Origin of the sequence: Streptococcus sp. FSL E2-3488 (assembly GCF_038003585.1) — a bacterium.
GTDB lineage: Bacteria > Bacillota > Bacilli > Lactobacillales > Streptococcaceae > Streptococcus > Streptococcus thermophilus.
Map to the genome: position 1 here is coordinate 1,211,100 of NZ_JBBOPL010000001.1, position 115,343 is coordinate 1,326,442.

The following is a 115,343-nucleotide window of genomic DNA, read 5'->3' on the forward strand; positions in this document are numbered from 1 at the left end:
TCGCATCAGCCACATCTTTGGCATCCAGATAGGTTACACCAGCTTTGTCTGCAGCACGTTTGACACGAGGAGCTGATTCTCCCAAAATTACCATTTTCTTAAGTCCAGTAATATCAGGAATGAGTTCATCAAATTCATTACCACGGTCCAAACCACCGGCAATCAAAATGACTTTACTATTATCAAAGCCAGAAAGTGCTTTTTGTGTCGCTAAAATATTTGTTGACTTACTATCATTATAGAATTTTACATCATCAATCGTATCAACAAATTGAAGACGGTGTTTAACCCCACCAAAACTTGAGAGAGTTTCTTTAATTGCCTGGTTTGAAACACCTGACAATTTTGCTACAGCAATTGTCGCTAAGGCATTTTCAACATTGTGACTTCCTGGAACTCCAAGTTCATCAGCATGCATTAGCAATTCACCTTTGAAGTAGAGGCCACCATTTTCCAGATAAGCACCATCTACTTTTTCCACAGTTGAGAAGGGAACGACTTGTGCATTTGTTTGCGTAGCCAACTCTTTAGCCAAATCTTGATTAAAGTTTAAAATAATAAAATCGTCTGATGTCATTTCGTTTTGAATATTCCATTTGGCAGCTACGTATTCTTCAAAGCTACCATGATAGTCAATATGCGTCGGCATCAAGTTCGTAATCACAGCAATATGTGGATGGAAACTCTCAATTCCCATTAATTGGAAAGAAGACAACTCCATGACCAAAGTATCCTGATTTGTCACTGATTGCGCTACTTCTGATGCAGGGAAACCAATATTTCCAGACAAGACACCTGACTTTCCACCATGATTTAAAACATCAGCAATCATAGTTGTTGTGGTTGTCTTACCGTTTGAGCCTGTAATACCGATAATTGGTGCTTCAGAGACTAGGTAAGCCAATTCAACTTCAGTCCAAACTGGAATTTCTTTTTCAAGCGCACGAGCTACCATTGGATTATCATACCGAATCCCAGGATTCTTGACCATTAATTCAAAATTTTCATCCAAAAGTTCAAGAGGATGTCCACCACAAACAACCTTAATGCCTTCTTCAAGAAGTGATTGAGCCGATGGGTTTTCCTCAAATGCTTTTCCATCATTAACAGTAACAATAGCTCCTAGCTTAGCCAAAAGACGAGCCGCTGCTTCACCAGATTTAGCCAAACCAAGGACTAAAACTTTTTTATTTTCCAATTGTGTTATTGATTTCATAATTCGTCCATTCTCTCAAATTGTATCATAATCATTTTACCCTTTATCACAAGCTATTTCAAGGAGTAGTATTTTCTAGTTACAGAAAAAAGCCAATCTAACAGATTGACTTTAATATCATGCTACTTATTTTCGCCTTGTTGAGCTTTATCACGATTGGGCTCTGACATGCCGAAAATATCTTTCAAGGTGAAATAACTCAATGTAAACATTCCTACCGTGACAAAGAACTCACCAGGTAAACTGAAGAATTTAATGATTGATAACACTGCTAAAAGCAAGAGCAATGCTAAGGTAGCCATGACAAAGAGAAGATTCATAGTGTTTTTAACCGACTTTGGTGCAATAAAGAAATAGAATGAAGCAATCAATATAGCAACAATCAGATAAAACATCTCTTCTCCTCTCTAAAAATTACTCAGCTTCCGCTGCTTTTTTTCTTACGTTTATTAGCTTTATCACGCTCTGCTTTATTCAAAATTTGTTTACGCAAGCGGATAGATTTAGGTGTTACTTCCATGTATTCATCATCATCCAAGAATTCAAGTGATTCCTCAAGTGTCAATATACGTGGAGTCTTGATAACAGCCGTCTGGTCCTTAGTAGCTGAACGCACGTTTGTCATTTGTTTTGCTGTAGTAATGTTAACACCAAGGTCATTTTCACGAGCATTCTCACCGACAATCATACCTTCATAAACTTCAGTACCTGGGTTAACAAAGATAGTACCACGTTCTTCAATACGCATAATTGAGTAAGTTGTCGCTTTACCTGTATCGATAGAAACGAGAGCACCACGGTGACGTCCGCCAATCTCACCAGGAACAACCGGCAAATATTGATCAAAGGTATGGTTCATAATACCGTAACCACGTGTCATAGACAAGAATTCAGTAGAGAATCCGATAAGTCCACGAGCTGGCACAAGGAAGATAAGGCGTGTTTGGCCGTTACCAACCATTTGCATATCAAGCATGTCACCTTTACGTTCTGAAAGAGCTTGGATGATTGAGCCTTGGTACTCCTCTGGAGTATCAATTTGAACACGTTCAAATGGTTCGCATTTCACTCCATCAATTTCCTTGATGATAACTTCTGGACGTGACACTTGAAGTTCATATCCTTCACGACGCATTGTTTCGATAAGGATTGACAAGTGCAATTCACCACGGCCTGAGACAGTCCATTTATCTGGTGAATCAGTTGGTTCAACACGTAGTGAAACGTCTGTTTGCAACTCAGCCAAAAGACGCTCTTCGACTTTACGTGATGTCACGTGTTTACCTTCGCGACCAGCAAATGGTGAGTTATTCGCCAAGAAAGTCATTTGAAGTGTTGGTTCATCAATACGAAGAACTGGTAATGGTTCAACAGCATCAGTTGGTGTGATTGTTTCACCGACGAAGATATCTTCCATACCCGAGATAGCAATCAAGTCACCAGCCTTGGCTTCTTCAATTTCACGACGCTCCAAGCCAAAGAAACCAAAGAGTTTCGTAACACGGAAGTTTTTAGTTGTTCCATCAAGTTTTGAAAGAGTAACTTGGTCACCAACTTTTACAGTCCCACGAAAGATACGTCCAATACCAATACGTCCAACAAAGTCGTTGTAGTCAAGAAGTGACACTTGGAATTGAAGTGGCTCATCTGAGTTATCTACAGGAGCTGGGATGTGATCTATAATAGTGTCGAAGATTGGAGCCATAGTGTGCTCTTGATCGGCAGGATTATCAGACAATGATGATGTTCCATTAATAGCTGATGCATAAACCACTGGGAATTCCAATTGATCATCATCTGCACCCAGTTCGATGAATAGCTCTAGGACTTCATCAACAACTTCTTCAGGACGAGCTGAGGGTTTATCAATCTTGTTGACAACAACAATTGGTGTCAAATTTTGCTCAAGAGCTTTTTTCAATACAAAACGTGTTTGAGGCATTGTCCCTTCATAAGCATCGACGACAAGAACAACACCGTCAACCATTTTCATGATACGTTCAACTTCTCCGCCAAAGTCCGCGTGCCCTGGTGTGTCCATGATATTAATACGAGTACCATTGTAAGCAACGGCTGTATTCTTAGCAAGGATGGTAATACCACGTTCTTTTTCAAGATCGTTTGAGTCCAATGCACGCTCATCAAGTTCCATACGTTCATCAAGGGTGTGTGATTGTTTCAACAATTCATCTACAAGTGTTGTTTTTCCGTGGTCAACGTGGGCAATAATGGCAACGTTACGGATGTCTTCTCTAAGTTTAGTCATCTTTTCCTCTTTATTATTTATTTCAACCTTTCAAGTATACCACATTTTCAATAAAATGGCAGAGATTGGATAATTGTAAACGTTTTTCAACAAAAAAGTGCTACCTTCCCTTATCCGGTTAGGCGCACCTTATCTCATTATTTGTCAATACTATAAGCAAGACTAGCAGCTCCAATGATTCCTGCATCATTTCCAAGCTCCGCTAATTTCACTTTTGTTGTACGGCGAACTTGTGGGAATGCATAACGTGTAAAGTATCCTTCAACACGACTACGCAAGAATTCTCCTGCGGCAGAAACACCACCACCGATAATGACAGAATCTGGGTTAAGAATGTTTGAGATGTTTGCTATTGCAAGTCCGAGGTATTTAGAGACTTTATCAACAATGCTGTCAGCAAACTTATCACCTTCAGTAGCAGCTACGAGAATATCTTTACTTGTCACAAGCTCACCATTGTCTACAGCAGCTTTAATAGAAGAGTTTCCTTCGTATTTTTCTGCCAAATGATGTGCTACACGTACAATACCTGTTGCTGAAGCTACAGTTTCCAGACACCCCTTGTTTCCGCAAGTACACTCAAATCCTGTGTCAGGTTCAACAATAATGTGACCAATTTCCCCACCAGCACCGGCAACACCATGAATTAAGTTACCATCAGCGATAACACCGCCACCAACACCTGTACCCAATGTTACAAAGACAACATCCCGATTGTTAGCACCAGCACCAACCCAACGTTCACCCAGTGCAGCCACATTAGCATCATTATCAATAGCGAATGGAATACCAAGTTCTTTTTCAATAATAGAGCCAACTTCTTGAGTTTCTGCCCAGTTCAAGTTAAAGGCACCCGTTACTGTTTTATTTTCTCGGTCAACTGCACCTGGAGATCCCATACCAATTCCAATAAAATCTTCAGCAGTAAGTCCATACAATTCCAAACGGTGTTTCAAAGATTCTACAATGTCAGGAACAATGTGGCTACCATTATCAAACGTATTTGTTTCAATAGCCCATTTTTCTTGAACTTCACCATCTGCAGTCAAAATACCAAACTTAACAGTTGTTCCACCAAGGTCAATACCTAAGAGTTTCTTACTCATTTTCCTTCTCCATTTCAATCTGATGTTCACGTCGTAAAATCATTTCAGCAATAAGATAGTTTTCCTTGTCTATCAAAGCATTCTTATAAAGCGCTTCCAGTTCAATCTTCATCATCTCGATATCATAGAGCCTTTTACCCAAGTAAACTACTACCCCAAACTGCTTCAATAACTGTTGAACATCATATAATGTTTTCATAGAAATATTTTAGCAAAAAGCTTAAGGCATGACAAGATAATTTTGAAAACCTTTATAGATTATTATGTACCTAGACAAAAAGCCCAAGTCTATTTGACTTAGACTCTTATCTATTGACAATTCGGACAAACGCCATGCAAAATCATTTGCTCACGAGTGATGCGAAATCCTGTTTGCGATTCTACCTCTTCTTTGAAAGACGGAATCGGTAAATATAAATCAGTAATTTGACCACATTTTTCACAAACAATGTTTAAGTGGTCATGCCCCATAAAATCATAATATGTTGTATTATCATTATTAACCTTAATTTCAGAGACAATTCCCTCTTCGACTAACACTTTCAAGTTGTTATAGACCGTTGCTAAACTCATACCTGGATTATCAGGGAGAAGGTCATAATATATCACATCAGCACTAGGATGTTGATCAGACATCATCAAATAGCGGATAATAGCTTTACGAGATTCGGTTAATCGAATCCCTTTAGCTTTTAACTGATTCAAGATATCTTCGTAAACACCGAGACTATGTCGATGATCAGACATATCGCCGCCTCTCTTCTTCTAAAAGTATTTTGTATCTATTATACACTTTTAAAGGAACTCTTGACAATCATCTTAACTCAAAATTTGATTATTTCAAGCCTGGTGCTTGTCCAAGTTCTGCAGTCAACATCCAGATCGTCTTATCAATTTCTGATTTTGCATCCGTAAAGATATCATTTGAAGGAACATCTCCTTCTTCATCTGTGATATCCAAGCCAACTTGGAACAAGACAGACAAGTATTTGTATATATCAACCAATAGCTGAATTCGATCAGACATTGGTTGATCAAATGTACCAGTAGTTTCAGTCAAACCTGAATTAGATGAAAACTCTACCAAAGTTGAGTATGGTTCACCACCAATGGTAATCAAACGCTCACTAATCTTATCAAGATGGGAATTCAAACTATCCATTAATTCATCCATTTTTGGGTGAAGATAAAGGAAACCAGGACCACGCATATACCAATGAACTTGATGCACAATAGAAGCTGCTACAGACAAATCGGCAACCGCTTGATTTAATACTGCTTTGGTTTTTGTGTTTGTTGGTGTCTCTGCTTGATGGTTAACTGTTTCCTTGATTGTTTCTTTAATTGAATCTGTCATATTCTTTCTCCTTATTTAGAACCATTATTGTTTATGTCTATATTTTAAAATATTTATAAATAAAATACAAGTAAAACGCTTTTTCTGTCTTTTTTCGAATAGTTAGGTATGCTTAGTATTTTATATTTTTTTCTTGGTACCTCTTTAGGCTCGTTTATTGGATTGATTTGTGATCGTTTTCCTGAGAAGTCGATTATTTTTCCTAGAAGCCATTGCAATCAGTGTGGGCATCCGTTACGTTTTTTCGAAATGATTCCGATCCTATCACAACTTTTCTTAAGGTTCAAATGTCGGTTATGTCAAAGCTCTATCCCATACCGTTACCTCTTCTTGGAATTGTTTTGTGGAGGAATACTTCTTCTTTATTTCTATAACTACCTAGATTTTGGAAGAACCTATTTGCTTTTTTTCAGTCTTTGTCTAACTATTTTTGATTTAAAAAATAAATCATATCCCCTTCTAATTTGGATTCTTGGAACACTACCTCTCCTATGTTTGGGAAACCACTACCTCACTTTTAGCTTAGGAATAAGTTTAGCCGTTCTGTCATATATCAAACGTTTAAATATTGGTGAAGGTGATTTTCTCTATTTGGCCAGTGTCTCCCTCATTTTCCCATTTTCCAAAATACTAATAGCTATTGAACTAGCTTGCTCATTTGGGCTTATGTACTTCCTAGTACGTAAAAACCCTAATGAAACAGTCGCTTTTGTCCCATTTCTCTTTATGAGTGTTCTAATTCTTACCTTCATGTAATAGTATAGAAAAAAAGCCGAAATAATCGGCCTTTTCAGTATTAATTCATATTGACACGGTGCCATTCATTAATAACATAAGCGAGCATCCCCAATTGTTGAAGACCCCAACCGCTAATTTCATCTGATTCCTCAGTTGAACCACCAAGGTAACCGGTATAGATTGCTACCATATAAGGTGTATCTTCCATGACAATAGCATCAACGTTGAGTGCTTCACGAACGTAGCCTGGTTTTTGATAGATGGTTAAACCAGGAAGATAAGTTTTGTAGTATTCATTTGAGAAAGACTCACCAATATAGTGGAGAATATTCTTATAATTCTCTTGGTGTTTCCAAAGGTAATCCAAGACTTGGATGTAATAATCCGTTGTTGTCTTATTACCATGCATTTGAATAGTTTTAACTTTCCCTTTTGACTTACCGTATTTATCAAGCATGCCATAGAATTTTTCCATACCGCCAAGACGTTCTGCCAATGCATAGGCAGGCGTATTCTCAGAATAAACTAGAGAATATTCTTGCATCTCTGGGATGGTCATTGCACCACCAAAGGAGGCAACATACTTATCATGTTCTCCTTGATATTCATATTCAGTATTATTAATATCAAAACGTTCAGTTAAAGAAAGCTTCCCTCTATTAACCTCATCCATAACAAGCATGTTTAGTGGCAATTTGTAGGTTGATCCTGCAGTCATTGGCTGAGTATCATTCATAGAGAATTGCTCATTTGTCTTGGTATTTTTATATGAGAAGGCAATTTGGCTAGACTCGATTCCCTGATCAGCCATAAAGGCTTCAACCACTTGGTTCAATGTCATGTTAGCATAATCATAATACAATCCATTAGCATACATCGTATCTGCATCTGCTTCCATGACTGCTTTTTTAGCTTCAGCTGACTTGTTGGTTGGAGTTACCTTTTCCTCCTTTTTCTTATCCTCTTTTTTAGTTACCTTAGAGTTAGAACCAAAAATGTTCCCAAGGTTCCCAGTGTGACCAGCCTGTTTTCCTCGCCCTGCTAAGGCAAGCATAGCAACAAACACAAGAATAACTACTACACCCAGAAGAATTAAGATAAGATAAGGTTTCTTATCATCACTGAATGATTTCGCTCTAGATTTTTTAGAGCGTTTACTTCTAAGTAATAAGGTTTCAGTTTTTTCTTCTTTTTCCTTGTGTCCTACTGGTACCGATGTTTCCTCAACTGGTTTCTTTTCTACTGATTTTTTAGAAACCTTTTTCTTATCTTTTTTGTTATTCTTCTCGTCGCTTCTTTCGACATCTTTTTTACTATCTTTACTGTCTTTCTTAACGTCTTTTTGAAGGTCTTGTTTTAGCGAATCTTTCTTCTTATATTTAGTTTTTTGGCGGCTTCCACTATGCTTTTCACTTGAATATTTTTTCTTTTTTTCCATATCAATTACAGTTTAAGCTATAATAGTACAAAAAGCAAGGAGATTTTACAACCATATTACAAAAAAACACCCTCAAGACTGAGGATGATTCTAGACTTATTTAGCTTCTGCGTAAAGCTCAGCAACTTTATTCCAATTGATGATTTCAAAGAAGGCTTTGATGTAGTTTGGACGTACGTTACGGTATTTTAGGTAGTAAGCATGTTCCCAAACATCAAGTGCCAAGATTGGTTTTTTACCGTCTGAGATAGGTGTATCTTGGTTGGGAGTTGAAACAACTTCAAGTTTACCTTCTGCGTTAACCACAAGCCATGCCCACCCTGAACCAAAACGAGTTGTCGCTGCCGTAGTGAAAACTTCTTGGAAAGCTTCAAATGAACCGAATGCTTCGTTAATAGCAGCTGCTACTTCTGCAGTTGGTTCTTGTTTTTCTGGTGACAAAAGTTCCCAGAAAAGCGCGTGGTTAAGATGTCCACCACCATTGTTAATAAGTGCTTGACGAATGTCTGCTGGAATTTTTTCTACATCGGCCAAAAGCGCTTCAAGGTCCTCACCAATTTCAGGGTGTTTTTCAAGCGCAGCATTAGCATTCGCCACGTAAGTTGCATGGTGTTTGTCATGATGAAGAGTCATTGTTTCAGCATCAATGTATGGTTCCAAAGCATCGTAAGCGTAAGGAAGATCTGGAAGAATAATAGCCATAGTAAAGGTCCTCTTTTCATTTTTTTCCATCTTACCATAAAGTGATAGAGCTTTCAAAAATTTTGCTTACAAAATCTTGGAAATCTCCATTTTTTTAGCTGTTTGACGCTATTTTTAAAAGTGCTAAATCAAGTAGATAATCTTTATCTAAAGTTCCTGTTTTTATCTGGTAGTCTGTCTCAACCAGAGTCTTAATCGTTGTCTTTAAAAATGCAACTGATAAATGACGACTATCTCTTATAGCATAGCGAACCTGAAATGGATTAACTTTCCGACTTAGATAGTCTGAAAGACTTGAAACAATTTGTTGCTCGCTTTTACCTTGAGCAGATAACAATTTGACTTGCAGATAGGTGCGGAATTGTCCCAGCATAACAGCAATCAACTTAATCTCATCTTCTCCTTGCAATCGTAAATCATGAACCAATTCACGAACATCTTGAATCTGTCCTCTCAAAAGAAGTTGAGTCATATCAAAAATGTTATCTTGTAAACTTTTAGGAATAGCCTCCATAATGTCTTGCGATGAGATATTCCCTTCAGTTTTATATCCTTTTAAAAACGCCAGATTCTTTTGAATATCTGAAAAATCAAAACTTGACTTGACTAAGAGTTCCTCAAATACCCCTTTATCAAAAGTGAGTCCCTCTTGATGTGCCTGTTTTTGAAAATAAGTTCTAAGCTCTGTATCCTTTAAAGAGTTAGCTTCAAGTACCAAAGCATCACGTTTTAGGAGTTTAACCAACCGACGCTTCCCATCGAGCTTTCCAGAAGCCATTAATACAAGACGTGTTGTTTCTACAGGTGATTGAAGATAATTTTCAAGACGTTTCAATGCTTTTTCATCTAGATAAGACTTTTTAGCAGTCGTCATATCTGCGAAATGATCAAAAATAACTACCTTTTCATCTGCAAAAAAAGGCATACTTTCCAAATCGAGTTCAGCATCCTGATAATCAGTCTCGGACATATCAAAATAGGAATAGGTCAAGTCGCTTGAATCAAATCCAATTTGTTTTAAAAATTTTTCTTTAGCTTGACTATACTGACCTAAATCCTCGCCAGCCAAGACAGTTATCTTAGGAAGTTTTTCTCTGCTCAGCTTTTCAATCGTTTCCATAGCAATCATGGTTATATTATACCAGAATTTTCATTATAACAAAAAGCTCACCACCGAAGCGATGAACTTTACTTTATTAACCAGAGTTTCGAAGTCCTGTTGCAATACCATTGATAGTAATATGAATAAGACTAATTTCGTCATCAGTCAGATTATTATTACGAAGCCGTTTAATCAATTCAATTTGGATGTAGTTCAAGACGTTGAAGTATGGCAATCGGAAACCCAAACTCGCTTTAAGAGATGGGCTTTCTTCAAGGAAGTCATCATGTTTTTCAATCGCAAGAATGACATTCTTAGTCAGCTGCCACTCATCCAAAATGATGTTAAAGACGCTACGAACTTCTTCACTCTCTGCCAACTGTGCATAGTGGAAGGCAATATTCATATCTGATTTTGAAAGCACCATATCCACGTTAGACAAAAGTGAACGGAAGAATGGCCATGTTTCAAACATGTGTTGAAGTTTTTCAAGGTTTCCTTCTTCAGCTTCAATATAGTGATTAAAGGCAGAACCCACACCATACCAACCTGGTAACATGATACGGTTTTGTGACCATGAAAATACCCAAGGAATAGCACGAAGTCCTGAAATATCAGTAATAGTCTTACGAGCAGCTGGACGAGAACCAATATTTAAACTTGATACTTCCTTGATTGGACTTGCTTCAAAGAAGTAATCATAGAAATGTTCATTTCCGAAGACAAGATCTCGATAAATACGATTAGAATCTTGAACAATACTATCCATAATTTCACGGAAATCAACCAATTCATCAGGATCAGTAATTTGGCGTGTTACCATGCGATCAAGCGTAGCTGAAACTAGCATTTCAAGATTGTAGTAAGCTGCATCCTTATTGCCATATTTATTACCGATAACCTCACCTTGCTCCGTCAAACGGATACGGTCTTTAATAGTACCAAATGGTTGAGAAGTAATAGCATCGTAAGATGGGCCACCACCACGACCAACTGTACCACCACGGCCATGGAAGAAGGTAATTTTAATGCCACGCTCTTCACCAATCTTGGTCAATTCGTTCTGAGCCTTGTAAAGCGTCCAACCTGAAGACAAGTAACCACCATCTTTGTTTGAATCTGAGTAACCCAACATGATTTCTTGGTAGTTATTGCTATTCTTAATCCATCGTTTAACAATATCATAACCAAGGTATTGTTTCATGATTTCATTAGAGTTTTCCAAGTCTTCGATGGTTTCAAACAGTGGAACGATTTGGACACGCGCACGCTCAGTATCAACTAAACCAACTTCTTTAAGAAGGATGGCTAACTCAAACATATCTGAGACGCTCTCAGTGTGAGAGATGATATGTTGTTTGATGACTTCTTCACCAAGATAGTCCTTCAAAAGACGAGCAGTACGGAAGATAGCTAATTCTTTTTCAAGCGTTTCAGACTTAGATACATTTGTTGATGATAAGGTACGCGGATCTTCTTGCAATTCTTTGAGAAGAACAGCAACCTTTTCAACCTCTGTCAATTCACTGTAGTTGTCAACAATGTTTGCAGATTTAAGCAACTCTGCCACACAAGCTTCATGAACGCTTGAATCCTGACGCATATCAATTGTTGCAAGGTAGAATCCAAAGACCTCAACAGCTTGAAGAAGCTCTTCGAAATCACCGGAAATCAAGACAGAATCATCATTTTCGAGAAGTGAATTTTTAATTGCCAAAAGATCATCATGGAATGCTTCAGCTGTTTCATAAAATTCGGTAGTTTGTTGTGAGACAGCTTGAAGACTTTGGCTGAGACGGTCATGCACAAAATCAGCTACTACTTCACCTGTTGAAACTGAGCCAAGACGAACATTTTCAGAAAGACGCTTAGCAGCTCTTTCATTGCTAAAGTTACCTGCTTTGAAGAAAAGAAGCGTCTGAATCAATTTAGATTGAATGTAACTAAAAGCACGACGGTATGGTTCGTTTTCACGGTAAACAGATGTATCTGGAGAAAGTTTCGCCATTTCTGCTACTGTTTCTGAAACTTCAGTCAAACGTGATGAGAGTGAGAATGAGCGGTAAAGATTATCAACTTTTTCAATATAGTAATTGAGGATAACTTCACTTTGTAATGTCGCAGAAAGTTTAAGAGTTTCTGCCGTTACAAATGGGTTCCCGTCACGGTCACCACCAATCCACATTCCCATTGTAATAGGTGTTGGATTATCAAGTTCGATACCTTTTTCAACCGCTAAACGTTTGAATTCATGCGATAGCTTGGTAATCGCCTTAATCAATGAGGAGTTGTAATACTCCATAACGTTAGTGATTTCGTTTTTAACTTTAAGTTTCTTCTCACGAATGATATCCGTTTTCATCATAATCTCTACATAACGACGCAAATCCGCATACCATTTATCCTTATTAATAAGACCATCCTTAACGTCACGATGCTTACGGAGAAGTTCGTGAATGTGGTTAGTCAATTCAAGCATGGTTTTACGTTGAACCTGAGTTGGGTGAGCTGTCAATACCGGCACGACATTAACATTTTCAAGAATGTCACGCGCATTGTCGCTTTCAGCGACAACATCAAAGGTTTCAGACAACTTACCTAAATAAGATTCATCAATATTATTTTTGCGGTTGACTTCATAAGCCAAATCCACGTCCTCAGAGATATTAATCAAGAGAGGTAACAAAGAGAAATAACGTGATGCAACGACCATATCATCATTTGTCATTTCTGAAATGGCTTGTGTAAGGGCCTCATAGTCACCTTCATCATAAAGTTCAACCAAATGTTGGATAGTCGTGAGGCCTTGCTCACCAGCTATGCCTCGTGTTGCATCATCCAACAATTCTTTCAAGATACCAACTTCTTCAGAGATGATTTCCTGGTTGTTACTGCTTTCCAATTTGTTAAAAGCCAAACCGTATTCTCCTTACTTTATGTAGTACCCTTTTATGATATCACTTTTAAAACAAAAGTAAACTGTTTTTCTGTAAATCGTCAGTTGTTTTGCAATTTTCTGACTTTTATTAAAAAATTATTAGTCCTATTTCCGAACTTTATAAAAAAAAGACTCTGAATTAGAGTCTAAAATCTTAATTATACTTTTCTTGGTAGAATTTGATTTCATCACCATCTTGAACTTTAAGTTGATTAGCAGCTTTCTCACCGATTTTTCCATTGACATCAAACATCCAATAAATCCCCTTCTCCTTGTCTTGAGAAATTCCATCAATTTCAGTAATAAAACCATCATTTTCTTGAACAGGATATATTTCTTTTAAAACATCAAGGACCGTATCACCTTTTTTGAATTCTACGGATTTTTTCTTACTTTCCTTTTCAGTTTTTAAAATCAAAGTAACCTGGCCTTGACCCTTAGACTGATGATTGTTTGTGCTACTAGTAGGTTTAGCAGACTCATTTTTTCCACAAGCACCTAAAGTAACAAGAGAAAAGGCAAGAGCTAAACATATCAATAATTTTTTCATTTCAAAAGTCTCCTAAAAATAGACTGAATAAATGGATAGAATAGAAGCGTCGATACTGCATGATAAGTATCATAAAGAAGGCCAGAAACAACAAAGGTAAGACCGCTCTTAAATAGGAGGCCATAACTATAATCCAAGAGAACTCCGTAGAGAAAGGATAAAATAGTTACTAAAGCAATCTGACAAACAAGTGATAACCTAGGTGCAATCAAGCTCCAAAGAGCCATCAAAATGCCGAAGGCCAAGATTTGATTAAAAACCCAGGGATCAAACCCAAAGATGAATCCTGAGATTGACATGGTCAAAGCCATAATCAAGAAACCATCTACTAACCCCAAATAAAGGACAGACACAAAAAACATAGCTGTAATAGGCTGAATATTAGGTAATCCTATAAATGCTGACCGCAATCCTACTGCCAGTGCTGACAAAATGGCTATCCGAGCCATTCGTTGAATCGTTAGTTTCATATATCTATTATGCCAGAAATAAGTTGAATTGACTAGGTATGATACTTATTTATTTAATTAAAAAAGAAAATAACTGCTAAAAGAAAGAGGCCAATCACATGATTAGCCTTCCCTGAATTACATTTGTTTCAAGCGTTCCACCCGTTCTGAAATTGGTGGGTGAGTATAAAAGAACTTCTGCAAACCAGATTCTTTTTTAGGGTCATTGATAAAGAGGGCTGCGCTAGCATCATCCACGTGATGTTGCATTGGCGCACTATTATCAAGTTTGAGCAGAGCGTTAATCATACCTTGTGGGTTACGTGTCAATTCGACGCTAGAAGCATCAGCTAAAAATTCACGCTGGCGTGAAATAGCCAACTGAACCAAGGTAGCTGCCAAAGGCGCCAGAATAATCGCAATCAAAGAAATAATGAAAAGAATAATTTCCAAGCCACTACTTCCATTACGATCATCATCATTACGACGACGGCCTCCACCCCAGAACATCATATTGCGGGCCATAACAGCTAGCATGGTGATTGCAGATGCCAAGGCAACTGCAATGGTCGAAATACGGATGTCATAGTTACGAATATGACTCACTTCATGTCCGATAACCCCTTCAAGCTCCTCACGATTCATAACCGCAAGAAGACCTGTTGTAGCAGCTACTGCCGCATTCTTGGGGCTTGATCCAGTCGCAAAAGCATTCATAGAAGGATCATCGACAATAAAGACACGTGGCATCGGTATTTGTGCCACCATAGCCATATCCTCAACAACATGATAAAGGTTCGGAGCGGTTTGTTCATCAACCTCTCGTGCACCGTTCATAGCCATAACGACATTAGTTGATTGGAAAATCATGGTAACGGCATAGATAAAACCGATAACTAGAGCAAGAATCAGACCACCGAAGCCTGAACCTAACCAAAGATAGCCAACACCGTAACCAACAAGGCCCAACAAGAGGAAAAAGACAAGGAGCAAAAGCCAAGTCTTTCTCTTATTTCGAGCAATTTGATCAAATAACATATTAGTTACCTAGTCCACTGAAATCAACCTTAGGCACAGCTTTTTCTTCTTCTGGTGTTTCAAGGAATTCAGCAGCCTTAAAGCTAAACATCTTGGCAATAAAATTGCTTGGGAATGTTTCCAATTTCACATTGTAGTTACTTGTTACACTGTTATAAAGTTGGCGTGAATAGGCAATTTTGTTTTCAGTGTTCGTCAACTCTTCTTGAAGCTGACTGAAGTTTGCACTGGCCTTAAGGTCAGGGTAACTTTCAGCAACCGCAAAGATTCCAGAAACCTGGCGTGTCAATTCATCACTAGCACGCATCGCTTCTGCAGGTGAAGTTGCAGCTGCTACTTGATTACGAAGTTCTGTTACTTTTTCAAGCGTTGAACCTTCGTATTTTGCATACCCTTTAACAGTTTCAATCAAGTTAGGAAGAAGGTCATTACGACGTTTCAATTGAACATCAATTTGACTCCACGCCTCCTTGGTTTGCATGCGGCTATTAACCAAGCCGTTATAACTTGCAATAACAAAAATCACGAGAACAACAATAATGGCAATAATAATCCAAATCATATTTTTTATTCCTTTCTTATACCTAAAGAAAGTCCGTACGACTTCTCTTACAAGTATCTTTAATAGTCTTAGTATATCAAATTTTCAGATAAAAGTGGAAAATATAAGTCGTTTTACAAAAAAACTGGACAAGATGTTCAGCTTTTTTATTACTCTTTAGTCGTATGCCGTTTACCTTGGGCTATGGCATCTGCTTCTGTCATAGTGACGACATTAGCCTTATTGGTATTGCTAGGCATACTATTGATGTCATACCAATAAACATCTGCTGTTCCATGACGCGCCACATAAACTGTTCTACTTTCTTCCTGTGTAGGTTGCACAGGCTCTGGCTCAGAACTCGGTTGTTCAGCCACTTGGGAACTCTCAGAACTAGGCTCAGATGGTGCTTCAGTAAATTCAGTTACCGTATTTGTTGCTGTCCCATCTGCATAATTGATTTCTGCATTTGGTGATCGATTATCTAAGAAAACATGTGTAACTCCCTGACTATCAAGAGTCTCCTTATCTCCACCAAGTTTAATTTCCAAGAGATTTCCAGAACTATCGATACCAACATACTGAAGTTCTACTTGACGAGGCAACAACTCGTCTCCACTGTAGATAGCTGTTACTTTATAATCTAACCAATAGTTAGGGTGGAGTGCCAGCCAGTTATCCAAGCGATTCTCGTAATAAAGCATGCCTGACTGATTATCTTCATCGGTTCCTTTATAATTTCCAGAGTTCAACCAGGCAGTCATAGGTACTAAATTCTTGCCCTCGTCATTGACACCAGAAAACTGATAGCCAATCAGATGTCCTCGATTCATTAACCAAGATTTTGATTTACCATCACCATAATAAAACTTATAGTTATGCCATCCTACAGGATCATATTTTATTTTACCGGGGCGTTTATTCTTTGGCTCGTCCTTATCTTGTAACTGTATATGAGCACTGTGGGCACGTCCTAACTGGTCCTTTTCCTCCATGACAAACTGTTTTTGACCATTAAAAGCTAATATACCATTGTTCTCATCCGCTTGAGCGACTTGAGGGGGCACAGCCAATGATTGTTTGCTAGTATCTACTGAAAATCCGAAACCTAAAGTAAATACTAAAACAAGAAGAGCAAATAAACGAATCCTACTATTTCTTTTTTCTTTCATTATCTTAACTCCTTAATTTTTTATCACTTTAATTATACAGGTCCAAATCAGATACTATCAATAATTATGTGTAAACACTCAAGTAGAGTTGAAGAATGTTAATCAAATAAGCTTTCAAGTATGTCAGCACATTGTCCAAACCCTTTATGGATGCGTTGATTTTGCTTGAAATTATAATCTTCAAACAGGGTAACTAAATAACGTTCCAGAGCCTCCTCGTTAGGAAAAAGAACCTTCTTTTTCGTTTGACGTTTGATTTCTTTGTTAAGAGACTCAATGAGGTTTGTCGAATAAATGCTATGCCAATATTCGGAAAAAGCTTTTGATTACACTATAAGATCCATTAAGAAACCAAATAATAGTTCACTTTCAAGTCTCTAAATTGATCATAACACAAATACTCATCGTTCTGAAGTCGACCTAAAGCAATGCTAGGATGGATACCAATCTCATCAGCAAATTTCTTAATCGCTTGTTTATCAAAGCAACCTTCATCTACGAATCTTTGATAGTCTTGAGGGGCAATTAGTAAATCTTTCGCAAACTGGTCTGCTAGTTCCTCAGAACGTCTATAAGAGTCACTATCTCCATCATCAGACGAAAAGTCATTCTGAAGAATATGACCAATCTCATGGAAAAGTGAAAACCAAAAAATATCTGATGCTTTATTACGATCTGTTAATAACAACAAGACACTACCGTTTCCAAATTTCTTTGTTGCACCATTTAAATTAGCATTTGCTAAAGCAGGAAGGCCCACTGGGACAACTCCACACTCTAGCAAGATATCAGTCAACTCTTGAGCAAAATTCTTTGGATCTTGTCTCGTCAGTTCCCTCAATGTTGGTAAGCTTCTCTCTAACTTTCTACGATTAAGCTTCGTGGTCGTTTTATTACGAGCTTTTTTAGATGCTAACTCTAACATAATATTGGAATTAACAATACTCTTTTCGGTAAAGTCACGTGTATTACGATAACTCACTAAATGGTTAAAAGTCACGAGATATTCTAAACTCGATACTTCCAGAATCTTCCGAAGCTCTGTAATCTTTTCACCAATACCATAGCGCTTCTCTGGAACATAGCCTTTTTGCTTAAAATACTTGAAGTCAATCATCTCGCATATTTCCTTCTCGCGACCTTGATCAAACTCTCTTTGTTCTATAATTTCAGCCACTTTCACATCATAAATATTTTGAAGGTTGAGCCAAGTCTGCATAGAAACACCACTCAGATTGGCTAACTTATGAGCTGTCTCCTTACTAATAGACTCCTCAGCATTAACTAGCTTGCTGACAGTCTTGGCAGAGACTCCCAAACGCTCCGCAAATTCTTTCTGAGTTACGTTATAGTCCTCAATTAAGTCTTCAACATACTGACCTGGATGAAAAGCAATCAGGTCTTTATACTCAACCACTTTTTTACTCATTAGGAACTCCTTCGACCATCTATATCTAAAGCAAACTGTCCATTTCTCTTTCCCTTTAATTGGTGAAAATGATACTTAGGAAAAGCCGTCACACTGGCCAAAGAATCCGATGCTTCCAAAAGGTTAATCAACTGGTGCAACTTTAATGCAACCTTATCCGAAAAATCCTTTTTCGCTCGTCTCAGCTCAGTGCACTGTTTCTCAACAGTTTTATTTGTATAGATAAGCTTCATAAATTCCTTTACATGATATAAAAACCAGCCAAAAGGTGATTTGGCCGGCTTTTACTTAAAACAATTACTTTTTCGGTTTAAAAGTACATTTTTTATAATCAATTACAATATTAGGATCGATATTCGGAAGGAAGACGTTGAATAAAGATTTTTCTTTCGTCACTGCTTGCAAGTGAACTCCAATCGGAATTACATCAACATTGTTTCGATAAATGGGACGAGAATCCATACATACTGAACATTTCGTTACAGTTTCTTTGATTATATCTTCAAAATGCCATTGACAGTATGGATTTCTCCCATTATCATTTTCATTACTCCACTTTGTCTGAATAAACTGAGACAATTTCCCTCGATTACTAGTATTAGACATTTTCTTATCTCCACCAAATGTTGAGGCTATAAGATGCCCCCTACGAAAAATTTTATCATAATCAGTAGTTTTTTTAATCTATTCCAATATGAAGGAGTAACACTGTCACTTCTCTGATAATCTCCATCACCTTGTTTGATAAAATATCTTGCCCCAACCGGTCTTTTTTTATAATCTATTGAGTGTTCTAAAATATATCCTGTATCTTCTTCCCTTTCTCTTGGAAAACTAATCTCTGCGATATTATTATTTACAACAAAATAGTTTAATTCATTTTTTGTTGAAGAGACGTTTCTACAGTATCTAATTTTTAATTTCTCTTCAGAAACTTTTTTATTTAAATGTTTTTTTCTTACTCTGAGAAGTTTTAAAATCTCTTTCTCTTCCATAAAACCTCCTCTTGATAGTTTCTTCTACTCCGCCTTCACCTGTCCATTCATCAGCATTGAGAAAACCTATACATTAGTTATAGGGATTTGTATTTTATAAATAATATCCTAAACTTCTCAATCCAGTAATCGTCAAAGACATCGGAAACCGCTTTTAAAATAGGATACATTACAAATTTCTATAATTCAGAATTATTAAACCTCCTTGATAATTCAGAACCTTAGTTGTATAGGCATTATTAAAAATAACTATGCTGATAAAAGAAATCTGAAGTCGATTTACTATTTTTACTTATCTTTTCATCAACTTGCTCTAAATAATTCATTCCATTAATTCCATTAATTTCATTAATTAAAATTAACTTGTCTTTTGCCCTTGTCACTAGAACATAATGATTGTTTCTTTGATTCGTATCCTTTAAATTATAATCTTTCCCAAATCCGATAACTTGTTCAAACTCTAAACCTTTGGCAGAAAAAATTGTCATAATCTTATGTTTATTTTTCGAAGGCACAAATGCATCACGAAAAGTGTGATTTGATAGTGTTTCCTTTAACCACATAAGCTCACTTTCAGAAAATGATATTTCTATTTGAATACTTACATCTTGAATAATTTTATTAAATAGATCTAAGTTAAATTCTTCATTCATAGAAAGGTTAAATAAATTTATTAGCTCATTAAATGTCCTATTGAGTTCCTCTATTTTGTTTTTTCTTATTTCTAATCCACATTCTTCAGCAAAATCAAACATTGAAAAATTTCTATCATAAAATTTTTTAGCTATCAATCTCAAAATAAATGTATTTTCACTCTGATTCTGATCCAATGGTGTACTTGGAATAAATTCAAAATTCAAATCATAATTATCTAGAAGTTCATCTTTTAATTTTTGAGCTTCTTGATTTGTTCTGATAATAATCGTAATTTCCCTATTTAAGTCTACTAATGACGAATTCAATAATTCTCCTAATCTGTGTATTTCTAAATCAACAATCTTCACTCGACCGCTTGTCTGCCCTGATATAGAGTATATTGCTTTAGGTTCATGTATCACAGCAGCATAATTAACAATTTCAAAGTGAGATCTAAAATTATGCCACAATTCTTTTTGCTCAATATTCGTCGGTATTTTTTCAAAAATATCCTCTTTTGCACCTCGCCATAAATATATAGCCTGTTTTACATCTCCTACAATAAAAATATCAATTCCTAATTCACTGTTTAAATACATAAATAGTTCATGCATCGTCCCATCTGAATCCTGATACTCATCAATAAAGATCATTTTATACTTATACTTTAAATATTCTTTACACGCCTTACTATTTTTTAGAATAAATAATGCTAATTCAAACTTGAAATTATTTTTATTATCAAAATATTTTGCTAATATGTGATTATCTATTAGTTCTTTTAGGAGTAAACCATATGTTGCCTTTGAATCTTTTCTATCATATGAATTACTAAAATCCGATAAATCTAATGAGTTAAAATTATAATTAGATATGTTCAATCCGCTCAGATCTACTTCATCCCATTTAACTTCTTGTGTTCTATGTGCATCATTAATAAAAGGCCTAATAATTTCTTGCTCAACAAAACTATCGTTTGTTGTTACTAAAAATGTTTTTTCTCCTCCTAGTTCTCTACATTTCTTTCGAATTTCCTGAGTAGCTTTTCTAGTGAAAGTCGTTGCCGCTACCGTCTTATGATCCTTAATTTCATCTAATACTTTTTTAATTTTTTCTACCATAATAGTAGTTTTTCCAGAACCAGCGCTAGCTCTAACAACAAGGCTACCATTGTAATTTAGAATATCATTCCTAATTTTCTGATCACTAATCTCCATTAGAAATCTCCTGTTAGTTTCTTCAAACACTCAAAAAGACTATGATTATATATTTTCTGACAATCTTCTTCTTTTAAAAAATCACAAAGTTTAATCATTCGAATTAATTTTTGCTTTTGGAGATAAGGTACAGCATCATGATTAAGGTTGCGCCATAACTCCAAAGTTTCTGGAATGGCCTCATTTAAATCATTCTCTAAATCAACTTTTGATAAATAAATATTTTTATTTCTAAGTTGTTGAATTTTTTGAATTTGAGTAAAATTACTTTTCTTCCACTCTTTAATTTTATCCTCTCTGTCACTAGAACTGTAATCAATCGCTATATAACCGTTTTCATATTCCCATTTTTTCCATTCATTCCCATCAAGCAAGCCTACACATCTATTATAACCAATGTATTCAAATTGCTTACTACTATTCTTCGTCGTTTCTTTCAAATCATTATCAGTTTTAATAATACAAATAATACCCAGATTAATCAAGGTTTTATAGTATGGTTTAAATTTTATTCCATCAACCTGTAAAATATATCCACCTTCTAATTCATAATTCGGTTGAATTTCTTGAAGAATTTTTTCAAATAATACCTTTTCAGATGGACCTTCAATTAATAAAACCCTATCAGCAAATAAAGCAGTAGTCAATGACTCATTTAGTTCACGTTTTATTTTTGAAAATTCCTCACTAACTTTATATAAAAATGACTTAGCAATTGTTCTATCCTCATTACATAATCGGATTAATGTTGCTTTATCCATTTCATATAACATTTCTGAAGAATGAGTAGACATTACAAAATATCTATAAATTTCCTGATTAAACAATTGTTTCGATAGAGCAATTTGCATTGATCGGTGCAGACTGTTTTCTGGCTCCTCGATTAAAAATATTGGAATAGTTCTGTTAGTGTTAAACTCCTCAGTTATATGGTTTAGTAGTGAATACGCTAATATTTTCTTACGTCCATCACCGGATGTTGGATATAACTTTTTTGTTACATCCGTATTTTTAGTGATGTATGGATGTAAATCATTAAATACTCCATTTATTACCATTTCTGAACGTAATACTACAGAAATATCCTCATTTTTTAAGTTATGATATTCATTTGTCAATATTTCTTGAAATTTCGTAACGCTCTCCATTGTTGAAATCTTAGAATTAATTTGTTCAGCTAATACATTTATATCTTCCAATAATTCTCCATCCGATTGAGTTTTTTGTTTACTAAAGATCTTTCTCTTATTTAAAGAAAATATTTTATCTAAATCAATCAAAGGATCAACATATACTACATGAAATAATCTATCAAGATCACAGAAAGTCCCCTCACCTGGAATCTTTTGTAATTCTTCTTCTTGATTTCCCCAAAATAATTTGGGAATTCCAAAAAATTCATTTTCATCAAAATTAGCGATTACTTTTATAAAAACAGAATTTAAGTTCCCACTATCCCTCTCTTTACCAATTTTTGAAATAATATTTTGTGAGTCAAAATCAGTCTCGTGATCACTAATATCAATCTCTAAACAAATTTCAATAACCCGAGTTGTATCTTTTTGAAAAAAATCACTTTCTAGAAAACCTTTGTTTCTGATTTTACGTTCGAATAAAAATCGTAAAGCATATAAGAAATTAGTCTTTCCAACATCATTCATTCCAAACACAACATTTTTATTTGAGAGAGTAATAGAAATATCTTCGAAATTTCTAAAATTTTTTATTGATAATGTTTTTAATTTCATTAGTTATCCTATCCAATAATATTTCATATCCAATTTTATACCTTCACCTGTCCATTCATCAGCATTGGTAAGAGCCAATCGCGAAGTTGGGTGAGTTGTTCATTTTCTTGTTGTTTTTTAGTTATTTCTTTAATGATATTATTAGAAAAATCATAATATCTATCTAAAATATCATTTGAAGGGATAACTACTTTTATATTTTTAATCATATCCTGTGAGAGATTATCTCTTGCAGAACCTGTACTCAACTTAACAAGATACTGATATAAGTCCTCAATTACATTTTTGAGATAATAACGCATCCTAATATCATTTAACATAATCGCACATATTGCCTGGTTTGTTGATGCTTCAAAAGTTAAGAAGCTAACTTTTCCTGCCGTTGCTCCATACATAGCAACTAGAATTGTCCCACTAGGGAATAACTTCGCACTAGAATTATTTAACCCTTCTTCTGTAATAAAATTAGAAGTACTTGTAATAACAGTTTGCTCTAACTCTCCACTATTTATCCATGGTATTTCACCATTTGAATAGTATGAAACATTTGTAGATTTTGGGGTCCCACCAGAACCAGTTTGAGCTATATCTTCTACTTTTGCCACTCCCCACCCTTCTGGGATTTCGCGTTTGAGTTCTGGGTGATAGACCATCTTTCCGCCTGATGATTTGTAGGGGTTGCCATTCTGGTCTGGGAAATCAAACTGTACAAACCAGTAGTCATAGAGGGTCTTAGCCATGGCTTCCAACTCTTGGTTGATTTGGTTGTTGATTTCCAACTTTTTTCGTATATTAAATAAAATAGTTGCAACTGCTTTTTGAATTTTTAAATCTGGTAGTTTGACTACTATACTTTCATACGCAGATTTGGTCATACTAGGTAAAGTTGAACCTGAATCTAAATTACTCAAATCAAGTTGAGATAGATAAGAATACAAATAAAATGCATCTGCTAATTTGTCATTTACAACAGCATAATACATAGTATCCACTGTCCAGAAACTCTCATTTACATACATAATATTGCTTAAAGTTCCTTTACGTGGTAGTAGTATCGCTTCTCCAGAGTATAATGCTTCATTTACATGAGACATTAACCCTCCACTCCCATATAAGGGAATATCGCCTTTATTTAAATGATCATATTTTGTTCCGTTGTAAATTTTAAGCAACTCACGTAATTTGAATTCTTTTACACCACACTCACTCATACTTCAATCCCTTCATTTGCTCTTCAATCTCCCGCTCTAAGGCATGCGATTGCTGGAAGAGGTCTGAGAGTTTACATTGAAAGGCGGTCATCTTAGCTTCAAACTCTTCTGCTGTGATATCTACATAGTCAATCTTGATATCAAAGTATTGACCTGCGCTGAGAGAGTAGTTTTTCTCCTTGATGTCCTCATAAGAGACGGTGACAGAAAAGTCCTCGACGGCTTCTTTCTTGATAAAGGTCTCGACGATTTTCTGCTCTTCTTCAGGAGAAAGCACGGTCTTTTGATTCTTGCCTTCCTTGACTTTGGTTCCGAGGTTTGAGGCATCGATGAGGACGACATCACCCTTGTTTTTTTTATCGATAAAGAGAATGGAGACGTTGGTACCTGTCGTCGCAAAGATATTAGACGGCATAGAAACGACACCTGCCAGCATTTGATTGTCCACTAAGTGTTGGCGGATTTTCTTATCAATTCCCGATTGAGCAGTAATAAAACCTGTAGGCAGAACAACTGCTGCTTGACCTTCTGGTTTTAAAGAATAGATGATATGCTGAACAAATAGTTCATAAATCGCCATCTTATCCTTAGACTTGGCCGGAACCTTTGGAACTCCTGCAAAGAATCGCTCGCTAGCTTCTGGCAAGGTCTCCACTTGGTCACGCCACTCTGAAAAGTCCAGCTTGAAAGGAGGGTTAGACACGATATAGTCCATCTTTTCAGGATGGCGATTAGCGATGATAGTATTTCCCTGTACGATATTGTGAATCGAATGTTGTAGTCCATTCAAGATCAGGTTGAGTCGGAGAAGATTAGATGACTTTTGCGATATATCCTGACTGTAAACAGTAGTCTTATCCACACCGATACGACTAGCCAGGTTCATAAGCAAGGTACCCGAACCAGCAGACGGGTCATAGATCCTCACGTTTGACGGCTGGTCATTTCCCACCAAGATATCTGCGATAATCTTAGCAACAGAGTGTGGTGTGTAGTACTCGGCATACTTGCCACCACCGTCTTTGTTGTAGTCCTTGATCATGTACTCAAAGAGAGTTGAGAAAAAGTCGAAACCTTGTGAAAAAATGGTCTCATCAAACTTGACGCGTGCAAGGAGATTGATGATAGCTTTTGCCACTTCGTTGCGTTTACTGCTATCTGAGATAGTATCCGTAATCAGACGCTCATCAAAGAGACGAATAGCCGTATCTCCGTCCGTATGTACAGAGAAGATATCGTTATTGTCAATGGCGATTTGATTGAGAGTGTTTTCAAACGTCTCATAAAAATCGGATTCATTTTGCTTGCGATGGAGCGTTTCGATGAATTGATTTGGCTTCATCCAGGCTGTTGAAGTTCCGATATCCTCTAGGAGCCAATCATAATCCTCTTCACTCATAGATACTAGACGGTCATAGGTGTTTTCCGAATCAACGTCTTGTGCTTCATAGAGAAACTTGTCATTCAAGAATTTGTACAAGAAAGATTGGGTAAGGAGTTTGTATTCTCCTGCTTCACCCCCTAGACCAGCATGGGTAAAGACTGCTTTCAAATCATCTACCAAGTTTTGGACTTGGACCTTATATTGTTCATTCATTAGTTTTGATATTCCTGTTCGTATTCTTCAAATAAAGATTCCACAAGATTGTTGAAGTCTTGTTTTGTCAACCTTTCATTTCCTGCTGACTCTGTATTTTTCATTTCTTTGCGTGCCTGTTCACGAATCATTCGTTTAAAAAATTCATTGTTATCAAGGACACCTTGATTTAAACCAATTTGATAATCTAAATTGGCTTTTGAGCCTTTAATCACATGAAAGATAACTGGAAATTCACTTACTACGGTTGAGTTGGTAACATGCTTAAAAGATCGAGCTGCCATTTCATCGCCATTGAAATTCATAGCTAGTCGTCGCATTCGGCTCTTATAATCTTCAAATGCGTCAAACAGATTTTGATACTCAGTCTGAGTTTCTTTGATATTCTCCATTGTGAGGCCTTCCTGCTCATAAATCATATGTTTCTTCAGGATTCTACGGAATTCCTCATAGAGATTTACCCATTCAGGGTCTTTTTCATCTGGACGACCATTAATCCCACCTGCAACTCGTTTGCGAAGCTCGTAGAGATCATTCGCTGCTAGTCGTAACTCCTCTTCTGCGATTTTAACGAAACTAAATGTCGTATCAGACATTGCTAGATTAAGCAAGGTTCGACTTGAAAATTCATCAGGTTTTTCCATAAGTGAGAGGTTAAGTAAACGTCTTGAAATCACGTTCAACAAAGTCGAAACCTGGTTAATGTCAATTTTACTTAGAAGTTCACGATGTCCTAAAAGTCGAGCAACATTATAAAATTGCTTCATCGCTTCTAGCGCTTTTCGTAACTCGATAAGTTGATGTCTATCCCTCACTTCGTCGATGGCTTTAGAGAAGAACTCTAGATTCTCAGTTGGATAATTCATCAAAATTGTCTCTGATTTCTCAAGTTGTTTACTAATTTCGTCAGCTGAAACAAAGAGGGAACCAAAAACATTTTCAACATCTTCTCCTGTGTTTTTTAGATCATACTCCTGATTAAGCTCCTCCAAATACGCACGATTGGTTTTATCAAATTCTTTCGAAATATCTGCAAAGTCAATCACATATCCAAATTGATAATCCTTATATGGACGATTAACACGTGTCAATGTTTGAAGCAAGTTATGAGCCTTGATTTTGCGACCTAAGTACAATCTTTTCAACCTGGGTGCATCAAATCCTGTTAGTAACATCGAATATACAATAACAAGATCAATTTTACCTTCTTTATAGCTCTCTACACGATCTTTCTTGTATTCTTTGTCACCTTCATCATGAAGGATTAAAGCTGATGTGATATTTGTCTCCCCACGACTTCTGCGTTCTTCTAATTGCTTTTCAATCTCACGAGCTTGCTTAGATGAATCACAAACGATCATTCCACCGATGGAATCATCATCGAAGACAACATCACGTGCTCTATTGAAATCTTCCAGAATGAAATCCAACATTGGTGAGACATAACGTGGATGAGCAAAAATATCATCTTTTGAAAGATCTCCACGCAAGATTTCTTCATTGATGGTTTGAAGAGTCTCTTTATAAGAGGTTTCAATATCTTCACGCATCAGACGAAGTGTAAAACCATCATCAATCGATTGATTGTAGTAGTATTTATGGATATAATCACCAAAAATATCACGAGTCGTTGCATGACTTTCCTTGGTTTTACCATCTTTTTTATATGTTATTAGGGGCGTTCCAGTCAATGCAATCTTAATAGCATTTTTATCTGCATTGTATAGATTTGGGAGATAGGAGCCTTTCTCATTATATGAACGGTGAGCTTCATCAATAAAATAGATATTTTGACGATTTAAATCATAGCCTGAATGATCTGTTAAATCTGAATTATCCTTAAATTTTTGAATATTAACGACAGCAACTTGATAAGCATCATGTTTTTCATTCAATTCTTGTGGACTGTTAATCCTTTTTACTTTCAAACCACGTTTCGTAAACTCTCGCGTAGCTTGATCTGCAAGATCCAAGCGATCAACTACAAAATAAAACTGAGGCACGATTCCTTGTTTTGAGAAATAATTTGTAAGGTACCTGATATTAAAATAAGACAAGGCAGTTTTTCCAGATCCTTGTGTATGCCAGATGACACCTTTCTTCACTCCTTTTCTAATTGCATCCTCAATTGCTTTTGTTGCAAAAAAACTGTGGATAACGCATCACATGTTTTTGCAGTTGAATAGTGCCATCTTTCGAGTATTCTTCTACATAAGCTAATCCATAGCGAAGCAAAAACAATAGTCTTTCCTTTTGATAGAGTGATGAGATAAATGTATTACAAGGTGTACTTGGATCTTGATTTGTCTTAAATTCTGGCTGAGATTTCAAGGCAAATCGATTAACATCTTTTAATACTGCGTCAATCTCCTCTTCACCTAATGAACGTATAGAATAAATTAGTTCCTCTTCTCTTTCTTCCTTAAATGCATTGAATTTAGTTTTTGAAAATGCATTGGAACAGTAAAAGGATCCTTGCTTTTGTTGACCTTGACCACTGATATAAGGTAAATTATCTGAGAACGAAATTAATTGTGTAATATTATTGAAACGACGGAATCTCCTATTCTCAAATCTAACGGCTGTTCGTGATTGCTCAGATTGAATAGCAGTCTTACCATCACGAATGGCATTAGGTTGTTTCACTTCAATATATGAAAGTGGTAAGCCATTTATAAAAATGACGATATCAGGTCTAAACTCGTCTCCTCCATTTTGACAGGTTACCTCTAAAGCAAGGTGAAATGTATTATTTTCAGGGTTTTCCCCAGTCAACATAAGTTGGACCACTATCACTTACTATACGATTATAAAAGGCACGTCCTAAATCATTTTGATCTAATTCAATCTTGATATTATTAAGTTCTCTTTCAACATCCAAATCAGTTGCATAATTATTGAACTTTAAAAATTGCTCTCTAAAGATTGAAATTAAAATATTTGTTTCGGGGTCTCTCCCCATAATCTCCTTACCATTATGAGGAAGATATGTATACCCCAAACGCATTAAGTGTAAGGCTGCTGGAATCTGAACCCTAGTTAATTCTGAAAACTCTCTTCTAGAAACCATTGTTTCACCTCTCCGTCCTGTCGTAATCCCTTACATTATAGCATTTTCACGGTTTCTTTCATAGTTTTGGAAAAGTTCAAACAAAAAAACACAGCTTGGTTCCGTGTTTTTATCTTCTATTTACTCTTTTTTTCTGAATGAGTTTTTCCACTCTTTGGTAACTGGCTTCAATTTCTTCCTTGCTAAAGAGTTTTGATTGTAAGTCTTCCCAGCTACTGCCGATGGCTGGATTAGTTTTATTCTTCATAAGTTTCTCTTTTTACTCTCCCCTATGAATCGTAAACCCTGTGGCTTGTTGGTTAGCCATGATGGTCATGTCTGAAATCTGAACACGTCGTGGTTGCTTGGTGACATATAGGACCGCCTCCGCAATATCTTGGGCTTGGAGGGCTTTCAAACCTTGATAGACATTGGCTGCTTTGTCCTCCTTGTCACCGTGAAATCGAACTTGAGAAAAGTCCGTCTCAACAATACCTGGCTAAATGGTTGTTACCTTGATATCTGTGGCAATGGTATCAATACGCAATCCGTCACTATAGGTCAGCTGAAAATCCTCCTTCCAGCCAATGACACTATATCTGTCCCACGAAAGACAAGCTGATGGTAGTCTAATTCAGGTAAACTGAAAATTATGGCTGCAAACTGCTTTTCAACTTCCTTGTCCAAGACACTACGGTAGCTACTTAGATTAAGTCCCGCAAAACGCCTCGACCTGACCATAGATTCAGCTAGTTCAACCCGTTTCTTAGTCACCATGAAGCTGTAGTCTGGATTTAAGTCCTTCCCTTTAGCATAGTCATGTAGATTGATGGTTTCCTTCAAATGACTTGCTAAGAGCCATTTTTCATAAGTCAGTTAGCCAATTTCGTTGATACAAACCTTATCCAAGATATTGAGAGGTTCTTGATCAAAGGTAAGCTCCTTCACCTGTTCAAGATAATCGATTAAATTGGGCATGGTAAACTCTTTGAAAGTCTTTCTTACTTTGATTTTACTAGAATTTTCACAAAATTGTTAGTGAAAAATGTGATATGATAAGAGAGATTATTTATTAAGAAAAGGAAACTTATGACTATTTCACGATTTTACCGTATCTTACTAGCTCTTTGTGGACTGGTAGGAGTCTCTATTCAAATCCATGATGATGGTTGGGGCATGTTGCTCTACTACACCGTTTTGTCCAATATTCTGGTCTTCTTTAGTTTGATTTTCTTTATCATCCATGACTTCAAAAAAGGGGATGCTACAACTAACATCAAACTCCTGCGTTACAAGGGTGGCGTAACCATGGCCATCCTCATCACAGGAGTTATTTACCATATCCTGCTAGCACCTATTACAGAACCTGAAAAATACTGGACAATACGGAATTTCTTGGTTCACTATATTGTGCCTTGGGGCTTGGTGATTGATACTCTCATTTTCGATTCTAAGAAAGCCTTTCGTCTGCGCGAACCACTTTACTGGTCCCTATTCCCACTGTCTTACTTCGCCTTTGCCCTTCTAAACGGACTGGTTCTAAAACTGTCAATTCCAGGTGCCAAAGATAGTCCTTTCGCCTACTTCTTTATCAATGTCAATAAATTTGGTTGGAATAAGGTCATGATAAACGTCCTGGTCATCAGTGCTGGCTACATTGCTGTTGGCTATCTCTTATTCCTCTTGAAAAAATTTATCGGTCATAAACCGGCATAAAATACAAACTGAGCTCCAAAAGGAACTCAGTTTTTCTATTTCAATAATCCTAATCTATCAAAAGCCTTATAGAGGCCATCAACATCAAAAAAATAAGTTTTGACATGATATTACCTCAAATATTTTGTCCTTATTATAGCCTTATATTGATTTCAGGGCTACTATTATCCTTAGACAAACTGATACTATCCTACGATTGTATACTTCTCAATCCAATGTATTGCTATTTCGCATGAAAGAAGTTATCATGAAAATATGAACGATTTAAAAACATTACTGAACCATTTGCCCTATAAACTAGCAGCCTATGATGCTACAGGAACCCTTCTCTATGACAATGGTGGGGCTGACGGTAGCTTCTTTCCCCGTGAGTCTGAAAATTTGCCCGATTGGATTCTATCTGAGATTTTGGCTTCTCCTAACAAAGAAATGAGTTATCAAATTCCCACAGACAGTTTTGATCAAATCCTAATCCAGACCTATCAGGCTGCTCTCGATAAAGAAGGAGATGTCCTTGGATTTTGGGAAACCATTTATGATTTAAAACAACCTCTCAAGACCTATCTGGATAGTTCTGCTCAAGCTCTAGTAGCTTGGTCTGATGCCACTAGTGGTGCTAGTTTTAAGGAAAAATCTGATAAATAAGGCTAAAAATTCTTCTTAAATAAATGAAATATTCACTTAATTCACAACTAATCCCCTAATAATACCCTCATTAAATCAGTTTGAGCTAGTATTACTAAACTTTAAAAAAATAAGTCACTGTAATATATCTCACATAATTTATATGCCGAGTGTTTTGCATTTTTACGCTATTTAATGTAGAATGGGAAGGGATGAGAAGAAGAATTAAACCGATCGTTGTTTACGTGGTTCTAGCTCTTTTAGGATTAGCATTAGTTATTGCAAACATTCACAATACGTCTAAACAGCAGGCGCATCTCGAGAAAGTGAAATCAGCTATTCCTTCTGCTACTACACCAAAAACAACAACCAGTAGTACATCTGACAGTTCCGATGAGGAGCTGATACTCAATCCCATTATCGACCTTTCGGGTTGGCAACTTCCTCAGGATATCGACTACGATGTCTTGTCAAATTATATTTCTGGTGCTATCATCCGCGTCTTCGGTGGTTCACAGATTAGTAAGGATAGTAATGCCGCCAGCTCAAATGGAGTTGACAAATCTTTTAAAACACATATCAAAGAACTCAAAAAACGTGACGTTCCAGTTGCCGTCTATTCCTACGCCCAAGGTACTTCTGTCAAAGAGATGAAGGAAGAAGCTCGTATTTTCTACAATAATGCTTCTCCATACAAACCTACCTATTACTGGATTGACGTTGAAGAGGAAACCATGTCTAACATGGAGGAAGGTGTCCAAGCCTTTCGTGCTGAACTCAAACGTCTAGGAGCTGAGAAGATTGGCCTCTATATTGGTACCTATTTCATGCTTGAGCAAGAAGTTTCAACCAAAAACTTCGATGCCGTTTGGATTCCAGCCTATGGTACCGACTCGGGCTACTATGAGGCTTTGCCAAATACTGAAATCGACTATGACCTTCACCAGTATACGTCACAAGGAAGCCTTCCTGGTTTCGACAATACCCTAGATCTTAATCAAATCAACCCTGAGAAAAACAAGCGTAAAACCTTTGAAAAACTCTTTGGAAAGATTAAGAAGAAATCAACTAAAAATAAGAAAACTACTTCGACAAGTTCAACTAGCTCAGCAACTGTAACCAGCTCATCTCGTTCCTCAAAGTCGTCTACTAGTGAGTAAAAACCAGTGTTTCAGACACTGGTTTTCTTCTTGCCCAAATTGACTTAAGCGTGTTTGGACAAATGTGTTATAATGGAAAGTAGAAATGTACAACTTTGAAAAGGAGATAACGTAATGGCTAAAAAAAGCAAAGTCAAGAAAACTTTGGTCGACCAAATTCTTGATAAGGCTAAAATAGACCATGATAGCTTATCCTTCAACGGTTTAGAAGGAGAGCTTCCAGAGGATGTGGCGCGTGAGAGCATCTATAAAACCCTGGCCCTTAAAGGGGATAAGACAGGACCAGTCATTGGTATTATCCCTATCACTGAGCATCTATCCGAAAAGAAATTAGCTAAAATTTCAGGCAACAAGAAAGTTCAAATGATTCCACAAAAGGATCTCCAAAAAACAACTGGCTATGTACACGGGGCTAACAATCCTGTGGGAATTCGTCAAAAACACAATTTTCCCATTTATATCGATCAGTCTGCCCAGGAAGCAGGTTTTCTTATTGTCTCAGCTGGAGAGATTGGGCGTTCTATCCGCATCAACAGTCAAGAGCTTGCTGATTTCGTTAATGCCGAGTTTGCTGATATTAAGGAGTAATCATGAGACTATATTTTGTACGCCACGGTAAAACTCAATGGAATTTGGAAGGACGCCTCCAAGGTTCCAAGGGAGACTCCCCCCTTCTTAAAGAATCTATTGAGCAAGTCAGTGAGCTTGGCCATTACCTCAGTGATACTCATTTCGACTTGGTCTTATCAAGTGACTTACCACGCGCTAAAAAAACAACTGAACTCATCATGGAGTCTCAAAAAACTAAAGCTAAAATTACCTATACCAAGGATCTGCGTGAGTGGCAATTGGGGAAACTAGAGGGACAAAAACTTTCTATCATTCAAGCGATTTATTCCAAAGAAATGGATGCCTTTCGTCATAACCTGGCCAACTTCCGTGCCAACAACTTTCAAGCGGAGTCCGTCTATCACACAACCAAACGTGTAGCTGACTTAGTCCGAACACTGAAAGATGGTAGTATGAAGAACGTCCTCCTCGTCGGACATGGAGCTAATCTAACAGCTTCTATTCGTAGTCTACTTGGCTTTGAACCTGGTCTTCTTCGTAAAGCCGGTGGTCTTGACAATGCATCTGTCACAATTCTCGAGACAGATGATTGTGAGCACTTCACTCTCAAATCTTGGAATGACACATCCTATAGGACTCAAGTCAACAAAATTAGCTAAGTCATCATCTTATATCGTGAAATAAGCGGTCCTTAACAGGATCGCTTTTTTTGCATGAAAAAACCCATAAAACTATTACTTTTTAGGGCTACTTGGTAATTGTTTCCGACTCGGTTCATCTTTGACAATTCTATGAACATGTTCCCAATAGTTATCAGAAAACCCTCTTTGCTTTTCTTCAGCATTAAGATGGTCCGCCAAGGCATAATAGGAATCTCAGGCAACACACTTCATCTGCTCCGCATCTCTAACACCCACAAAGAGATCACCACATTTATCGTTGAGTTCTTCTACTTATTTTCTAAAAGCATCACGCTCAGTACTTAGTGCTTCAATATCATATTTTAAGTTATCTGTTCCCACCATTTCACTTCCCCCTTTATCACATTCTAGACAATAAAACGGCCTCGTTAGGCCGTTTTTTTATTTTCCATACTTCATACGAAGAATTTTTTCCTGGTTAGCATCCAAACGAAGGAGAATAACCACCTTATCAATACTCATATTGCTCTCAAGAAGACGTTCAGCTGCCATCATAAGACCATTGTTAATACCCAGTTGAAGAACTGGATTTTCTTTATCGTTAATATCAAAGATAAATTTGTTATTTGGAAGGTCGAAAAGGACTTTCACAGCTCCAAAGAGTTGCTCGAAACTATCGATTTCCAAGTCAAAGACTGGTTTCGTACCGGGTTTAAGGCTACGTCCACGGTGGTTAAACCACATAGAATGCCAGCCACTGTTAAAGGCACCCATAACGTCATTGTCGTATGAATCTCCGACGTAGAGAGTCGTCGATGGATTCATATCAAATTGTTCAGCAGCAAGATTGAAGATTTCCTTTTCAGGCTTTTGGAATCCTGTCGCCTGACTGACGATGACATGTTTGGGATCCACGTAATCGTATAATCCCAACTTCTTGACTTTCTTAAGCTGATGCTCTGTTGGTCCATTAGTAATAATTCCCATACGAACATTTTTTTCTTTGAGGAAATCAAGGGTCATGCGCATTTCATCAAGCATAGTAATGTTTTCCAACTCATGCTCGTAAACCTCTTGGAAATGGTTCCCCATTTCTTCATCGATTTCATGGTAACCAAACTCCAAAAGTGTCTCTTTACAGCGCCAAAAACGGAAATATTCGGTTGTCCACTCACCGGTCATTACACGTGGAAAACCGATGTCAGAATAGTGGCGGAAACGAATATAAGCCTGATTCATATGGGTCATATCAAAGTCAGGGAAACATTTTTCCATGGCAATACGATAAGGTGCCTGTTGGTCGTAAATAGTATCATCAACGTCAAAAACAATAGAAGTAATCATTTGTCCGTTCTCTCTTATGTCGTTCTCTTGGCATAGACTTAGCAAACTAGAATGTCCGATAACTAAACTGATGAAGCAGTCAGTCCCTAAGCCTAAGTCTTGCAAAAGTTGCTTTAAGTCAACTGTCTATAAGCAGTCATGCATATCTGTTTTTTGATTAGCATGAAATTGCTCAAACATTTTTATTATACCGTTTTTGCCCTCTTATTTCAATTTTTGACCAAAATTGGGAAAATATTATTCGTGACTTCCAGTATTTCAGATAGAAAAAAGGTTTGAAACATGACATTCCAAACCTTAGGGATCTTTTTATCATCAGATGATTATTTAATTTCTTTAAAAGTCATTTTCTGTTTCACTTCACCCTGACCACCTTTGGCAATCTGGTAATAGAAATCTTTTGATGTGAAATGGTCGCCATAAGCAAAGACCTTATTGTACTGCCATTGTGACAATTGATCATCCTCTTTTTTACCGAGAGTCAAAGTTGTTTTTGTCACATTATATTCCCATTTAGCTGTTTGGTCACTATAGGCTTTGTCAAAATCAGTCTGGCTCTTAGCGGCATTAACCACTGTCGTACGGTCCTGACTCACTAGTGCCTTGTTACCACCCTCTTGGAAGGCTACATACATGACACGATTGTTGACCTCACCATTTAAAGAACTTGAATATTGGTAAACCTTACCAGGTACAACACTATCCAAATGGTGTGACCCCCAGTAATAGAAGACACTGAAACCAGCTCCCGTAACCAAGAGGCAAGCAAGTACAACACTAATAATGATATTTCTCTTTGACATGATTGGCCTCTCTCTATTCGTCACTAGTTAGGTCAGAAGAATTTGCCTCTGAGTCTGTTTCAGTATGACTTGAAGAACTTGATGATGAACTTGAACTCATGCGTGTTTCTGTTTGAGAATCATCACTTGATGAAGCTTTTGATTCAGATGATGTTTCAGTGCTTGATGATGAACTTTCTTTTTCTTTATAAACATCAACATTGAAGGTCCACTTATCACCCTTGTAAGTTACCTTAATTTGGGCATATTTTGCCTTGATAAGCTCTGACATTTTGCCACCATTGTTAAGGGTGTCGTAAATCTTCTCAGCGAGTGCTTTGGCATTGGCTTCAGTTCTGGCACCATCTTTAGGACCATTAGCAATGTCTTCATCTTTAGCAGTTTCGCCTTGACGGTAAAGCGCTGTTCTTTCAGTGTCCTCCTTAGCATCAGCATTCAGACTATTCTTATCATCTACATGTGAGAAGAATTTCCATTCAGGTCTACCTGAGCGTTTTTGTTGATAAATATTTGAAACTTCTTCCTGAACCTTGTCTTGGAAAGCATCCTCAGTCAATTCATTTTCTTTAGAAGTATCTGTACTTACTTTACTTTCACTGCTGATTGCTGTTGAGCTTGATGCAGAAGATGAAGAAGAACTTGTTGAACTTGATGAAGCGTCTTTAGATTCTGATGATGAAGAAGATGACTCCTTACTTTCTTTAGAATCTTTATCCTTATCGTTATTATTGTTGTTGTTATTGGAGAATGAAATGCTGTGATCAGAATTATCTGGAGCGTAAATCATTGTATTCTTAGAGTGGTCATCAGATACAAAAGTACTATTATTGATAATCACTCGGTTATTATCGCCATAATAGTTGTTGATAACAATCTTAGAATGTGCACAACGGTGACCATTACCAGTCACATGATAACCTGCTGGTACATCACCATCACGTTTCAAGATGAGGACGTCACCCGCGAAGATAAGGTCAATATTCTGAATATTGTTATCGTAGGCTAATTTTTCAATAGAGATTCCCGTCGCTTGAGAGATTCCCCACAAGGTATCACCCCATTGAATTACATATTTTTGACCATCTAACTGTTGTGGATTGATGTTCTGAGTTGTCAAATTATTTGTAATTTGTTGCGGTGTGCTGGCAATCCAGTTTGTAATATCTGCAGCATGAGCACTTGTTTGATTTTGATAAAAGCCATCTGCTAACACAGATACCGTAGGTAGCCCAATAGGCGCTAGTAAAGCGCCAAGCATCACAGCTTTACCAACATAATTTTTCTTTTTCATTGTATACTCTCCTTAATTTCATACGAATCCTACCCTGTTGTTGTACACTTTTTTATTATATTTGTCAATAAATTATATAACTTCCTAATCAATCATTAATTCAAGTTAACTATTTTTCTTAAAAATAAAGGGCTTTCCCCTTTATTTATCTGACATTTAGTCATTTGTCCTATCTTTAGAGGATGAATTATGATACAATATTAACGACTATTTTATGGAGGACTAACATGCCAAATCAACACATGGAAGAATTAAACGATCAACAGATTGTCCGTCGTGAAAAAATGGCGGCCTTGGCTGAACAAGGAATCGATCCTTTTGGTAAGCGATTCGAACGCACAGCTACATCTGGTCAATTAAAAGAAAAATACGCCGATAAAACAAAAGAAGAATTGCACGAAATCAATGAAACTGCTACTATCGCAGGCCGTTTGATGACTAAGCGTGGTAAAGGTAAAGTTGGCTTTGCTCACATCCAAGATCGCGATGGTCAAATCCAAATCTATGTGCGTAAAGATGCTGTCGGTGAAGAAAACTACGAAATCTTCAAGAAAGCTGACCTTGGTGACTTCCTCGGTGTCGAAGGTGAAGTTATGCGTACAGATATGGGAGAACTTTCTATCAAGGCTACTCATATCACGCACTTGTCTAAAGCCCTTCGTCCATTGCCTGAGAAATTCCACGGACTTTCAGACATTGAAACGATTTACCGTAAACGTTACCTCGATTTGATTTCTAACCGTGAAAGCTTTGACCGCTTTGTCACACGTTCAAAAATCATTTCTGAAATCCGTCGCTACCTCGATGCTCAAGGTTTCCTTGAAGTCGAAACACCAGTGCTTCACAATGAAGCTGGGGGTGCGGCTGCCAAACCATTTATTACACACCACAATGCTCAAAATATTGATATGGTGCTTCGTATAGCTCTAGAACTTCATCTCAAACGTCTCATTGTTGGTGGTATGGAACGCGTCTATGAGATTGGCCGTATCTTCCGTAACGAAGGAATGGATGCAACTCATAATCCTGAATTTACTATGATTGAGGTTTACCAAGCCTATGCTGATTTCCATGATATTATGGATTTAACAGAAGGTATTATCCAGCATGCTGCAAAAGCTGTCAAAGGAGATGGGCCTGTCAACTACCAAGGAACAGAAATCAAAATCAACGAACCATTCAAACGCATCCATATGGTTGATGCCATCAAGGAAATCACTGGCGTTGACTTCTGGCAAGACATGACCTTTGAAGAAGCTGTAGCACTTGCAAACGAAAAACATGTACCAGTTGAAAAACACTACACAGAAGTGGGACAAATTATCAATGCCTTCTTCGAAGAATTTGTTGAAGAAACCTTGACGCAACCAACTTTTGTTTATGGTCACCCAGTAGCAGTGTCACCTTTGGCTAAGAAAAATCCAGAAGACCCACGCTTCACGGATCGTTTTGAGCTCTTCATTATGACCAAAGAATACGGAAATGCCTATTCTGAGTTGAATGATCCAATCGATCAATTGTCACGTTTCGAAGCACAAGCTGCTGCTAAAGAACTCGGTGACGACGAAGCAACAGGCATCGACTACGACTACGTTGAAGCTCTCGAATACGGTATGCCACCAACAGGTGGACTCGGAATCGGTATCGACCGTCTCTGCATGCTTCTCACTGACACAACAACCATCCGTGATGTCTTGTTGTTCCCAACGATGAAATAATAATGATATCCCATTAGTCAAATAATGGGATATTTTTATATGAGGTATAAACGTGTTCAAAAACTGAAGTACCTTTTTAAGAAAGAATAAACTGTGGTCGAACATCCTAAGACAAAGACAGAAGAAAGTCAATTCGACTTTTCCAGAGATCGCACAGATTATTTTCTCGACCAAGCACTTGCATTTTATTGTGAAGAAAATAACATTCCTTAAGAAAAACTCTGTTCATCTGATATCAGTGAACTACTCCTCCCCTGCATCTCTGATTTTTATGAAGATTATATGAATTTTTGTTACACAGTCTTGGTTATGTTGCTAGAACTAAATTTGACTGGAAAATCTATCACTTGGTTGAAGATGATATTAACGAAATCTTCAGTCAATATAAGACTCACATCGGGTAATATGAAATAACGCTTCTCTCGAAATGAGAGAAGCATTTTCTTATTTCCAAAATTTTGCTTTTGATGTTGCGATCCAATGTTTTAACTACTTCTTTCACCTTGAAAAATACCCAAAAGTACTCACTACGGTCACAGAAATGATGTACTTTTTGAATCTAGTAATATGAAAATATTATCTATACCTATTTTTGATATAATGTTAGTAATTTGTATTCTTAGAGAGGGATTATACATGCCAGAGGGAATTAATTTATTTCAGGACACTTTGATAAAATCACTTAAGTTTGGTTTTGTTGATAACATTAAATATCAAGATGGTGGCTATTCTCCTCAGATTCTTGTGAATAATAGTGATGAAAAACGCTATGTCTTGACAGACTTACAGAAAGAATTAAGTAAGTGTGCTGCTTTCTACTTTTCTGTCGCCTTTGTCACTAAAAATGGAATTGCCATGATTAAGTCGCAATTATCAGACCTAATGGATAAGAAAGTGCCAGGGAAAATCTTGATTTCCCCATATCTAGATTTCAATGACCCTGATGCAATGCGTGAGCTACTAAAGCTTAAAAACGTTGAAGTCCGTTTAACACCCGAAAAAATACAGATGCACGCCAAATTCTATCTTTTCGAACATACTGGTAAACAGGTACTGATCTCAGGCAGTTCAAACCTCACACATACATCTCTAAAAATTAATTATGAGTGGAATATCAAACTGACCTCTACTCATAACGGGGAGTTTGTTCAAAATACCAAATCAGAATTTGACCGTATTTGGGAACAATCAGAGCTACTAACACCCGAAATAATAGAGACCTATGCTAAAAAGAGAAAGAAAATCATTAGTCTCACAAAGATTAATGATGAAGAAAAGCTCCCTTATTCAGCTGAAAAAATTGTTCCTAATAAAATGCAAGAAGCCGCACTTGAAGGGCTCAGAAATATTCGGGAACAGGGAAAAGACAGGGCACTTGTTATCAGTGCCACAGGTACTGGTAAGACATTTTTATCTGCCTTTGACGTTAAACAATATAATCCTGAGCGCATGCTATTCATCGTCCATCGTGAACAGATTCTCAAAAAATCTTTAATAGATTTTCAAAAAGTTCTGGGCTTTAATCCATCTGAAGGACATATTTATCACTCAGGTGATGATTTAAATGGAAAAAAATATATCTTCGCGACTATCCAAACATTATCACGCGAGGATAACTTAAAAGCTTTTTCAAAAGACTTCTTCGACTATATTCTCATTGACGAAGTGCATAAGGCTGGAGCTGATTCATACAAAAAAGTTATGGGCCATTTTACACCGAATTTTTATCTAGGTATGACAGCAACTCCTGAACGTACTGATGGCCAAAATATTTACGAAATTTTTGACTATAATATTGCCTATGAGATTCGCTTACAAGATGCATTAGAAAATGACATGCTCTGTCCTTTCATTTATTTTGGTGTTAAAGACATCGAAATTGATGGTCAACTTATTGACGAAAAATCAAATATCTCAAACCTTACATCAGATGAGCGTGTCAAACATATTCTAAATAAAATTGATTTCTATGGTGTTTGTAATAATCAAGTTCGTGGACTTATTTTTTGCTCATCAAAAGCAGAAGCCAGAGAATTATCAAAAAAACTTAATCAACATGGAAAACGTACCATCGCATTGACTGGTGATGACGATATCAACTATCGTGAAAAGGTTGTTAAGCAATTAGAAGATGGGAAGCTTGAATATATCTTGACCGTTGATATTTTTAATGAAGGGATAGACATACCATCCGTAAACCAGGTAGTTATGTTGCGTAACACGCAATCAAGTATCATTTTTGTTCAGCAGCTTGGTCGTGGACTTCGTAAACATAAAAGTAAGGATTACGTTACTATCATTGATTTTATTGGTAATTACAAAAATAACTATCTGATTCCAATTGCATTATTCGGTGATAAATCTATGAATAAAGATAATTACCGTCGTGAACTACGAGAACCAAACATCTTGAGTGGTTTAACAACCGTGACCTTTGAGGAAGTTGCTAAGGAACAAATCTTCAAATCGATTACAAACACGGTTCTATCTAACATGAAAATTCTCACAGATGCCTATACTGATCTTGAAAATAAACTTGGTAGAACGCCTATGCTAATCGATCATTTAACCTTTGATAATATTGATCCAATAGTATTTTTCAACAATAATAGCTTCAAAAACTATGCGGATGTTATTAACAAATTTTCAAACAAGGCAATAGAACTCACTGATACCGAGAGTAACTGGTTGAGTTTTATCACATTTGAACTTCTTCCTGGTAAACGAAAACATGAGCTTCTTCTACTTCAGGAACTTATCAAAAAGGGTGAAATCTCAAAAGATAAGTTTATTAAGATTTTGGAAACAGAACAATTATCTACTAAAGACTCAATTATCTCCTCTGTTAAGAATGTACTAAGTCTTCAATTTCTTAAATCTCAAGAGGTAAAAAAATTCGGCACAGAACCTCTGGTCACTCTAGAAAAAAATGTTTATAAGCTCAATCCTGAGGTCATAGATAGTTTCAAAAACTCCGATTTCACCTTGCTCTTTAAGGATGTTATTGAGGCAGGACTATATAAAACAAATGATTATCCTGAAATATTTACAATCGGTCAAAAATATTCTCGTCGTGATGTCTGTAAACTTCTGAACTGGTTTAAAGATGAACCCCCACTTAACATCGGTGGCTATAAAATAGACAAGAATACTAACACTTGTCCAATCTTCATCACCTACCATAAGGATGATGAAATCAGTGATACTATCAAATACGAAGATGAGTTATTAAACGAGACTACTCTTAAGTGGTTTTCTAAAAACAAGCGTACACTTGAGTCTCCAGATGTAAAAACAATTATCAATTCCCCTGAAAATGGATTAGACCTAAAATTATTTATTATTAAAGATGATGCTGAGGGCGGCGATTTCTACTATTTAGGTGACTTGACCATCGTGCCATCTACTGTTGAAGAATTAGTACGCCCACTGGAAAGTGGTAATGAAAGTATTGTTACTATGAATTTCAAACTAGATAATCCTGTCCCTGACACTCTTTATCGTTACATAACTAATAAATAAGAGCACCACATAAGTGATGCTCTTATTTTGATAACAATTCTACAGCTGGTCTATCTACAGGTGCCCAATTCAAAGTTTTCAAGCGACTTGGCTCTAACCAAACTGAATCCTGATGCTCCAACAAATCTAGATTTCCACAAACCAGTTTAGCATGAAAGGTATTCATAACAACAGTTCCAAAATCATAATCATAGGAGGCCTCATTGACAAACGAAATAATCTCAATCTTGGAATTTAGTTCTTCATAAATCTCTCGAATCAAAGCTTCTTCAGGGGATTCTCCTTCTTCCAACTTACCACCAGGAAACTCCCAGTATCCACCCAAGCTTTTTCCTTCTGGTCGTTGGGCACAAAAGATTTTACCATCTTTTTCGATGGCTGCTGCCACAACATTAATGATTTTTTTAGACATGTAACATTCCTCCAGATAGTATTCTATCAAAAAGCTATCACGACAAACAAACTTAAATTTGTTATTTAAAAATGTTTCCCTCAATCGAGAGAAGCATTTTCTTATTTCCAAAATTTTGCTTTTGATGCTGCAATCCAAGCTGATAAACAAGCGAGGGCTACTTCTGCATAAATCGCGTATTGTTTAGCAGGATAAAGCCATGCTTTATTTTCTTCATGCCAATGAGACTTCCAGAGACCGATGTAATTTTCTGTTATTTCAGGATTTTTAAGGCACTCCATGTAATTTGCAGGTAAATTGTCTGGTTGATTCGTTTGTATGTTAATGATATAAATCACCAAAACAATCGCAATGACAGCTAAGAGTTTCAAAGCAATCTTTTTCTTGGCTGTTAGTTGAAATGCTTTCAATTATTTTTCTTCCCAATATAGTAATATATGTACTCCTATACTTTAGTATAAAAAGTAGGGATACAACATTAATGATTAAAAAGTCAAAACCTTTCGAAAACCTTGCATATCTTGCTCATAGTGTTATAATGGAACTGTCCGTCTGTCTAGAAATAATACACTTTTAGGCAGATGCGACTTAGAAAGAGGTATTTATGACATTTTCAAAAAAGGTTTCCCTTTCTGAGGTAAACCAATCCGTAGATACACCTAATAATAATCGTTTTTGGCAAAATCTTAAGGCTTTCTTGGGACCTGGGGCTCTTGTGGCCGTGGGTTACATGGATCCAGGGAACTGGATAACAAGTGTCGTCGGTGGGGCGACCTACAAGTACAGCCTACTCTTTGTCATCTTAATTTCATCATTAATCGCTATGCAGTTGCAACAAATGGCCGGAAAATTAGGGGTTGTGACCCAAATGGACCTAGCTCAAGCGACTGCCTACCACTCACCTAAATGGTTGCGATACACGCTTTGGGTGATTCTTGAGCTGGCCTTAATGGCGACGGACTTGGCTGAGGTACTTGGTTCTGGCATCGCTCTTAACCTACTCTTTGGTATTCCAATCATGGTTGCTATTCTGGTGACAGTCCTTGACGTCTTCCTACTCCTGCTCATCATGAAGCTGGGATTCAGGAAAATCGAGGCTATTGTTTCAACCTTAATTTTGACCATCTTGGTTATCTTTGCCTATCTAGTAGCCTTGTCTGAGCCTAGTGTTGCGGGAATCCTCGAGGGTTATCTTCCTACGCCAGCACTCTTCGAGCCACATGCTGCTGGGGACACCAACCAATTGACTTTGGCACTTGGGATTGTGGGGGCAACCGTTATGCCACATAACCTCTACTTGCACTCATCCTTGTCACAGACTCGTAAGGTTGACTATTCAGATGATAAAGACGTGACCAAGGCTGTCCGTTTCATGACCTGGGACTCCAACATTCAATTGTCTTTGGCCTTTGTGGTTAACTCCCTCCTCTTGATTTTGGGGGCAGCTCTCTTCTTTGGTCACGCTTCTGATATTTCAGCCTTCTCACAAATGTACAATGCCCTTCAGGACTCTAAGATTGCTGGTGCGTTAGCTAGTTCGACACTTTCAACTCTCTTTGCCTTGGCGCTCTTGGCTAGTGGTCAAAACTCTACTATCACTGGTACTTTGAGTGGTCAAATTGTCATGGAAGGTTTCCTCCACATGAGGTTACCAAAGTGGGTAATTCGTTTGTTCACACGTCTCTTCGCCCTGCTACCTGTTATCATTGTAGCTATTCTCTACGGCGATCAAGAAAAGACACTGGATCAACTCTTGGTGTATTCACAAGTATTCCTTTCAATTGCCTTGCCATTCTCTATTTTCCCTTTGATTTACTACACTTCTAAAAAATCACTCATGGGAAAACACGTCAATGCCAAGTGGAATACCTACCTCGGTTATGCCATCGCTATTGTCCTAACCATTCTCAATCTCAAACTTATCTTTGATACGTTTTAAAAAAAAAACAAGGCTAGCACCATGCTGACCTTGTTTTAGTTTTTGAAGGCGTCAACGAGAACTTGAAATTCTTCGTTACTAAGGGTAATTCCCTTGCCCATCTTGGTGTGGTCTGGACTCCAAGTGCGGATATCGTACTTGGCTGGTGCTCCGTTAAAGCTCACACGATTAAGCTCCTTAGTCCATCCCTTATCATTCTCAGACAATACCAAGAGTTTTTCTTCAATTTCAAATGAAAATTCTGCCATTTGCTTACCTCCACTAACTTTATTCGTTTTTTTCCTGTGAAAATTTCAGGATTTAGCAAAAAGTTATCCACAAAATTTTACCTTTCATGCTATAATTATTTTATCAAGAAACGAAGGAAATGACCATGATAAACTTTTTAGAAGCGGTAAAGCATCAGCTTCATCAGTTTGTGGAAACAGGTCACTGCAAACCTGTCCACCTAATGCAAAATTATCTTATTAATGATATCTATCATGCTATTGATAATAAACAAATGGTCATGCTGGCTTCTAATCATAGGACCTATAAGGGCTACATCAATCGTTATGACAGCCAACGTCAAGCTATCTTTATCGAGCAGGACAAAGTTATCAGTATGATTGAACTAAAAGACATTAAACGTCTAAAAATCATATCTCAACGAGGTTAAGTATATTAGTTAACCTCTTTTTATTTTTGGGTTGACTAATATAGTAGGTCTTGGTATTATAAGTTAACTATCAAATCGCTCGAGGTTAACTCAAATGACACAAAATCGGACACTATCCCTTATTCTTCCAGCTTTTGGTGCTGCTATTATTGCTGCACTGGCTCAAATCATCATTCCGATTGGGGCAGTTCCCATTACTCTACAGACCTTTGCTGTAGGACTTGTGGCTGCTGTTTTTAAACCGAGGGAAGCTACTCTTTCTGCTATCCTCTATCTTATTCTTGGCGCTATTGGTTTACCCGTTTTCGCAGGAGGTGGCGGTGGGCTTCAATCCTTCTTTGGTCCTTCAGCTGGCTATCTTCTTGCCTATCCTTTTTTTGCTCTTGTCACATCAGCACTAACCCATGCTAAGACCCCTATCTGGAAAAGCTTTTTGGCTTTTGTTTTGGGAGATGCGCTTGTCTTTGTCGGTGGTATCCTTAGCCTGCACTTTCTTGGAAAGATGGGTTGGTCTGCAGCTGTGGCGGTCGGTTTGACACCCTTTATCATTCCCGACCTCATTAAAGGTCTGATTGTTACTTTGGTGACTAAGCCAGTATTAAAAGCTCTAAAAAGTCATAGCTACTTTAACTAAAGAAAAAAAGATTGAAGACTTTGTTCCTGTGAACAGAATCTTCAATCTTTTTATTTTTCAAAATAAATATCATAATGCTTTGAACAAGCTAGGTTGAAAGCACTGTGACAATTAGGACAAACTATTGCCTCTTGATACTCATCAATAACCATCTCATGCTGATAAACACCACAGATAAGGACCTTGTCCTGCTTGAGATGACAAGGATAAGCTCGAAAGCTATGTGTTCCTCCAAGCCTATCATGACACTGATAACAAGCATAATACTTCAGACAATCGAAGCATTTTAGGGCAACGATATCTAGCTCTGTGTGATAATGCTGGCACCTGCTCTCATTATCTACCAAGAGACCATATATTTTTCTCGTCATTAGACACGAACAGTCTTACTTGAACCGTCTTTTTGGTAGAGATTAATCAAACCTTCTTTAGTTGAACGAATCATATCACCAGGTTTAACTTCTTGTGGCACGGTAATAGTAAGAAGTTCCATTGGGTTTGGTGCACGATCAATCTTATTACCATTAGCATCGTGAAGATCTTTGATCTCACACTCGAAATGACGGAAGCCTGGTCCGTAGAATTCAACGTGGTCACCTTCGAGGATAACATTACGTTGACGGATCGTAGCTGTCATAGTTACTGGGTCAAAATCTACTACTTCACCAACAAATTTGTATTGTGGAATCTTACGACGGGCACCAAAGAGTTGCTCGTTTTCTGTTGGAGTCTTGTAATAAAAACCTGTTGCCAATTCACGTTGGGCAACTTTCCAAAGCTCGTTAACCAAATCATCTTTAATAGCATAAAAGGCTTCTGCACTTTCCATGTAAGCATCACAGGCCGCCTTGTAACAGTTGGCAACTGTTGATACGTAATGGACAGATTTCATACGACCTTCGATTTTCAGGCTATCAACACCATTATCGATAAGGTCCGGGATGTTTTCAATCATACACATGTCAACAGCTGACATTGAGTATTCTTCAGGAACTTCACCGTGAATACTCTTTCGCTCTTGGCCGAATGGCATGTCGTAAAGGTCATATTTCCAACGGCATGACTGTGAACAACCACCACGGTTGGCATCACGGTCTGACATGTGGTTAGAAAGGGTACAGCGACCTGAGTATGAGATACACATAGCACCATGGACAAAGGCCTCAATTTCAAGGTCCGTACGTTTACGGATTTCAGCTAATTCTTCCATAGTAACCTCACGTGCTAAAACAACACGAGTCAAGCCATACTGTTTCCAAAAATGAAAAGTTTCAACGTTTGTCGCAGATGCTTGCGTTGACAAGTGGATGTTAAGGCCTGGAGCATAGGTTGAACAGATTTCAATCAAGGCTGGATCAGATGCAATAACGGCATCGAGTCCCATATCACGCAATTCACGGAACCACTCACCTGCACCTTTTTCATTTCCTTCATGGGTAACCATGTTAGAAGCAACGTGCACGTCAACGCCACGAGCGTGAGCGTATTCGATACCTTCACGAAGCTCATCCATGGTAAAGTTTCCAGCACGGCTACGCAAACCATAGGCTTGTCCACCAACGAAAACAGCATCTGCGCCGTAATTTACAGCAACTCTCAATTTTTCCAAAGTCCCAGCAGGTACCAGTACCTCTGGGCGTTTTTTAGTTGTAGTCATAATTTCTCCAATTTGCAAGATTGTCGATTTTAGTTTTTAGGATAGATCTTTCGTTCCCTGAAAATGGAAAACTCTCAACCGAAGGAGGACGTAATTTTATTTTACACGGTCAGGTTCATAATCATAGAAACCTGTGTCCAAACCACGGTTGGCTGGGTGTAATTTATGAATGGCTTCATCGAAGAGGAAGGCTTGATCCTGTGAAAATTCTCCAGCCTCGATGAGGTCACGAGCCTTCACAAAATATTCGGTAATTTTTACAAAGTTTTCACCTGGGCAATAAACACCGTCCAACTTCCAGTGGTCAAAACCATGCTCAACGAGTTCTGAAAGCTTAGTCATCATATCCAGGTCATTATTGGCAAAGATATGTGTTCCATGCAAGTCTTCATAGACTGAGTAGTGAGAATCTGGATCTCCAGGTTCAGAAAGAAAGAGGTCACGTTCTTTGGTAACAGCTTCATCCGTTTTGATAAAGTTGTAGTAGTTTTGAAGAAGTGGTCGTTTTGAGTGGTGAATGATACTTGCCCCGTAAACCAAAACCTCTGCTGGAATTTGAAGATTTTCAGCCATGATGAAGAGTTCCGCAGATGGAATCTCACGGGCCAAAACAGCTTCAGATGCTCCTGCCTGTTTGCCCCAGAAATTAATCTGACGGCTAGAGGTTACCATGGTTGAAGCATCATAAATCATTTTGAAGGGACGTTTATCACGGTTACAGATGTAGAAAACTCCTGCATCACCAACCGTGATATAATCTGCTTTAATTTCTTCAAGAAAATCAAGGTAGTCAGGAAGAGCATCCATCATACTTTGGTGCATGAGGGCGTTAACTGCAACAGTTAACTCTTTACCTGACTCATGTACCAGCTCTGCGATTTTTCGCATTTCTGCGAATGAAAGAGGCTTAGGCAAACGAAGGCCAAAAGTTTTTTCGCCGATGTAAATACGATCTACGCCAAGTTCTAGGAGCTCACGTGCCTGCTCGTAGCTCTCAGCTGTCGCTGTAATCACTATTTTTTTCATAACTCATATTATAGCACAAATTGATTGATTTTTTTAGAACTTTTAGGTTTTGTTAAATCGTATTTTGATATTTAAAAATAGTTTTATAATACTAGAATTTCAAAAAAAAACTTTGCAATATAAACTTTTTATGGTATTATTAAAAAGATTGTAACTAGTAAAATACTGACTCAGTCTTTTAGCCTACACAAAATAGTGGTTTAGGTACTTTATATAGAAAGGAGGCAGACATGGCTGACAACTTACACCGTCAATTTGATCACATCGAAGATTTCGAGATTGAACGTCGTCAAACGACCAATTATCAAGACGATCAAGGTCTAAATAGTAATAGTATTAAACTACAAGATATGATTTTCTTTGGACGTGTCTCAAGCTTCTGTGTTTCAACAGTCCTAGTTGCCTTCCTTTTCTTGGTAGCACAGGTAGCTACCTTCTGGGCCTTCTTCTGGGCAATTACCATTAGCGCCATTGGTCAGTTAGGCATTTATGTCCTAATCGAATATCTTAAAGCAAAAGAACGTTGACTAAGGAGTCAACGTTCTTTTTAGTTTGATTCTGCTACTTCTTCAGAGATATCTTTGATATCAATGAAGATATCATCAACGATAGCTTTTGTTTCTGCTTTAACATTGGCTTGCTCAGGTGTTACTTGAGCTGTTTTTTCCTTGATGAGTTCAAAGCTCTCTTTTGCAAAGTCAGCAACTTGAGCTGTTTTTTCTTGAACGGCTTTTGTCAAATCAGTTGCAGTGATGTCGCCATTTTCAAATTTTGTTTTATAATCTTGGAAAGTATCGACTGCTAATTCTTTATAGTCGCTAACTTTTTCCACTACTTGATTTTGGTAAGCTTTAGGATCTTCTTTGAATGAAGCGATTTCCTCATCAATACGTGCTTTAACTGCTTTACCTTTTTCAGTTGTAAAGAAATACGCTGCTGCAGCTCCAGATGCTGCACCAATAATTAGGGTGTTTAGAAATTTACTCATGAAAAGACCTCCTTATTTTTTCTTGTCTTTTTTACCAAATAGTTTTGAAGCAACCTTGCCGATAGCAAAGGCTGAGCCTGCTTTACCGACACTTGCTCCTGCTGCACTTGCCTTAGCAGCGAGGTGACGAGCTCGAGTATTCAAGTCAGAAACACTTTCTGAAAGATCAGCTACTGCTACAAAGAGAGGATCAATCGTTTGAACTTTTTCATTAACATCTTCAACCAAGACATTAGCCTTAGCCAAAATTTCATTTGTTTGGTGAAGTGTTACGTTAATATCTGTACGAAGAACCGCAACTGTTTCTTCAACTTCTTTGACAACATGACGTGTGCGAAGTAAAGTTGGGATTAATGCAATTAGAAATGCAGCAAGTGCGATTGCGATAATAAGAAATGCAATTTCTACCATAGTTTTAGACTCCTTTGACCTGTTTAAAAGGTTAACAAAAAAACTGAATGTTTGACTCCTGCCTCGTATGACCTTTGTTATTATAATTTTCACTTCATTATAACAAAGTCTGAACAGTATGACTAGTTTTTCATTTTATAATCTGCTTTTTGACGTTGTTTACGGAAATATAAGAGGACAGCTCCAAGGATAATGATGGAAATGCTGACCCATTGTGAGACACGCAAGCCGACAAACATAAGACTATCCGTACGCATGCCTTCAATGACAAAGCGTCCAAGTCCATACCAGATAAGGTAAAATGAAGTCACATCTCCCTGTCGCAATCCCTTATTAAAATATCGTAGTCCCAGAATAATGCTAAAACCAACTAAATTCCATAGGCTTTCATAAAGGAAGGTAGGTACACGGTAGCTTCCATCAATAAACATCTGCTGACGGATAATTTCTGGAAGATAATTCAGTTGACTAACTGCTTTTCCATAGGCCTCTTGATTGACAAAATTTCCCCAGCGACCGATGCTCTGAGCTATCATGACCCCAGGGGCCGCAATATCTAGAAAATCTAAAACCGCTATAGCATGACGTTTGGCGAACCAATAAAGGACAGCTGCACCAGCAATCAAGCCACCATAGATAGCAATTCCACCATTCCAAATCGCAAAAATTTCCGATGGATTTTGGCTGTAATAAGACCACTGGAAAATCACATAGTAGAGCCTAGCACCAACAATGGCTATAGGAAAGGCTAAGAGAATAAAATCTAAGATATGCTCAGGATTGATTCCCTTTTCAGGAGCCAAACGCTGAGCCAGATAAACTGCAAGCAAAAGACCAGATACAATAAAGATAGCATACCAATGAATACTGATTGGACCAAGTCTTAGAGCAATTGGATCAATAGTAGCTAACATTAGTCTTCACCATTCTTACTAATGAGGTCGGTCAAACGGTCCTTAAAAGTTTTGGTTGCATCATATCCCATTTGCTTAGCACGATAGTTCATTGCTGCAGCTTCTATAACGACTGACACGTTACGTCCTGTCTTAACAGGAATACGGATACGTGGAATCTTAACGCCCTGTAATTCAATCTCTTCATTGCTATTTCCAAGACGGTCAAAGACCTCGTCATTTTCAAAATTCTCAAGATATATGCACAACTGAACTTGAGATGAATTACGGACAGCACTAGCTCCGTAAAGACTCATAACGTCAATGATACCAACCCCACGAATTTCAAGAAGATGGAGAAGAATTTCTGCAGGTTCCCCCCAGAGAGTTCCCTCATCCTTAGCATAGACATCTACACGGTCATCAGCAACTAGACGGTGGCCACGTTTCACCAACTCGAGCGCTGTCTCACTCTTACCGATACCAGAGTCCCCTTGAATAAGAACACCCATCCCGTAGATATCTACCAGAACACCATGGACACTAGTACGTTCAGCTAATTGAGAGTTGAGATACCAAGACATGTCACCTGAAAGTGATGATGTAGAGTTGCGTCCTTGAAGAACTGCTACACCATTTTCCTTAGCAGCTTGAAGCATCTCTTCTGGAATCTCAAGACCACGTGCCACGACAACAGCTGGAGTTTCCTCTCTAAATATATTAGCAAAAACAGAATAACGGTTATTAGCAGTCATGGTTTTAAGGTAGGACCACTCCTTCATCCCAACCAACTGAAGTCGTTCTGGTGAATAATAGTCAAAATAACCCGTCATTTCTAAACCAGGACGAGAGATATCAGCCGTTGTTATCGCTTTTGCCAAAAGCTCCTCATTCCCATAGACAACCTTAAGTTTAAGCTTATCAACCAACATTTTAACAGTTACTGTCATGTTATTTCCTCCGATTATTTACTAGTTTCATTGTATCATAAAAAGGTTTTCAATGCGGTTCGCAAAGCAAAAAAAAAGACCTATGACTAACACTAAGGTCAATCATAGATCTTTTCTGTTATCATTTACTCACCATTTCCACTCGTCTTCTACAGGTTCAGCATTTTTGCGTTTTCTTCCATCCTTAAGTTTTATTTCGGGATAAATATCCTCTTTATAAGGAAGGAGGAGGGCTAAAACTAAGTATAAGAAGATTCCAAACTGCGTGGAAACCATGAGAATAATAGCTAAGACACGAGCCAAAGTGAGGTTCCAGCCAAATTTATCTGCCAAACCTGCAACAACACCGGCGACGAGTCTATTTTTTCGTATCTTATAGAAGTGATTTGGCATGGTTTTCTTCTCCTATCATTTCGTTGATATCATTGTATGATTTTTTGAGACAAAAAAAATCAGTCCTAGGACTGATTTAGAAAAATGAGTTTGCCTTGGCACAAACCGCATCCAAATTTCTGTGTATTGACACGGCGTTTGCGACGGTAAGTGTGACCACAAGATTGGCACTGATAAAGGAAGTAATTTTCTGCCTGGTTTCGCATTTTGGGGGCGTACCTAAGGCCATCCACCCTAGCTAGTAGGTCCTTGAAATCTCTATCCCCATGTTTGCAGCCCTTCCCTTGAAAATAAAGGTGGTAGTGACAGAGTTCATGACGGACGATTTTCCGAAAGGTCTCGAGGCCGTGTTCTTCATAAAGTTTCGGATTGAAATCTAAGTGTCCATCCTTGGGGAAGAAACGACCTCCAGTGGTCCTCAGGCGCTTGTTCCACAAGGCTTGATGCTTAAATTTCCAACCGAAATCTTCGATAGAAACTGTCTTAACATAATCAGTTAGATTCACGTGGATTCACCAAGGAAAGATTAAGCTTTTCGTGTTCTAAGTCAATTTTTGACACCCATACGGTAACTAAATCCCCAACAGAAACCACTTGGCTTGGATGGTTAACGAAACTCTTACTCATCTCAGAGATATGGATAAGACCATCCTCATGGACACCGATATCCACAAAAGCACCAAAGTCCACAACGTTACGTACTGTTCCTTCAAGTTTTTGCCCCACCGACAAGTCTTTGAGCTCAAGAACATCCTTGCGAAGTACCGGTGCTTCAAAATCATCACGCAAGTCTCGACCTGGTTTTAAAAGGTCAGCAATGATATCTTTAAGGGTTTCCTGACCAAGCCCTAGCTCTTCTGCTGTGTCATTAAGATTAAGAGCCTTCAATTTTGCCTTAGCAGAGTCGTCCAAATCTGTGATGTCTAACTGCTTGAAGAGAGCCTTCACCGCTGGATAAGACTCTGGGTGGACTCCCGTATTATCCAAGATATTTTTAGCGTTTGGAATACGGAGGAAACCGGCAGCTTGTTCAAAGGCTTTGGCACCAAGACGTGGGACCTTCTTAATTTCATCACGTGATGTAAACTCCCCATTTTCCTCACGGTAGGCAACAATATTTTCTGAGATAGTCTTGTTGAGACCTGAGACATGTGACAAGAGAGTACTACTTGCCGTATTGACATTGACACCAACCTGGTTAACCACGGTATCAACGACGAAATCAAGATTTTCAGAGAGTTTCTTCTGGCTAACATCGTGCTGGTATTGGCCTACTCCGATTGATTTGGGGTCAATCTTAACCAATTCCGCCAGAGGGTCTTGAAGACGACGGGCAATGGAAATAGCAGAGCGCTTTTCGACCGTCAAGTCTGGGAACTCATGACGGGCCAACTCTGAAGCAGAGTAGACTGAGGCACCACTTTCATTGACAATGACATAAGAGGTCTCTGGGAAATCTTTGAGGACTTCTGCCACAAAGGCTTCACTTTCACGGCTGGCTGTTCCATTTCCGATAGCAATAATCTCAATAGCATGCTCTTTGATAAGGTCAGCCAAGTCTTTCTTAGCTTGAGCAATCTTAGCTTGACTTGCTGGAGCAACTGGATAGATGACCTGAGTTGTAATCAGTTTCCCTATTTGGTCAACGACGGCCAATTTAGCTCCTGTACGAAAGGCTGGGTCAAATCCAAGTACCCTCTTTCCTTTAAGTGGTGAGATTAGGAGAAGGCTTCGAAGATTTTGAGAGAAAAGATTAATGGCTCCATCTTCTGCTGCTTCAGTCAACTCACTACGGATACGACGCTCCATAGCTGGAATGATTTTCTTCTTGAGCGACTGGTTGATGACTTCCTCAATATAATCATTTTTTTGCTTGAAACGGGCACTGTAAAAACGATGCATTTTCTCAAGATTGTGCTTAAAGTTTACCTTGATAACGCCTAATTTCTCACCACGGTTAAGGGCCAGAGTACGGTAACCTTGGAGTTTAGATACCTTATCCGCAAAATCATAGTAAATCTTGAAGGTTTCCTTTTCATCCAGAGATTGATCCTTTAGGATCGAAGTGATCTCACTGTTCTTCCAGATTTCGTTGTAAGTCCAAGAGCGCAAGCTATTGTCCTCAGAAAAGGCCTCAACCAAAATATCCACAGCACCCGCAAGGGCCTTGTCAGCTGTTGGAAAGGCTTCGGATGTCAACTTTTCAGCTTCATCTTTGAGGTTTGAACTATTTTGCAAGATAAGACGAGCCAGTGGAAAGAGACCTGCTTCACGGGCAATAGTCGCTTTAGTGCGGCGTTTTTCCTTATAGGGAAGGTAGAGTTCTTCCACGTCTGCCAACTTTGCAGCCGCTTCGATGGCTGCCTTGAGTTGGTCAGTCAATTTGCCCTGAGCCTCAATCTTTGCCAGAACCGTTTCCTTGCGGTCTTGGAGGGCTGTCAAAGACTTATCCATATCAATGATAGCCTTGATTTGAGTTTCATCCAGATTTCCGGTTTTTTCCTTACGGTAACGGGCAATGAAGGGAATGGTATTACCTTCTGCGGTCAATTCCAAAACGGTTTCAACTTGTTGTTTTTTTAGGCCCAATTCTTGAGCCAATGTCTCTAAATTTCGATTTTCCATAAACTCTATTATACCACGATAGGAGGTATGCTTGGGCAGAAAACCTTGTAGATGATCGGAGGCTTTTTATGGCGGTTATTCAGAAAAAAACAAATGAACTTGAAAGCATGATGGCATCTTTTGCGGTTATCCCTAATTTTGAAAAGGCGGGAACTGATCCTAAGAAGGACAAACGTCTTCAAGAAGATAAGAAGAAATAAAAGTTATGGCTATTTTTCATCAACTACCAGATAGCGTTTTTCAGCTTCTGGCAGTTTTTCTATCTATTATTATCGAAGCCCTGCCCTTTGTTTTACTGGGAAGTATCGTGTCTGGCTTTATCGAAGTCTTCTTGACTCCTGAAAAGGTCCAAAACTTCCTGCCGAAAAACAAGGTCCTGGCTATTCTCTTTGGAACTCTAATTGGTTTTATTTTCCCTTCTTGTGAGTGTGGGATTGTTCCCATTATCACGCGCTTTTTAGAGAAAAAAGTGCCTAGCTACACGGCTATTCCTTTCATGGCAACTGCCCCTATTATTAATCCAGTCGTTCTCTTTGCGACCTATACGGCCTTTGGGAACTCTTGGTACGTGATTTTACGTTTCCTCGGGGCTTTCTTGATTGCCATGATTTTGGGAATCTTGCTGGGCTTTGTGGTGGATGACCAGATTCTTAAGGAAAATCGAAAGGTCAGTCATGTGCACGACTATAGTGGTTTGTCAGCTGGTAAGAAGGTTTTTCAAGCCTTGATTCATGCGGTAGATGAATTTTTCGACACTGGGCGTTACCTGATTTTCGGGAGCCTGGTGGCCGCAAGTATGCAGACCTACCTACCTACCCGAATCCTAACGACCATCGGTCATAATTCTGTGACAGCCATCCTCATCATGATGCTCCTGGCCTTTATCCTCTCACTTTGTTCTGAGGCAGATGCCTTTATCGGAGCTTCACTACTCTCTAGTTTTGGAGTGGCACCAACAGTGGCCTTCCTCATCATCGGTCCTATGGTTGATATCAAGAACTTGATCATGATGAAACACCAGTTTAAGACACGCTTTGTCGGGCTCTTTGTGGGAACCGCAAGTCTGGTAACAGTCATTTACTGTCTAGTATTGGGGGTGATTTAATGTTACGTTTTCTCATCTTATCTGGGTATTTTGAGCTCGTCATGTACTTGCAAGTTTCTGGCAAGCTCAACCAGTACATTAATATCCACTACTCCTACCTGGCTTACATTTCCATGGCGCTTTCCTTCATCCTCGCTTTGGTTCAACTCATCGTTTGGATGAAGAAAATAAAGGTTCACTCGCATTTGTCAGGTCGAGTGGCCAAGGGAGCCAGCATCGTTCTCTTGGCATTTCCAGTTCTCACTGGGCTCTTAGTGCCAACGGTGACCCTGGATGCCAATACTGTATCAGCTAAAGGTTATCATTTTCCACTGGCGGCAGGGAGCGATCCTAATCAGGCCAATCAAGAGGGAACGACTATCCAGTACTTAAGGCCGGACACCAGCTCCTACTTCACCTCCTCAGCTTATGAGAAGGAGATGACCAAGGAGCTAGCCAGGTACAAGGGACGTGAGACCATCCAGATTACCACGGAAAATTACATGGAAGTCATGGAGCTCATCTATCTCTATCCAAACGATTTCGTGGGTAAGAAGGTCACCTATACCGGCTTTGTTTACAATGACCCGCAGACCGAGGGATATCAGTTCATCTTCCGTTTCGGTATTATCCACTGTATCGCCGATTCAGGTGTTTACGGACTGGCAACGACAGGAAGCGACCAAACCTTTAAGGATAATACCTGGGTAACAGTCACTGGTACCATCACTGTGAATTATTATCAAAACCTTAAACAGAGCCTCCCTATCCTTAATTTGACTGAGATTAAAGAGGTTAGTCAGCCTGACAATCCTTATGTTTATCGTGTATTTTAAAAAGCCAAGTTCAATTGAACCGGCTTTTTATGTTGAATCAAACTGTACAGTTACTTAAATCTTGAGAGTACAAAAACACAATGATACATTCGTAACCGAGTTAAGCCGTTGTACAGTTACTTAAATCTTGAGAGTACAAAAACCTTCCACTCTATTGCATTTCTTAGTTTCCAGTTGTACAGTTACTTAAATCTTGAGAGTACAAAAACACTGTAAAAAGTAGCTGTTACCGTTGGTTGGTTGTACAGTTACTTAAATCTTGAGAGTACAAAAACGTGTAAGTGTCCTTGTATCTTTCGAAATATGTTGTACAGTTACTTAAATCTTGAGAGTACAAAAACCCATGCACTCACCGTTTGAGGTGTAGTACCGTTGTACAGTTACTTAAATCTTGAGAGTACAAAAACTGACTAAAGAACAATACAACGGTGTTAACGGTTGTACAGTTACTTAAATCTTGAGAGTACAAAAACGACGTGTTGTAATCTTCTCCCAATTTCCCAAGTTGTACAGTTACTTAAATCTTGAGAGTACAAAAACAAGATGGAAGAACAATCATCGAAGGAGAAAGTTGTACAGTTACTTAAATCTTGAGAGTACAAAAACGGACGCATATTGAACAGCATAACCCATTTAAGTTGTACAGTTACTTAAATCTTGAGAGTACAAAAACTACCGAAGAAGAAGTCATGGTTACAAATGCAGTTGTACAGTTACTTAAATCTTGAGAGTACAAAAACTGCGGTGTTTGATGCATCTTGCTGCTTCTTGTTGTACAGTTACTTAAATCTTGAGAGTACAAAAACACCTCATTTAAAAACTCGTATATTGTCATTGTTGTACAGTTACTTAAATCTTGAGAGTACAAAAACATCGATTGTATCTGCTTTTTCCGTATGCCAGTTGTACAGTTACTTAAATCTTGAGAGTACAAAAACCGCTACCATATCATAAGTCATACCTGAATAGTTGTACAGTTACTTAAATCTTGAGAGTACAAAAACTTCAGCCCAATTTTAAGCTTTGAGGTGACTGTTGTACAGTTACTTAAATCTTGAGAGTACAAAAACAAAAGTTCATTATACGGACCTCTAACTACGTTGTACAGTTACTTAAATCTTGAGAGTACAAAAACTGACCAAGGAACAGTATGACAACGTACAGGGTTGTACAGTTACTTAAATCTTGAGAGTACAAAAACTTGTTTGTTTGACCAAATCCAATTAAGTAAGTTGTACAGTTACTTAAATCTTGAGAGTACAAAAACTGTACGCTCATTATCTAAATCAAGTAGCTTAGTTGTACAGTTACTTAAATCTTGAGAGTACAAAAACAAATGAATTGATGAGTAACTGATAACCTCTGTTGTACAGTTACTTAAATCTTGAGAGTACAAAAACTCGTGAAAAATTGGGGCGCTTGCTAGTTGCGTTGTACAGTTACTTAAATCTTGAGAGTACAAAAACTTGGCTTTAGCCAATCGAAAAGCTCCGCCGGTTGTACAGTTACTTAAATCTTGAGAGTACAAAAACTGTTTTGTTTTTAAAAAGCCTGTATCAGCGTTGTACAGTTACTTAAATCTTGAGAGTACAAAAACCTCAAATGAAATTTTGACGTTTTTATACCCACATAGTGATTATAAAATCAATAACTGTCCTTGTCAATCCTTACTTTCTAAAAATTTATTTAATAGTTCCTTATCAGGTGTCTGAGAATATCTTATACGGTAACTAAAATGAAACAGCTGATTTAGGATATTCAATATTACTGAATCAACAAGTGAGAGACTAGGTTGTCTCAGCATTTTTGTCAATAAATAAGGTGTCACAGTTTCTAAAGACATCCTAAAACCTTCTCTCGTCGGAAAATCATTACTTGGATAATATTTCATTACCCTTTCATACATAAACTCAACATCATACAAATGCTCCACCTGGTCAGATAAAATATTGACGAACCTACTATTTTCTTCATCAATTTTTAAATAGCCTTGGTCACTAGGAAACAAAATAAAGGTTAGATTTGGATACTTCTTGACCAGATGACAGATTTGCCTATAAAAAATAGTATAAGATTCTTCTGAGATAAATCCATCAATATTTTTTAGCACAATGAGATACTTCTCTGTTGTTTGTGAAAGAAGATGGTCTAACATTTCTAAAAAGAGGGATAGTTTATCAATATTAGAAACCCATTCAAAAGATAGATTCTTGTTCTCAATGGCAAAAAATGGGCTAAAATTTTTTGTGAGTAGTTGGTCTAGTGTTAGAGGGAGATTCTCCAAATGGTATTCTACCTGTCCACAGTTTAAGTTTATATGCTGATTCATTGCTCTTTCTATAAGCTCTACTTGTTCATTAATTTTCTCCAAATGGGTTACTATATCAACTTGATTGGCAATTTTACGAAGGTAAGCGTGGGCAAGTGTTCCTTTCTTGTATTCCATCTGCTCCAGTAAATCCTTAAAACTTGAAATGTCGATATAGTGATAGCTATTTCGTTTCACTATTTCTCCAACTTCATCAAGTATGGTAGGCTCCTCATAATCAAAAATACTTAAGTCCTCACTTGAGTATTTTTTTCCACCAAAATACCAGTTCAAAATCTGCCAAGTATAATATTTGAGTTCATTATTCTGACCAACAATTTGTGTGATTGCACCAATATTTAATTCAATACGTTCTTTGTAAGGATGTTGTACAAAAAATTTCATATGACCACCAACTTATTATCACTGACGATTTCTTCTTGCTTAGTTTTACCACCTATAATTAATGTCATCTCTGAAAATTGTTTTTCAGTAACTGCCAAAAGTCTCACATTCCCAGCAGGAAGATTGCTCATCTTTAACTTCTTATAAAATTTATTTGCAAAGCTTCTATTAGGACAAGTGCGATAGTAGACCGAAAATTGTAACATTTCAAACCCATTTGAAATTAATTCTTTACGAAAATTACGATATATTCTTTTTTCATCCTTGGATTCCATTGGTAAATCAAAAAAACATAATAATCTCAATGCTTCATACCTCATCTTATTTTCTCCACTCTAAACTTGATACCACTGGGCAGTGAAATTTACTACTATCTTTTTCCGAAATATATTTGATAAAGCCTTTGACATATTTGTCCATAGCAACTGTCACTGAGCAAGTCTCTTTGCCATATTTGATTTTAGCATTGAGTAAATCTGTCAATCCCAACCTATACTCATACTTAAGGAATTCCTGATCTCGTAGATTATCATATACCCAAACATCTACAATCTGTCTAAATGGCTCCATCAAATCGTCAACCAAATTAAACTGATTGTATTCATTTTTATGGAAGATTCCTAATAGGCCATTTAAACCATAACCCGCCACTATTCTAGCCATCTGAGCCCTCATGATAGCATAGCCATAGTTTAAACCAGCATTGATGACATCAGCTTCTTTCTGAGTTACTCTGACAAATTGTTTACCAAAGAGCTCATTAAAGTAGACCTTGGCAGCATGTCCTTCTCTATTCGTTCTATCACCAGGTTCTATCTGCTCTTTATAGTCTGAAAGTAATCTAATGTTGTCCAGACTTTTTTCAAACATGGCTAGAACATCCTCTTGGTTATTGATTTTATAATAAGTTACAATCTGCCATGCCTTGTCCTTTTGTTTCTGAGACCAATCCAGCTGTTCTTTCAAGCGCTTGTACGCTCTAAAGTGCCCATTTTGTGAGTGATAAATTCCTGTTGGTAAATGTTCGTTATCGCAAACAACTAAAGCAATATTATATTTACTTAAGGCACTTAATAGACGAAGGGTAACAACTGTATCCCCACCTTCTGCAACGATTATCGAAATATCACTTAGTGGCACCGTAAACTCTTGTCCCATCTTTTGCACTAATAAGTTATCAAGCTTTAAGCGCATCTTCTCGCTTTGACTGACATGTACAACTCTCCAAGTCATTTCTTCTCCTCTTTAAATAACGAAAACACCCTGCCATAAAATGACAGGGTGTTGATTTCGGCATGAAGCCTTATCTTTGTAGCTTCTGCAAGATTTAAGTAACTGTGTAAGGCGTCCCTTACACTATTATTATAGTATATGATAACTATAATTGCAACACTTTCTAACAATTAATATTAAAAATCTAGCTTAGGCTTATCACCCTCATTTTTGATGATATGCTGATTTCCTAGGACATCTGTTCTTACCTTATAAATAGAAATATTTGATTTTCCTAGCCCTTTTTTGCATTGACCACTATTAGCAACGTTACCCAACACTTTAATTAACGCCTCACCTCCTTCAAATTTCTGTTTATCATAAGGTTTTAATTCAACATAATGCTTTTGTTTAGGCATAGTTCGAGAAAGAAAACGGAAAAGCTGTTGTTCTTTTGTTTCTGTATCTTTAACGAGTAACAAATCATTTTTATAAAGTGTAAACTTGAATTCTGAATCAGAATCTACACCCTCTTTTTTCTTAATGTCATTGTATTTTTCCTGGGAAATCTTATATGTTCCTGTCCCTTTTTCAAATTGTAAATCAGCATATTTCAATCCGAGGATTTCGTATTTTCCAGTAGTCTTATTGAAATAGACATCCGCTCTCCATGGAGAAACTGACTGTAAGACAACTTTATTGTTACTGTCCTTCGGAGTAATATCAATATGATTGCCTAGCTTACTATCATAGTATTTAAGACTCTTGATTTCAGGACCATTGCCTTTTTTACTATATTTACGAATATAGCCATGTTCTTCTTTATATTTTAGGAAAGGATTACATGGTACTTCTTTCCCTTTTTCATTCATTTCCTTATTAGGATAGTTCTCTAAAATTGGCTCGATAACTTTCTCAAAGGTTTGTGGGTCGTGACGATACATGAGGAATTTTGACTTATCCTTCTTATAAATCTTCATAAAGGCATCATAACCATCCTGAGTATAAATATCTTTGATTTTCCCTAAGACATAAGTTTCATCCGCCTTATCTTTTCCTACTTTAGCCTGTCTTGTCGCATAAATAGTGGCATCTGATATTTTACGATTAAACTTAGAATCCACTTGATAAGAGAATAAGATACTGTCTTCAAATTCTTTACTCTTCAATGTATCAACAAAATGTTGATAAGGGGCTTTGAACACAGATTCCTTGTACTCATCATCACTAATAAGTTCACCTGTTTCAATATCAAGGAGTTGGTCTTCTGAATAACTTACAAGGGTATTCTTTTGTTTTTTCCACAAATTCAACTGACTTGAGGCGGCAATAATCAATGCATCGACAGCATGGTGATGATAAGTATCACGAGTCTTCTCAATTCCCCAATGGCGTCTCAATTGAGATGTAAATTGGCCACGAACCACGGAAACTTTTGTATCAATCTTGTGAGCTCTAAAGTGTTCTTGAAGGGCATTGAGGACAACTCTTGAAGCGTATCTTGTATCTACAAGATTTCGTTCAATAAATTTCTTTCGAACATCAAACTTTGAAATATCTTCTTCTGTGAGGAGGTATTCTTTTTTCTTGTTCGAAAGTGTTTTTGACTCACGTACAAAAGCTTTTAATTCACGGAAAGACCACGCATCATCCATACTATCTAAAGCCTGATAAGGTGTTCGTTGTCCTTTTTCTTGGTTAGCAGTTGCATAAACCAAAACCTTATTTGCAAGGCTATCATCGAATGTGATAGAAAGAGGTAAAATATGATCTACTTCAAACTGATTAGGATTATTTATCAAATCATGGATTGAGATTGTCTTACCAGTATAAAGGCAACGTTCTCCTTGCTGATGCCAAAGGCGGATTTTAGTCGCTAATTGCTTATGACCGTGGAAAACACTATGTGGTAATTCAGCCTTTCCATTATATTGGTTAGCAGCCTTAAGCATTGCTGCATCTTTTTCATCTTTGTTGGCTTTTTGAATCTTTTGAATAGCTTTCTTTTCATCATCTTCATTTGTTTCACGAGCCATTTCGATGACAATATTGTCAAAGTCTCCGTATTCTTTAATCGCCGCATTTACGATTTTTATAGCCTGGCGAACAGACTTAGCAACAACAGGATTATAGATTTCTTCAGTTAATAGTTTTTCATCTATATATTTTGTTTTATTTGAAGACGAAGTCGTTTTTTGTTTTCCAAGTCGTGTCAGGATAGTCATTTGCTCTTCTGACGTCTCATACAATTCTGGAATTAACTCCATCATCAGTTTGACAGAAAAATTATGCCATCCTTTTCCAAAAATGGAACTATTTGCTTTGCGGAATTGAACCAATTCGTCAACTTGCTTCTGGCTAAAGCTACCATCAGCAAATTCATGTTCTAAGGCTTCTTGAATACCTTCCCTCTCAGTGTTTAATGTTAAGACATAGGCTAATTTATCAAGCGTTTCTCTATCCATTTGCTCAATATCTAAGGTTTCAAGCGTTTTCATTTTTCGATAGGCTTCGAAAGTATGAATCTCAGCCTTACCTGATTTGTCGATACGGTATCCCTTGATATCTGCAACATCACAAGAAAGTAACTTAGCGATATATTTAAAAAGTTTCGCTGGCCCCATTGCCTTTTCATTTTTGACATAATTAATGATTTGATTCTTCTGTTCTTTGCTCAACTTTTTGGTTTCAGTAGGAACTGTTAGATTGTTCAAATCATTTAGCAAATTGAATTCTTGAGCCGTGTAGGAAGCTTTTGCTGCTCTAAACTCTTCTGGATAAAATGTACATTTCCCAATTAGAATTCCAAAAATATTGTCTAAAGTTTCTCCATTCGTTCTGTAACGACCATAATCAGTCCGTGACTTTTCATTTCCGGGTCCATGATAATATTTCCGTTTTCCAGTTAAAATTTCGAGATAACGATTAACAAATTCATCTGTAATCTGTGGATTAAATTCTTGTTGAGTTTGCAGTATCCTTAAGGCTTCTGAACGATAAGCTGATGTTGGAAAGACATTAATCAAGCGATGTTTTTTGCCATCTTTCTCAACAGTAAAATCACCACGTAATTGACCATATGTTTGGTAGCGTTCCAACTGTATCTGTCCCGGTGTCTTAGTTTCTAATTGTTTACTATTTTCCTTAACAATTTGTGCATAGTCTCCTACTGGTGAATTTCCGTCATCACTAGCATCATCGAGGTAACTAATCCCACGGTGTTTCACCATATTTTTAAGAGCGATAAACAGTTCTTCATTAGACAATTCATCGGTCAAGCCCTTAACTCGTAATTGATATGGGTTAAGATTAATTGAAATCTTCGTAAAATCGGTGATTAATCCACTTTCCTCAAATAGACGATTTAAACGAACTCTACGATGTTTTTTACGTCGTGTCAAGCGTCTTCCTTGACGATTCGTTCTACGTACTAGGTTATTTTCCGCTTGAGCTGCTGGGAAGATGCGTGAGTTTTTATGGATAATTTCTCCTGTCACTTTGTTAAGGATACCTACACCAACAGAACCTATACCGATATCAAGTCCTAAAACTAAGTCACTCATTTAATAATCCCCTTATGCTTTTTTCTAATATTATAAACTAGTATCTGAAAATTCGCAACTTTTTTGTAAACGCTATAATCTATGTTTTAAAAAATCAATTTAATATCATTTTTATCTAAACAACGTTATTCACTTCATTCCGAAACCTAGAAAAAATATAAGTAGTCCTCCCTCTAACGACTTTGCTCATGTAAAAAACCAAGTCAGTTTAGACTTGGTTTTGGATTTTATTTTTGAACAAATGATTTTAAACTACTAACTTGTTGGCAAGGAAATCGGAATATTAAGCTTCACCTTCATCTTACCGTTGGTAACTGTGGCTTGGTCAATCTCGTATCCTATTTCAGGAAGCTTGATCTGGATCTGGTTGTTAACCATGCGAACACCACTACTAGACTGGGCAATGCTCTTCTTGAGATAAGGCAGAACCAGTGATTTTGGAACTGGAAGACGACCCAAGTGGGCACCTACCAAATCTAGTAGGATGACTTCCTTGTTAGTGCTGACCGTAAAATCAAGGCTAAATGTTGATTCGATAGGGCCAAGAGATACGGGAACCTTAGCTGTTAGATAGGAATCATTCAACTCTACGGTACTGTTTTGCAAGGTCTCATCATTAGATTCAGCTATGCTTGCTTTTAGGACTTGACGAAACTGATTACTATCAAGATTAATCTCGGTTGAAAGGCCACCTGATGAGAGGGATGCCCCACCGATACCAGCCTGGGCTAAATCAACAAGAGATGTTTGTGTTGATACATTTTTTAATTGGTCTTGACTATCGATATTGTCCGGAATAAGTAGAGCCACCACTGCCAAAAAGAGCACAATGACGAGGATAAGGAGTCGCTTAAACCATTTCCACATAGGGATACCTCATTTCAATTTTTCACTTTTGACGTCTATTGTACTGTAATCAAGGGAAAAAAGCGAGTAAGAACTGGAAATTCTCTCATATTTTTTTAATCCAATAGGTAGGGTTCAAGAGATTCATAGACCTTTAAGTAGGCATTGGCATATAGGTGAACGCCGTCATATGGTGGAACCACTGATTTCCATAAGTCTCCTCGGTTATATCATTAGTACCGATATTGCTGAAAACCTTAGTCGGTCTCAAATCCAAAAGCAGGGAATGGATATGCTGGACAAATTCATCCGTATTCAAACCACTGATGCCTCGATTATAGATGATATCGTCGATATCTCTACTCCCAGCAAGTTCACAAAGGGGAAAAAGCTCCATGAGAGAGGAGACAATGAAGAGCATCTCCCCCTTGATGACGACCTCATTTAAGTACTGATAGTTTTTCAGTTTGGTTTCTTATGTGGGAATATATCCACTTAACCTTTTAACGATAGTATAAAGTCATCGTTAAAGGTATTACCTCGACAAATTTAGGGTTATCTATCTCACTCTTTTTTCAAATCTTAAGAAGAAATCTATAAGAGCATCTAGCAATTCAATCTAATAATGATGCTAACAAATACGAATACTCTGCTTTTGAAATATAGCCTTCATGGAACAACTCTTCTATATCAAGTCTCATTCCATCAATATTCAATGTGTTATCTTCCGTAAAATACATTCTATCAGCGAGAGGTGTGTAGTTATTATAGGTAAAATAACTTTTTTCCGTTTTATACTGTTTTTTATTCAGCCATTCAAATGGACTTACTCCATACTTCTTGTGAAACTCTTTAAAATCTGGTGTCTTAAAATTCGAAAGCTTTGCTTCACTTATTACTTTAGAAAAATACATATAGTCATTTGAATAAACCGTATATTTCCCTTTAAAGTAATCTCCTATCGAACCAGTTCCTGCAAATAAGTCTGCAAAGGTTTCTCCCTCAATTTTATATTTGTCAATAACTTTCTCAATAAAAGTTAACAATTTTGTCTTATTTCCCAAATAGCACATCATTCAACCCTATCCTTATTTTCAAGTTTATATTCAATAATCTCTTCTAGTTGACATTGAAGTGCTTCACATAGCCTTGCAAGTGCCTCCATAGAAACAGTCTCATCTTTAGATAATCTAGATAATGTCGAATTTGTAATCCCAGCCATATCTCTCAAAGATGTTTTGTTAATTCTCCTTTTCAACGTTAACTCCCACAGTCGTTCATAACTAAAACCCATGTAGTTCCTCCGTCCACAAAAGTGGAATATTATTCTATAAATATAGAATTGTTATATCACAGAATGCCACTTTATAATTAACCGTTTTAAACTTATTATGTACTTTTTTGGAGTTTTGAGTGATAAAAAGGCACTCTAGGGAATCATTCACCAGAGTGCACCCGTCATTATTTCCAATTAATTTTAGCTGAAATTCCTAGCTGCTTAGTTAACTTTTCAAGCTTATTTTTAGTATCTTTTCTTGAAAAATTTGTGAATAGCCATACACCTGGAGCCACTTCTGCTGAAATTGGTCTGCCATTATAAGTTGAAACTTTTCTACCTAAAACGACTCCAGCAGTTGGTGCATTTGGCGCTATTAACTCTTCTATCTGTTGTTTGTATTTATCGTCGACAAGCATTGATTTTACGAAATCAACAAACAGACCTCTTGCAGACTTTGATTGTAGTGTATGACCATCATATTGAATTTCAAACATATCTGATGGACTAACCTCATTCGTTAATTCACCCTCTGAAACACCAAACAGATCAATATTTGCAATATCATCAATGATCTCAAAAACAGTCTCATACAATTGATCTGACTGGGCTTTTGAAAGCTTCCCAATATAAGATTTGTTTCCAATAGTTGAATTCATCATTTGGTAATCTGATTTCTCAGTGAAATCTTGAATGAGTCGCTTCTCCAAATAATCGGTATCAGCTTTTGATAGTTTCCCATCTGTTCTGGAGAAAAATAAAACTGACTCAACCCACTTCTTATCTTCTTTAGAAAAGTGTTGATATAACCGTTGATAAATGGTTTGGCCTGCAGCTTGCCCCACGTAGCGTTTATTTCCACCAATTAAAACATAGATAGCTGTATGACTCGCAAAGTCTTGTTCTTTTAGATAAGGCAAGTCACTGCGATTCATGGAAACTAGCATTGCCGGCTCACGTTCAAAATATGAAATATTATCTTTTTGTGAATCTGAGAATATAAAAATCTGCTTCATAACCTTGTCTCCCATGGAATTTCGATAATATATTATATCACGTAACCGTTACCAAAATCATCTAAGCTATCAACTCTACGGTGTAAAACCCGTCAACTCAAGGCTCCATAACATTTCTGTCAACTCTACGGTTCGCCATGAAAAAGTCATTTTTACACGGAAAAAGGGCAATCCGAGGATTCCCCCGAGCTGCTCAAAACCTTATTATATCACCGTTCCACACGAGTGAGTAGACCTACACACTCGATGTGATGCGTCTGCGGAAATAAATCAACCGGCTGGACTTTCTTCAATTCATAGCCCAAGTCTTGATAAAGTTTGATATCACGCGCCATGGTTGCTGGGTTACATGAGACATAGGTAATCTTCTCAGGTTGCATGGCGACGCTGGCTTTGATGAAGCTTTCAGTCAAGCCCTTACGTGGTGGATCCACAATGATGACGTCTGGTTTGATGCCATCCTTGCTCCACTTGGCCATGGCATTTTCAGCTGAGTCAGCCACATAGTGGGCATTTGTAATGCCGTTGCGTTCTGCATTTTTCTTGGCATCTTCAACAGCTGTTTCGATAACTTCAACGCCGTAGACTTCCTTGACCTGTTTTGCAAATGACAAACCGATTGTCCCGATTCCTGAATAGGCATCAATAACAATGCTGTCGCTGTTTAGATCTGAGAAGTCAATAGCTGTTTGATAGAGTTTTTCAGCCATCTCAGTGTTAACCTGATAGAAAGACTGGGCAGAGATCTCATAGTCATTGCCCAACATACTGTCTGTGATGGTGTCTTGGCCATAAAGGGTGCGGAACTCCTTACCAAAGATGGCGTTAGTGTTCTTATCGTTGATGTTTTGAATGATTGAAACAATACTTGGAAAGGCTTCCGTAATCTTAGTAATGACTTGGCCAATACGGAAAACTTTTGGTTTGGTCGTTACAAAGACCAACATCATCTGACCTGAATAATGACCACGACGAACTACCAAATGACGAATCAAACCTGTCTGCTCCTTCTCATCATAAGGTTTGAGGTCATAACGACGGAGAAGGTCACGGACAAAGACAATGAGTTTATCAATTTCCTTGTCTTGAATGAGGAAATCTTCAATTGGAATCAAGTCGTGCGAATTCTTGCGGTAGAAACCTGTTTCAAGCTGACCTTTAACACGGCGAACGGGCACCTGCGCCTTATTACGGTAGGCGTAAGGTGTTTCCATACCTAGTGTTTCAGCAACTTCTACGTCCGAGATACCGGCTGTCTTATAGAGGTTATCGACGACTTGTTTACGCTTGAACTTAAGCTGCTCAGTGTAAGTCATATGCCCAAAATCAGCAATTCCTGAATGAAGATAAGTAGCATTAATATCCTGATTACGACTTGGTGAAAGGGTCACATACTCCTCAACCTTACCAAAACCGATATTCTTCTTAAGCTTAAGCACACGCATTCTGATGACTTCACCCGGTAGGGCATTATCCACGAAAAAGACAAAGCCGTCGACCTTGGCTACGCCTGATCCTTCATGTGTCAAATCGACAATTTCAACTTCTACAATATCGTTTTTATTTAACATAATTCAACTTTCTTTACTTTTAGGGGGCCTAAATATACCTTCAAAGGCCTTTTACTACCCTCCATTATAGCACATATAAATCAAATTTATGACTAGCCATAAATAATATAAATTTTACAGAAAAGTCATACCGTGCTATCATAGGTCCATGACAAAAAATTAAACGACTCAGCAACTTGCTAGATGTCGTTTCTATCTAAAGGAGAATAGAAATCATGCCAGATATTACCATTCATACAATCGAAACTGCACCAGAAGAAGTTAAAGACGTCCTTCAAACAGTCAAAGATGCCAATGGGGGATTCATTCCAAACTTGATTGGTCTCCTTGCTAATGCGCCAACTGCGCTTGAAGCTTACCGTACTGTCGGTGAAATCAACCGTCGCAATTCATTGACACCAACTGAACGTGAGGTTGTTCAAATTACAGCTGCTGTTACTAACGGATGTGCCTTCTGTGTGGCAGGTCACACAGCCTTTTCAATCAAGCAAATCCAAATGGCACCTCAACTTTTGGAAGCCCTTCGTAACCGTACACCAATCGAAGACGATCCAAAACTTGATACCCTTGCTAAATTCACTATTGCCGTAATCAATACTAAAGGTGCTGTTGGTGACGAAGCCTACAATGACTTCTTGGAAGCTGGCTACACTGCTCAAAATGCCCTTGACGTTATCTTGGGTGTCAGCCTTGCTAGCTTGTGTAACTACGCTAACAATCTCGCACAAACACCGATTAACCCTGAACTTCAAGAATTCGCTTAATTCAAAACCAAACGATAAACTAGAGGAGGATCTAAGCCTATGTCACGTTTTTCAAAAGAATTCCTTACTTGGTTGGACACCAACGCTGACCATATTGACCAAGAGTCTGGACCAATTGCGGACCAACTTCTTGAAAAAATTGCTGAAAACGACGTCTTTAAGATCGGCGTACCTGCTGAGTTTAATGGCCTAGGTGGTGGTCCTACTCACGTTGTTGATGTGCTTAATGAATTGGCACAACACTCTTTGACAGCTTCCTTTATTTCTTGGGGACACCGTACTTTCATCGAGTATATCTTAGCTAGCGACAATGCTTACCCTCGTGAAACATGGTTGAAAGAATTATATACCGGTGAGCGTGCTGGTGGTACCGGTTTGTCTAACGCCGTCAAATTCTTATCTGATATTGAAGAATTGAATGTTACTATCAGCCAAGAAGGTGATGACTACTATCTTGATGGTCGTTTGCCTTGGGTAACTAACCTTCGTTCTGATAAATTCGCTGCTCTCTTTGCTGCTGACTTTAAAGACGGTAGCCAACCTTGGATTATCACCATTCCATCTGAAGCTGAAGGCCTCAGCCGTTCTGAAGATTTGGAATTTGTTTCCCTTCAAGGTGCTAACACTGCCTCTCTTACTTTTGATCACGTTAAGTTAGATCCTAATTGGGTCCTTTCAAAAGAAGGTGCAGACTATATTGCCAAAACACGTCCGAACTTCCTTGGTTTCCAATTTGGTCTTGCCTTTGGTTTGGCACAACGTTCTCTTGATGAGGTTGAAGCTAGTCTAAACAGTAACCGTAGCGTTCTTCGTGAGGAATTTGAAGCAACACGTGGAAATCTTCTTGCTATTCAAGACCAACTCTTTGCGGGTCTTAATGATGCTAATTATTTCATTGAAAAACCACGTGAACTTTTCCAATTGCGTATCGATATTGTCGATGTCGTAGCCAACAGTCTGCTCCTCGAACTTCAGGCTAGTGGTGGTCGTGGCTATTTGAAAGAATCAGAGTCAAGCTTTATCCGTCGTTGGAATGAAGGCGTCTTCCTTCCAATTGTATCTCCGAGTGCGGTACAGCTTCGTCACATTCTTGCAGCTAGCTAGAAAGGCCGGTAGAACAATGAAGGTATTTTTTAAGAAAATTCCCTTGGCCCTATCTAGTCTAGTTCTTGCCCTCTTTAGTTTATCCAATCAAATAAACCACTATGCCCTGATTGCTCAGGGCATTTGGTTTCTGGCAAGTATAGGTTTTATGCTTATACTAGGACGCTTGATTCTTGGCTTTGAAAAAGTAAGGGAAGATTTGCACAATCCAGTCATTGCTTCGGCCTTTGCTAGCTACTTTATGGCTGCCTTTCTCTTTGCCAGCCGCCTTCCACTAGCTCAAATAGGCTTAAGTGTGACTTGGGTTGGGCTCCTTGGACTTTATATTGCCTATATTATTTTTTTCAGTCTGCGTTTTATGCACCCACTATCTTTGAACCAAGTCTTTCCAAGCTGGTTCGTGATCTACGTTGGACCTGCTATCAGTCTTGTGACAGTACCAGCTAGTGTTCCAACTAGCATCAAGGGACTTATTCTGGGACTAACGGGACTGGCGACACTAGCCCTCTTTCCACTTGTTTTGTGGAGAATGAGACAGATAGCCATCCCTCACCTCTATCGACCTATACTTGCCATTTTAGCAGCACCTCTGGCCCTTCTCATTACCAGCTCAATCAAGAGTAATCAAAGACCTGCAACTATTATTTTACTTGCCCTACTCTTATTCTCGCAAGCATTCTTTTTCTATGCTCTTAATCTCTTCGTAAGACTGGTTAAAAAAGGCTTTATGCCACTTTTTGCAGCTTTCAGCTTTCCCTTGGTCAATAGTGTCAATGCTTTTAGGGCAGCCACTACTAGTCTTGGACTAGTCAATCCAGCTACCCAATTGGTTTATAAGGTAGAGTTCGTCTTCGTTCTTGTCATCATGACCTATTTGCTCTATCATTTTCTAAAACTCTTATACAAGGCGCTTATACAAGCTCTTAATACCAAAAAACAAGCAGGTTCGGTGTGAACCTGCTTTGTTTTCTTATCTAAATCCTAGTTCTTTTAATTTTGACTGATAGTTATCAAAATCAATTTCAATCCCTTGACCACCATATAAATCATAGCTGTCAATCCAATCACCATCTGAAGGAATGGTTTGAGAATTGATCCCATGTTTAAAACTACCAGCATTTGAAAGACCCAAATCCAACATTTCCGTCATGCTCATATTGGTTGAAGTCAGTGAGTATACTTTTCCTAAAGCCTCAGGACCCTTGAAAAGACTAATAGGATTTTTAACTTGCTTCATAATAGCTTGCATCACTTGTTGTTGCCGCTTGGTACGCCCATAATCCCCTTCATCGTCCTTACGGAAACGAGCGTAATTAAGAAGAGTTCGTCCATCCATCTGTTGCTTACCGACTTTAATGGTTTGATTCGGAACATTCCCATCCTTTTCCATCCTCAAATCATCTGGAACTTGGACCGAAGATACTTTTTTACCATCAATAGTGGAGAATTTGGCATTGATTTTCACGCCATCTGGGAACAGGGTATCAATACCTGTCGCAAAGGTCTCAAAGTCGACCATGGCATAGTACTTGATATCAATGTCAAAATTTCGTTTGAGCGTCTGTCGCATAAGCTCTGCTCCTTGATGATTGTTTTGCTCACCAATATTGAAGGCAGTATTGAGTTTCAGATCCTGAGAATAGTCTGTCTCTGAAGCGCCCTTAATATTAACCAAGGTGTCACGCATAAAGCTTACCATCTTGATTTTGCCTTCCTTATTGCCCACATTGACAACTATAATAGAGTCTGTTCTGGCATCGGTAGATTTTTGGCTGACTCGTTGGTCAGAACCCAAAATAAGGATATTCACCCCATCCTTAGTGTCTTTACCGTTAAAGGTTTCGACTAAGGCCGGTCGATAGGCTTTACCATTGTTACCAGCAGCAGAAAGGTCAGTTCCTTTGTAAAATTGATAGGCCATTGCTAGCACTAAGAACACAATCCCAAGACTCAAGCATCTGAATACCAGTTTAACAACCTTCTTGAGTTTTCTTTTTTTCTTATGTCGCGTTTTCTTTGTTGAATGCGGATTGGACTTTGGTTCCGATATTACTGAAGGGGGCACTCGTCTTTGAACCTTTTTTCGCTTAGGTTTTAGTTGAGGCGCTTCCTCTCGATAGACAGGCAGACCTTCCTCTGTTAGCTGGTTGACATCCTCATAATCAGGCTCCTGATAATAATTTGAACGATTATCATAAGGTTGGCGCCATGCTTCTTGATAGTCAGCTCTTTGACCTTGATACCTCTCGTAGGAACGTTCAGCTTCATAGGCATCCAACTTTCCTTGTAGATAATTGAATTCCGAAGCCTGCTGTCCATTAAGGCGGGCAAGATTTTTTAAAAGATAGCTGTAACGTAACCGTTCATAATACGTAAATGGCACATCGTTAGATTTGGTCATAAGATTTCCCTTTAAATTTGATAGACTTGGTAAGCTCCAAAGATTTTATATCCAATTCCAACTGCAGTTAGCTCTTCAAGAGCGAAATGAGCCAACTTTTTCTTTGTATAATCACAATCAATAATGAAGAAGTACTCGCCAAGTACCGTCTTTAAAGGACGGCTTTCAATCTTGGTCAAGTCAATGCCTCGCCAGGCAAAGGTCGATAAAGCCTTGTAAAGTGCACCTGGCATATTGTCAGGTAGAGTTAAGGCAAGCGTTAATTTACAATTAATCTGATTGAGCGGAATTTCAGGAACAGTGCTCCCTAATAACCAGAAACGGGTATAATTCTTCTCAATTTCCTGAATATCCTTAGCTAAAATTTCGAGACCGTATTCCTTGGCAGCTGCATGCGGAGCGATTGCAGCATAAGGCTGGTCAGGATTATCTGCGACATAGCGAGCCGCAAAGGCTGTACTGGCTGTTGTCTCAATTTTAGCATGTGGAAAATGATCTTTAATATACTTTTTCCCTTGAGCAATCGCTTGTGGATGTGAGAAAATTTTTTCAATCTTTGCATGGTGTTTGCTAGCCATTAACTGTTGCTTGATGGGTTGAACAATCTCGGCCACAGCACGAATGTCTGCCTGGTGGAAGAGATAGTCTAAACTCTCATGAACGGATCCCTCAATGGAATTTTCCACAGGAATAACTGCGTAATCCACACGTCCCTCTTCATATGACTTGATAACTTCAGTAATGGTACCTAGAGAAACCAAGCTTGCCTCAGGAAATGCCTTTAAGGCTGCATTGTGCGTAAACGACCCACTGGGGCCCAAATAACCTACATACATTTGATAAACCTTGCTACTTCTTCTGGCGTCCGATTATCAACAGTGACAACCAGATCTGCCAAACCTTTATAGAGGGCCATTCGACCATCATAAATGGCCTTGAATTCCTCTTTAGAATGATTGAGAAAGAGGGGGCGTTGATTTTTGATATCCTTTTTAATACGATTATAGACCACATCAAAAGAAGAGTGAAGCCATACGTTATGCTTACGATTTTTCTTCAAAAGTTTACGATTGCACTCCGTCACAACGACACCACCACCAGTAGAGATGATAACATCATCTCCCTCTTGAAGGAGTTCTTCCAGAGTCTCAGACTCAATCTGACGAAAACTTGCTTCGCCTTCTTTGGCAAAGAAATCAGTAATGGACATTCCAATTTTATCTTCGATGACCTGATCCATATCTACGAAACGACCATTCAGGTATGGGGCGACGGAACTCTTACCAACTCCCATAAAGCCCAATAAAACCTTAGCCATGCAGTAATCCTTCCAAATCACTAAAGAAGCTTGGGTAGCTCGTATTGATAGCTTCCGCACGTTGCAAGTCAACTTCGCCATCTTGAACCAAGAGGGCAGCAATGGCTGTCATCATACCAATCCTGTGGTCACCAAAGGTATTGACCTCTGCCCCGTGAAGAGGCGTCTTCCCAGTGATAATCATACCATCCTCAGTTGGAACAATATCAGCACCCATAGCATTCAAGGCATCTGCTACCACCTGAATACGATCAGTCTCTTTGACCTTGAGCTCTTCAGCATCACGAATCACCGTCTTACCTTGAGCTTGTGTCGCCAAGAGTGTGATAATCGGAAGTTCATCAATCAAACGTGGAATGATGTCACCGCCAATTTCGGTTCCTTTAAGTTCTGAAGTTTCAACCGTAATGGTCGCAGATTTAGCAACTTGGTCAATATCTGAAAGTTTTATCTTACCACCCATATCCTTGATAACATCAATGATTCCGGTACGTGTCTCATTAATACCAACATTTTTCAAGACAATCTTAGAGTTTGGCACCACGAGTCCTGCTACCAACCAAAAAGCGGCTGAAGAAATATCCCCTGGAACCACAACTTCTTGAGCAGTAAAGGTCTGCCCACCAGAAATACGAATTTCCTTGCCTTCTACTTGAAGCTGACCACCAAACTGCTGAATCATATCTTCCGTATGATTACGTGTTTTTTCCTTTTCAATGATGACAGACTCACCATCAGCTTGAAGGGCCGCAAAAATAAGGGCAGACTTAACCTGAGCAGAGGCCACTGGCAATTCGTAATAAATAGGTTTAAGGGACTTGCTGCCGTGCATTTTCAATGGTGGCAAATCACGGTCAGTTTGTCCTGACACCTCTACACCCATCTGACGTAAAGGAATAGTGACACGGTCCATAGGGCGTTTTGAAAGGGAGTCATCCCCAAACATTTCCACATCAAAATCTTGACCGGCAAGTACACCTGAAATCAAACGAATCGATGTTCCAGAGTTGCCCATATCCAGCTTGTTTTGAGGAGCCTTGAGACCGTCAAAACCAACACCGTGAATACGTACCACATCACCATCATCTTCAATAGTCACACCTAAATCACGAAAGACCTGCATAGTTGAGAGAACGTCTTCACCTCGTAAAATATCACGAACAGTTGTCACGCCTTTGGCAAGACTACCGAACATAATCGAACGGTGACTGATGGACTTGTCACCAGGGATACGCAAGCTGCCACGAAGACCTTGAGCCTTGGTTTCTAGTTTCATAGGTTACTCCTAAAAATTTTATTGTTATCCTCATTATACCATATTTGAAAGCCCAACCATATACTGAATTGTCAAAATATTCACTAGATTGTGTTGCCATACTTTTCTTTCAAAAAGGCAACTGACTCTTGAACACGGTTCCGAATTAAGTCAGCAGAGTCCTGCAAAAGATGTTTTTCCTCAGCCGACAAAGTCAAGTGGACAGGGGCTTCCACACCTTGACGTCCTAAAATAACTGGATAGCCAAGATAAGTCTGATAGATTTCTTGATAGCTAGATACTGTCACCTCTTCTTGAGCGTCAGAGAGGATAATTGCCACCAAACGAAGGGCAGCACTGGCAATACCGTATGAAGTATAACCCTTACCATAAAAAACCTTGTGCCCCCCCTTCATAGAAGCCATAAAGAGATTTTGACGCTCCTCTTCACTCGTTAAAGCTGTAATATCTTGACCTTTCACCTTAACCTGACTCCATGCTGTAAATTGAGAGTTGCCATGTTCCCCAAGATTGTAGCCTGATACTGATTTGGGATTAACTTCCAGAACCTCTCCCACTGCTGCCTTCATTCTAGCCGTATCAAGTAAAGTCCCTGTCCCAATCACGCGTTCCTTTGGCCAACCTGTGAATTCTTGATAGAGAGCTGTCACCGCATCTACAGGATTTGAGATGACCAAGAGTATACCTTTAAAATCCAACTGTTTTAGCTCCTGAGCAACCTGATAAACAGCCTCTCGGGTAAATGGGAATTCAGCAAAACGGTCCTCACCAGCATTGTGCTGTAGCTGAATATTTCCAAGAGCTGAGATGATAACATCAGCATCTTTAAGTGCTTCATAATCATTAACCACGATGTTTGCATAGTTGGCCAGATTGGCCATGGCATCCTTAAAATCCTGGGCATCTGCTTCAACTTTCCTCTCATTAATATCAATAAAAACATAACTATCGGCTAAGCCCTGAGCAATAGCCCCATGAGCTACCGCGGCACCAACATTTCCCATTCCAATAATTCCAATTTTACGAGCCATAATTTACCTCCTTTAATGCAGAAAAAGCCCTGCCAATTGACAAAGGCCTCCCTTATTAGTTATTCAATTCTTGCAAAGGTTTGAAGATGATACGTTCAATATCATTCAAATAAACAGACAGACTTTGTTGCGCAGTCAAGTATTCTTTCAAAAGGGCGTTAGCTTCTACCTTTTGACCCAATTCTTGAACAGCTGCTTGTTCTTCTGCTGTTGGCATTGTACCAGCCTGCATTTTAGCATAGAAATCCTCTTGGAAATCCGTAAACTCTTTGAAAAGAGCGCTAGCCTCAGCATCAGTTGCAATCGCTTCTTTTTTCTCTACCAAGTTTTTGTACTCAGGAAGGGCACGGATGCCACGTTCCAACTCATTTGCTAAATCATAAATATTTCTCATTTTATTCTCCTATGCGATCACCACATGATAGTCTGTATTGGCTTCAATAACAGTCTTAGCATGTTTACGATCTTTTTCATTTTTAAAAGTAATTTGAAGGATACCATGAATATCCTCACGATTTTCTTCATTGATACGAAGGTTAACCAAAGACGTTCCTCGCAACAATTCCATAATGCTAAGGATAACGTCCTCACGGTCAGGCACATCCACAAAAATATCGAAGGCACTTTCCACGCCACCCTTTTTATGAATTTCCATCTCTTTACGCTTCTTACGACCGTTGTCAAAGAACTCCCAAATAGCACCCTCATCCTCAGCCTTAATCAAATCAGCCACATGGTCCAAACGTTTTTTGAAATCTTCAATACGATCCAAAACAGCAGGCCCATTAGTCATGAGAATGGAAGCCCACATCCCAGGTTCACTCTCAGCAATACGGGTCATATCTCGGAACCCCCCAGCCGCAAAGTGATTGGTCATTTCGTGAGCCTGAGCATAATCAGCTGCCTGCTCCATAAGACCAGAAGCCAAAAGATGTGGAAAATGACTGATTTGACTCGTTACCCGGTCGTGTTCAGCTGCATCAATCTCAACATAACGTGACTTAAGGCCAGACAAGATATCCTTAAGCTCAGGGATCGTTGTCTCTTTTGTCAGACTTGTCGGTGTGAAAATATAGTAAGCATTTTCAAAAAGTGTCACGTCGGCCGCAATAGCCCCTGATTTATGAGAACCAGCCATCGGGTGAGAACCTACAAACTGAACATTTTTGCCTGTTAGATAACGCTCCGCTGCCTCAACGATTTCACGCTTGGTTGAGCCCGCATCTGTTATGATGACATTATCTTTAAGGTCCAGATCAGCCAACTCCTTCAAGTAGGCCATCGTTTGCTTGATTGGCACTGCTAAGATAATGACGTCCGCAAGGGGGGCAAACTCTTTAAAATCACCTGTTGCTCGGTCAACGATCCCACGTTCTAGTGCAATATTTCGAGAATAGTCAGAGCGATTATATCCAAGAATTTCATAATCAGGGTGATCCCTTTTAATCCCTAAGGCCAGGGAGCCACCAATCAGACCCAATCCTGCAATATAAATAGTTTTTTTACTCATTCCTACTCCCGTCTTTTCACTGATGCTGCTTAAAAGTTTTTCACATAGTCACGGTGATGTGCTACCGCTTCTTTCAACTCTTCCAAATTATCAGAAGAGAATTTATCCAAGATTTCATTAGCTACGACAGTAGCGACTACTGATTCCATAACGACACCTGCTGCAGGCAAGGCCGTTGGATCTGAACGCTCAACCGTTGCCTTGTATGGCTCATGGGTCTCAATATCTACTGACATTAGTGGTTTATAAAGAGTTGGAATTGGCTTCATAACCCCACGGACTACAATTGGTTGACCATTTGTCATTCCACCTTCAAAACCACCGAGATTATTGGTTCTACGCGTATAGCCATCCTCTTCATTCCAAAGGATCTCATCCATCACTTGAGAGCCCCTGAGATAGCCATCTTTGAATCCAAGACCAAACTCGACCCCCTTGAAGGCATTGATGGAAACAACTGCTTGAGCAATCTTGGCATCCAACTTGGTATCCCATTGCACATAAGAACCAAGTCCTACAGGTACACCACCAACGACCGTTTCAACGACACCACCGATGGTGTCACCCTCTTTTTTGATTTGGTCAATGTAATCTTTAATTTCTTGCTCACGCTCTTGGTTAACAACTGAAATTTCTGACTGTTGGGCCAATTCCTTGATTTGAGCAACTGTCAAATTCTCTGGCACATCAATTTCCTTACCACCAAAGACAACCACATGATTAGCAATTTCAATATCAAGCTCAGCCAAGATTCGTTTAGCGACAGCACCCACTGCCACACGCATAGTTGTTTCACGCGCACTGGAACGCTCCAACGAATTACGCAAATCATCAAAACGGTATTTCATACCACCAACCAAGTCAGCATGTCCTGGACGTGGATGGGTGATTTTGCGTTTAGTTTTTAAACGATCCTCAATATCTTCAACAGCCATAATGTCCAACCATTTTTGATGGTCCTTATTGATGACATGGAGGGTGATTGGAGCCCCTGTTGTTTTCCCATGACGAACACCAGAAGTGATTTCAACCTTATCAGACTCAATTTTCATGCGGCCACCACGACCATAACCACCTTGGCGGCGTTTCAAATCGCCATTGATATCTTCAGCGGTCAAGGGAAGACCAGCTGGTACACCTTCGATAATTGCCGTTAAACGTGGGCCGTGAGACTCACCTGCTGTTAAATATCTCATTTATTTCTCCAAGTACTCTTTCATTTCAACTAAAGGAATCTGATTGATAGCTGCCTTACCAATCTCTGGAACTATAACTGTCTTAATACTATTACCACGGGCTTTCTTGTCATGTGTGAGGGCTGTATAGAGCTCCTCAACACGCCATGGTTCATAGTCCACTGGCAAACCAAATTTCACACACATCTCAGCAATTTGACGTGTGATTCCCTGAGGCATTAGGTTTTTTTTCTCAGCAACACGAGAAATCTGAACCATTCCAATAGCCACAGCTTCACCATGCATAACTTTACCATAACCAGCTGTTTGTTCGACGGCATGCCCAATCGTATGACCAAAGTTTAGGTACATACGGACGCCACCTTCAAACTCATCTTCAACCACAATTTTACGCTTAACGTTACATGAACGGTAAATGATGGTCTCTGAGTTTTCCAAAATACTATGAACCGAACCATCAATGTTATCAAGGAGCTGCCAAAGTTCAGGATCGTCAATCAAACCATATTTGACAACCTCACCCATGCCTTCAATCAATTCACGTTTACCAAGTGTCTCAAGGACATTAGGATCAATTAAAACCCCATCAGGCTGAGCAAAAGTTCCTACGATATTTTTGGCAGAAGGAGTATTCACACCTGTCTTTCCACCAATAGATGAATCTACTTGGGCAGTTAGACTGGTTGGAACTTGAACGAAATGAATTCCACGCATATAGGTTGAAGCGACAAATCCTGCTAAGTCTCCAACAACGCCACCACCAAGAGCGACAATACCATCACTACGAGTCATGCCATTCTTAATCAAAAACTCATAAGCCTTATTAACAGTCTTAAGATTTTTACTCGCTTCACCTTCTAGAAAATTAAAAACGACAACCTCAAAACCTTCGTGTTCCAAGCTAAGCTTAACTTTTTCTGCATATAGGCCTCCCACATGATTGTCCGTAATAAGCGCAATCTTTTGTGGTTCCCAAAGTGACTTGACCCATTGTCCTACCCCTTTAAGAGCTCCCTTTTCAATGATAATGTCATAAGGGTTTTGTTTTAAATTTACCTCTAGTTTCATCGTCGACCCCTCCTAGCTATTGTATATGTTTTCTAATTCCTGCCAAATAGCACCTGTTGGCATATTCTCGCCTGTCCATAATTTAAAGGCACCTGCTGCTTGATAAAGTAACATGCCTAGTCCATTCACAGCCTCTATCTCTTGTTTCCTTGCCAAGGCCAAGAAAGGTGTTTCAAAAGGCTGGTAAATGATATCCGCAACTAAGAGTTCCTTAGGGAATCTTGTATCTATAGAAATGGGCAATGACTCACCATCCATACCCACACTAGTCGCATTGACCAATAAATCGGTTTGCCTTAATTCCTTTTGGAAGTGGTCAGCATCAGTTAAATCATGAAATTCTAAATAGCAATCGGTTTGATCAAGCAAGGTTCTAAAGTTTTCTTTTGCCTTGACCAAGGATTGGGGCCGAACATAGATACTAACTTTTTTTGCACCATCAAGAACTGCCTGTGTCACAATAGATTTAGCCGCACCACCAGCCCCCAAAATCATAATATGAGTATCCTTAGGATTAAAGTTCTTTAAACTAGCAAAAAAGCCAAAGCCATCTGTATTATGGCCGATCAAACGACCATCACGATTGACAACCGTATTGACTGCACCAATCAGTTGAGCTTCAGGACTAAGACCATCCAAAAATGGAATTACCTTTTCCTTATATGGCATAGACAAGTTGATACCGAACATATTGTAACGTCTAATATTTTCAACTGTCTCAGCCAGGTCTGACTCTGGAATTTCCCAAGCTACATAAACCCCATTAACATGTGTTTTTTCGAAAGCTAAATTATGAATGAAAGGAGAAATTGAATGCTTGATAGGACTGGCAACAACAGCTGCTAAGCGTGTGTGTCCATCAATCCGCATCCAAAACCTCCCTAATCCTACACATATCCGCAAGAGCAACTTGACCCGGTGCGCTGGTATTGTCAAGACTAGCAAAAGTCCATGATGACCCCACCAAGTCTCCCGCCAAACGTGACAAACGACCTAACTTACCCATTGACATAGTTACAAACTCTTGTTCAGGGTTAAAGGCCTTAAAGCCGCGTGTAAAATTCATAAGATCAAGGACATCTTGTTCATTCTTAGGCATAACGGCTACTTTAACAACTCTTGGCGTCAAGTTGGTCATCTCAGATAAAAGTTCCATAAGGTTTTCAGGTGTCTCCTCAAAGTTATGATAAGACAAAACCAAGTTTGAAAATTCAAGCATCTGGTCAAAGACTTCCTTGCGTGTGAAATACTCAAAATCAATATAATCTGGTGAATAGATAGCAGCTACATCCTTAATCAGTGTGACATATTCCCCATCAGTTAACTCAATCTTACCACCTTCACGTGTCGTACGAATGGTAAAAACAATTTCAAAGCCTGCGAATTTCTCAAAAATAGCTGGAGCAACTGTTAAGATACTATGCTTATCTAAAAAATCTGCACGCCATTCAATAATGTCTGCCCCCTCAAAACGAGACAGCTCAAGCGCTTGTGCTTCCTCTAAACTAGTCGGCATAATCGGAACTACAATTTTCATTTATTTACCTTTATTGTGTATACTTTCAAATAATTTGATGTTGGATCATTAGGATTGACGGCAAAATCCACTGGTAATTGTTGCAAGTTAACAAAGTCCGCTGAAACATCTCCCAATCCCTTACGCAGTTGCTTTTTAAACTGTTGCACTGTCATATTAGCTGCATTGGTACTTGCAATAATTGTCCCATACTCTGATAGAATATCAAGACTCTGCGCAATCAACTTGTGGTAATCCTTATTTGCTGAGAAAGTGCGTTTCTTATTTCGAGCAAAGCACGGCGGATCTATAACGATAAGGTCATAAAATAATCCCTTTTTCTTGGCATATTTAAAATAATCAAAAACATCCATCACAACTAAACGATGATTTTCCATACTAAAGCCATTAGCTTCAAAATGAGCCGTGGATAACTCACGTGAACGTTTTGCCAAATCCACCGATGTCGTTTCAACCGCTCCCCCCATAGCTGCAGCAACTGAAAAAGCTGCCGTATAGGAGAACATATTCAAAACTGATTTGCCCAAGGCCAAACCATTAACCAAACCATCACGCACCTCATGCTGGTCAAGAAAAATCCCTGTCATTAGCCCATCATTTAGAAAAACTTCATAAGTTACCCCATTCTCCAAGATAGTGAAGGTATCAGCGGCCTCTTGTCCATAAAGATGGTCTGACTCAAAATCAAGGCCCTTGAAGCGAATTTTTTCATAGCCCCCCAAAACCTCAGGAAAGACCGTTTGGAAAGCCTCTACAATAATATCCTTCAAGGAATAAATAAAGACATTGTACCACGAAAAGAGGGCATAGTCTCCATACAAATCAATCGTTAGACCACCAAAATCATCACCATCTTGGTTAAAAAGACGAAAAGCCGTCGTTAAATCATTAGCATAATAGGATTGACGTCTAGCTTTTGCCTTCTCAAAAAGCCCCTGAAAATAAGTCACTGTCAATTGTTGCTTTTTAGGGGACAAAAACCAACCTATCCCCTTATTTTGACTCGACAAATAGCCTGTTCCTAAAAATTCTTTGGATTGGCTATAAAGATAAACCAACTGATTATTTTCAGCTATATTTGGAAAATCTTCAGCTAAAAGAAGCTGTTTCCCTTGTTTGATTTTTTTCTCCGCAAAGGGACTCACCGTCAATATATTCATGCTACTATTATATCAAAAAAATGTTATAATTTCTGTTTCGTAACTAGATTTTGTCAACTATATGTCAAGGAATATGACACTCTATGACAGTAAATTTTTGAGAGTCATTTTGTTATTTGGTATAATAGCTAAGATAATATAAAATCAAAGGAAGTATTACTTTGAAAAAAATAAACGAAGCTTTTTGGAAAGGAGTTTCATCAAGACTCGGATTCGTCTTCTTGTTACTCTTCTTTTACTGGCTAAAAAACATATTCGCTTATTTCGTCAACATTAATCTTGAGTGGGAAAGCAGATATCAGGTTATGCTTTCGCTGATTAACCCTATTCCACTGGGATTAATGCTGCTAGGTTTAGGACTTTACTTCAAGAAAAGCCGTTTTTTTTATGGCACAACAATTGCTATTTATGTCATCCTTAATCTCCTGCTTATTGCTAATGTCATTTACTTTGGAGAGTTTACAGACTTCATAACTGTAAATACCATCCTAGCAAGTTCTAGTTCAGCAGCCGGGCTGGGAGACTCAGCTAAGAACCTTCTTGAACCAAGTTATATCTTTTATTTGATTGATATTCCTTTCTTCATTTATGGTGTTTTTAGGAAAAAACTAAAAACGGATAGTAAGCCATTTAATAAACGAGCTAGTTTTGCTATCACCGCACTATCGACACTCCTTCTCTCAGCTAACCTATTTCTAGCGGAAGTTAACCGTGGTGAGTTACTGACACGTGGTTTCTCCAACAACTATATTGTTCGTGCTATGGGGATTCCTTTCTTTACAGCTTATTCCGGTAACTTAACGTATCAAGCTTCACAAGCTCGTTCATCCGCAACATCAGACGACATGAAAAAGGTTGAAGCTTATGTTAAGGAGCACTATGCAGCACCTGATCCTAAGTACTACGGAATTGCTAAAGGAAGAAACGTTATCGTTATTCACTTGGAGAGTTTCCAACAGTTTCTTATTGATTACAAGCTCCAAGTAGATGGTCAGTCTTATGAAGTAACACCATTCCTCAATTCCATTTACCACTCAAATGAAACCCTAGCCTTTTCAAACTTCTTCCACCAAGTTAAATCAGGAAAAACTTCTGATGCTGAAACCTTGATGGAAACATCACTCTTCGGACTAAGTACAGGGTCATATATGGTAAACTACGGTGGTACCAATACAGCTTACGCTGCACCATCTATCCTAGCTCAAACGGGTGGCTATACTTCAGCTGTTTTCCACGGAAACACTGGATCCTTCTGGAATCGCAATAATACCTATAAAAAGTGGGGTTATAACTACTTCTTTGACTCATCAGCTTTCACTGAGAAAACCGATGAAAACTCCTTCCAATACGGTCTTAATGATAAGTACATGTTTTCAGATTCCATCAAATATCTGGAACAAATGCAACAGCCTTTCTATGTTAAATACCTAACCGTATCTAACCACTACCCATACACTTCCCTGTCAGGCGACAAAAACGAACAAGGTTTCCCACTCGCTGACACAAAAGACGAAACAGTTAACGGGTATTTTGCAACAGCCAACTATCTTGACTCTGCAATCAAAGACTTCTTTGATTACCTTAAGGAAACTGGCCTTTATGATAATTCGATTATTGTTATGTATGGTGACCACTACGGTATCTCTGATATGCGAAGCAGTAATCTAGCGGAACTGCTCGGGAAGAACCCTGAGACTTGGTCAAATTATGATAAAGCCATGCTTCAACGTGTCCCTTACATGATTCACATCCCGGGATATACTGGAGGTGGCATCTCTAACACATTTGGTGGTGAAGTTGATGCCCTCCCAACCCTCCTTCACATTCTTGGTGTTGACACTAGCTCTTATATCCAGATGGGACAAGACCTCCTATCTCCTGATAATAAGCAAACTGTCGCATTTAGAACCTCAGGTCAATATGTTACACCTCAATACACAAGCTACTCTGGTAGACTCTATAACACTCAAACAGGAGAAGAAATTACTAACCCTGATGAGACTACTAAAAAGGAAAATGAGGCTATTCGTAATGCGGTTGCAACCCAGTTGTCAATGAGTGATGCAGTCCAAACAGGTGACCTCCTTCGATTCTACACGCCAGATGGTTTAAATCCTCTTGATTCTAGCACAATTTCCTACACTAAACAGATGGATCAACTGAAAAAAATCAATAAAAAGCTGAAAGATAAATCAACAAGTCTCTACAAACAAAAAGGCAATAAATCAACAGCTGACCTATTCAAGACACCATCTTACAAGGAACTACATCCTGTTGAACCTGAATCAAGCTCAAACTCAACAGAAGAAAGCTCATCTAGTCAAGAAACTACAGCTGCACAAGAATAATCCTAAAAAGACTGTTCTAATCGGGCTGTCTTTTTAGATTAAATCAACCATATCTCTACATAATCAACTCTTCAACGATCTGGCTCGGACATATTTCTTGCTAGTTTTCTCCAACCATGATTAAATAAGAATCATAACAAAACATATATAGGAGATCTGATATGAATCCAATGGAATTATTTAACCAAGTGAAAGAAATGATCGAAAAAAAAGATTTTGAAGTAGCTAAAAAGTTTGTCGAGGAAAACAAAGATGATCTAGGTGAGTACTTCAACCAAGCTAAATCTCTCGTTTCAGGCAACGAAATGGTAAATGGAGCTTTAGACAAGATTAAAGGCCTATTCTAAGCCTAAATTCCCCCAATCAATAGGATTGAGGGAATTTTTTTTATTCAGATGACTAATTTAGACTCAGAAATATTATAGTGTGATATTTTATTTGTGAGAAGACAAAAAAGAGATTCCCCAAGGAACCTCTTTCCATTCTATATTACAATAGAATTATTTTTTCAAGTTGTAGAATGATTTCAAACCACGGTATTCTGCAACTTCACCAAGTTGGTCTTCGATACGAAGCAATTGGTTGTATTTAGCAATACGGTCAGTACGTGACAATGAACCTGTCTTAATTTGACCAGCGTTAGTTGCAACTGCAATATCAGCGATTGTTGAATCTTCAGTTTCACCTGAACGGTGTGATACTACTGCTGTGTATCCAGCTTCTTTCGCCATTTCGATAGCGTCAAAAGTTTCAGTCAAAGTACCGATTTGGTTAACTTTGATAAGGATTGAGTTAGCAGCGTGTTCTGCAATACCTTTTTCAAGGTAAGCAGTGTTAGTTACGAAGAAGTCGTCACCAACCAATTGAACTTTACCACCAAGACGTTCAGTAAGAGATTTCCAACCGTCCCAGTCGTTTTCGTCCATACCATCTTCGATAGTGATGATTGGGTATTTGTTAACCAATTCTTCAAGGTAGTCGATTTGTTCTGCAGCAGTACGAACAGCAGCGCCTTCACCTTCAAATTTAGTGTAGTCGTAAACTTTACGTTCTGCATCGTAGAATTCAGATGATGCACAGTCAAGTCCGATAAATACGTCTTTACCTGGTACATATCCAGCAGCTTCGATAGCTTTGATGATAGTTTCAACACCATCTTCAGTTCCGTCGAAACGAGGTGCGAAACCACCTTCGTCACCTACGGCTGTTTCAAGTCCACGTTCTTTAAGGATTTTCTTAAGCGCGTGGAAGATTTCAGCACCCCAACGAAGCGCTTCTTTGAATGTTGGTGCACCAGCAGGTACAATCATAAATTCTTGGAAAGCGATTGGAGCGTCTGAGTGAGAACCACCGTTGATGATGTTCATCATTGGAGTTGGAAGAACTTTAGTGTTGAATCCGCCAAGGTAGCTGTAAAGTGGAACTTCAAGGTAGTCAGCAGCTGCGCGTGCTACAGCGATAGACACACCAAGAATAGCATTGGCACCAAGTTTACCTTTGTTTGGAGTACCGTCAAGAGCGATCATTGCGCGGTCAATACCTTGTTGATCACGTACGTCGAATCCGATGATGTGCTCAGCAATAACGTTGTTTACGTTATCAACTGCTTTTTGAGTACCAAGACCACCGTAACGAGCTTTGTCACCATCACGAAGTTCTACTGCTTCGTGTTCACCAGTTGATGCTCCTGAAGGAACCATACCGCGACCGAATGCACCAGATTCAGTGTAAACTTCTACTTCAAGTGTTGGGTTACCGCGTGAGTCAAGGACTTCACGTGCGTAGACATCAGTAATAATTGACATTACAATACTCTCCTTATGAGTTAAAATTTTTTACACATTTATATTACCATAATATCAAGGGTTAAGCAAATTAAAACCAGAATTTTCTTGCGATTATCTATTTTTTAATATTTCAATTATTTTTGAAAATCTCAGAAAAAATAAGGCAAATGAAAAGGAATTCAAAATATTGTATAATGGTAAATAGAAAAGAGACAGGAGATTCCCTATGACTTCACTTGAAGATAAAGTGTTCCAATGCGCCAGTGGCGAAAAACGCCTGAATCCCGATGAACTTCGTCAGTATTTTGGTACCTATGCAGAACGTGTAGTCCTAGCTGTTTTATTGGAAGATGCTGAAAAGAAAATCGTAATAGAACACTTTCCACTGATTTTAAAGAAGTTATTAGCAGTTTACCCCAACCATAGTCTAAAGCTTTCACCTAACCTATCTGATCAGACACAGTTCACCTATATCAAGGACGCTCAAACACTGAATATTTCTGCAACTATTGTGGATGAAGCAAAAGCACACTCACCGTATGGTATTGTTGTGCATAGTGATAAGGCCGAAAACCTTGATAAGATACTATTCTCAGAGCTCTATCCTGATATTCTTGCTCCCAAGCAAACTGAGCAAATCGTTGAAAAAAGGGGATTTTTTACTAAGCTATTTGGAAAATAATAACATCTGAGCTGGCCCCTGGTCAGCTTTTTCTTGTTTCACAATGACTGACTCAACTTGATGAGGTTTCCAATATTGAGTCCTGTTCGATAGAGATTTTCCTTAGCCGAAGACAGAATTTGATCTAAGTCACCTAATTGACCAATGATTGGAAAAGCGGCTGAAATGCCACCTACTGGAAAATCAGGTAAGTCATTCTTCAAACTGCCACAAATAGCGATAACTGAGATAGCCGATGGTGTTCGTTTAGCTACACCTACTGGTGCTTTACCAGATAAGGACTGATTATCCATACGTCCTTCCCCAACAATAACCAAATCAGCTGTTTTTACACGCTGGTCAAAATCGACACAATCCAGTACAAAATCAATCCCCGACTTAATTTCTGCTCCTGCAAAGGCTACCATTCCTGCTGCCATTCCCCCTCCAGCACCTGAACCAGCTAGTTTTGGAACCTCAGGAGCAAATCCTTGGTAGAATTGAGCCATGTTTTGGTCAACCTTTTTAACTTGTGAAGGTGCCAAGCCCTTTTGACCACCAAAAATATAGGTTGCCCCATTTAAACCACACAAAGGATTATCCACATCGGTGATAAGACGAATAGTTACATTAGATAGATCAAGTTTATTTTTAGAAGACACCTTTTTAACGTGACCAAGATTGGCCCCTATTGGCTCAAGCTCCCGCCCCTCAGAATCATAAAAACGATAACCTAATCCATAAGCCATACCAATTCCGCCATCATTAGTAGCTGATCCACCTACACCTATAATAAAATCACTAATACCAGATTTAACCAAGTGAACAATCAGTTCACCGACTCCCTGGGTTGTTATACAAAGGGGGTTGCGTTTATCCTTAGGTACCTGCTCCAAGCCACAAACCGCAGCCATTTCAAAAATGGCAGTCTGCCCATTACTAGCATAGGGGACAGATCCATCACCTGTATAAGCATGTGGAATCTTAACAGTTTTCTTCTCAAGATTTAGATTTTCAGCAAGAGCATCTAAGGTACCTTCGCCACCATCGCCTATTGGCATGAGGTCAAAATCAGCGTCTGGTAAGGCCTTTTCAAGGCCCGATTTAAGAGCTAGGGCAACCTCTTTTGCAGACAAACTTTCCTTAAACGAATCAGGTGCAATCAGAATTCGCATCATTTACTCCTTTTATTTTCCTTTCAAGTAAGGGGACAGGGCCTGGACCAAGTCATCTGTCATATGTTGTGGACCTCGGACAGTTTTGATACCAAAGCACTTTAGCCTTTCACTATCAAAATCACTATCATTAAAGCTGTATAAAGGTTTAATTCGCATCAATTCCTTAATATTCTCTTCATCACGATAACCTTGATTAGCTATATTAGCTTCTAAAACCTGACAGAGATAACGGATGGCCTTGGTAGGTGCCGTAATATAGATTGCAACGAAGTCCCCTTTTTGCATACTGGCTTTCTGAGTCCAAAGAATATCCTCACTTGCTGAGAACTCCTCCCCGATATCGTAGTATTTTAGATTTACTGGAACAATCCAGTAGTGTGGCTCTGAAGCCTTCCTAAGATGTTTAGGAGCAACCAGAGAACGACTCCCTCTAATGAGCTCAAAAATCGTTTGGTCTGGAATTGTCTCATCTAAAACAAGGCTTATCCAAGTCTTCTTGGACATATGGTAACTAGGATAAATTCCATCTAAGTCTAAGAGCTTATCCATCTATCTTGGATCGACCTTGATGTTAACCACATCATAGACTAAACTCGCCTTTTCTCCACTAAGTGCTAGTTTCTCACCCTTGAGAGGGAAAAATAGGGCATACCACTTACCATCAACCCGAAAGGAAAGATAGTCTGGATATTTCTCAAAAGGAGGGTCAGCTTGGTCTGAAAATTCCTTAACTATAAAATTAGCCAGACGATTATCTTGCGGGGATGAAAACAATTGATCATCATAACAAAACTCAGCTACTTGCGACAGGAGATCTCCATAAGCTTCTCTGACTTGACCAACGTAGGTTCCAGTTGCGTGAGGGCTTCGGAAAGTGTCTTAAGACTCGTCAAAATCAATATCAACAACCTGCCCTGTCAACTTACCTTCTAAATCAATGAATAGTCGAGCCTCAAGTCCTTCAGCCATTAGTGGTTTTCTGAGCTCATAGCCTTTCTCACTAGTTATAAAACCAAAAGGCTCCAGGCTATCATGTTTTAGGACTTTCTGTTTAAAATAAGCATCCTCAAAAGTCATTCATTCTCCCTTTTTCTAAAAAAGAGAAGTTGAGACAAACTGATGTCCCAACTCCTTTTTATTTTGTTGACTGGCGTAAAGTTAGACCATGATTAAGAATAACGTCTTTATCTTCAAGTTCTTCCTTATGCATAATTTTAGTCAACATACGCATGCTAACTGCCCCTAAATCATAGAGAGGATGGTTTATACTAGAAAGGTTTGGACGTGTGTAGCTTGTAACCGGTGAATCATTGCTTGTGATGATTTCGAAATCTTCTGGAACTGATTTGCCTGCAGCAAAGAGGCCATTCAAGAGACCTGCAGCCAATTCATCTTCCCCAACATAGGCAGCAGTGGCACCAGAGTTCAAGACACGTTGTGCTAACTCAAAGCCGTCTTTATAGCTATATTTAGCTTCAAAGACAAGTCCTTCGTTGTAGCTCAAATTATTCTTTTCAAGTCCAGACTTATACCCGGCCAAACGTAGTTTGCCATTAATATCATCAATTAGTGGTCCTGATACAAAGGCAACCTTTTCATTATTTTTAGCAAGTTGCGTTACACAATCCTCAACGGCAGCTTTATAGTCGATGTTAACACTTGGTAATTGGTGTTCGAGATCAACTGTTCCTGCTAGAACAATCGGTGTACGGGTACGAGAGAATTCTGCACGGATTTTTTCTGTCAGATGGTGTCCCATAAAAATAATACCATCAACTTGTTTAGAAATTAGAGAATGAATGACTGTAACTTCATGATCCTCATTATCATCACTGGAAGCAAGAACAATATTATACTTATACATGGTTGCAATGTCATCAATACCTTTAGCTAGAGTAGCAAAATAGCTATTTACAATATTTGGAATGACAACTCCTACAGTAGTTGTTTTTTTACTTGCCAAGCCACGCGCAACCGCATTTGGACGGTAATCCAAACGATCAATGACTTCGAGCACTTTTTTTCGGGTGTTTTCTTTTACGTTTTTGTTACCATTTACAACACGAGAAACAGTTGCCATCGATACTCCAGCTTCACGCGCTACATCATAAATTGTGATTGTTTCATCAGTATTCATAAGAAATACTTCCTTTCTAAATTTAATGCACACTTCTTCACGATAATTATAGCAAAATTTGAAAACACTTTCAAATGTTTTGACTAATCCTTTACAAAAAAATGAAAAGAATCTCTTTCGATAGCTAAGGTGAAGAAATACGTTTCAAATATTTGGCTATCATTTCGCATTTTCATGATTATTCATCGCTTACAACCTATAAGATTAAAAAAACTCAATGAAAGCAAATGATTTAATGAAAATCCAAAAACAGCTTGCATTTTCCCTATAAAAGTGACAGAATGAGTGTAAGAAATAAAAAGGAGTTTTTTCTATGTCTAAACTTGATCGCATTCGTCATTTTTTAAATGAAAATAAATCAGGGCTAGCTATTGTTTCAGATCCTGTAACTGTCAATTATCTTACTGGTTTTGATTGTGACCCACATGAACGCCAAATGTTCCTCTTCGTCTACGAAAATCGTGAGCCTGCCCTCTTTGTTCCTGCTCTTGAGGTTGCACGTGCCTCTTCTGTTCTCGATTTCCCAGTCTTCGGTTATGTGGACTCTGAAAATCCATGGCAAAAAATCAAAGCTGGTCTAGCAAGTACAGACATCCCTATTATTTATGCAGAGTTTGATAATCTCAATGTAACTAAATTCCAAGGATTGCAAACGGTCTTTGAAGGTCGCTTCGAGAACCTGACACCATTCATCCACAAAATGCGAGTTATCAAGTCAGCTGATGAAATTCAAAAAATGATTGTTGCCGGTGATTATGCTGATAAAGCTGTCAATATCGGTTTTGACAATATATCTCTCGACGTTACTGAAACAGACATCATTGCTCAAATCGAATTTGGCATGAAGAAAATCGGTATCAATCAAATGTCCTTTGAAACTATGGTTCTCACAGGCAACAATGCCGCAAACCCACATGGTATTCCAGGAACTAACCGCATTGAAAATGATAGCCTCCTCCTCTTCGACTTGGGTGTTGTTAGTCAAGGCTATGTTTCAGATATGACACGTACCGTAGCTGTTGGTCAACCTGACCAATTCAAGAAAGATATCTACAATATCTGTTTGGAAGCTCAACTCACTGCCCTTGATTTTATCAAACCAGGCGTAACAGCCAGTGAAGTTGATGCTGCAGCTCGTAATGTTATTGAAAAGGCTGGTTACGGCAAATACTTCAACCACCGTTTGGGACATGGTATTGGTATGGATGTCCATGAGTTTCCTTCAATCATGGAAGGAAATGACTTGATTATCGAAGAAGGTATGTGCTTCTCTGTTGAACCAGGAATTTACATTCCTGAAAAAGTTGGTGTTCGTATCGAAGACTGTGGCTATGTTACAAAAGATGGCTTCGAAGTCTTTACACACACACCAAAAGAACTTCTCTATTTTGATGTTTAATTAATCCAGAATGGTCTTCAATTAAGTTGAGGACCATTTCGTTTGCACTCAAATTCAAATGACATTTAAAAAGCTGACCCTTCATGTGTCAGCTTTTGCTATTTATCCTTCATGCTCTTGTCTAAGATAGTCAAGCCCTTCTTCAATCCATCCTGGCAACGCTTCTGCCAAAGGTTTAAAGCCATAGTTCAAACGACTATCTGAGAAACGATGACGGTGGGGGATTTTATTTTTTTCTTCCTCAAGTGTCCTCAAAGAAAGACTGGCCTTTTGAGTAAATTCATCAAAATCAACTACCTGAACCAAGACTTCCTGGCCTACCTTTAGTGTATTGTAGATGTTGTCGATGTAGCCTGTCTTAATCTCCGAGATATGAATCAAGCCTGTGGTACCATTATCCAATGAAACAAAGGCACCGTAAGGCTTGATGCCCGTGATAACCCCCCTAAGCTTGTCTCCAATTTTCATCTTAGTCTGTTACCTCAATCGTTTCAATAACAACTTCCTCAAGCGGCTTATCTTGAGTTCCAACCTCAACATTGGCAATCTCATCGAGCACCTTGTAAGAGGCTTCATCTACCAAATGACCAAAAACAGTGTGACGACGATCTAGGTGAGGTGTGCCACCATTTTCAGCATAAGCTTCTGCAATTGGTGCTGGCCAGCCACCACGTTCAAGTTCCTTTTTAGCATAAGGAATCTCAGGTGCTTGAACAATGAAGAACTGGCTACCATTAGTATCTGGTCCAGCATTTGCCATTGAAAGTGCACCACGGAGGTTATAGAGTTCTTCAGAAAACTCGTCCTGGAAGCTACCACCAAAGCTTGATTCACCACCCATACCAGTACCAGTTGGGTCACCACCTTGAATCATAAAGTCCTTGATAATACGGTGGAAAATCACACCATCATAATAGCCGCTCTTGGCCAAATTGACAAAGTTAGTGACAGCCAATGGCGCATGGTCAGGGAAAAGCTTGATGACCAAATCACCATGATTTGTTTTAATCGTTACGACTGGACCTTCTACTGTATCCAAGTCAAGTTGTGGGAAATGAAGTTCTTTTTCTACCAATCCGAGTTCCTCCAAGGCATTGAAAATGCCATCTTCTTCTACTGTTCCAGTTACATAATCAGCTTTGGCTTTAAGTTCTGGTGTGGCGTTCCCCATGGCAATTTTAAGACCAACATAGTCAAAAATTTCCATATCATTTGGCCCATCACCAAACATCATAGCATTGACTGGTGTAAGATTCTCATGCTCCAAGACATGACCGACACCTGAAGCCTTTGAGATACCAGTTGCTACCACATCAGATGAGTGTTCGTGCCATGGCACCAAGCGAACGTGGGCTGCGAGTTCCTCCGGCAACTTAAGGTCACCATCATTTTCTGCAAAAGTCCACATCTGATAAACATCATTAGTCAAATGGAAATCTGGCTCAACGTCACAAATACCATAGATAGGCACTATAGCATCATCAATCAATTCTGAACGTTCTGAGACAACTGGCTTATCCTTACCAGCGAAGCCCCAAGCAATCCCAATCTCTTTGCACCAAGCAACAAAAGCTTCAGTAACTTCACGAGCAAGGGGCTGATTATAAATTTCTTCCCCTTTTCGGTTAATGACATAAGTTCCATTGATTGTTACAAAATAATCAGGTTCTAGGTCCAGAATTTCCTCAACTACACCATAGTAGCCACGTCCTGTAGCGATCCCTGTCAAGATTCCTTTTTCTTTAAGTCCTTTGAAAACAGCCTTAATAGACTCTGGAATATAACCTGTTTTTTTGACACGAAGGGTGTCATCAATATCAAAGAAAACAATCTTAATCTTCTTAGCCTTATATTTTGTTTTTGCATCTACTGGCATCGTAAATCTCCTTTACAGTATCAAAATCTAGCGTTAGGTACTATTCAAGACAGCCCTAACGAAAGATCATACGATGTTTCCATTATATCATTTCTTAAAGCTAAAAAGCAAAAAAATCATCTAATACCAGATCAGTCTTAGATGATAGGTGTTTTAACGGTTAACACTCTTGATAATACGTTTAATGTCACGCTCTTGTTCGCGACGTTTGATTGACTCACGTTTATCGTAATCGTGCTTCCCTTTGGCGATACCCAGTAGAACCTTGGCAAAACCATTTTTTAGGTAAACCTTAAGTGGGACTAAGGTCATCCCTGTTCCTTTAAGATCATTTTGAAGTTTGGTGATTTGCTTTTTCTTGAGCAATAATTTCCGAGTACGTTCTGGATCTTGATTCCAGATGTTCCCTTGCTCAAAAGGAGCAATATGAACATTGATTAACCAAGCTTCCCCGTTTTTTATTTGGGCGTAACCATCCTTTAGCTGGATGCGAGCCGCACGAACAGACTTAATCTCTGTCCCTGTCAGCACGATACCCGCTTCAATAGTATCTACAATACTATAGTCATGTCTCGCCTTTTTATTCTGAGCAACAACATTGCCTTCACCTTTTGGCATAGCAGTCCCTCCATTCTCATCCTATTTTCGTTTTTTAGCAACGTCCTTGTAGAAAGGTTTGTTTTCTTTTTTCTTACGACGACCACTCTCACGTCCCTTATTATCATTATGAGGACGGTTTTGATTCTTACGCTTGTCTGGTTTCTTAGATGACTTACGCTTTTCATCATAAGAGCCTTTGTAACCACTACTATCTTGACCGCTACGCTTATTTACACGTTTACCACGACTTTCGAAATCACCATTCTGACGATCGCGGCGTGGTCCTCTATTACGGAAGGACTTAGCCTTCTCTTCACGTTCCTGACGAGCCTTGTGATCTACTTTTTCAGTGATATCGTACTCACTTGGAAGGTATTGGAAATCAATGTCTCCAGTCTCCTTATCTGCACGAATTAACTTAACTCGAATAGGTTGGCCAACACGGAAAGTCTTACCAGATTTTTCACCCTGAAGGGTCATGGTGCGTTCATTGTAATTGTAGAATTCTGGAAGTGTTGTGATATGAACCAAACCTTCAACGGTATTTGGCAATTCCACAAACATACCGAATTTAACCACACTTCCGACAATACCATCGAATTCTTGACCAACAAACTCTTCCATGTACTCTGCTTTTTTCATGGCTTCAACGACACGTTCAGCGTCAATAGCACGACGCTCAAGGGTTGAAGATGAAGTAGCTAACTCTGGAATAACCTCTTCAAAGTGTTCACGCGTTTCTTGAGACATATTGTTGGTGTACTCACGAATCATTCGGTGAACCAAAAGGTCTGGGTAACGACGGATCGGACTGGTGAAGTGAGTATAGTACTGAGCCGCAAGTCCATAGTGCCCATGATTGTGTTCTGAATAACGAGCTTGTTGCATTGAACGAAGCAACATCATATTCATGACTTCTGCTCCAGGTTTGCCTTGAACTCGCGCCATGAAATCTTGTAAGTCTAGCTGATCCATCTTATTAGCTGTTCCTTTGATTTGAATACCAAAGATAGAAGCATAATCCATAAAGCGTTGCAATTTCTCCGCTTTAGGCTCTTCGTGAATACGGTAAATAAATGGCAACTTAGCCTTAGCGAAATGCTCTGCCACACATTCATTGGCAGCCAACATAAAGGACTCAATCATTCGCTCAGCCGTCCCACGTTCACGCACCACGATATCAACTGGCATTCCCTTATCATTAACCAAGATACGAGCTTCAGATGTATCAAAGTTAAGGGCACCACGACGTTCGCGCATATCTTCTAAAATCTTATGAAGTTCTGCCATAGCTGACACAGAATCCATGATAGGCTTAAACTGTTCAATCTTTTCTGGATTTCCAGCCAACATTTCATTGACATCACTATAGGTCATACGGAAGGTTGTCTTAATTACAGATTGGCAAATCTTATGATTAATCACCTTGCCTTTTGGAGTAATCTCCATAATAGCTGACAGAGTCAAGCGGTCAACATTGGGATTTAGAGAACAAATACCATTTGAAAGACGCTCAGGCAACATTGGAACCACGCGGTCTGTCACATAAACAGAAGTCCCACGCGCTGCAGCCTCACGGTTGAGGGCAGAACCCTCTGTGACATAATAAGACACATCTGCAATGTGGACACCTAGCTCATAGTTACCATTTGGTAAACGTTTAATATGAACTGCATCATCCAAGTCCTTGGCATCAGCTCCATCAATGGTGAAGGTCACTTCTTGACGAAGGTCAACACGACCAATTAGATCTTCTTGACTAGGTACATCCGGCACAGCCTCTGCTTCAGCCATAACATCTTCTGGAAACTCCGAAACAATATCCATTGATTCCAAAACTTCCAAGACATCAATACCAGCATCTCCTTGATGACCAATAATATCTCGAACACTTCCTACAAAATAATCGTGATGGCGGTTAGGGTATTTTTCAATATCAACCTTAATAATCTCAGTCCCCTCAAGAGCAACTGGTCCTTTCTTGATATAGATTGGTTGCTGAATTTTTTGATTCTTAGACTTAATGTAACCTACATAAGGTTCTTTCTCGTCATTGAGGATAAATTTCCCGACAACCGTTTTAAGAGAGCGTTCGACAATTTCAACAACTCTTGCTTCAGCCATTGTCCCACGCAAACGATCTGCTGGCTTCTTAATAACTGCAGCAACAGTGTCACCATCAATGGCATGGCCAACGTCATTACGACCAATAAACATGTCATCCTCACTGTCATCGACATGTAAGAAACCAAAACCATTCTTATTGGCATGAAAAACACCCTCTACAGTAACCTGATTGGGATGTTCTTTCTTAGGACGTAAGGATACAGAGCCGTCTCGATTAAAGCGCAACTGTCTCTTCCTTTCCATAGCTGATATGACTTTGATAAGCTGTGGGAACTTTTCACCGCCAGCGTGATTAAGAGCGTGGGCAATGTCATTTACACTGGATTTCCCATGCTCTTTCAAATAATTTATAATAGATTCTTTCATAATTTCCTTTACTTTTATTGACTATAACGCAAAAAATGAGTCAACCTCAGTCAACTCATTACTTACTTGAGAGAATGGAAAGGACGATTGCATCTACAATCCATAGAAAAACCATGATTCCTGTAAAGCGTTGCATAAAGGCTTCAAAGCCACGTGGTTTACTACGTTCAAATAGTGCTTCTGCCCCACCACCATCAAAGACATTGCTACTTGGATTTTTTTGTGGCTGCATGAATACCGCAATCACAATAATAGCTGACATAACCAAGAGCAGCGTTAATAATAAGTTGTACATAGTTATCCTCCGAAAAAGTCCCTTTAATTCTACCATAGAACCCCTTAAGATTCAACATGTAAGGTTACTTTTCTATCCTTGGGGCAGAATTTAGGTACCTGAATTTTCTCAGGATGATTCTGTTTATTTTTACTTGTGAGATAGTTGAGGCTCCCACATTCACTACACTTTAAATTGATTTTAACTCTCACCTATATTCTTAACTCCTAGCGATTTTCTAAAGATGATTAAGGAACAAACAAAATTTCCAAAGACGATGGCTGCTGTCACAAAGAAAACCCAACGATAGCCTAATCCTGTTGCAACAGCTGAACCCACAAAGGGTCCTAAAACTTGTCCAATGTATGAAAAACTTTGATTAAGGCTAAAGATTCTTGAAATTCCTTCTTTTGGGGTCATCTTGGTCAATAAGGAATTGACACTAGGCGTCAAGGCACCTACACCAAAACCATAGGCAAAGCGTAAAAGGCCAAGTTGCAAGGCTGAACCTGCAAAACCACAAAGGAAATACAAAAGGAAACTATAGAATAAGCCCATTAAGAGCAAACGATGATTCCCAATGCGATCACCAAGTCGTCCTAAATAAGGAGTGCTTAAAAGACTTGAAAAGCCCATAGCGGACACAATTAGCCCTGAGTAAAAAAAGGATATTATCACTTTGACCCAAATAACGAATATAAAGCGCCAAGATTGGAGCAATTGATTGGGCAGAAATCTGGATAATCATACTAGTCACAAAGAGGCCAATTAAAAGCGATTTGCTAGGAATTTTAGCAAATACTTGCGAAAAACTCATTATCTCTACCTTTTCAATTAATTGGAAGTCCTCTCGCAAACCAAAGATAGTCAAGAGACAACAGATAAACAAAATCAACCCAACTAATAGAAAGGTCCCTCGCATACCAAAGGCCTCAGATATGGCACCACCTAGCAAAGGGCCAATCAAAACACCAGCTGTGAGACCAGTTGATAATGTGCCCAAGGCATAGCCAGAACGTTGCTGAGGAGCCTGACTGGCAATCAAAGCTGTTGCATTTGGCACATAACCTGCAAACAATTCATTCAAGATTCTCAAAAAAAGCATCCAGAAGACATTAGGCACAAAGGCTAAGCCTCCCATTGTAAAGGTCATGACCATACTGGCTCTAATCATCATGGGCTTTCGACCATAACGGTCCGCCAAGTGTCCCCAAACTGGTGAAACCAAGGCTGAAGCTAAAGCAGATAGGGCAACAGATAAACCAGCATACCATTCTACCATAGCACCTTTAACCCCTAGTTCTTCTACATAGAGAGCCATGAAGGGCATGACAATAGAAAAACTAGCCCCAGTAAAAAAAGTTCCTATCCAAGCAATTTTAAGATTTCGTTGCCAATCAGCGGTTTCAAGCTCTTTTTGGCGCAAATAATCATCTTCTTTCTAAAATTCACTATCCATTATAACACAATGACTAACTATACGAGGTTAGCTAAATCTTTTATGGCACCCTTCACCTTCTTCTTCAAATCATCGATGTTCCCATTGTTGTCGATAACTAAACTAGCATAGGGCAGTTTTTCGGCTAAAGGCATTTGACTAGCAATACGCATGCCTGCTTCCTCAGCACTTAAGTGATTCCGTTTCATCAAGCGTTGTCCTTGTACTTGAGGTGACACCGCCACCAACCAAATCTGATCGAACCAATCCTGATAATCATTTTCAAAAAGTAAAGGAATATCCATAAAAAAGACGTCCTCTTCTTTGGCCAAGCAGTCTCTTTTTGCTGCCAGTTCTTCTCGAATAATCTTTCCCTGAATTTCAGCAGATTGATATCGCATTTCTTCACTTGAAAAAATCAGTTGCCCTAACTTAGGACGGTTCAATTCCCCATTAGGAAGAAGAATCCCATCTCCCAACCAATCAAGCAAGGCTTGATACAATCTTCCCCCTTTGACCTGCATGTCGTGTACTAGTTGATCAGCATCAATGACCTTATAACCTGCATCTTTAATTATTTCAACTACGGTTGATTTCCCTGAAGCAATGCCTCCTGTTAATCCTATAATCATCGTTTTTGACAATGAGGACACAAATGTGTTCCTCTTCCTCCTAACTTGATTTTCACAATCATGCTTGCGCAACGTGGACAAGGTTGACCTGTCTTTCCATAAACCTGTAGATAATTCTGCATGGTCCCATCCTCACCAAGGGCGTTACGATAGGTCCTTATAGTGGAACCACCCTTAGCAATCCCCAGCTGTAAAATGGCAATCGTTTGATCGTGAACCCGTTTCATGGCTGCCTTGCTAAGTTTATTTGCTGGTGTCTCAGGATGAACCTTGGCTGCCCAAAGCACCTCATCAACGTAGATATTTCCTAGACCGGCTACTAACTTCTGCTCCAAGAGTAAGGGCTTAATAGACTTGCCAGAATGCATTAAGGCTCTCTCAAACGGTACATATTTAAAGGTCTTCTTGGTAGGCTCAGGGCCAAGTTTTTTCCTTGTAAAATAGGCCTCTTCTTGTTTCCTATCCAATAAATCAAAAGTCCCAAACTTACGTACATCCTGATAAACTAGGGTTGAGCCATCATCTAGCTTAAAAAAGAGGTGAAAATGTTTGTTGTCAGGAACCTGGTCTGTGAACAGCAGATATTTTCCCTCCATGCGTAAGTGAGAAATTATTATCAACTGACCAAAATCAAAAATGAGATACTTTCCCCTACGTCGCATGGCTTGAATCGTCTGACCAGGCAAATCATGCAAAAAACTATCGTATGATGTCTTGATCATTTTAGGGACCTTAACTTCAAGTGACAAAATAGTCCTTCCTAGTAACAGCTTTTCTAAACCTCGTCTAACTGTTTCTACCTCAGGTAACTCAGGCATCTGCCCCTCCTTCTAGAAAGAAAGCCGAGCAAGTGCCCAGCTTTTCTTAGTATTCTTTTTCATTATAACCAAAATCGGCCAAATCAAGTTTTTTATCCCTCCAATTTTTCTTAACCTTCACCCAAGTTTCAAGGAAGACCTTGTCCCCAAGCATGAGCTCAATATCTTTACGAGCAAGAGTACCAATTTTCTTAAGCATAGCACCTTTTTTACCGATGACAATACCTTTTTGGCTATCACGCTCAACCATGATGGTCGCACGAATGTGAACCGTATCAGTCTCTTCATCACGCTTCATAGAATCAATGACAACAGCAACTGAGTGCGGAATTTCTTCACGCGTCAACTGTAGGACTTTTTCACGAATCATCTCAGATACCAAGAAACGCTCTGGATGGTCTGTGATTTGATCCGAGGGGAAATACTGGAAACCTTCCTCAAGATTATCACTTAAAACATCTACAAGGTGGGAAACATTATTTCCTTGAAGAGCTGAGATTGGGATAATCTCCTTGAAATCCATTTGTTTACGGAAATCATCAATCTGCTCAAGGAGCTGGTCTGGATGGACCTTATCAATCTTATTAACCACCAATATAACCGGAACCTTGGCTTGCTTAAGACGTTTGATAATCATATCATCGCCCTTGCCACGCGGTTCATCGGCTGGAACCATGAAGAGGACTGTATCCACTTCACGAAGGGTTGAATAAGCAGATTCCACCATGAAATCTCCAAGTGCTGTCTTGGGCTTGTGAATACCCGGTGTATCAATAAAAACAATCTGTTCTTTATCTGTTGTGTAAATCCCCATAATTTTGTTACGGGTTGTTTGAGCCTTATCACTCATGATAGCAATTTTTTGCCCCATAACATGGTTCAAAAAAGTTGATTTTCCTACATTAGGTCGACCAAGAATGGCCACAAATCCTGATTTAAAAGTCATATATCTTCTTTCTATTTTTTAGTTAAAAATCAAATCCCAAATTTTAGGTATGAAAACAATCATACCAGTAATGAGTGCGTAACAAGAGACAACCAGAACCGCTCCTGCAGCCATATCCTTAGCATTTTTAGCTAGCATGGAAAAGTGATAATTACTGGCTAAATCAACAACATTTTCCATGGCAGAATTAACAATCTCTAGGGCAATTACTAGAAAAACTGCCTGCAGGAGAAAAATCCATTCTATCGCTGACACACGAAAAACCAAGCCAGCCAACACCACTAAGATAGCCGATACCAAATGTTTACGCATGTTGCGTTCTTCTTTAACAGCCGTTATTATCCCTGTCAGAGCAAACTCGAAACTGGTCGTAAATTCTCTGTTTTTCCACTTTTTTTGTGGGTTATTGTCGCGTAAGTCCATAAGCAGTCAAAATTTCTTCCTGTAATCCAAACATTTCCGCTTCTTCTTCTGGGGTGTAATGATCATACCCGTTGATATGAAGAAATCCGTGAACAGCCAAAAAGCCCATCTCACGCTCGTAGCTATGCCCATATTCCTCAGCTTGTTCGCGAGCCTTATCAATAGAAATAAAGAGTTCGCCGATATAACTATCAAATTCCCCCATCATTTCAGCCAATTCAGGATTTTCAGCCAAATCTTCTTCATCAAAGGTAATATCTAACTCCGGCTTATACTCCAAACTAATAACATCGGTTGGACGATCCGTATCACGATACTCCAAATTCAATTCGTGACTACGTTCGTTAGTTACAAAAGTAACCGCCATTTCCTTGTCTTTCTTGCCAAGTTTTTGCGCTGCAAAATCAAGTAATTCCAAGGTTTGTTTTTTTATTTCTTCTGAAACTTGTCCAGTCTCATCAATCATTTCAACGTACATAGCATGCTTTTTCGGAATAGTTGAGCCTACTTAAAGGACAGAGCTGCTCCTTCCTTTCATTAACAAATTAGCTTTTTATGACGAATACTAAATTGCATTCAATACTTTCACCGAATAATTTCAGTAAAATATCAATCAATTCATTATATCACAAGGACACAGAAAAAGCAGACCTGAGCCTAATTGTCTGCTTTTTATATAATATCTATGAGAATCGCTTACTTATCGATATTATCTCTAAAGCGTTGGATATGAATGGTCAAATAGACCTGTTCGTCTAAACTAAGTTCAAAAGCATAACTTGACTTGATATAGGTGACGATCTTTTGGGTACAGATAAAAGATTTTGGGTAGTTAGTCTTGGCTTGTTCATATAGAAAAGCATCGTTTTTACCACCACTAACCCCACTCACAATACGTTGCGCTAAGTACCGAAGATGAGTAATAAAACGGTTAAAAGAAAAACTATCTTGCTCCAAGTCACAAGCAAAATGAAGACGGACAATCTCACTAATGCAAACCACAATTTGAGTCATCTGTCAGTCTTTTTCATGGAGACCCGCATCCTTTTATGCATTGACAAAGTGCAAAGCGACTGAGGCTGCCTCATCATCTACCAATTCCACTTCTAAATCATTGGCAATCAAACGAAGGACTTGTTTTCCAATTTCATACTCCCGAGGGTAAAATTTCTAACTTCCCAAGCCAAAGGATTTTGTAGGGATATTTCTTCTCTACTGCGTTCAATAGCATAATGAAGATGGTCTGCAAGAGCAATAAAAAAAGAGGGATCAAACTTGGTTTGCAGAACAGCTTCAGCAAAAGTGATGATATTCAAAAAGACCTGCATTTCACCATCAGGCAAATCTACATAAACACGAGTCCATTTGGCCACTGTCTCCGGATTTTCCAAGACAAAGGTCTTTTCAATCTTCTCTTTATTAACCGTCTCTCCGATCTTTTTTTGAAAGCCAAGTCCCTTACCCATAACGATGTATTCTACGTCATTATCCATGGCTTGGACAACATTGTTATTTAATTTTTTTCAATTTACATCATGATCCCTCATCATTTAAGCCTTTTTTATTTTACAAAGTTTTTAATGAGAAACCTAATGACAATAAACAAAAAGGGTTGGCTATACCAACACTTTTTCTACAGTTCTGTTCGATTCTCGATGGCTCTTAGCAAGGTTACTTCATCAGCGTACTCGATGTCAGAACCAACAGCCAGCCCACGCGCTAGGCGGGTCACCTTAATACCTGCAGGTTTGAGGACCCGTGAAATATACATAGAGGTTGCCTCACCATCGGCCGTTGCATTAGTTGCGATGATGACCTCGTCAACCTCGCTATCCATAAGACGGGTAATCAAACTTTTTAAATTAATATCATCTGGTCCAACACCATTCATAGGGGAGATAAGCCCTTGAAGCACATGGTAGAGACCACGATATTCCTGAATCTTTTCCATAGCAGAAACATCTTTGGAGTCCTCAACAACCAAAATCTTAGTACGGTCTCTAGTTTCATCCGTACAAATAATACATGGGTCATCATCAGTCAAGCGACCACAAACTGAACAATAGGTCAACTCACGTTTTGCTGCTAAAAGATTTTTTGCAAAATCATTGACATCTTCATCAGACATGCTAATGGTATAGAAAGCCAGACGTGTCGCCGTCTTAGCCCCAATTCCTGGAAATTTTGAAAAACTATCAATCAGTTTAGCAATTGGAGTAGGATAAAGCATGAGGTCCTCCATTTCTTTTATATTTCTCAACTCATATCTTAAAGAACAAATACTCAAACACTATATCACAGAAAAATCTCTCATGCAAGGCACAAGAGATTTTGTATTATTAGTGAGTATTTTGATAAAGTTCCATGATAGCTTTAACGGCATTTTGATGGGCCTTACTCTTCCCGTCTAAAGCATGTGGGTACATAATCCCAACCGCCAACTTAGTACCATCTTTGGCTGTCGCATAGGCAACAGCATTAAGGTTAACTGTCGTTACTGAATTTCCTGAACCATCTGTTGCATAGGTTTCGGCTGTCCCTGTTTTACCACTAATTGGAATAATAGAACTTGCCATGGCTTTACCGGTTGCAAGACTAGAACCTGAGTTGACCACGTCATGAAACCCTTGTTGGATAATCCCTAATTGCTTAGAATCTAAGGATAGCTTGTTAAGGACGCGCGTGTCTACAGTTGAAGATAAAGTTCCTAGACTACCATTTTTACCAGCATCATAGATACCTCCGACGATGTGAGGTGCTACACGTTTTCCACCATTTGCGATTGAGGCAACATACTGAGCCAACTGGATGGTTGTATAAGAGTCATATTGTCCAAAAGCCTCTGTCAAGACATTGGCTACATTATAATTCTTGGGAATGTAACCTTCTGATTCTCCTGGTAAATCAAGTCCCGTAGACACACCCATACCAAACTCAGCATAAGTATCACGAAGCGTCGTCATCGCCTTTTCCATATTATCAGTCGACAAGGACATTCCTGGAACATACTGTTGCCCAAGAAGTTTGATAGCAATCTGAACCATATAGGTATTTGAGGAATATTCTAAGGCCTGAGTTGCGGTAATGGCACGACTACCTTTATTTGTAAACCAAGAGGTAATTGGGGGCGAACTAGCAATATTAATAGGTTGGTCAGTTAATACCTGGTCCCCATAGATAGCACCCGAGCGCCAACCTGCGGTTAAAGTAGCCCCCTTAACTACAGAACCTGGAATGAAGACATCGGTGATGGTTCCTAAGGCATCAGCCTTAAAATCCTGTGCCCCTTGCTCGTGTTTTTGTCCTGCCATAGCAAGGACAGCACCAGTATCCGCATTCATAACTACTGCGTACATACCTTCAGAATAGGTCGCTTTATTCTCTGAAATCTCTGAAGATAGTTGTTGGCCAAGGATATCTTCAACTCCCTTTTGGAAATCAAGGTCGATGGTCAACTTCAGGTTGTTCCCCTTGCTACCTTTCTGAATGATTTTATCACTATCAACCTTACCTTCCTTGTCCACAGTAATCTCACGAACAGTATGTTTTCCTTGGAGCTCCTCTTCGTACTCTTTTTCCAAATAAGAGGTACCTACACGGTCATTTAGGGCATACCCTTTTTTTAGATAATCCTTAGCATCCTCCTGAGGCAGTCCTGCTTCTGAACTTGAAACCCTACCGATAAGAGGGGACAAGGACGAATCAGACGTGTGACGTTCCCAATCCTTAGCAACTCTAATTCCATTAAGTTCCTTCTGCTTAGCTGCCACAATCGCAATCTGATCAGGAGTCAAGTCCGCCGTCTTCAGTATGACTGTTGAGAAATTAGAAACAGCATTCATCTGAGAATAAATGTAGACTATCTTTAGCTCGTCCTCAGAATAATCAACAGCTTCATCAGGAACCGCATTAATAGCATTATTGTAGATAGTAGCTTCTGCTAATTTATTACCAAATTTATCTGTCTTCTTGTCATTAGGAAGATCATTAACCACACGCTTATAGTTAGCAGAATCAGCTAAATAAAATTCACGTTTCTGGCGATCTGTCACCTTAGTCTCTGTCAGTGTCACCAAAGTTGCCAATCTTTCCGCAACACTCTTCATGGTATCTGATGACACTAGATTACTACGCGTAAAGGTGATAACATCCTTACTCTGATTGGTCGTAAGAGCAATCCCCTTGGCATCAAAGATTTGCCCACGTTCGCTTGCAATCCTAACCGTATACTTGGAGTTATCCTCTAATTTTTTAGTATAAAAAGATTTGTTATAAACCTGCATATAGGTCAAACGCGCAAAAAGTAACAAAAAAAGAACAAAGACGACACCAAAAAGCAAGTAAACACGACGCGAGATGTTTACTGGCTTTCTAGGTTTATTCGCTCGTTTTTCTTTTCTCTTCTGACGCCATTTTTTCCATTTTTGACTATTTTTTTCCCAAAATGATGTCACTTTATCTCCTCTATGTTCTTATAAGAATTTTATTATATTTTATCACAAATCATCTTCAGCAAACTTAAAAAAATATCGAAATTTAAAAAAACTTGCCTCAATTTGAGACATGTTTTCAGCTTTATAATGACAATTTTTTCATCCAGCTAGGAATAGCCTTGCTGATGCGAGTCGGCAAAACCACATAAGCATTTTCAGCGATATTATCCGCAATAGCTGAGTGGAGCCAAGTCGCAACGATGACCGCCTTGTAAGAGTCAGTTGAGGCAAATTGGGCAAGAAATCCAGCAACCATACCAGCCAAGGTATCTCCCATTCCACCCGTTGCCTGATAGGGCCCACCGACCTCTAAATGGGTTACTTCTGCTCCCTGATAAACAGCTGTCTTATGGCTCTTGGCAACTAGAATTGTTCCACTTTGGAACTCCTCTAAGGCTCTTTGAGTATTGGAAACCGACTGCTCTGAAATAGCTAAACCAGACAGTCTTTCCCATTCCTTTTGATGGGGAGTGAGTATAAGGTGACACTTTGGCAAGCTGCTCTGATTTTTCTTTGCCAAAAGGTTAAGAGCAGAACCATCAACAACCAAGTTCTGGTTTGACCTAATATTTGCCAAGACCAACTCCAAGGCCCAATCAGCTGTCTCCTCCTCACCTAGACCAGAGCCGATTAAAATAACATCTGCTGCTCTAAGGTTATCAAGAAATCTTTCAGTCTCCCTTAGGTCAAAGGCCATAGCTTCAGGAAGGTGAGCATGAAGAGCTATGATATTTTCACGATCTGTAGCAACTGTAACCAAGCCCGCACCACTGTTGACACAGGCAATAGCAGCCATAATGATGGCGCCACCATAAGGATAAAGTCCACCAACCAAAAGCACTCGACCATAAGAGCCCTTGTGAGACTCTCTCAATCTAGGTCTTATCACTTGCCTAACTAAGTCATCATCAACTTTCATAAGCTATCCTTTCAAACTACGAAGAGCAGCTTGATAGGTCTGTTCCATCAGCATGGTAATAGTCATAGGTCCTACACCTCCTGGGACAGGCGTGATCATGCTAACCTTCTCTTTCACTTGATCAAAATCAACATCACCACAGAGTTTACCTTCTTCATCGCGGTTGATTCCCACATCAATGACAACAGCACCCTCTTTGACAAATTCTTCTGTTACAAATTTTGCACGGCCAATAGCCACTATCAAAACGTCGGCCTTGTTACAAACTTTAGCCAAATGTGGCGTGCGTGAGTGGGTCAAAGTAACTGTGGCATTTTTTTCCAAGAGAAGCTGTGCCATAGGCTTACCTACAATATTACTGCGTCCAATGATAACTGCTGTCTTACCTTCCAATTCAACATTGTACTCACGGAGAATTTCCATAATTCCCGCTGGTGTACAAGGCACCATTTGAGGATGTCCATTCCAGAGGTTCCCTGTATTCATAGGATGGAAACCATCCACATCCTTTTTAGGATCAATAGCCAAAAGGATACGCATTTCATTAATATGATTTGGCAATGGCAATTGAACCAAAATCCCATGGAAAAGCGGATCCTGATTGTACTTTTCAATGACCTCAATCAGTTCTTCCTCGCTGATACTCTCAGAAAGATTGACCGTCTTACTATGGAAGCCAGCTTTTTTAGCAGCTCGTTCCTTATTACGCACATAAACTTGACTGGCAGGGTTTTCTCCAACCATAATTACCACTAGTCCTGGAACAGTCCATTCCTTTTCTTTTAGACGTGCTACCTTTTCTTGCAATTGCTCCTGCATGTTAACAGCTAGGGCCTTACCGTCCATTATAATCGCCATGGTGTTCTCCAATACATACTTTTTTTTCAATTATACCATAGGAAGGCCTCTTTGTGACTTAATTTTCAAAATTTTCAAAAAGACATTTAAGATGAAACACAAAAAGCTGGGAACTTGTCCCAACTTCGTCTGATTATTCTTCATAATTAATTTACAAAACCATTTTGCTGACTCTACCCCTCAATAACTCTTAAGGTCTTTTGCTGGAATTTACCACTTTCATACATGTGATCTGCACCCATTAGTGAAACAAGAACTGAGTCACGGTAGTTCTTAGCTGTTCTTCTAGCAATATTAGGATGAGTCATCTTATTCTTAGCCCCCGCAATCACAAGAACAAGACATGAAGTGTTACTAAAATCCACGTAAGCCGCCTTTCTCTTATCAAATCAATGAAGGGCCATCTGAGTGTAAACTTTACCCGACTCAGATACTAGTGTCGTAAAGACTTCTTCTTTCAAAGACTCCTCTTGCTCATTCATACAATACTTGAAAAAATTCTTTTTTATAAGGCGGAATGGCTTTTTTCCAAAAAAACCAACGTAAAAAGTGTTTGCCGAAACAAGCTAGCATGGTTGGATAAAAGGCAAAAATATTATCTGTCAGAGCTGGTCACATGAAAATCATACCATCAATCTCTATCTTTTTAGCAGCCATTTGTGCCACTAGAAAACCTAAAGAGTGTCCCAAAAGAAGCGGTGGCTGATTTAAACTTTCAATCAAAGCCACCAAATCATCTCGATAATCCTGCAAAGTTACGGTACCAACTTTATTCAGACAGTCTTGATATGGTAAGTCATGGTAACGAAAGCTAGGTGTATGCACCGTATACTCCATCTGACGGAGACCTGTCGCAAATTCTCTCTAGATATTACCAGCACATCAGGTCTCATGAATTAGGACAATCTCTCTGTTTAAACCCATTTCTTTCATTTCGCCTTTATTAAGTCACGCTAGATTCTTTCAATGTCATCATATCATACTTTCTCTTAGGCAACCTTTATACATTCCTCACAATTGTAAGAAGAAATGACCCCTTATCCAAATTAGAGATCATTTTCTTATATTCCATTAGTGATTAGCTTTATGCATTTCTTCTTTGACCGGGCAAGAGCACTCACAATCTCCACAAGATCCTTTTCCTTTAATATAGTAACGAATACCTAAACCAGTCAAAGCGAAAATAATAAAAGCAATGATAAATGTAGACATAACAACTTCTCCTAACTATTAGCTTCTTGAAGATTTTCCAAGGTAATAATCTTATCCTTAATTTGACGCGGTTTACGAACAACGAAGTAAATCATAGTCACTAAAAACAAGACTGCTACAAGTGTCCAAAGCGATATTGGATTACCATAAAGGAGAACTTGACCAAATTGATATAAAATCAAGCTGACACAATAAGCCAAACCTGTTTGAAAACCAATAGCTCCAACCGTCCATCTCAGATTAGCCATTTCACGCTTAATAGCCCCGATAGCTGCAAAACATGGTGCACAAAGTAGGTTAAAAATCAAGAAAGAATAAGCAGCTAGAGCTGAATAATCTGCTTGCAGAGCCGTAGCCAAACCAGCTTCACTACTGTTATGATAGAGAATCCCGAAGGTGGCAACAACTGTCTCCTTGGCTGCTAAACCTGCGAGAGCAGCAACTGTTGCCTGCCAATTCCCAAAGCCAAGAGGCTCAAAAATCCAGGACAAGCCTTTACCCAAAGTTGCTAAGATACTCACTTCCGTATCAACGTTCTGTAACATAAAGTTGTAGTTGGACATGAACCAAATCAGGACAGTCAAACTGAAAATAATTGTTCCCGCACGTTTAACAAAACTCATAGCCTTACCAAAAGCATAACGTAAGACTGATAGGACTTTTGGCCAGTGGTAAGCAGGTAATTCCATGATAAAAGGACTTGTCAAACCACCTAAAAAACTAGTCTTTTTGAGAGCGATACCTGATAAGATGATGGTAGCTATCCCAATAAAATAGGTACTTGGTGCCACAAAAGAATTACCAGGGAAGAAGGCCCCTGCAATTAAAGCAATAATTTCCAACTTGGCCGAACAAGGCATGAAGGTTGCTGTCATAATGGTAATCCGACGATCCCTTTCATTTTCAATAGTCCGGCTAGACATAACTGCTGGAACACCGCATCCTGTTGAAATCAGCATGGGAATAAAGGATTTTCCAGATAGTCCAAAACGACGGAAAATACGATCCATAACAAAGGCTATACGACTCATATAACCAATATCTTCAAGCACACCTAAACAGATAAATAGCACGAAGATTTGAGGAAGGAAACCAAGTACCGTCCCAATCCCAGCTACAATACCATCAACAATCAGAGACTTAAGCCAATCCTGAACTTGGAGATAATCAAGACCAGAAGATACCAAATCAGGAACATACTTACCAAAGAGGACATCATTAGCCCAGTCTGTCCACATGGTTCCAACGGTCTGGATAGATAAGAAGTAGACCAAATACATGACTACTGAAAAAATTGGCAAAGCCAAAATACGATTGGTAACAATCCTATCAATCTTATCCGACAAGGTTAAAGCGAAATCTTCTGTATGACTCTCAGCCATCTGACAAACACGCTCGATAAAAGCATAGCGCTCGTTAATGACAATTGACTCCGCATCTTCTGTGAAAATTTCTTCAGTGATACGAATGATATCTTCGATTTCTTTTCGTTGGAATTGGGACAAGTCTAGCTCAGCCTCAACTAAAGAATCCTGTTCAAAGAGTTTAATGGCATAAAAACGCGCAGACCTTTGTGGCACCGAATTTCCCAAGACTTCTAAAATTTGCGAAATGGCAGCTTCCAACCTATCATCGTATATTGGAAAGGCAAGGTCACCAACCGTAGAAGTCGTTGTATGAGCTGCCTTTTTCACTACCTGATCCACACCAGTTTGTTTGAGGGCACTGGTGGCCACTACTGGCACACCTAGATGGTAAGACAATTTATCTACATTAATCTTTTTTCCCTGACCATCCAAAACGTCAATCATATTGAGGGCAATAGTGACTGGAATACCCGTCTCAATTAACTGCGTTGTAAGATAAAGGTTACGCTCCAAATTTGTCGCATCAACCACATTTAAAATGCTGTCAGCCCTTTGGCTTAACAAATAATCACGCGCCACCTTTTCTTCAGGACTGTAGGGTGACATTGAGTAAATTCCTGGCAAATCTTGGATTTCTAAATCCTTATTCTTTTTGACCAGACCACTCTTTCGCTCAACAGTAACCCCTGGCCAGTTCCCAACACGCTGATTATGTCCTGTTATTAGGTTGAATAAACTGGTTTTACCACTATTAGGATTACCTATTAATGCAATTTCTGTCATTTTTCCTCTTCCTCGTCCAACATGACCACACTAATCATTTGCGCTTCTGACTTGCGTAAGGTTAATTCATATCCTCTCAAACTAATCTCTAGGGGGTCTCCCAAAGGTGCTACTTTACGCAACAAAACACGTGTACGCTTTGTAATTCCCATATCCATAAGACGTCGTTTGGTTTCATTTGCTGAGAAGATATTCGTAACTATGGCAGAATGTCCGACTGGTAGTTCAGAAAGAGGGATTTTTTTCTGGTCCTCCTCTGCAGGAGCCAAATCAATTTTATCCAGAATCGAAGCATCAAAGGCTAAGCGACTACCTTTAACAATAATAATAGCACTGTTCTTGGTCTTAGTTACCACCTCAATAGTTTCACCGGCAGCCAGCCCTAGGTTAGATAAATGCAAAAGACTATCCTTAGGGAGGTTAATGCCAAGAATTCGGTAAGGTGTTTTTAAGGCCGCATCATATATGAACATCTTTCTTTACCTACTTAATTAGTTTTGATATGACATCATTATAGCATATTTATCCATCTTTTCCGTAATATTATCCTAAACAAGAATTATTCTAGAAAAGAAAAAATACAAACAGAAAAAGACTGGAAAGCTTCCAGTCTTCACAGACAATGTTTATATGCTTAATAGATATCTTACAAAACCTTACTCAAGAAATCCTTAGTACGCTCTTCCTTGGTATTGTCGAAAATTTCTCGTGGCGTGCCTTCTTCGACAATAACACCGCCATCCATAAAGATGACACGGTCAGCTACCTCATAGGCAAAGCCCATTTCGTGGGTAACGATTGCCATTGTCATCCCTGATTTAGCGAGGTCTTTCATAACTGCAAGAACTTCACCAACCATTTCTGGGTCAAGGGCTGATGTGGGTTCGTCAAACAAGAGAACGTCTGGATCCATAGCCAAACCACGAGCAATCGCAATACGTTGTTGCTGACCACCTGATAGACTCGTTGGGTAGGCATCTGCCTTATCTTTCAACCCAACCTTTTCTAAAAGCTCCATAGCCTTAGCTTCAGCATCAGCTTTAGAAACACCCTTAGTTTTAATCGGTGACAAAGTGATGTTTTCTTTAACCGTCATATTCGGGAAGAGGTTGAACTGTTGGAAAACCATTCCCATCTTTTCACGCATTTTGAAAATATCGTTGCTCTTGTCTGTAATATCTACACCTTCAAAGGAAATCACCCCTTTTGTAGGCGTTTCAAGTAAGTTCATTGAGCGTAGGAAAGTTGATTTACCAGATCCTGAAGGACCAATGATAACCACTACTTCACCTTTTTTAATATCTAAATCAATCCCTTTGAGAACTTTGTTTTTACCAAAATACTTGTGGAGATTTTTAATCTCAATAATTGTTTCTGCCATTATTTACGTCCCTTCCCAAGTCGTTTTTCCATTTGTTTCAAAAGTGCAGTCATAGCCGTTGTCACAATCAAATAATAGAAGGCTGCGAACAAGAGTGGTGTCAAAGTCAAGTAGGTTGTCGTTGCAACAGTTTGTGCACCATTCCACAACTCCATAACCCCGATAGTTTGCAAGAGTGAACTATCCTTGATAATAGTGACAAACTCGTTACCCAAGGCAGGCAAGATATTTTTAATAGCTTGAGGCAAGACCACATAACGCATGGTATTCCATGGTCGGATACCAAGTGAGTAAGCTGCTTCAATCTGACCTTTAGGAATAGACTCAATACCTGCACGCACACTCTCAGAAATATAAGCACCACTGTTCAAAGAAAGGACGATAATACCTGGAACGATACGTGATAAATCAAGATTCAAAATCCCAAACTGAACAGTTGGAAGATTCATATGGATAAGGTTAAAAGCAATCATAATCTGTACAACCATAGGTGTTCCACGGAAAACCCAAACATAAAGGCTTACTAACCACTCCAATGGTTTGATTCCAGAACGTTTGGCCAAGGATACCAAGACACCAAGGATGGTTCCAAAGAAGACCACGCAGACTGAAATCATAATTGTTACTAAGACACCATAGTTAAAGTAAGACCAAAACTGTGGTAGAAATGAAAAATTCATCAAGATACTCCTTACTAATATTCTTCAATATTATATCAGAAGACTGTATAATAATAAAGTATTTTTCTTATAAATGCGATATTTCGGTATAAAAAATAATGATTGACATAGCAATCAAAAACTCTACGAAAACTTTTGAAGTGACTCCATTTTTTTTTGCAATTAAAACAAGCATAAACCGAAACTCTCGCCCTAAAAAAACACCTGAAACTATTGAGTCCCAGGCATTTTGAATTTTTGGACCCCTATCTGAGGATCCAAATTAATTATTAGTAAAGCAAATCGTAGATTTCCATTGCAATCAAGTCGATGCTATCAAATGAGTATGACTCGCGAGCTTCAACGTCACGCAATATGTACACTGGACCATTTTCAGGATCGTTACTAAATGATACTTCAGCAACAACTACTCCTTCACGTTCAAAATTACGTTTCGAATTACCACCATCAGCCGCCATCATTTCCAGACGGTTAATGATTCTCACCAAATGTGATTCCATGTTATCTCTCCTATAAATTGTGTATTTCCTACTTATTTTATCACACTTACGGGAAAAATGGGGGAATTTTAAATATTTTTCAAGGAATTGTACATAATAGCCTTGATTGAATGCATACGATTCTCAGCTTCTTGGAAGATGATTTCACTGTATTTATGAAATACTTCATCTGTAATTTCTAACTCAGCCAGACAATATTTTTCATAAATTTCTTGTCCGATTTGAGTATTAAGATCATGAAATGCTGGGAGACAATGCATAACGATGACATCTGGATTTTCGACCTTAGCAAGTAAGCCTACGTTAATTTGATAAGGCAATAGTAAATCTATCCTTGATTTAAAATCTACCTCTTCGCCCATAGAAACCCAGACATCAGTATAGAGTATATCCACTCCTTTAACCTCTGAGATATCATCTGAAATGGTTAAGTCAGCCCCATTATTATGTTTCTGAGCTAGCTCTACAATATCAGCCTCTGGCTGAAGTATTTCTGGCGAAATAATCTTAACATTAACGCCCAAGATAGCCGATGTCACCAAGAGAGAATTAGCAATATTGTTACGACCATCTCCAATATAAGCAATGGTCAAGTCCTCTAGACTACCAAAGTGCTCCTTCAAGGTCATGAAATCCGCAATCATCTGAGTTGGATGCCAAGTATCTGTCAAACCGTTCCAAACCGGAACACCAGAGTACTTAGCCAAGTCCTCAACATCCTCTTGTTTAAAACCACGGTACTCGATTCCATCAAACATAGAACCAAGGACCTTGGCCGTATCAACAACCGATTCCTTCTTACCCAGCTGAATGTCTCCAGCACCAAGATAGGTTACATTCATTCCTAGATCCTGACCAGCCACAGTGAAGGCTGAACGGGTTCTTGTCGATGTTTTTTCAAAAATCAATGCAATATTTAAACTATCTAAATATTTATGCGGAATTCTATTTTTCTTTAACTGTTTAAATTTTATAGATAAATCAATCAACTCCTCTAGTTCCTGTTTAGTAAAGTCGATTTCTTTCAAGAAGGATTTAGTTTGTATCATAGGTATCTCTCTTTCATTCTGAATAATATAAAATATTATATTATATTTATGTATTTTTAACAAGTAATTTTGTATTAAAATTCATTTTTAGCAATCGTGTTCCTCAAGTACCAAAAATAGATGCTTTTTACTTGCAATA

General features: G+C 38.7%; 117 protein-coding genes, 5 pseudogenes and 1 CRISPR repeat array (1 of these 123 only partly in view). Of the genes and pseudogenes, 23 read left to right on the forward strand and 99 right to left on the reverse strand.

The window, feature by feature from the left end:
* The 7 genes from murD to MHH90_RS06235 form a co-directional block, all read right to left on the reverse strand.
* On the reverse strand, positions 1-1,216 hold the 5' portion of the coding sequence (gene murD / locus MHH90_RS06205) for a UDP-N-acetylmuramoyl-L-alanine--D-glutamate ligase (RefSeq protein ID WP_011225774.1). 137 nt of this gene lie to the left of the window's left edge; only the first 1,216 of its 1,353 coding nucleotides appear in the window; its start codon is at positions 1,214-1,216; its stop codon lies beyond the left edge, outside the window.
* 122 nt (positions 1,217-1,338) lie between these two features.
* Entirely contained in the window at positions 1,339-1,611 is a 273-nt protein-coding gene (locus tag MHH90_RS06210; RefSeq protein ID WP_002950398.1) for a DUF3165 family protein, read from the reverse strand.
* A gap of 23 nt (positions 1,612-1,634) precedes the next feature.
* Positions 1,635-3,482 (reverse strand): translational GTPase TypA, encoded by a 1,848-nt coding sequence (gene typA / locus MHH90_RS06215; RefSeq protein WP_340725843.1) that lies wholly within the window; start codon positions 3,480-3,482, stop codon positions 1,635-1,637.
* Between the two features lie 137 nt (positions 3,483-3,619).
* Entirely contained in the window at positions 3,620-4,588 is a 969-nt protein-coding gene (locus MHH90_RS06220) for an ROK family glucokinase (RefSeq protein WP_340725844.1), read from the reverse strand.
* Positions 4,581-4,787, reverse strand: a complete 207-nt coding sequence (locus MHH90_RS06225) for a YqgQ family protein (protein ID WP_022096801.1) — start codon at positions 4,785-4,787, stop codon at positions 4,581-4,583. The genes MHH90_RS06220 and MHH90_RS06225 overlap by 8 nt, the downstream gene beginning before the upstream one ends.
* Positions 4,788-4,897: 110 nt before the next feature.
* Positions 4,898-5,335 (reverse strand): Fur family transcriptional regulator, encoded by a 438-nt coding sequence (locus MHH90_RS06230; RefSeq protein WP_141326303.1) that lies wholly within the window; start codon positions 5,333-5,335, stop codon positions 4,898-4,900.
* 88 nt (positions 5,336-5,423) lie between these two features.
* Positions 5,424-5,945 (reverse strand): Dps family protein, encoded by a 522-nt coding sequence (locus tag MHH90_RS06235; RefSeq protein ID WP_011680999.1) that lies wholly within the window; start codon positions 5,943-5,945, stop codon positions 5,424-5,426.
* A 108-nt stretch (positions 5,946-6,053) separates the two neighbouring features.
* Between MHH90_RS06235 and MHH90_RS06240 the strand changes: the two genes are divergently transcribed.
* The gene (locus MHH90_RS06240; RefSeq protein WP_041827674.1) at positions 6,054-6,701 is read left to right on the forward strand and encodes a prepilin peptidase; all 648 of its coding nucleotides are present in this window, start codon (positions 6,054-6,056) and stop codon (positions 6,699-6,701) included.
* Positions 6,702-6,741: 40 nt separating this feature from the next.
* On the opposite strand, the gene MHH90_RS06245 is transcribed toward MHH90_RS06240, so the two are convergent.
* The 22 genes and pseudogenes from MHH90_RS06245 to MHH90_RS06350 all read right to left on the reverse strand — a co-directional run bounded on the left by MHH90_RS06245 (position 6,742) and on the right by MHH90_RS06350 (position 29,338).
* Positions 6,742-8,121 carry a serine hydrolase gene (locus tag MHH90_RS06245; RefSeq protein ID WP_116920187.1) on the reverse strand — a complete coding sequence of 460 codons (1,380 nt, stop codon included), beginning with the start codon at positions 8,119-8,121 and terminating at the stop codon, positions 6,742-6,744.
* A 96-nt stretch (positions 8,122-8,217) separates the two neighbouring features.
* Positions 8,218-8,823, reverse strand: coding sequence for a superoxide dismutase SodA (gene sodA / locus MHH90_RS06250; protein ID WP_011680996.1), 606 nt, complete (start codon positions 8,821-8,823; stop codon positions 8,218-8,220).
* Positions 8,824-8,917: 94 nt separating this feature from the next.
* Positions 8,918-9,952 carry a DNA polymerase III subunit delta gene (holA, locus tag MHH90_RS06255; protein ID WP_014608169.1) on the reverse strand — a complete coding sequence of 345 codons (1,035 nt, stop codon included), beginning with the start codon at positions 9,950-9,952 and terminating at the stop codon, positions 8,918-8,920.
* Between the two features lie 67 nt (positions 9,953-10,019).
* Complete coding sequence (gene ppc / locus MHH90_RS06260; protein WP_340725845.1) at positions 10,020-12,842, reverse strand: phosphoenolpyruvate carboxylase; 2,823 nt, start codon at positions 12,840-12,842, stop codon at positions 10,020-10,022.
* Positions 12,843-13,017: 175 nt separating this feature from the next.
* On the reverse strand, positions 13,018-13,413 hold the full coding sequence (locus tag MHH90_RS06265; protein ID WP_002950368.1) for a DUF4430 domain-containing protein: 396 nt from the start codon (positions 13,411-13,413) through the stop codon (positions 13,018-13,020).
* Entirely contained in the window at positions 13,410-13,883 is a 474-nt protein-coding gene (locus MHH90_RS06270; protein ID WP_340725846.1) for a hypothetical protein, read from the reverse strand. Before MHH90_RS06270 ends, MHH90_RS06265 begins: the two co-directional genes overlap by 4 nt.
* Positions 13,884-14,000: 117 nt before the next feature.
* A complete protein-coding gene (gene htpX, locus MHH90_RS06275; protein WP_340725847.1) occupies positions 14,001-14,900 on the reverse strand; it encodes a zinc metalloprotease HtpX in 900 nt (299 codons plus the stop codon).
* Position 14,901: 1 nt separating this feature from the next.
* The gene (locus tag MHH90_RS06280; RefSeq protein ID WP_011680991.1) at positions 14,902-15,462 is read right to left on the reverse strand and encodes a LemA family protein; all 561 of its coding nucleotides are present in this window, start codon (positions 15,460-15,462) and stop codon (positions 14,902-14,904) included.
* A 149-nt stretch (positions 15,463-15,611) separates the two neighbouring features.
* Positions 15,612-16,613: a DNA/RNA non-specific endonuclease gene (locus tag MHH90_RS06285; protein WP_167401467.1), complete on the reverse strand. Its 1,002-nt coding sequence runs from the start codon at positions 16,611-16,613 to the stop codon at positions 15,612-15,614.
* Positions 16,614-16,711: 98 nt separating this feature from the next.
* A pseudogene (locus tag MHH90_RS06290) lies at positions 16,712-16,924 on the reverse strand (transposase); the annotation flags it as partial.
* A gap of 32 nt (positions 16,925-16,956) precedes the next feature.
* Positions 16,957-18,042, reverse strand: a complete 1,086-nt coding sequence (locus MHH90_RS06295; protein ID WP_024009841.1) for a HigA family addiction module antitoxin — start codon at positions 18,040-18,042, stop codon at positions 16,957-16,959.
* 2 nt (positions 18,043-18,044) lie between these two features.
* A pseudogene (locus MHH90_RS06300) lies at positions 18,045-18,275 on the reverse strand (addiction module toxin RelE); the annotation flags it as partial.
* Positions 18,276-18,339: 64 nt separating this feature from the next.
* Entirely contained in the window at positions 18,340-18,648 is a 309-nt protein-coding gene (locus MHH90_RS06305) for a hypothetical protein (RefSeq protein WP_340725848.1), read from the reverse strand.
* 26 nt (positions 18,649-18,674) lie between these two features.
* Positions 18,675-19,037, reverse strand: coding sequence for a hypothetical protein (locus tag MHH90_RS06310; protein ID WP_228024354.1), 363 nt, complete (start codon positions 19,035-19,037; stop codon positions 18,675-18,677).
* 239 nt (positions 19,038-19,276) lie between these two features.
* The gene (locus MHH90_RS06315) at positions 19,277-20,890 is read right to left on the reverse strand and encodes a UvrD-helicase domain-containing protein (RefSeq protein WP_024009838.1); all 1,614 of its coding nucleotides are present in this window, start codon (positions 20,888-20,890) and stop codon (positions 19,277-19,279) included.
* Entirely contained in the window at positions 20,890-22,638 is a 1,749-nt protein-coding gene (locus tag MHH90_RS06320) for an ATP-dependent nuclease (protein ID WP_024009837.1), read from the reverse strand. The genes MHH90_RS06315 and MHH90_RS06320 overlap by 1 nt, the downstream gene beginning before the upstream one ends.
* Before the next feature lie 35 nt (positions 22,639-22,673).
* The gene (locus tag MHH90_RS06325; protein ID WP_024009836.1) at positions 22,674-23,849 is read right to left on the reverse strand and encodes a restriction endonuclease subunit S; all 1,176 of its coding nucleotides are present in this window, start codon (positions 23,847-23,849) and stop codon (positions 22,674-22,676) included.
* A complete protein-coding gene (locus tag MHH90_RS06330) occupies positions 23,842-25,446 on the reverse strand; it encodes an HsdM family class I SAM-dependent methyltransferase (protein ID WP_167401466.1) in 1,605 nt (534 codons plus the stop codon). The genes MHH90_RS06325 and MHH90_RS06330 overlap by 8 nt, the downstream gene beginning before the upstream one ends.
* Positions 25,446-28,516 (reverse strand): annotated as a pseudogene (locus MHH90_RS06335) (type I restriction endonuclease). The gene MHH90_RS06330 and the pseudogene MHH90_RS06335 overlap by 1 nt, the downstream one beginning before the upstream one ends.
* A gap of 109 nt (positions 28,517-28,625) precedes the next feature.
* Positions 28,626-28,763: a hypothetical protein gene (locus tag MHH90_RS06340; protein ID WP_014727401.1), complete on the reverse strand. Its 138-nt coding sequence runs from the start codon at positions 28,761-28,763 to the stop codon at positions 28,626-28,628.
* A gap of 12 nt (positions 28,764-28,775) precedes the next feature.
* Positions 28,776-29,057, reverse strand: a pseudogene (locus MHH90_RS06345) (NAD(P)-dependent oxidoreductase); the annotation flags it as partial.
* On the reverse strand, positions 29,057-29,338 hold the full coding sequence (locus MHH90_RS06350) for an Mbeg1-like protein (protein WP_014608158.1): 282 nt from the start codon (positions 29,336-29,338) through the stop codon (positions 29,057-29,059). The gene MHH90_RS06350 and the pseudogene MHH90_RS06345, both read right to left, overlap by 1 nt.
* Positions 29,339-29,584: 246 nt before the next feature.
* Here MHH90_RS06350 and MHH90_RS06355 point away from each other — a divergent pair, with 246 nt between their 5' ends.
* The 5 genes from MHH90_RS06355 to MHH90_RS06375 all read left to right on the forward strand — a co-directional run bounded on the left by MHH90_RS06355 (position 29,585) and on the right by MHH90_RS06375 (position 33,224).
* Positions 29,585-30,211 (forward strand): Pr6Pr family membrane protein, encoded by a 627-nt coding sequence (locus MHH90_RS06355; RefSeq protein ID WP_011680980.1) that lies wholly within the window; start codon positions 29,585-29,587, stop codon positions 30,209-30,211.
* A 255-nt stretch (positions 30,212-30,466) separates the two neighbouring features.
* Positions 30,467-30,856 carry a hypothetical protein gene (locus tag MHH90_RS06360; RefSeq protein WP_064355515.1) on the forward strand — a complete coding sequence of 130 codons (390 nt, stop codon included), beginning with the start codon at positions 30,467-30,469 and terminating at the stop codon, positions 30,854-30,856.
* A gap of 191 nt (positions 30,857-31,047) precedes the next feature.
* A complete protein-coding gene (locus tag MHH90_RS06365) occupies positions 31,048-31,995 on the forward strand; it encodes a glycoside hydrolase family 25 protein (protein WP_340725849.1) in 948 nt (315 codons plus the stop codon).
* 114 nt (positions 31,996-32,109) lie between these two features.
* A complete protein-coding gene (locus MHH90_RS06370; protein WP_002950328.1) occupies positions 32,110-32,583 on the forward strand; it encodes an aminoacyl-tRNA deacylase in 474 nt (157 codons plus the stop codon).
* 2 nt (positions 32,584-32,585) lie between these two features.
* A complete protein-coding gene (locus MHH90_RS06375; protein WP_011680978.1) occupies positions 32,586-33,224 on the forward strand; it encodes a histidine phosphatase family protein in 639 nt (212 codons plus the stop codon).
* A 423-nt stretch (positions 33,225-33,647) separates the two neighbouring features.
* Here MHH90_RS06375 and MHH90_RS06380 read toward each other — a convergent pair whose 3' ends face one another.
* From MHH90_RS06380 to MHH90_RS06390, 3 genes are all read right to left on the reverse strand, one after another.
* A complete protein-coding gene (locus MHH90_RS06380; protein ID WP_002948108.1) occupies positions 33,648-34,550 on the reverse strand; it encodes an HAD family hydrolase in 903 nt (300 codons plus the stop codon).
* Between the two features lie 323 nt (positions 34,551-34,873).
* Positions 34,874-35,353 carry a hypothetical protein gene (locus tag MHH90_RS06385; protein ID WP_002952755.1) on the reverse strand — a complete coding sequence of 160 codons (480 nt, stop codon included), beginning with the start codon at positions 35,351-35,353 and terminating at the stop codon, positions 34,874-34,876.
* Positions 35,354-35,366: 13 nt separating this feature from the next.
* Entirely contained in the window at positions 35,367-36,644 is a 1,278-nt protein-coding gene (locus tag MHH90_RS06390; protein ID WP_084830560.1) for a LysM peptidoglycan-binding domain-containing protein, read from the reverse strand.
* A gap of 227 nt (positions 36,645-36,871) precedes the next feature.
* Between MHH90_RS06390 and lysS the strand changes: the two genes are divergently transcribed.
* Together lysS and MHH90_RS06400 are read left to right on the forward strand one after the other, a co-directional pair.
* Positions 36,872-38,362 (forward strand): lysine--tRNA ligase, encoded by a 1,491-nt coding sequence (gene lysS / locus MHH90_RS06395; protein ID WP_011680974.1) that lies wholly within the window; start codon positions 36,872-36,874, stop codon positions 38,360-38,362.
* A 636-nt stretch (positions 38,363-38,998) separates the two neighbouring features.
* Positions 38,999-41,884, forward strand: coding sequence for a DUF3427 domain-containing protein (locus MHH90_RS06400; RefSeq protein WP_023909542.1), 2,886 nt, complete (start codon positions 38,999-39,001; stop codon positions 41,882-41,884).
* A 22-nt stretch (positions 41,885-41,906) separates the two neighbouring features.
* On the opposite strand, the gene MHH90_RS06405 is transcribed toward MHH90_RS06400, so the two are convergent.
* Both MHH90_RS06405 and MHH90_RS06410 read right to left on the reverse strand, forming a co-directional pair.
* Positions 41,907-42,296, reverse strand: coding sequence for a (deoxy)nucleoside triphosphate pyrophosphohydrolase (locus MHH90_RS06405; RefSeq protein ID WP_064355509.1), 390 nt, complete (start codon positions 42,294-42,296; stop codon positions 41,907-41,909).
* A gap of 101 nt (positions 42,297-42,397) precedes the next feature.
* Positions 42,398-42,706, reverse strand: coding sequence for a hypothetical protein (locus MHH90_RS06410; protein ID WP_116920176.1), 309 nt, complete (start codon positions 42,704-42,706; stop codon positions 42,398-42,400).
* Positions 42,707-42,900: 194 nt separating this feature from the next.
* On the opposite strand from MHH90_RS06410, the gene MHH90_RS06415 reads away from it, so the two are divergent.
* Positions 42,901-44,235, forward strand: coding sequence for an Nramp family divalent metal transporter (locus MHH90_RS06415; protein ID WP_011680970.1), 1,335 nt, complete (start codon positions 42,901-42,903; stop codon positions 44,233-44,235).
* Between the two features lie 35 nt (positions 44,236-44,270).
* Here MHH90_RS06415 and MHH90_RS06420 read toward each other — a convergent pair whose 3' ends face one another.
* Positions 44,271-44,483 carry a YdbC family protein gene (locus tag MHH90_RS06420; protein WP_002886106.1) on the reverse strand — a complete coding sequence of 71 codons (213 nt, stop codon included), beginning with the start codon at positions 44,481-44,483 and terminating at the stop codon, positions 44,271-44,273.
* Positions 44,484-44,608: 125 nt separating this feature from the next.
* On the opposite strand from MHH90_RS06420, the gene MHH90_RS06425 reads away from it, so the two are divergent.
* Both MHH90_RS06425 and MHH90_RS06430 read left to right on the forward strand, forming a co-directional pair.
* A complete protein-coding gene (locus MHH90_RS06425; RefSeq protein WP_014608146.1) occupies positions 44,609-44,893 on the forward strand; it encodes a hypothetical protein in 285 nt (94 codons plus the stop codon).
* Positions 44,894-44,987: 94 nt separating this feature from the next.
* Entirely contained in the window at positions 44,988-45,527 is a 540-nt protein-coding gene (locus MHH90_RS06430; protein WP_014608145.1) for a biotin transporter BioY, read from the forward strand.
* A 50-nt stretch (positions 45,528-45,577) separates the two neighbouring features.
* On the opposite strand, the gene MHH90_RS06435 is transcribed toward MHH90_RS06430, so the two are convergent.
* The 3 genes from MHH90_RS06435 to MHH90_RS06445 all read right to left on the reverse strand — a co-directional run bounded on the left by MHH90_RS06435 (position 45,578) and on the right by MHH90_RS06445 (position 48,210).
* Positions 45,578-45,898, reverse strand: coding sequence for a CHY zinc finger protein (locus MHH90_RS06435; RefSeq protein WP_014621386.1), 321 nt, complete (start codon positions 45,896-45,898; stop codon positions 45,578-45,580).
* The gene (locus MHH90_RS06440) at positions 45,898-47,184 is read right to left on the reverse strand and encodes a peptidase U32 family protein (protein ID WP_002945995.1); all 1,287 of its coding nucleotides are present in this window, start codon (positions 47,182-47,184) and stop codon (positions 45,898-45,900) included. The genes MHH90_RS06435 and MHH90_RS06440 overlap by 1 nt, the downstream gene beginning before the upstream one ends.
* 96 nt (positions 47,185-47,280) lie before the next feature.
* Complete coding sequence (locus MHH90_RS06445) at positions 47,281-48,210, reverse strand: peptidase U32 family protein (protein ID WP_014608144.1); 930 nt, start codon at positions 48,208-48,210, stop codon at positions 47,281-47,283.
* A gap of 230 nt (positions 48,211-48,440) precedes the next feature.
* Between MHH90_RS06445 and MHH90_RS06450 the strand changes: the two genes are divergently transcribed.
* Positions 48,441-48,737: a DUF3270 domain-containing protein gene (locus tag MHH90_RS06450; RefSeq protein WP_002945999.1), complete on the forward strand. Its 297-nt coding sequence runs from the start codon at positions 48,441-48,443 to the stop codon at positions 48,735-48,737.
* A 20-nt stretch (positions 48,738-48,757) separates the two neighbouring features.
* Here the strand turns inward: MHH90_RS06450 and MHH90_RS06455 are convergent, their stop codons facing one another.
* The 7 genes from MHH90_RS06455 to MHH90_RS06485 all read right to left on the reverse strand — a co-directional run bounded on the left by MHH90_RS06455 (position 48,758) and on the right by MHH90_RS06485 (position 54,470).
* On the reverse strand, positions 48,758-49,198 hold the full coding sequence (locus tag MHH90_RS06455; RefSeq protein WP_002946001.1) for a YtxH domain-containing protein: 441 nt from the start codon (positions 49,196-49,198) through the stop codon (positions 48,758-48,760).
* A 12-nt stretch (positions 49,199-49,210) separates the two neighbouring features.
* Complete coding sequence (locus MHH90_RS06460; RefSeq protein ID WP_011680965.1) at positions 49,211-49,609, reverse strand: DUF948 domain-containing protein; 399 nt, start codon at positions 49,607-49,609, stop codon at positions 49,211-49,213.
* A gap of 122 nt (positions 49,610-49,731) precedes the next feature.
* Positions 49,732-50,523: a prolipoprotein diacylglyceryl transferase gene (gene lgt, locus MHH90_RS06465; RefSeq protein WP_340725852.1), complete on the reverse strand. Its 792-nt coding sequence runs from the start codon at positions 50,521-50,523 to the stop codon at positions 49,732-49,734.
* Complete coding sequence (gene hprK / locus MHH90_RS06470) at positions 50,523-51,452, reverse strand: HPr(Ser) kinase/phosphatase (protein WP_046206415.1); 930 nt, start codon at positions 51,450-51,452, stop codon at positions 50,523-50,525. Before hprK ends, lgt begins: the two co-directional genes overlap by 1 nt.
* Positions 51,453-51,581: 129 nt before the next feature.
* Positions 51,582-51,845 carry a PspC domain-containing protein gene (locus tag MHH90_RS06475; RefSeq protein WP_011680963.1) on the reverse strand — a complete coding sequence of 88 codons (264 nt, stop codon included), beginning with the start codon at positions 51,843-51,845 and terminating at the stop codon, positions 51,582-51,584.
* 65 nt (positions 51,846-51,910) lie between these two features.
* Positions 51,911-52,351, reverse strand: a complete 441-nt coding sequence (locus MHH90_RS06480; RefSeq protein WP_002946099.1) for a SprT family protein — start codon at positions 52,349-52,351, stop codon at positions 51,911-51,913.
* Positions 52,338-54,470: a Tex family protein gene (locus MHH90_RS06485; RefSeq protein WP_113870393.1), complete on the reverse strand. Its 2,133-nt coding sequence runs from the start codon at positions 54,468-54,470 to the stop codon at positions 52,338-52,340. Before MHH90_RS06485 ends, MHH90_RS06480 begins: the two co-directional genes overlap by 14 nt.
* A gap of 68 nt (positions 54,471-54,538) precedes the next feature.
* Here MHH90_RS06485 and MHH90_RS06490 point away from each other — a divergent pair, with 68 nt between their 5' ends.
* From MHH90_RS06490 to MHH90_RS06500, 3 genes are read left to right on the forward strand one after another with little or no spacing between them, the layout of a single operon-like run.
* Positions 54,539-54,670 carry an SPJ_0845 family protein gene (locus MHH90_RS06490; RefSeq protein ID WP_258258840.1) on the forward strand — a complete coding sequence of 44 codons (132 nt, stop codon included), beginning with the start codon at positions 54,539-54,541 and terminating at the stop codon, positions 54,668-54,670.
* A 5-nt stretch (positions 54,671-54,675) separates the two neighbouring features.
* Positions 54,676-55,575, forward strand: coding sequence for a permease (locus MHH90_RS06495; protein ID WP_113870394.1), 900 nt, complete (start codon positions 54,676-54,678; stop codon positions 55,573-55,575).
* Positions 55,575-56,390, forward strand: coding sequence for a TIGR03943 family putative permease subunit (locus MHH90_RS06500; protein ID WP_095559302.1), 816 nt, complete (start codon positions 55,575-55,577; stop codon positions 56,388-56,390). Before MHH90_RS06495 ends, MHH90_RS06500 begins: the two co-directional genes overlap by 1 nt.
* Before the next feature lie 41 nt (positions 56,391-56,431).
* A CRISPR array of direct repeats spans positions 56,432-57,987; the repeat unit is 36 nt; unit sequence GTTGTACAGTTACTTAAATCTTGAGAGTACAAAAAC.
* 63 nt (positions 57,988-58,050) lie between these two features.
* On the opposite strand, the gene csn2-St is transcribed toward MHH90_RS06500, so the two are convergent.
* From csn2-St to MHH90_RS06525, 5 genes are all read right to left on the reverse strand, one after another.
* Complete coding sequence (gene csn2-St / locus MHH90_RS06505) at positions 58,051-59,103, reverse strand: CRISPR-associated protein Csn2-St (RefSeq protein ID WP_164135596.1); 1,053 nt, start codon at positions 59,101-59,103, stop codon at positions 58,051-58,053.
* Positions 59,100-59,423: a CRISPR-associated endonuclease Cas2 gene (gene cas2 / locus MHH90_RS06510; protein ID WP_002946754.1), complete on the reverse strand. Its 324-nt coding sequence runs from the start codon at positions 59,421-59,423 to the stop codon at positions 59,100-59,102. Before cas2 ends, csn2-St begins: the two co-directional genes overlap by 4 nt.
* A gap of 1 nt (position 59,424) precedes the next feature.
* Positions 59,425-60,336 carry a type II CRISPR-associated endonuclease Cas1 gene (gene cas1 / locus MHH90_RS06515; RefSeq protein ID WP_002950323.1) on the reverse strand — a complete coding sequence of 304 codons (912 nt, stop codon included), beginning with the start codon at positions 60,334-60,336 and terminating at the stop codon, positions 59,425-59,427.
* A 176-nt stretch (positions 60,337-60,512) separates the two neighbouring features.
* Positions 60,513-63,878, reverse strand: a complete 3,366-nt coding sequence (gene cas9, locus MHH90_RS06520; protein WP_340725853.1) for a type II CRISPR RNA-guided endonuclease Cas9 — start codon at positions 63,876-63,878, stop codon at positions 60,513-60,515.
* 255 nt (positions 63,879-64,133) lie between these two features.
* Positions 64,134-64,745 carry a hypothetical protein gene (locus tag MHH90_RS06525; RefSeq protein ID WP_024704046.1) on the reverse strand — a complete coding sequence of 204 codons (612 nt, stop codon included), beginning with the start codon at positions 64,743-64,745 and terminating at the stop codon, positions 64,134-64,136.
* Positions 64,746-64,914: 169 nt separating this feature from the next.
* On the opposite strand from MHH90_RS06525, the gene MHH90_RS06530 reads away from it, so the two are divergent.
* Entirely contained in the window at positions 64,915-65,172 is a 258-nt protein-coding gene (locus tag MHH90_RS06530; protein WP_113870397.1) for a hypothetical protein, read from the forward strand.
* Between the two features lie 166 nt (positions 65,173-65,338).
* Here the strand turns inward: MHH90_RS06530 and MHH90_RS06535 are convergent, their stop codons facing one another.
* The 4 genes from MHH90_RS06535 to rlmD all read right to left on the reverse strand — a co-directional run bounded on the left by MHH90_RS06535 (position 65,339) and on the right by rlmD (position 68,587).
* The gene (locus MHH90_RS06535) at positions 65,339-65,797 is read right to left on the reverse strand and encodes a DNA adenine methylase (RefSeq protein ID WP_084831248.1); all 459 of its coding nucleotides are present in this window, start codon (positions 65,795-65,797) and stop codon (positions 65,339-65,341) included.
* Positions 65,797-66,018, reverse strand: coding sequence for a helix-turn-helix domain-containing protein (locus tag MHH90_RS06540; RefSeq protein ID WP_011680955.1), 222 nt, complete (start codon positions 66,016-66,018; stop codon positions 65,797-65,799). Before MHH90_RS06540 ends, MHH90_RS06535 begins: the two co-directional genes overlap by 1 nt.
* Positions 66,019-66,185: 167 nt before the next feature.
* Entirely contained in the window at positions 66,186-67,016 is an 831-nt protein-coding gene (locus MHH90_RS06545) for a GIY-YIG nuclease family protein (RefSeq protein ID WP_064355498.1), read from the reverse strand.
* Positions 67,017-67,225: 209 nt separating this feature from the next.
* Positions 67,226-68,587 carry a 23S rRNA (uracil(1939)-C(5))-methyltransferase RlmD gene (gene rlmD / locus MHH90_RS06550; RefSeq protein ID WP_113870398.1) on the reverse strand — a complete coding sequence of 454 codons (1,362 nt, stop codon included), beginning with the start codon at positions 68,585-68,587 and terminating at the stop codon, positions 67,226-67,228.
* A gap of 215 nt (positions 68,588-68,802) precedes the next feature.
* Between rlmD and MHH90_RS06555 the strand changes: the two genes are divergently transcribed.
* From MHH90_RS06555 to MHH90_RS06565, 3 genes are read left to right on the forward strand one after another with little or no spacing between them, the layout of a single operon-like run.
* The gene (locus MHH90_RS06555; RefSeq protein ID WP_014608130.1) at positions 68,803-69,351 is read left to right on the forward strand and encodes a carboxymuconolactone decarboxylase family protein; all 549 of its coding nucleotides are present in this window, start codon (positions 68,803-68,805) and stop codon (positions 69,349-69,351) included.
* A 39-nt stretch (positions 69,352-69,390) separates the two neighbouring features.
* Positions 69,391-70,455, forward strand: a complete 1,065-nt coding sequence (locus MHH90_RS06560) for an acyl-CoA dehydrogenase family protein (protein ID WP_011680950.1) — start codon at positions 69,391-69,393, stop codon at positions 70,453-70,455.
* A gap of 16 nt (positions 70,456-70,471) precedes the next feature.
* Positions 70,472-71,410: an SLAC1 family transporter gene (locus MHH90_RS06565; RefSeq protein ID WP_024704033.1), complete on the forward strand. Its 939-nt coding sequence runs from the start codon at positions 70,472-70,474 to the stop codon at positions 71,408-71,410.
* A 15-nt stretch (positions 71,411-71,425) separates the two neighbouring features.
* Here the strand turns inward: MHH90_RS06565 and MHH90_RS06570 are convergent, their stop codons facing one another.
* From MHH90_RS06570 to MHH90_RS06625, 12 genes are all read right to left on the reverse strand, one after another.
* Positions 71,426-72,856, reverse strand: coding sequence for an LCP family protein (locus MHH90_RS06570; RefSeq protein WP_084828661.1), 1,431 nt, complete (start codon positions 72,854-72,856; stop codon positions 71,426-71,428).
* Positions 72,857-72,867: 11 nt separating this feature from the next.
* A complete protein-coding gene (pheA, locus tag MHH90_RS06575) occupies positions 72,868-73,692 on the reverse strand; it encodes a prephenate dehydratase (RefSeq protein WP_340725855.1) in 825 nt (274 codons plus the stop codon).
* A complete protein-coding gene (locus MHH90_RS06580) occupies positions 73,683-74,174 on the reverse strand; it encodes a shikimate kinase (RefSeq protein WP_002950265.1) in 492 nt (163 codons plus the stop codon). The genes pheA and MHH90_RS06580 overlap by 10 nt, the downstream gene beginning before the upstream one ends.
* On the reverse strand, positions 74,167-75,450 hold the full coding sequence (gene aroA / locus MHH90_RS06585) for a 3-phosphoshikimate 1-carboxyvinyltransferase (protein WP_011227019.1): 1,284 nt from the start codon (positions 75,448-75,450) through the stop codon (positions 74,167-74,169). The genes MHH90_RS06580 and aroA overlap by 8 nt, the downstream gene beginning before the upstream one ends.
* An 83-nt stretch (positions 75,451-75,533) precedes the next feature.
* On the reverse strand, positions 75,534-76,481 hold the full coding sequence (locus tag MHH90_RS06590; RefSeq protein WP_011680946.1) for an L-lactate dehydrogenase: 948 nt from the start codon (positions 76,479-76,481) through the stop codon (positions 75,534-75,536).
* A gap of 55 nt (positions 76,482-76,536) precedes the next feature.
* On the reverse strand, positions 76,537-76,875 hold the full coding sequence (locus MHH90_RS06595; protein ID WP_002947244.1) for a YlbF/YmcA family competence regulator: 339 nt from the start codon (positions 76,873-76,875) through the stop codon (positions 76,537-76,539).
* Positions 76,876-76,884: 9 nt separating this feature from the next.
* Positions 76,885-77,991, reverse strand: a complete 1,107-nt coding sequence (locus MHH90_RS06600) for a prephenate dehydrogenase (protein WP_340725857.1) — start codon at positions 77,989-77,991, stop codon at positions 76,885-76,887.
* 29 nt (positions 77,992-78,020) lie between these two features.
* A complete protein-coding gene (gene aroC, locus MHH90_RS06605) occupies positions 78,021-79,187 on the reverse strand; it encodes a chorismate synthase (protein WP_011225712.1) in 1,167 nt (388 codons plus the stop codon).
* Positions 79,188-80,255 carry a 3-dehydroquinate synthase gene (aroB, locus tag MHH90_RS06610; protein ID WP_011680944.1) on the reverse strand — a complete coding sequence of 356 codons (1,068 nt, stop codon included), beginning with the start codon at positions 80,253-80,255 and terminating at the stop codon, positions 79,188-79,190.
* Positions 80,256-80,267: 12 nt separating this feature from the next.
* Positions 80,268-81,125, reverse strand: coding sequence for a shikimate dehydrogenase (locus MHH90_RS06615; protein WP_011680943.1), 858 nt, complete (start codon positions 81,123-81,125; stop codon positions 80,268-80,270).
* On the reverse strand, positions 81,115-81,792 hold the full coding sequence (aroD, locus tag MHH90_RS06620; protein ID WP_002947238.1) for a type I 3-dehydroquinate dehydratase: 678 nt from the start codon (positions 81,790-81,792) through the stop codon (positions 81,115-81,117). The genes MHH90_RS06615 and aroD overlap by 11 nt, the downstream gene beginning before the upstream one ends.
* Positions 81,789-82,952, reverse strand: a complete 1,164-nt coding sequence (locus tag MHH90_RS06625; protein ID WP_024009810.1) for a class I SAM-dependent rRNA methyltransferase — start codon at positions 82,950-82,952, stop codon at positions 81,789-81,791. Before MHH90_RS06625 ends, aroD begins: the two co-directional genes overlap by 4 nt.
* Positions 82,953-83,113: 161 nt before the next feature.
* On the opposite strand from MHH90_RS06625, the gene MHH90_RS06630 reads away from it, so the two are divergent.
* Positions 83,114-85,300, forward strand: coding sequence for an LTA synthase family protein (locus MHH90_RS06630; RefSeq protein WP_002947233.1), 2,187 nt, complete (start codon positions 83,114-83,116; stop codon positions 85,298-85,300).
* Positions 85,301-85,461: 161 nt separating this feature from the next.
* Positions 85,462-85,647, forward strand: a complete 186-nt coding sequence (locus MHH90_RS06635; RefSeq protein WP_014621363.1) for a hypothetical protein — start codon at positions 85,462-85,464, stop codon at positions 85,645-85,647.
* Between the two features lie 153 nt (positions 85,648-85,800).
* Here the strand turns inward: MHH90_RS06635 and eno are convergent, their stop codons facing one another.
* Positions 85,801-87,105: a surface-displayed alpha-enolase gene (gene eno, locus MHH90_RS06640; protein WP_100262180.1), complete on the reverse strand. Its 1,305-nt coding sequence runs from the start codon at positions 87,103-87,105 to the stop codon at positions 85,801-85,803.
* A gap of 208 nt (positions 87,106-87,313) precedes the next feature.
* Here eno and MHH90_RS06645 point away from each other — a divergent pair, with 208 nt between their 5' ends.
* Positions 87,314-87,769, forward strand: coding sequence for a YueI family protein (locus MHH90_RS06645; protein WP_084825864.1), 456 nt, complete (start codon positions 87,314-87,316; stop codon positions 87,767-87,769).
* 38 nt (positions 87,770-87,807) lie between these two features.
* Here the strand turns inward: MHH90_RS06645 and MHH90_RS06650 are convergent, their stop codons facing one another.
* From MHH90_RS06650 to ccpA, 5 genes are all read right to left on the reverse strand, one after another.
* Complete coding sequence (locus MHH90_RS06650) at positions 87,808-88,923, reverse strand: glycerate kinase (protein ID WP_022096976.1); 1,116 nt, start codon at positions 88,921-88,923, stop codon at positions 87,808-87,810.
* Positions 88,924-88,935: 12 nt separating this feature from the next.
* Positions 88,936-89,475, reverse strand: a complete 540-nt coding sequence (locus tag MHH90_RS06655; protein ID WP_340725858.1) for an MmcQ/YjbR family DNA-binding protein — start codon at positions 89,473-89,475, stop codon at positions 88,936-88,938.
* Entirely contained in the window at positions 89,476-89,700 is a 225-nt protein-coding gene (locus MHH90_RS06660) for an MmcQ/YjbR family DNA-binding protein (protein WP_224102938.1), read from the reverse strand.
* A 105-nt stretch (positions 89,701-89,805) separates the two neighbouring features.
* Complete coding sequence (locus MHH90_RS06665) at positions 89,806-90,003, reverse strand: hypothetical protein (protein WP_014608125.1); 198 nt, start codon at positions 90,001-90,003, stop codon at positions 89,806-89,808.
* A gap of 58 nt (positions 90,004-90,061) precedes the next feature.
* Entirely contained in the window at positions 90,062-91,063 is a 1,002-nt protein-coding gene (gene ccpA / locus MHH90_RS06670; RefSeq protein WP_004197422.1) for a catabolite control protein A, read from the reverse strand.
* 313 nt (positions 91,064-91,376) lie between these two features.
* On the opposite strand from ccpA, the gene MHH90_RS06675 reads away from it, so the two are divergent.
* On the forward strand, positions 91,377-92,462 hold the full coding sequence (locus tag MHH90_RS06675) for a M24 family metallopeptidase (RefSeq protein ID WP_011680935.1): 1,086 nt from the start codon (positions 91,377-91,379) through the stop codon (positions 92,460-92,462).
* Positions 92,463-92,564: 102 nt separating this feature from the next.
* Here MHH90_RS06675 and MHH90_RS06680 read toward each other — a convergent pair whose 3' ends face one another.
* The 27 genes and pseudogenes from MHH90_RS06680 to argF all read right to left on the reverse strand — a co-directional run bounded on the left by MHH90_RS06680 (position 92,565) and on the right by argF (position 115,204).
* Positions 92,565-92,930, reverse strand: coding sequence for a S1 RNA-binding domain-containing protein (locus MHH90_RS06680; protein WP_002950243.1), 366 nt, complete (start codon positions 92,928-92,930; stop codon positions 92,565-92,567).
* A gap of 1 nt (position 92,931) precedes the next feature.
* The gene (locus tag MHH90_RS06685; RefSeq protein WP_011680934.1) at positions 92,932-94,338 is read right to left on the reverse strand and encodes a Cof-type HAD-IIB family hydrolase; all 1,407 of its coding nucleotides are present in this window, start codon (positions 94,336-94,338) and stop codon (positions 92,932-92,934) included.
* 153 nt (positions 94,339-94,491) lie between these two features.
* Positions 94,492-94,956 (reverse strand): SsrA-binding protein SmpB, encoded by a 465-nt coding sequence (smpB, locus tag MHH90_RS06690; RefSeq protein WP_002950240.1) that lies wholly within the window; start codon positions 94,954-94,956, stop codon positions 94,492-94,494.
* 21 nt (positions 94,957-94,977) lie between these two features.
* A complete protein-coding gene (rnr, locus tag MHH90_RS06695) occupies positions 94,978-97,431 on the reverse strand; it encodes a ribonuclease R (protein WP_113870400.1) in 2,454 nt (817 codons plus the stop codon).
* A gap of 58 nt (positions 97,432-97,489) precedes the next feature.
* Positions 97,490-97,726 (reverse strand): preprotein translocase subunit SecG, encoded by a 237-nt coding sequence (gene secG / locus MHH90_RS06700; RefSeq protein WP_002950236.1) that lies wholly within the window; start codon positions 97,724-97,726, stop codon positions 97,490-97,492.
* Positions 97,727-97,770: 44 nt separating this feature from the next.
* Positions 97,771-97,917, reverse strand: coding sequence for a 50S ribosomal protein L33 (gene rpmG / locus MHH90_RS06705; RefSeq protein ID WP_002950233.1), 147 nt, complete (start codon positions 97,915-97,917; stop codon positions 97,771-97,773).
* Positions 97,907-98,341, reverse strand: a complete 435-nt coding sequence (locus MHH90_RS10265) for an MFS transporter (protein ID WP_373016616.1) — start codon at positions 98,339-98,341, stop codon at positions 97,907-97,909. The genes rpmG and MHH90_RS10265 overlap by 11 nt, the downstream gene beginning before the upstream one ends.
* Complete coding sequence (locus tag MHH90_RS10270) at positions 98,292-99,035, reverse strand: MFS transporter (RefSeq protein ID WP_373016856.1); 744 nt, start codon at positions 99,033-99,035, stop codon at positions 98,292-98,294. Before MHH90_RS10270 ends, MHH90_RS10265 begins: the two co-directional genes overlap by 50 nt.
* Positions 99,036-99,181: 146 nt before the next feature.
* Positions 99,182-99,775, reverse strand: a complete 594-nt coding sequence (gene coaE, locus MHH90_RS06715) for a dephospho-CoA kinase (RefSeq protein WP_014621355.1) — start codon at positions 99,773-99,775, stop codon at positions 99,182-99,184.
* The gene (mutM, locus tag MHH90_RS06720; protein ID WP_011225698.1) at positions 99,772-100,593 is read right to left on the reverse strand and encodes a DNA-formamidopyrimidine glycosylase; all 822 of its coding nucleotides are present in this window, start codon (positions 100,591-100,593) and stop codon (positions 99,772-99,774) included. Before mutM ends, coaE begins: the two co-directional genes overlap by 4 nt.
* Positions 100,594-100,639: 46 nt before the next feature.
* Positions 100,640-101,539: a GTPase Era gene (era, locus tag MHH90_RS06725; RefSeq protein WP_011680930.1), complete on the reverse strand. Its 900-nt coding sequence runs from the start codon at positions 101,537-101,539 to the stop codon at positions 100,640-100,642.
* An 18-nt stretch (positions 101,540-101,557) separates the two neighbouring features.
* Complete coding sequence (locus tag MHH90_RS06730) at positions 101,558-101,962, reverse strand: diacylglycerol kinase family protein (RefSeq protein ID WP_002946201.1); 405 nt, start codon at positions 101,960-101,962, stop codon at positions 101,558-101,560.
* Entirely contained in the window at positions 101,943-102,440 is a 498-nt protein-coding gene (gene ybeY, locus MHH90_RS06735; RefSeq protein WP_002950224.1) for an rRNA maturation RNase YbeY, read from the reverse strand. Before ybeY ends, MHH90_RS06730 begins: the two co-directional genes overlap by 20 nt.
* A 218-nt stretch (positions 102,441-102,658) precedes the next feature.
* A pseudogene (locus MHH90_RS06740) lies at positions 102,659-103,455 on the reverse strand (PRD domain-containing protein).
* Positions 103,456-103,595: 140 nt separating this feature from the next.
* The gene (gene recR, locus MHH90_RS06745) at positions 103,596-104,192 is read right to left on the reverse strand and encodes a recombination mediator RecR (protein ID WP_014608122.1); all 597 of its coding nucleotides are present in this window, start codon (positions 104,190-104,192) and stop codon (positions 103,596-103,598) included.
* Positions 104,193-104,301: 109 nt separating this feature from the next.
* Entirely contained in the window at positions 104,302-106,416 is a 2,115-nt protein-coding gene (gene pbp2b / locus MHH90_RS06750; RefSeq protein WP_167401458.1) for a penicillin-binding protein PBP2B, read from the reverse strand.
* A gap of 121 nt (positions 106,417-106,537) precedes the next feature.
* Complete coding sequence (locus MHH90_RS06755) at positions 106,538-107,374, reverse strand: NAD(P)H-hydrate dehydratase (protein ID WP_014608120.1); 837 nt, start codon at positions 107,372-107,374, stop codon at positions 106,538-106,540.
* Positions 107,375-107,377: 3 nt separating this feature from the next.
* Entirely contained in the window at positions 107,378-108,232 is an 855-nt protein-coding gene (locus tag MHH90_RS06760; protein ID WP_024009803.1) for a bifunctional methylenetetrahydrofolate dehydrogenase/methenyltetrahydrofolate cyclohydrolase, read from the reverse strand.
* Between the two features lie 173 nt (positions 108,233-108,405).
* Positions 108,406-108,597 (reverse strand): alpha/beta fold hydrolase, encoded by a 192-nt coding sequence (locus MHH90_RS06765; RefSeq protein WP_011227003.1) that lies wholly within the window; start codon positions 108,595-108,597, stop codon positions 108,406-108,408.
* Positions 108,598-108,844: 247 nt separating this feature from the next.
* The gene (locus MHH90_RS06770) at positions 108,845-109,057 is read right to left on the reverse strand and encodes an alpha/beta fold hydrolase (protein ID WP_011680924.1); all 213 of its coding nucleotides are present in this window, start codon (positions 109,055-109,057) and stop codon (positions 108,845-108,847) included.
* 246 nt (positions 109,058-109,303) lie between these two features.
* Positions 109,304-109,444 (reverse strand): FeoB-associated Cys-rich membrane protein, encoded by a 141-nt coding sequence (locus MHH90_RS06775; protein WP_002950212.1) that lies wholly within the window; start codon positions 109,442-109,444, stop codon positions 109,304-109,306.
* An 11-nt stretch (positions 109,445-109,455) separates the two neighbouring features.
* Positions 109,456-111,594 (reverse strand): ferrous iron transport protein B, encoded by a 2,139-nt coding sequence (feoB, locus tag MHH90_RS06780; protein ID WP_002946712.1) that lies wholly within the window; start codon positions 111,592-111,594, stop codon positions 109,456-109,458.
* On the reverse strand, positions 111,591-112,067 hold the full coding sequence (locus tag MHH90_RS06785; protein ID WP_340725859.1) for a ferrous iron transport protein A: 477 nt from the start codon (positions 112,065-112,067) through the stop codon (positions 111,591-111,593). The genes feoB and MHH90_RS06785 overlap by 4 nt, the downstream gene beginning before the upstream one ends.
* A 173-nt stretch (positions 112,068-112,240) precedes the next feature.
* On the reverse strand, positions 112,241-112,975 hold the full coding sequence (locus MHH90_RS06790) for an amino acid ABC transporter ATP-binding protein (RefSeq protein ID WP_002950207.1): 735 nt from the start codon (positions 112,973-112,975) through the stop codon (positions 112,241-112,243).
* The gene (locus MHH90_RS06795) at positions 112,975-113,655 is read right to left on the reverse strand and encodes an amino acid ABC transporter permease (RefSeq protein WP_014608117.1); all 681 of its coding nucleotides are present in this window, start codon (positions 113,653-113,655) and stop codon (positions 112,975-112,977) included. Before MHH90_RS06795 ends, MHH90_RS06790 begins: the two co-directional genes overlap by 1 nt.
* Before the next feature lie 269 nt (positions 113,656-113,924).
* A complete protein-coding gene (locus MHH90_RS06800) occupies positions 113,925-114,155 on the reverse strand; it encodes a DUF1797 family protein (protein WP_011225686.1) in 231 nt (76 codons plus the stop codon).
* A 68-nt stretch (positions 114,156-114,223) separates the two neighbouring features.
* Positions 114,224-115,204 carry an ornithine carbamoyltransferase gene (gene argF / locus MHH90_RS06805; protein ID WP_014608116.1) on the reverse strand — a complete coding sequence of 327 codons (981 nt, stop codon included), beginning with the start codon at positions 115,202-115,204 and terminating at the stop codon, positions 114,224-114,226.
* Positions 115,205-115,343: the final 139 nt, after the last annotated feature.

What these genes read in the sequence shown, in the direction of transcription:
- lgt (WP_340725852.1), bottom strand. Translation starts at nt 50,523, where the DNA reads ATGTTAGCTACTATTGATCCAATTGCTCTAAGACTTGGTCCAATCAGT.
- feoB (WP_002946712.1), bottom strand. Translation starts at nt 111,594, where the DNA reads ATGACAGAAATTGCATTAATAGGTAATCCTAATAGTGGTAAAACCAGT.
- MHH90_RS06245 (WP_116920187.1), bottom strand. Translation starts at nt 8,121, where the DNA reads ATGGAAAAAAAGAAAAAATATTCAAGTGAAAAGCATAGTGGAAGCCGC.
- MHH90_RS06540 (WP_011680955.1), bottom strand. Translation starts at nt 66,018, where the DNA reads ATGGGTTTTAGTTATGAACGACTGTGGGAGTTAACGTTGAAAAGGAGA.
- MHH90_RS06320 (WP_024009837.1), bottom strand. Translation starts at nt 22,638, where the DNA reads ATGAAATTAAAAACATTATCAATAAAAAATTTTAGAAATTTCGAAGAT.
- MHH90_RS06790 (WP_002950207.1), bottom strand. Translation starts at nt 112,975, where the DNA reads ATGGCAGAAACAATTATTGAGATTAAAAATCTCCACAAGTATTTTGGT.
- MHH90_RS06560 (WP_011680950.1), top strand. Translation starts at nt 69,391, where the DNA reads ATGTCACGTTTTTCAAAAGAATTCCTTACTTGGTTGGACACCAACGCT.
- MHH90_RS06445 (WP_014608144.1), bottom strand. Translation starts at nt 48,210, where the DNA reads ATGAAAAAAATAGTGATTACAGCGACAGCTGAGAGCTACGAGCAGGCA.
- MHH90_RS06225 (WP_022096801.1), bottom strand. Translation starts at nt 4,787, where the DNA reads ATGAAAACATTATATGATGTTCAACAGTTATTGAAGCAGTTTGGGGTA.
- MHH90_RS06795 (WP_014608117.1), bottom strand. Translation starts at nt 113,655, where the DNA reads ATGAATTTTTCATTTCTACCACAGTTTTGGTCTTACTTTAACTATGGT.
- MHH90_RS06675 (WP_011680935.1), top strand. Translation starts at nt 91,377, where the DNA reads ATGTCTAAACTTGATCGCATTCGTCATTTTTTAAATGAAAATAAATCA.
- era (WP_011680930.1), bottom strand. Translation starts at nt 101,539, where the DNA reads ATGACTTTTAAATCAGGATTTGTGGCCATTCTTGGTCGACCTAATGTA.
- aroB (WP_011680944.1), bottom strand. Translation starts at nt 80,255, where the DNA reads ATGAAACTAGAGGTAAATTTAAAACAAAACCCTTATGACATTATCATT.
- MHH90_RS06680 (WP_002950243.1), bottom strand. Translation starts at nt 92,930, where the DNA reads ATGAAAATTGGAGACAAGCTTAGGGGGGTTATCACGGGCATCAAGCCT.
- MHH90_RS06455 (WP_002946001.1), bottom strand. Translation starts at nt 49,198, where the DNA reads ATGAGTAAATTTCTAAACACCCTAATTATTGGTGCAGCATCTGGAGCT.
- MHH90_RS06530 (WP_113870397.1), top strand. Translation starts at nt 64,915, where the DNA reads ATGGTGGAACCACTGATTTCCATAAGTCTCCTCGGTTATATCATTAGT.
- MHH90_RS06545 (WP_064355498.1), bottom strand. Translation starts at nt 67,016, where the DNA reads ATGAAGCAGATTTTTATATTCTCAGATTCACAAAAAGATAATATTTCA.
- MHH90_RS06535 (WP_084831248.1), bottom strand. Translation starts at nt 65,797, where the DNA reads ATGTGCTATTTGGGAAATAAGACAAAATTGTTAACTTTTATTGAGAAA.
- MHH90_RS06500 (WP_095559302.1), top strand. Translation starts at nt 55,575, where the DNA reads ATGTTACGTTTTCTCATCTTATCTGGGTATTTTGAGCTCGTCATGTAC.
- MHH90_RS06230 (WP_141326303.1), bottom strand. Translation starts at nt 5,335, where the DNA reads ATGTCTGATCATCGACATAGTCTCGGTGTTTACGAAGATATCTTGAAT.
- MHH90_RS06435 (WP_014621386.1), bottom strand. Translation starts at nt 45,898, where the DNA reads ATGACGAGAAAAATATATGGTCTCTTGGTAGATAATGAGAGCAGGTGC.
- ybeY (WP_002950224.1), bottom strand. Translation starts at nt 102,440, where the DNA reads ATGTACGTTGAAATGATTGATGAGACTGGACAAGTTTCAGAAGAAATA.
- cas9 (WP_340725853.1), bottom strand. Translation starts at nt 63,878, where the DNA reads ATGAGTGACTTAGTTTTAGGACTTGATATCGGTATAGGTTCTGTTGGT.
- coaE (WP_014621355.1), bottom strand. Translation starts at nt 99,775, where the DNA reads ATGATTATAGGATTAACAGGAGGCATTGCTTCAGGGAAATCAACCGTA.
- MHH90_RS06270 (WP_340725846.1), bottom strand. Translation starts at nt 13,883, where the DNA reads ATGAAACTAACGATTCAACGAATGGCTCGGATAGCCATTTTGTCAGCA.
- MHH90_RS06390 (WP_084830560.1), bottom strand. Translation starts at nt 36,644, where the DNA reads ATGAAAAAGAAAAATTATGTTGGTAAAGCTGTGATGCTTGGCGCTTTA.
- MHH90_RS06330 (WP_167401466.1), bottom strand. Translation starts at nt 25,446, where the DNA reads ATGAATGAACAATATAAGGTCCAAGTCCAAAACTTGGTAGATGATTTG.
- MHH90_RS06615 (WP_011680943.1), bottom strand. Translation starts at nt 81,125, where the DNA reads ATGCGGATTGATGGACACACACGCTTAGCAGCTGTTGTTGCCAGTCCT.
- mutM (WP_011225698.1), bottom strand. Translation starts at nt 100,593, where the DNA reads ATGCCTGAGTTACCTGAGGTAGAAACAGTTAGACGAGGTTTAGAAAAG.
- MHH90_RS06645 (WP_084825864.1), top strand. Translation starts at nt 87,314, where the DNA reads ATGACTTCACTTGAAGATAAAGTGTTCCAATGCGCCAGTGGCGAAAAA.
- csn2-St (WP_164135596.1), bottom strand. Translation starts at nt 59,103, where the DNA reads ATGAAATTTTTTGTACAACATCCTTACAAAGAACGTATTGAATTAAAT.
- secG (WP_002950236.1), bottom strand. Translation starts at nt 97,726, where the DNA reads ATGTACAACTTATTATTAACGCTGCTCTTGGTTATGTCAGCTATTATT.
- MHH90_RS06315 (WP_024009838.1), bottom strand. Translation starts at nt 20,890, where the DNA reads ATGGAGATTAGTGATCAGAAAATTAGGAATGATATTCTAAATTACAAT.
- typA (WP_340725843.1), bottom strand. Translation starts at nt 3,482, where the DNA reads ATGACTAAACTTAGAGAAGACATCCGTAACGTTGCCATTATTGCCCAC.
- MHH90_RS06450 (WP_002945999.1), top strand. Translation starts at nt 48,441, where the DNA reads ATGGCTGACAACTTACACCGTCAATTTGATCACATCGAAGATTTCGAG.
- MHH90_RS06365 (WP_340725849.1), top strand. Translation starts at nt 31,048, where the DNA reads ATGAGAAGAAGAATTAAACCGATCGTTGTTTACGTGGTTCTAGCTCTT.
- MHH90_RS10265 (WP_373016616.1), bottom strand. Translation starts at nt 98,341, where the DNA reads ATGGGCTTTTCAAGTCTTTTAAGCACTCCTTATTTAGGACGACTTGGT.
- MHH90_RS06490 (WP_258258840.1), top strand. Translation starts at nt 54,539, where the DNA reads ATGGCGGTTATTCAGAAAAAAACAAATGAACTTGAAAGCATGATGGCA.
- cas2 (WP_002946754.1), bottom strand. Translation starts at nt 59,423, where the DNA reads ATGAGGTATGAAGCATTGAGATTATTATGTTTTTTTGATTTACCAATG.
- MHH90_RS06635 (WP_014621363.1), top strand. Translation starts at nt 85,462, where the DNA reads ATGAATCCAATGGAATTATTTAACCAAGTGAAAGAAATGATCGAAAAA.
- MHH90_RS06430 (WP_014608145.1), top strand. Translation starts at nt 44,988, where the DNA reads ATGACACAAAATCGGACACTATCCCTTATTCTTCCAGCTTTTGGTGCT.
- MHH90_RS06655 (WP_340725858.1), bottom strand. Translation starts at nt 89,475, where the DNA reads ATGGATAAGCTCTTAGACTTAGATGGAATTTATCCTAGTTACCATATG.
- MHH90_RS06235 (WP_011680999.1), bottom strand. Translation starts at nt 5,945, where the DNA reads ATGACAGATTCAATTAAAGAAACAATCAAGGAAACAGTTAACCATCAA.
- MHH90_RS06570 (WP_084828661.1), bottom strand. Translation starts at nt 72,856, where the DNA reads ATGACCAAATCTAACGATGTGCCATTTACGTATTATGAACGGTTACGT.
- MHH90_RS06580 (WP_002950265.1), bottom strand. Translation starts at nt 74,174, where the DNA reads ATGGCTAAGGTTTTATTGGGCTTTATGGGAGTTGGTAAGAGTTCCGTC.
- MHH90_RS06370 (WP_002950328.1), top strand. Translation starts at nt 32,110, where the DNA reads ATGGCTAAAAAAAGCAAAGTCAAGAAAACTTTGGTCGACCAAATTCTT.
- MHH90_RS06525 (WP_024704046.1), bottom strand. Translation starts at nt 64,745, where the DNA reads ATGTGGAAATGGTTTAAGCGACTCCTTATCCTCGTCATTGTGCTCTTT.
- MHH90_RS06495 (WP_113870394.1), top strand. Translation starts at nt 54,676, where the DNA reads ATGGCTATTTTTCATCAACTACCAGATAGCGTTTTTCAGCTTCTGGCA.
- MHH90_RS06340 (WP_014727401.1), bottom strand. Translation starts at nt 28,763, where the DNA reads ATGAAGAATAAAACTAATCCAGCCATCGGCAGTAGCTGGGAAGACTTA.
- MHH90_RS06420 (WP_002886106.1), bottom strand. Translation starts at nt 44,483, where the DNA reads ATGGCAGAATTTTCATTTGAAATTGAAGAAAAACTCTTGGTATTGTCT.
- argF (WP_014608116.1), bottom strand. Translation starts at nt 115,204, where the DNA reads ATGATACAAACTAAATCCTTCTTGAAAGAAATCGACTTTACTAAACAG.
- pheA (WP_340725855.1), bottom strand. Translation starts at nt 73,692, where the DNA reads ATGTATGTAGGTTATTTGGGCCCCAGTGGGTCGTTTACGCACAATGCA.
- htpX (WP_340725847.1), bottom strand. Translation starts at nt 14,900, where the DNA reads ATGTTATTTGATCAAATTGCTCGAAATAAGAGAAAGACTTGGCTTTTG.
- MHH90_RS06400 (WP_023909542.1), top strand. Translation starts at nt 38,999, where the DNA reads ATGCCAGAGGGAATTAATTTATTTCAGGACACTTTGATAAAATCACTT.
- MHH90_RS06440 (WP_002945995.1), bottom strand. Translation starts at nt 47,184, where the DNA reads ATGACTACAACTAAAAAACGCCCAGAGGTACTGGTACCTGCTGGGACT.
- MHH90_RS06685 (WP_011680934.1), bottom strand. Translation starts at nt 94,338, where the DNA reads ATGCCAGTAGATGCAAAAACAAAATATAAGGCTAAGAAGATTAAGATT.
- hprK (WP_046206415.1), bottom strand. Translation starts at nt 51,452, where the DNA reads ATGACAGTAACTGTTAAAATGTTGGTTGATAAGCTTAAACTTAAGGTT.
- eno (WP_100262180.1), bottom strand. Translation starts at nt 87,105, where the DNA reads ATGTCAATTATTACTGATGTCTACGCACGTGAAGTCCTTGACTCACGC.
- MHH90_RS06405 (WP_064355509.1), bottom strand. Translation starts at nt 42,296, where the DNA reads ATGTCTAAAAAAATCATTAATGTTGTGGCAGCAGCCATCGAAAAAGAT.
- MHH90_RS06565 (WP_024704033.1), top strand. Translation starts at nt 70,472, where the DNA reads ATGAAGGTATTTTTTAAGAAAATTCCCTTGGCCCTATCTAGTCTAGTT.
- MHH90_RS06280 (WP_011680991.1), bottom strand. Translation starts at nt 15,462, where the DNA reads ATGATTTGGATTATTATTGCCATTATTGTTGTTCTCGTGATTTTTGTT.
- MHH90_RS06220 (WP_340725844.1), bottom strand. Translation starts at nt 4,588, where the DNA reads ATGAGTAAGAAACTCTTAGGTATTGACCTTGGTGGAACAACTGTTAAG.
- MHH90_RS06800 (WP_011225686.1), bottom strand. Translation starts at nt 114,155, where the DNA reads ATGGAATCACATTTGGTGAGAATCATTAACCGTCTGGAAATGATGGCG.
- MHH90_RS06380 (WP_002948108.1), bottom strand. Translation starts at nt 34,550, where the DNA reads ATGATTACTTCTATTGTTTTTGACGTTGATGATACTATTTACGACCAA.
- MHH90_RS06415 (WP_011680970.1), top strand. Translation starts at nt 42,901, where the DNA reads ATGACATTTTCAAAAAAGGTTTCCCTTTCTGAGGTAAACCAATCCGTA.
- ccpA (WP_004197422.1), bottom strand. Translation starts at nt 91,063, where the DNA reads ATGAATACTGATGAAACAATCACAATTTATGATGTAGCGCGTGAAGCT.
- MHH90_RS06730 (WP_002946201.1), bottom strand. Translation starts at nt 101,962, where the DNA reads ATGGACTTACGCGACAATAACCCACAAAAAAAGTGGAAAAACAGAGAA.
- MHH90_RS06590 (WP_011680946.1), bottom strand. Translation starts at nt 76,481, where the DNA reads ATGGCTCGTAAAATTGGAATTATTGGAATGGGAAATGTTGGTGCCGCG.
- recR (WP_014608122.1), bottom strand. Translation starts at nt 104,192, where the DNA reads ATGCTTTATCCTACTCCAATTGCTAAACTGATTGATAGTTTTTCAAAA.
- holA (WP_014608169.1), bottom strand. Translation starts at nt 9,952, where the DNA reads ATGATTGCTATGGAAACGATTGAAAAGCTGAGCAGAGAAAAACTTCCT.
- rlmD (WP_113870398.1), bottom strand. Translation starts at nt 68,587, where the DNA reads ATGTTAAATAAAAACGATATTGTAGAAGTTGAAATTGTCGATTTGACA.
- MHH90_RS06240 (WP_041827674.1), top strand. Translation starts at nt 6,054, where the DNA reads ATGCTTAGTATTTTATATTTTTTTCTTGGTACCTCTTTAGGCTCGTTT.
- aroD (WP_002947238.1), bottom strand. Translation starts at nt 81,792, where the DNA reads ATGAAAATTGTAGTTCCGATTATGCCGACTAGTTTAGAGGAAGCACAA.
- MHH90_RS06375 (WP_011680978.1), top strand. Translation starts at nt 32,586, where the DNA reads ATGAGACTATATTTTGTACGCCACGGTAAAACTCAATGGAATTTGGAA.
- MHH90_RS06600 (WP_340725857.1), bottom strand. Translation starts at nt 77,991, where the DNA reads ATGAGTAAAAAAACTATTTATATTGCAGGATTGGGTCTGATTGGTGGC.
- lysS (WP_011680974.1), top strand. Translation starts at nt 36,872, where the DNA reads ATGCCAAATCAACACATGGAAGAATTAAACGATCAACAGATTGTCCGT.
- MHH90_RS06385 (WP_002952755.1), bottom strand. Translation starts at nt 35,353, where the DNA reads ATGTCAAAGAGAAATATCATTATTAGTGTTGTACTTGCTTGCCTCTTG.
- sodA (WP_011680996.1), bottom strand. Translation starts at nt 8,823, where the DNA reads ATGGCTATTATTCTTCCAGATCTTCCTTACGCTTACGATGCTTTGGAA.
- MHH90_RS06775 (WP_002950212.1), bottom strand. Translation starts at nt 109,444, where the DNA reads ATGTCTACATTTATCATTGCTTTTATTATTTTCGCTTTGACTGGTTTA.
- MHH90_RS06355 (WP_011680980.1), top strand. Translation starts at nt 29,585, where the DNA reads ATGACTATTTCACGATTTTACCGTATCTTACTAGCTCTTTGTGGACTG.
- MHH90_RS06755 (WP_014608120.1), bottom strand. Translation starts at nt 107,374, where the DNA reads ATGAAAGTTGATGATGACTTAGTTAGGCAAGTGATAAGACCTAGATTG.
- MHH90_RS06460 (WP_011680965.1), bottom strand. Translation starts at nt 49,609, where the DNA reads ATGGTAGAAATTGCATTTCTTATTATCGCAATCGCACTTGCTGCATTT.
- MHH90_RS10270 (WP_373016856.1), bottom strand. Translation starts at nt 99,035, where the DNA reads ATGCCCTTCATGGCTCTCTATGTAGAAGAACTAGGGGTTAAAGGTGCT.
- smpB (WP_002950240.1), bottom strand. Translation starts at nt 94,956, where the DNA reads ATGCCAAAAGGTGAAGGCAATGTTGTTGCTCAGAATAAAAAGGCGAGA.
- aroA (WP_011227019.1), bottom strand. Translation starts at nt 75,450, where the DNA reads ATGAAACTAGAAACCAAGGCTCAAGGTCTTCGTGGCAGCTTGCGTATC.
- MHH90_RS06760 (WP_024009803.1), bottom strand. Translation starts at nt 108,232, where the DNA reads ATGGCGATTATAATGGACGGTAAGGCCCTAGCTGTTAACATGCAGGAG.
- MHH90_RS06555 (WP_014608130.1), top strand. Translation starts at nt 68,803, where the DNA reads ATGCCAGATATTACCATTCATACAATCGAAACTGCACCAGAAGAAGTT.
- MHH90_RS06485 (WP_113870393.1), bottom strand. Translation starts at nt 54,470, where the DNA reads ATGGAAAATCGAAATTTAGAGACATTGGCTCAAGAATTGGGCCTAAAA.
- MHH90_RS06650 (WP_022096976.1), bottom strand. Translation starts at nt 88,923, where the DNA reads ATGCGAATTCTGATTGCACCTGATTCGTTTAAGGAAAGTTTGTCTGCA.
- aroC (WP_011225712.1), bottom strand. Translation starts at nt 79,187, where the DNA reads ATGAGATATTTAACAGCAGGTGAGTCTCACGGCCCACGTTTAACGGCA.
- MHH90_RS06785 (WP_340725859.1), bottom strand. Translation starts at nt 112,067, where the DNA reads ATGTTCATATATGATGCGGCCTTAAAAACACCTTACCGAATTCTTGGC.
- MHH90_RS06360 (WP_064355515.1), top strand. Translation starts at nt 30,467, where the DNA reads ATGAACGATTTAAAAACATTACTGAACCATTTGCCCTATAAACTAGCA.
- cas1 (WP_002950323.1), bottom strand. Translation starts at nt 60,336, where the DNA reads ATGACTTGGAGAGTTGTACATGTCAGTCAAAGCGAGAAGATGCGCTTA.
- rnr (WP_113870400.1), bottom strand. Translation starts at nt 97,431, where the DNA reads ATGAAAGAATCTATTATAAATTATTTGAAAGAGCATGGGAAATCCAGT.
- MHH90_RS06625 (WP_024009810.1), bottom strand. Translation starts at nt 82,952, where the DNA reads ATGAATATATTGACGGTGAGTCCCTTTGCGGAGAAAAAAATCAAACAA.
- MHH90_RS06475 (WP_011680963.1), bottom strand. Translation starts at nt 51,845, where the DNA reads ATGCCAAATCACTTCTATAAGATACGAAAAAATAGACTCGTCGCCGGT.
- MHH90_RS06210 (WP_002950398.1), bottom strand. Translation starts at nt 1,611, where the DNA reads ATGTTTTATCTGATTGTTGCTATATTGATTGCTTCATTCTATTTCTTT.
- MHH90_RS06425 (WP_014608146.1), top strand. Translation starts at nt 44,609, where the DNA reads ATGATAAACTTTTTAGAAGCGGTAAAGCATCAGCTTCATCAGTTTGTG.
- MHH90_RS06665 (WP_014608125.1), bottom strand. Translation starts at nt 90,003, where the DNA reads ATGACTTTTGAGGATGCTTATTTTAAACAGAAAGTCCTAAAACATGAT.
- MHH90_RS06595 (WP_002947244.1), bottom strand. Translation starts at nt 76,875, where the DNA reads ATGAGAAATATTTATGATTTAGCAAATGAGTTGGAACGTGGCATCCGT.
- MHH90_RS06305 (WP_340725848.1), bottom strand. Translation starts at nt 18,648, where the DNA reads ATGTCTAATACTAGTAATCGAGGGAAATTGTCTCAGTTTATTCAGACA.
- MHH90_RS06325 (WP_024009836.1), bottom strand. Translation starts at nt 23,849, where the DNA reads ATGAGTGAGTGTGGTGTAAAAGAATTCAAATTACGTGAGTTGCTTAAA.
- MHH90_RS06265 (WP_002950368.1), bottom strand. Translation starts at nt 13,413, where the DNA reads ATGAAAAAATTATTGATATGTTTAGCTCTTGCCTTTTCTCTTGTTACT.
- MHH90_RS06285 (WP_167401467.1), bottom strand. Translation starts at nt 16,613, where the DNA reads ATGAAAGAAAAAAGAAATAGTAGGATTCGTTTATTTGCTCTTCTTGTT.
- MHH90_RS06310 (WP_228024354.1), bottom strand. Translation starts at nt 19,037, where the DNA reads ATGGAAGAGAAAGAGATTTTAAAACTTCTCAGAGTAAGAAAAAAACAT.
- MHH90_RS06295 (WP_024009841.1), bottom strand. Translation starts at nt 18,042, where the DNA reads ATGAGTAAAAAAGTGGTTGAGTATAAAGACCTGATTGCTTTTCATCCA.